The 115,343-nt window shown below is 37.1% G+C and carries 89 protein-coding genes and 1 tRNA gene (1 of these 90 running past the window's edge); 46 read left to right on the top strand and 44 right to left on the bottom strand.

All coding sequences use genetic code 11. The annotated features are described in order from the left end of the window. Together BC008_RS33850 and psbX are read right to left on the bottom strand one after the other, a co-directional pair. Nucleotides 1–317, bottom strand: the 5' portion of a protein-coding gene (locus BC008_RS33850; RefSeq protein ID WP_058184144.1) for a Ycf66 family protein. The gene continues 643 nt to the left of window position 1, outside the view; 317 of the gene's 960 nt are visible here — the first part of the coding sequence; the start codon lies at nucleotides 315–317; its stop codon lies beyond the left edge, outside the window. Between the two features lie 283 nt (nucleotides 318–600). Continuing rightward, nucleotides 601–720 (bottom strand): photosystem II reaction center X protein, encoded by a 120-nt coding sequence (psbX, locus tag BC008_RS33845; protein ID WP_058184143.1) that lies wholly within the window; start codon nucleotides 718–720, stop codon nucleotides 601–603. A 241-nt stretch (nucleotides 721–961) separates the two neighbouring features. On the opposite strand from psbX, the gene BC008_RS33835 reads away from it, so the two are divergent. After that, nucleotides 962–1,255, top strand: coding sequence for a YggT family protein (locus BC008_RS33835; protein ID WP_027842334.1), 294 nt, complete (start codon nucleotides 962–964; stop codon nucleotides 1,253–1,255). Between the two features lie 382 nt (nucleotides 1,256–1,637). On the opposite strand, the gene accC is transcribed toward BC008_RS33835, so the two are convergent. Beyond that, nucleotides 1,638–2,978: an acetyl-CoA carboxylase biotin carboxylase subunit gene (gene accC / locus BC008_RS33830; RefSeq protein WP_027842335.1), complete on the bottom strand. Its 1,341-nt coding sequence runs from the start codon at nucleotides 2,976–2,978 to the stop codon at nucleotides 1,638–1,640. Between the two features lie 49 nt (nucleotides 2,979–3,027). Between accC and BC008_RS52275 the strand changes: the two genes are divergently transcribed. The 6 genes from BC008_RS52275 to BC008_RS33805 all read left to right on the top strand — a co-directional run bounded on the left by BC008_RS52275 (nucleotide 3,028) and on the right by BC008_RS33805 (nucleotide 8,263). Further along, nucleotides 3,028–3,156 carry a hypothetical protein gene (locus BC008_RS52275; RefSeq protein ID WP_268768255.1) on the top strand — a complete coding sequence of 43 codons (129 nt, stop codon included), beginning with the start codon at nucleotides 3,028–3,030 and terminating at the stop codon, nucleotides 3,154–3,156. 193 nt (nucleotides 3,157–3,349) lie between these two features. After that, nucleotides 3,350–3,430 (top strand) — tRNA-Leu (locus BC008_RS33825). 329 nt (nucleotides 3,431–3,759) lie between these two features. Next, nucleotides 3,760–4,377, top strand: coding sequence for a chorismate lyase (locus tag BC008_RS33820; RefSeq protein WP_058184141.1), 618 nt, complete (start codon nucleotides 3,760–3,762; stop codon nucleotides 4,375–4,377). A gap of 404 nt (nucleotides 4,378–4,781) precedes the next feature. Then, complete coding sequence (locus BC008_RS33815) at nucleotides 4,782–6,548, top strand: DUF3352 domain-containing protein (protein ID WP_027842337.1); 1,767 nt, start codon at nucleotides 4,782–4,784, stop codon at nucleotides 6,546–6,548. 269 nt (nucleotides 6,549–6,817) lie between these two features. After that, nucleotides 6,818–7,861 (top strand): c-type cytochrome biogenesis protein CcsB, encoded by a 1,044-nt coding sequence (ccsB, locus tag BC008_RS33810; RefSeq protein WP_027842338.1) that lies wholly within the window; start codon nucleotides 6,818–6,820, stop codon nucleotides 7,859–7,861. Between the two features lie 87 nt (nucleotides 7,862–7,948). Next, entirely contained in the window at nucleotides 7,949–8,263 is a 315-nt protein-coding gene (locus tag BC008_RS33805) for a KGK domain-containing protein (protein WP_027842339.1), read from the top strand. 306 nt (nucleotides 8,264–8,569) lie between these two features. Here the strand turns inward: BC008_RS33805 and BC008_RS33800 are convergent, their stop codons facing one another. The 3 genes from BC008_RS33800 to mnmG form a co-directional block, all read right to left on the bottom strand. Further along, nucleotides 8,570–8,893 (bottom strand): hypothetical protein, encoded by a 324-nt coding sequence (locus BC008_RS33800; protein WP_036265037.1) that lies wholly within the window; start codon nucleotides 8,891–8,893, stop codon nucleotides 8,570–8,572. Nucleotides 8,894–9,390: 497 nt separating this feature from the next. Continuing rightward, on the bottom strand, nucleotides 9,391–10,740 hold the full coding sequence (locus tag BC008_RS33795; RefSeq protein ID WP_036265039.1) for a hypothetical protein: 1,350 nt from the start codon (nucleotides 10,738–10,740) through the stop codon (nucleotides 9,391–9,393). A gap of 267 nt (nucleotides 10,741–11,007) precedes the next feature. Next, on the bottom strand, nucleotides 11,008–12,930 hold the full coding sequence (gene mnmG, locus BC008_RS33790) for a tRNA uridine-5-carboxymethylaminomethyl(34) synthesis enzyme MnmG (RefSeq protein WP_027842342.1): 1,923 nt from the start codon (nucleotides 12,928–12,930) through the stop codon (nucleotides 11,008–11,010). Between the two features lie 531 nt (nucleotides 12,931–13,461). On the opposite strand from mnmG, the gene BC008_RS33785 reads away from it, so the two are divergent. The 3 genes from BC008_RS33785 to BC008_RS33775 all read left to right on the top strand — a co-directional run bounded on the left by BC008_RS33785 (nucleotide 13,462) and on the right by BC008_RS33775 (nucleotide 16,574). Further along, nucleotides 13,462–14,337: a D-alanyl-D-alanine carboxypeptidase family protein gene (locus tag BC008_RS33785; RefSeq protein WP_027842343.1), complete on the top strand. Its 876-nt coding sequence runs from the start codon at nucleotides 13,462–13,464 to the stop codon at nucleotides 14,335–14,337. Nucleotides 14,338–15,195: 858 nt separating this feature from the next. Further along, complete coding sequence (locus BC008_RS33780) at nucleotides 15,196–15,771, top strand: TIGR04376 family protein (RefSeq protein ID WP_027842344.1); 576 nt, start codon at nucleotides 15,196–15,198, stop codon at nucleotides 15,769–15,771. Between the two features lie 227 nt (nucleotides 15,772–15,998). Continuing rightward, nucleotides 15,999–16,574, top strand: a complete 576-nt coding sequence (locus tag BC008_RS33775) for an ABC transporter permease (protein WP_027842345.1) — start codon at nucleotides 15,999–16,001, stop codon at nucleotides 16,572–16,574. 69 nt (nucleotides 16,575–16,643) lie between these two features. Here BC008_RS33775 and BC008_RS33770 read toward each other — a convergent pair whose 3' ends face one another. Further along, a complete protein-coding gene (locus BC008_RS33770) occupies nucleotides 16,644–16,919 on the bottom strand; it encodes a hypothetical protein (RefSeq protein WP_027842346.1) in 276 nt (91 codons plus the stop codon). A gap of 516 nt (nucleotides 16,920–17,435) precedes the next feature. Here BC008_RS33770 and BC008_RS33765 point away from each other — a divergent pair. The 4 genes from BC008_RS33765 to BC008_RS33750 all read left to right on the top strand — a co-directional run bounded on the left by BC008_RS33765 (nucleotide 17,436) and on the right by BC008_RS33750 (nucleotide 24,024). Then, nucleotides 17,436–19,679 carry an ATP-binding response regulator gene (locus BC008_RS33765; protein ID WP_058184140.1) on the top strand — a complete coding sequence of 748 codons (2,244 nt, stop codon included), beginning with the start codon at nucleotides 17,436–17,438 and terminating at the stop codon, nucleotides 19,677–19,679. 71 nt (nucleotides 19,680–19,750) lie between these two features. Further along, nucleotides 19,751–21,148 carry a hybrid sensor histidine kinase/response regulator gene (locus BC008_RS33760; RefSeq protein WP_036265040.1) on the top strand — a complete coding sequence of 466 codons (1,398 nt, stop codon included), beginning with the start codon at nucleotides 19,751–19,753 and terminating at the stop codon, nucleotides 21,146–21,148. A gap of 1,130 nt (nucleotides 21,149–22,278) precedes the next feature. After that, nucleotides 22,279–22,803: a DUF4347 domain-containing protein gene (locus BC008_RS33755; RefSeq protein ID WP_027842349.1), complete on the top strand. Its 525-nt coding sequence runs from the start codon at nucleotides 22,279–22,281 to the stop codon at nucleotides 22,801–22,803. 672 nt (nucleotides 22,804–23,475) lie between these two features. Then, nucleotides 23,476–24,024: a hypothetical protein gene (locus tag BC008_RS33750; protein WP_027842350.1), complete on the top strand. Its 549-nt coding sequence runs from the start codon at nucleotides 23,476–23,478 to the stop codon at nucleotides 24,022–24,024. Between the two features lie 174 nt (nucleotides 24,025–24,198). Here the strand turns inward: BC008_RS33750 and BC008_RS33745 are convergent, their stop codons facing one another. After that, entirely contained in the window at nucleotides 24,199–24,708 is a 510-nt protein-coding gene (locus tag BC008_RS33745) for a glycine-rich domain-containing protein (RefSeq protein ID WP_058184139.1), read from the bottom strand. 419 nt (nucleotides 24,709–25,127) lie between these two features. Further along, on the bottom strand, nucleotides 25,128–26,708 hold the full coding sequence (locus BC008_RS33740; protein WP_027842352.1) for a S8 family serine peptidase: 1,581 nt from the start codon (nucleotides 26,706–26,708) through the stop codon (nucleotides 25,128–25,130). A gap of 329 nt (nucleotides 26,709–27,037) precedes the next feature. On the opposite strand from BC008_RS33740, the gene rpe reads away from it, so the two are divergent. Then, entirely contained in the window at nucleotides 27,038–27,742 is a 705-nt protein-coding gene (gene rpe, locus BC008_RS33735; RefSeq protein WP_027842353.1) for a ribulose-phosphate 3-epimerase, read from the top strand. A gap of 114 nt (nucleotides 27,743–27,856) precedes the next feature. Here rpe and hpsJ-A read toward each other — a convergent pair whose 3' ends face one another. From hpsJ-A to crtA, 3 genes are all read right to left on the bottom strand, one after another. Beyond that, on the bottom strand, nucleotides 27,857–28,564 hold the full coding sequence (gene hpsJ-A, locus BC008_RS33730; RefSeq protein ID WP_027842354.1) for an HpsJ-like protein, cyanoexosortase A-associated: 708 nt from the start codon (nucleotides 28,562–28,564) through the stop codon (nucleotides 27,857–27,859). Between the two features lie 80 nt (nucleotides 28,565–28,644). Continuing rightward, nucleotides 28,645–29,289 carry a cyanoexosortase A system-associated protein gene (locus tag BC008_RS33725; protein ID WP_027842355.1) on the bottom strand — a complete coding sequence of 215 codons (645 nt, stop codon included), beginning with the start codon at nucleotides 29,287–29,289 and terminating at the stop codon, nucleotides 28,645–28,647. Next, nucleotides 29,289–30,167: a cyanoexosortase A gene (gene crtA, locus BC008_RS33720; protein WP_058184138.1), complete on the bottom strand. Its 879-nt coding sequence runs from the start codon at nucleotides 30,165–30,167 to the stop codon at nucleotides 29,289–29,291. Before crtA ends, BC008_RS33725 begins: the two co-directional genes overlap by 1 nt. Before the next feature lie 568 nt (nucleotides 30,168–30,735). On the opposite strand from crtA, the gene BC008_RS33715 reads away from it, so the two are divergent. Then, nucleotides 30,736–32,214, top strand: coding sequence for a leucyl aminopeptidase (locus tag BC008_RS33715; protein WP_027842357.1), 1,479 nt, complete (start codon nucleotides 30,736–30,738; stop codon nucleotides 32,212–32,214). A gap of 303 nt (nucleotides 32,215–32,517) precedes the next feature. Here the strand turns inward: BC008_RS33715 and BC008_RS49895 are convergent, their stop codons facing one another. Further along, entirely contained in the window at nucleotides 32,518–32,655 is a 138-nt protein-coding gene (locus tag BC008_RS49895) for a hypothetical protein (RefSeq protein WP_161938182.1), read from the bottom strand. A gap of 61 nt (nucleotides 32,656–32,716) precedes the next feature. Further along, nucleotides 32,717–33,505 carry an alpha/beta fold hydrolase gene (locus BC008_RS33710; RefSeq protein WP_027845191.1) on the bottom strand — a complete coding sequence of 263 codons (789 nt, stop codon included), beginning with the start codon at nucleotides 33,503–33,505 and terminating at the stop codon, nucleotides 32,717–32,719. Nucleotides 33,506–34,713: 1,208 nt separating this feature from the next. Here BC008_RS33710 and metG point away from each other — a divergent pair. The 3 genes from metG to lptC all read left to right on the top strand — a co-directional run bounded on the left by metG (nucleotide 34,714) and on the right by lptC (nucleotide 38,386). Next, nucleotides 34,714–36,315: a methionine--tRNA ligase gene (gene metG / locus BC008_RS33705; protein WP_027845192.1), complete on the top strand. Its 1,602-nt coding sequence runs from the start codon at nucleotides 34,714–34,716 to the stop codon at nucleotides 36,313–36,315. A gap of 212 nt (nucleotides 36,316–36,527) precedes the next feature. Then, entirely contained in the window at nucleotides 36,528–37,160 is a 633-nt protein-coding gene (locus tag BC008_RS33700) for a LabA-like NYN domain-containing protein (RefSeq protein ID WP_027845193.1), read from the top strand. Nucleotides 37,161–37,231: 71 nt separating this feature from the next. After that, nucleotides 37,232–38,386, top strand: a complete 1,155-nt coding sequence (gene lptC, locus BC008_RS33695) for an LPS export ABC transporter periplasmic protein LptC (protein WP_321170096.1) — start codon at nucleotides 37,232–37,234, stop codon at nucleotides 38,384–38,386. A gap of 141 nt (nucleotides 38,387–38,527) precedes the next feature. On the opposite strand, the gene BC008_RS33690 is transcribed toward lptC, so the two are convergent. Next, a complete protein-coding gene (locus tag BC008_RS33690) occupies nucleotides 38,528–39,877 on the bottom strand; it encodes a D-alanyl-D-alanine carboxypeptidase (protein WP_027844493.1) in 1,350 nt (449 codons plus the stop codon). A gap of 1,129 nt (nucleotides 39,878–41,006) precedes the next feature. On the opposite strand from BC008_RS33690, the gene plsX reads away from it, so the two are divergent. The 3 genes from plsX (at nucleotide 41,007) to fabD (ending at nucleotide 44,364) form a co-directional block, all read left to right on the top strand. Continuing rightward, nucleotides 41,007–42,026, top strand: coding sequence for a phosphate acyltransferase PlsX (gene plsX, locus BC008_RS33685; protein ID WP_027844494.1), 1,020 nt, complete (start codon nucleotides 41,007–41,009; stop codon nucleotides 42,024–42,026). 274 nt (nucleotides 42,027–42,300) lie between these two features. Continuing rightward, the gene (locus tag BC008_RS33680; protein WP_027844495.1) at nucleotides 42,301–43,293 is read left to right on the top strand and encodes a beta-ketoacyl-ACP synthase III; all 993 of its coding nucleotides are present in this window, start codon (nucleotides 42,301–42,303) and stop codon (nucleotides 43,291–43,293) included. A 186-nt stretch (nucleotides 43,294–43,479) separates the two neighbouring features. Further along, nucleotides 43,480–44,364: an ACP S-malonyltransferase gene (gene fabD, locus BC008_RS33675; protein ID WP_027844496.1), complete on the top strand. Its 885-nt coding sequence runs from the start codon at nucleotides 43,480–43,482 to the stop codon at nucleotides 44,362–44,364. Nucleotides 44,365–44,801: 437 nt separating this feature from the next. Here the strand turns inward: fabD and BC008_RS33670 are convergent, their stop codons facing one another. Next, entirely contained in the window at nucleotides 44,802–46,241 is a 1,440-nt protein-coding gene (locus BC008_RS33670; RefSeq protein ID WP_027844497.1) for a glycoside hydrolase 100 family protein, read from the bottom strand. A 1,297-nt stretch (nucleotides 46,242–47,538) separates the two neighbouring features. On the opposite strand from BC008_RS33670, the gene BC008_RS33665 reads away from it, so the two are divergent. Further along, nucleotides 47,539–48,738, top strand: coding sequence for a Coenzyme F420 hydrogenase/dehydrogenase, beta subunit C-terminal domain (locus tag BC008_RS33665; RefSeq protein WP_027844498.1), 1,200 nt, complete (start codon nucleotides 47,539–47,541; stop codon nucleotides 48,736–48,738). Nucleotides 48,739–48,904: 166 nt separating this feature from the next. Here BC008_RS33665 and BC008_RS33660 read toward each other — a convergent pair whose 3' ends face one another. Beyond that, entirely contained in the window at nucleotides 48,905–50,134 is a 1,230-nt protein-coding gene (locus BC008_RS33660) for a methionine gamma-lyase family protein (RefSeq protein ID WP_027844499.1), read from the bottom strand. Between the two features lie 100 nt (nucleotides 50,135–50,234). Here BC008_RS33660 and BC008_RS33655 point away from each other — a divergent pair, with 100 nt between their 5' ends. From BC008_RS33655 to BC008_RS33645, 3 genes are all read left to right on the top strand, one after another. After that, nucleotides 50,235–51,053 (top strand): acyl-CoA desaturase, encoded by an 819-nt coding sequence (locus BC008_RS33655; protein ID WP_027844500.1) that lies wholly within the window; start codon nucleotides 50,235–50,237, stop codon nucleotides 51,051–51,053. A gap of 367 nt (nucleotides 51,054–51,420) precedes the next feature. Then, the gene (locus BC008_RS33650; protein ID WP_027844501.1) at nucleotides 51,421–52,470 is read left to right on the top strand and encodes a fatty acid desaturase; all 1,050 of its coding nucleotides are present in this window, start codon (nucleotides 51,421–51,423) and stop codon (nucleotides 52,468–52,470) included. A gap of 422 nt (nucleotides 52,471–52,892) precedes the next feature. Continuing rightward, nucleotides 52,893–53,975 (top strand): fatty acid desaturase, encoded by a 1,083-nt coding sequence (locus tag BC008_RS33645; protein WP_027844502.1) that lies wholly within the window; start codon nucleotides 52,893–52,895, stop codon nucleotides 53,973–53,975. Between the two features lie 160 nt (nucleotides 53,976–54,135). On the opposite strand, the gene BC008_RS33640 is transcribed toward BC008_RS33645, so the two are convergent. After that, nucleotides 54,136–55,401, bottom strand: a complete 1,266-nt coding sequence (locus BC008_RS33640; protein WP_027843156.1) for a glutamate-5-semialdehyde dehydrogenase — start codon at nucleotides 55,399–55,401, stop codon at nucleotides 54,136–54,138. A gap of 4 nt (nucleotides 55,402–55,405) precedes the next feature. Next, nucleotides 55,406–55,813: a hypothetical protein gene (locus BC008_RS33635; RefSeq protein WP_058184137.1), complete on the bottom strand. Its 408-nt coding sequence runs from the start codon at nucleotides 55,811–55,813 to the stop codon at nucleotides 55,406–55,408. 695 nt (nucleotides 55,814–56,508) lie between these two features. Here BC008_RS33635 and BC008_RS33630 point away from each other — a divergent pair. Both BC008_RS33630 and BC008_RS33625 read left to right on the top strand, forming a co-directional pair. Continuing rightward, the gene (locus tag BC008_RS33630) at nucleotides 56,509–57,147 is read left to right on the top strand and encodes a lysophospholipid acyltransferase family protein (protein ID WP_027843155.1); all 639 of its coding nucleotides are present in this window, start codon (nucleotides 56,509–56,511) and stop codon (nucleotides 57,145–57,147) included. A gap of 395 nt (nucleotides 57,148–57,542) precedes the next feature. Beyond that, nucleotides 57,543–57,851, top strand: coding sequence for a DUF2288 domain-containing protein (locus BC008_RS33625; protein WP_027843154.1), 309 nt, complete (start codon nucleotides 57,543–57,545; stop codon nucleotides 57,849–57,851). Between the two features lie 730 nt (nucleotides 57,852–58,581). Here the strand turns inward: BC008_RS33625 and BC008_RS33620 are convergent. Next, nucleotides 58,582–60,246, bottom strand: a complete 1,665-nt coding sequence (locus BC008_RS33620) for a DUF6930 domain-containing protein (RefSeq protein WP_027843153.1) — start codon at nucleotides 60,244–60,246, stop codon at nucleotides 58,582–58,584. Between the two features lie 387 nt (nucleotides 60,247–60,633). Here BC008_RS33620 and BC008_RS33615 point away from each other — a divergent pair, with 387 nt between their 5' ends. The 4 genes from BC008_RS33615 to BC008_RS33605 all read left to right on the top strand — a co-directional run bounded on the left by BC008_RS33615 (nucleotide 60,634) and on the right by BC008_RS33605 (nucleotide 62,205). Next, on the top strand, nucleotides 60,634–60,990 hold the full coding sequence (locus tag BC008_RS33615) for an iron-sulfur cluster assembly accessory protein (protein ID WP_027843152.1): 357 nt from the start codon (nucleotides 60,634–60,636) through the stop codon (nucleotides 60,988–60,990). 351 nt (nucleotides 60,991–61,341) lie between these two features. Then, on the top strand, nucleotides 61,342–61,761 hold the full coding sequence (locus BC008_RS33610; protein WP_027843151.1) for a tetratricopeptide repeat protein: 420 nt from the start codon (nucleotides 61,342–61,344) through the stop codon (nucleotides 61,759–61,761). 10 nt (nucleotides 61,762–61,771) lie between these two features. Then, entirely contained in the window at nucleotides 61,772–61,930 is a 159-nt protein-coding gene (locus BC008_RS49890) for a hypothetical protein (RefSeq protein WP_161938181.1), read from the top strand. Nucleotides 61,931–61,953: 23 nt separating this feature from the next. Next, nucleotides 61,954–62,205: a hypothetical protein gene (locus BC008_RS33605; protein ID WP_027843150.1), complete on the top strand. Its 252-nt coding sequence runs from the start codon at nucleotides 61,954–61,956 to the stop codon at nucleotides 62,203–62,205. 198 nt (nucleotides 62,206–62,403) lie between these two features. On the opposite strand, the gene thyD is transcribed toward BC008_RS33605, so the two are convergent. Then, on the bottom strand, nucleotides 62,404–63,324 hold the full coding sequence (gene thyD / locus BC008_RS33600) for a thylakoid membrane protein ThyD (protein ID WP_027843149.1): 921 nt from the start codon (nucleotides 63,322–63,324) through the stop codon (nucleotides 62,404–62,406). A gap of 217 nt (nucleotides 63,325–63,541) precedes the next feature. Here thyD and BC008_RS33595 point away from each other — a divergent pair, with 217 nt between their 5' ends. Then, on the top strand, nucleotides 63,542–63,889 hold the full coding sequence (locus BC008_RS33595; protein WP_027843148.1) for a hypothetical protein: 348 nt from the start codon (nucleotides 63,542–63,544) through the stop codon (nucleotides 63,887–63,889). A gap of 110 nt (nucleotides 63,890–63,999) precedes the next feature. On the opposite strand, the gene BC008_RS33590 is transcribed toward BC008_RS33595, so the two are convergent. The 9 genes from BC008_RS33590 to sufB all read right to left on the bottom strand — a co-directional run bounded on the left by BC008_RS33590 (nucleotide 64,000) and on the right by sufB (nucleotide 78,303). Then, nucleotides 64,000–64,434 (bottom strand): FHA domain-containing protein, encoded by a 435-nt coding sequence (locus BC008_RS33590; RefSeq protein WP_027843147.1) that lies wholly within the window; start codon nucleotides 64,432–64,434, stop codon nucleotides 64,000–64,002. A gap of 352 nt (nucleotides 64,435–64,786) precedes the next feature. Further along, nucleotides 64,787–67,282: a heavy metal translocating P-type ATPase gene (locus tag BC008_RS33585; RefSeq protein ID WP_058184136.1), complete on the bottom strand. Its 2,496-nt coding sequence runs from the start codon at nucleotides 67,280–67,282 to the stop codon at nucleotides 64,787–64,789. 1,375 nt (nucleotides 67,283–68,657) lie between these two features. Beyond that, nucleotides 68,658–68,933, bottom strand: a complete 276-nt coding sequence (locus BC008_RS33580) for a TM2 domain-containing protein (RefSeq protein ID WP_027843145.1) — start codon at nucleotides 68,931–68,933, stop codon at nucleotides 68,658–68,660. 1,374 nt (nucleotides 68,934–70,307) lie between these two features. After that, nucleotides 70,308–71,849, bottom strand: a complete 1,542-nt coding sequence (locus tag BC008_RS33575; protein WP_027843144.1) for a CPBP family intramembrane glutamic endopeptidase — start codon at nucleotides 71,847–71,849, stop codon at nucleotides 70,308–70,310. A 366-nt stretch (nucleotides 71,850–72,215) separates the two neighbouring features. Continuing rightward, nucleotides 72,216–72,557, bottom strand: a complete 342-nt coding sequence (locus BC008_RS33570; RefSeq protein ID WP_027843143.1) for a hypothetical protein — start codon at nucleotides 72,555–72,557, stop codon at nucleotides 72,216–72,218. A 510-nt stretch (nucleotides 72,558–73,067) separates the two neighbouring features. After that, nucleotides 73,068–74,330 (bottom strand): cysteine desulfurase, encoded by a 1,263-nt coding sequence (locus BC008_RS33565; protein WP_027843142.1) that lies wholly within the window; start codon nucleotides 74,328–74,330, stop codon nucleotides 73,068–73,070. Between the two features lie 168 nt (nucleotides 74,331–74,498). Next, a complete protein-coding gene (gene sufD, locus BC008_RS33560; RefSeq protein WP_027843141.1) occupies nucleotides 74,499–75,875 on the bottom strand; it encodes a Fe-S cluster assembly protein SufD in 1,377 nt (458 codons plus the stop codon). Further along, nucleotides 75,875–76,663 (bottom strand): Fe-S cluster assembly ATPase SufC, encoded by a 789-nt coding sequence (gene sufC, locus BC008_RS33555; protein ID WP_027843140.1) that lies wholly within the window; start codon nucleotides 76,661–76,663, stop codon nucleotides 75,875–75,877. The genes sufD and sufC overlap by 1 nt, the downstream gene beginning before the upstream one ends. A gap of 200 nt (nucleotides 76,664–76,863) precedes the next feature. After that, on the bottom strand, nucleotides 76,864–78,303 hold the full coding sequence (gene sufB / locus BC008_RS33550; protein ID WP_027843139.1) for a Fe-S cluster assembly protein SufB: 1,440 nt from the start codon (nucleotides 78,301–78,303) through the stop codon (nucleotides 76,864–76,866). A 240-nt stretch (nucleotides 78,304–78,543) separates the two neighbouring features. Between sufB and sufR the strand changes: the two genes are divergently transcribed. Next, nucleotides 78,544–79,353 carry an iron-sulfur cluster biosynthesis transcriptional regulator SufR gene (sufR, locus tag BC008_RS51780; protein ID WP_027843138.1) on the top strand — a complete coding sequence of 270 codons (810 nt, stop codon included), beginning with the start codon at nucleotides 78,544–78,546 and terminating at the stop codon, nucleotides 79,351–79,353. Nucleotides 79,354–79,597: 244 nt separating this feature from the next. After that, a complete protein-coding gene (locus tag BC008_RS33540) occupies nucleotides 79,598–79,858 on the top strand; it encodes a hypothetical protein (protein WP_027843137.1) in 261 nt (86 codons plus the stop codon). A 304-nt stretch (nucleotides 79,859–80,162) separates the two neighbouring features. On the opposite strand, the gene BC008_RS49885 is transcribed toward BC008_RS33540, so the two are convergent. Both BC008_RS49885 and BC008_RS33535 read right to left on the bottom strand, forming a co-directional pair. Continuing rightward, nucleotides 80,163–80,336: a hypothetical protein gene (locus BC008_RS49885; RefSeq protein WP_161938180.1), complete on the bottom strand. Its 174-nt coding sequence runs from the start codon at nucleotides 80,334–80,336 to the stop codon at nucleotides 80,163–80,165. A gap of 725 nt (nucleotides 80,337–81,061) precedes the next feature. Then, complete coding sequence (locus tag BC008_RS33535; protein ID WP_027846708.1) at nucleotides 81,062–81,391, bottom strand: YbjQ family protein; 330 nt, start codon at nucleotides 81,389–81,391, stop codon at nucleotides 81,062–81,064. A gap of 380 nt (nucleotides 81,392–81,771) precedes the next feature. Here BC008_RS33535 and BC008_RS33530 point away from each other — a divergent pair, with 380 nt between their 5' ends. Beyond that, entirely contained in the window at nucleotides 81,772–82,458 is a 687-nt protein-coding gene (locus BC008_RS33530; RefSeq protein ID WP_201026192.1) for a tetratricopeptide repeat protein, read from the top strand. 123 nt (nucleotides 82,459–82,581) lie between these two features. Here BC008_RS33530 and BC008_RS33525 read toward each other — a convergent pair whose 3' ends face one another. Together BC008_RS33525 and BC008_RS33520 are read right to left on the bottom strand one after the other, a co-directional pair. Next, entirely contained in the window at nucleotides 82,582–83,475 is an 894-nt protein-coding gene (locus BC008_RS33525; RefSeq protein ID WP_027846706.1) for an ABC transporter ATP-binding protein, read from the bottom strand. A 1,025-nt stretch (nucleotides 83,476–84,500) separates the two neighbouring features. Then, nucleotides 84,501–85,964 (bottom strand): PAS domain-containing sensor histidine kinase, encoded by a 1,464-nt coding sequence (locus BC008_RS33520; RefSeq protein WP_058184135.1) that lies wholly within the window; start codon nucleotides 85,962–85,964, stop codon nucleotides 84,501–84,503. A gap of 924 nt (nucleotides 85,965–86,888) precedes the next feature. On the opposite strand from BC008_RS33520, the gene trpB reads away from it, so the two are divergent. Then, nucleotides 86,889–88,121 carry a tryptophan synthase subunit beta gene (gene trpB / locus BC008_RS33515; RefSeq protein ID WP_027845051.1) on the top strand — a complete coding sequence of 411 codons (1,233 nt, stop codon included), beginning with the start codon at nucleotides 86,889–86,891 and terminating at the stop codon, nucleotides 88,119–88,121. Between the two features lie 389 nt (nucleotides 88,122–88,510). Further along, nucleotides 88,511–88,711, top strand: a complete 201-nt coding sequence (locus BC008_RS33510; RefSeq protein ID WP_027845050.1) for a hypothetical protein — start codon at nucleotides 88,511–88,513, stop codon at nucleotides 88,709–88,711. A gap of 333 nt (nucleotides 88,712–89,044) precedes the next feature. Here the strand turns inward: BC008_RS33510 and BC008_RS33505 are convergent, their stop codons facing one another. After that, on the bottom strand, nucleotides 89,045–90,256 hold the full coding sequence (locus tag BC008_RS33505) for an AI-2E family transporter (RefSeq protein WP_082650671.1): 1,212 nt from the start codon (nucleotides 90,254–90,256) through the stop codon (nucleotides 89,045–89,047). A 1,297-nt stretch (nucleotides 90,257–91,553) separates the two neighbouring features. Between BC008_RS33505 and ftsH the strand changes: the two genes are divergently transcribed. Next, nucleotides 91,554–93,488: an ATP-dependent zinc metalloprotease FtsH gene (gene ftsH / locus BC008_RS33500; RefSeq protein WP_027845049.1), complete on the top strand. Its 1,935-nt coding sequence runs from the start codon at nucleotides 91,554–91,556 to the stop codon at nucleotides 93,486–93,488. 239 nt (nucleotides 93,489–93,727) lie between these two features. Here the strand turns inward: ftsH and BC008_RS52270 are convergent, their stop codons facing one another. Continuing rightward, nucleotides 93,728–94,390 (bottom strand): pentapeptide repeat-containing protein, encoded by a 663-nt coding sequence (locus tag BC008_RS52270; RefSeq protein WP_153009687.1) that lies wholly within the window; start codon nucleotides 94,388–94,390, stop codon nucleotides 93,728–93,730. Nucleotides 94,391–94,987: 597 nt separating this feature from the next. Here BC008_RS52270 and BC008_RS33490 point away from each other — a divergent pair. Next, nucleotides 94,988–96,328 carry an FAD-dependent oxidoreductase gene (locus BC008_RS33490; protein ID WP_027845048.1) on the top strand — a complete coding sequence of 447 codons (1,341 nt, stop codon included), beginning with the start codon at nucleotides 94,988–94,990 and terminating at the stop codon, nucleotides 96,326–96,328. Between the two features lie 66 nt (nucleotides 96,329–96,394). Here BC008_RS33490 and BC008_RS33485 read toward each other — a convergent pair whose 3' ends face one another. Beyond that, nucleotides 96,395–98,179 carry a WD40 repeat domain-containing protein gene (locus BC008_RS33485; protein ID WP_027844023.1) on the bottom strand — a complete coding sequence of 595 codons (1,785 nt, stop codon included), beginning with the start codon at nucleotides 98,177–98,179 and terminating at the stop codon, nucleotides 96,395–96,397. Nucleotides 98,180–98,371: 192 nt separating this feature from the next. Then, nucleotides 98,372–99,013 (bottom strand): DUF6434 domain-containing protein, encoded by a 642-nt coding sequence (locus BC008_RS33480; RefSeq protein ID WP_058184133.1) that lies wholly within the window; start codon nucleotides 99,011–99,013, stop codon nucleotides 98,372–98,374. Between the two features lie 106 nt (nucleotides 99,014–99,119). Here BC008_RS33480 and BC008_RS33475 point away from each other — a divergent pair, with 106 nt between their 5' ends. Beyond that, nucleotides 99,120–100,181 carry a hypothetical protein gene (locus BC008_RS33475; protein ID WP_153009686.1) on the top strand — a complete coding sequence of 354 codons (1,062 nt, stop codon included), beginning with the start codon at nucleotides 99,120–99,122 and terminating at the stop codon, nucleotides 100,179–100,181. Nucleotides 100,182–100,188: 7 nt separating this feature from the next. Here the strand turns inward: BC008_RS33475 and BC008_RS33470 are convergent, their stop codons facing one another. Continuing rightward, nucleotides 100,189–101,250 (bottom strand): hypothetical protein, encoded by a 1,062-nt coding sequence (locus BC008_RS33470; protein WP_027844025.1) that lies wholly within the window; start codon nucleotides 101,248–101,250, stop codon nucleotides 100,189–100,191. Nucleotides 101,251–101,384: 134 nt separating this feature from the next. Here BC008_RS33470 and BC008_RS49880 point away from each other — a divergent pair, with 134 nt between their 5' ends. From BC008_RS49880 to BC008_RS33460, 3 genes are all read left to right on the top strand, one after another. Further along, nucleotides 101,385–101,555, top strand: a complete 171-nt coding sequence (locus BC008_RS49880) for a hypothetical protein (RefSeq protein ID WP_161938179.1) — start codon at nucleotides 101,385–101,387, stop codon at nucleotides 101,553–101,555. Between the two features lie 90 nt (nucleotides 101,556–101,645). Further along, nucleotides 101,646–101,849 carry a hypothetical protein gene (locus tag BC008_RS33465; protein ID WP_153009685.1) on the top strand — a complete coding sequence of 68 codons (204 nt, stop codon included), beginning with the start codon at nucleotides 101,646–101,648 and terminating at the stop codon, nucleotides 101,847–101,849. 10 nt (nucleotides 101,850–101,859) lie between these two features. Next, nucleotides 101,860–102,078 (top strand): ester cyclase, encoded by a 219-nt coding sequence (locus tag BC008_RS33460; protein WP_058184131.1) that lies wholly within the window; start codon nucleotides 101,860–101,862, stop codon nucleotides 102,076–102,078. Here the strand turns inward: BC008_RS33460 and BC008_RS33455 are convergent. The 3 genes from BC008_RS33455 to BC008_RS33445 form a co-directional block, all read right to left on the bottom strand. Next, nucleotides 102,075–104,792: a cation-transporting P-type ATPase gene (locus BC008_RS33455; protein ID WP_027844026.1), complete on the bottom strand. Its 2,718-nt coding sequence runs from the start codon at nucleotides 104,790–104,792 to the stop codon at nucleotides 102,075–102,077. The two genes, BC008_RS33460 and BC008_RS33455, sit on opposite strands and share 4 nt — an antisense overlap. Before the next feature lie 354 nt (nucleotides 104,793–105,146). Further along, complete coding sequence (locus BC008_RS33450) at nucleotides 105,147–105,953, bottom strand: SDR family NAD(P)-dependent oxidoreductase (protein WP_027844027.1); 807 nt, start codon at nucleotides 105,951–105,953, stop codon at nucleotides 105,147–105,149. A 753-nt stretch (nucleotides 105,954–106,706) separates the two neighbouring features. Then, nucleotides 106,707–110,051, bottom strand: coding sequence for a PAS domain S-box protein (locus BC008_RS33445; protein ID WP_058184130.1), 3,345 nt, complete (start codon nucleotides 110,049–110,051; stop codon nucleotides 106,707–106,709). A 756-nt stretch (nucleotides 110,052–110,807) separates the two neighbouring features. Here BC008_RS33445 and BC008_RS33440 point away from each other — a divergent pair. Beyond that, nucleotides 110,808–111,032, top strand: coding sequence for a hypothetical protein (locus tag BC008_RS33440; RefSeq protein WP_058184129.1), 225 nt, complete (start codon nucleotides 110,808–110,810; stop codon nucleotides 111,030–111,032). A 574-nt stretch (nucleotides 111,033–111,606) separates the two neighbouring features. Here BC008_RS33440 and BC008_RS33435 read toward each other — a convergent pair. Then, a complete protein-coding gene (locus BC008_RS33435) occupies nucleotides 111,607–112,878 on the bottom strand; it encodes a glycosyltransferase (protein ID WP_027844028.1) in 1,272 nt (423 codons plus the stop codon). A 234-nt stretch (nucleotides 112,879–113,112) separates the two neighbouring features. Between BC008_RS33435 and BC008_RS33430 the strand changes: the two genes are divergently transcribed. Beyond that, complete coding sequence (locus tag BC008_RS33430) at nucleotides 113,113–113,688, top strand: Uma2 family endonuclease (RefSeq protein ID WP_027844029.1); 576 nt, start codon at nucleotides 113,113–113,115, stop codon at nucleotides 113,686–113,688. A 61-nt stretch (nucleotides 113,689–113,749) separates the two neighbouring features. Here the strand turns inward: BC008_RS33430 and BC008_RS33425 are convergent, their stop codons facing one another. Then, a complete protein-coding gene (locus tag BC008_RS33425; protein ID WP_235595958.1) occupies nucleotides 113,750–115,234 on the bottom strand; it encodes a phospholipase D-like domain-containing protein in 1,485 nt (494 codons plus the stop codon). Nucleotides 115,235–115,343 lie beyond the last annotated feature (109 nt).

Here is a 115,343-nt window from a genome sequence, read left to right as displayed (position 1 = left end):
TTTGCTTGTTGGGTAGCAATGCCCCGTAAGCGAATACTCTCATAGGCAAAATATAAAGTTGTACCAATCAATAACAACTGACCAAATTGCAAAATTGGGTCTAATCGCCAACCTTGGAATATTAAAATAAAACCACAGAGCAAACCAACAGCAGCAAAAAATATATCTTGATCTCGGGATAATTCCGGTTTTACAGTACGAAGGAAATATAATCCTGCCCCAGCTACAGCTAGAAAAATTCCTAAAATACTGGCTGGGTTAGTTCCGAAATTAACCTGTGCCAGAACATTGGCTGAATTCAGCCCCAAAATTAACATTGTTGTTTTCCTAATATCAAATCTATGTTAACTACTTAAAATTAAAATCTCCACTATAGCCAAAAACACAAAACAAACACATAAAATATTACAAAAAAATATTAAAGCTCCAAAGCATCAGATGTTGCTTTGAAGCATCTGTGTTTATGTTAAAGATTTTTTCTGTATTTCAGCCAAGTATAGCTTGTATGGCACTAACAGATAAATTACATGGAACTACAAATCAGTTCGGGATTGAAAGATTATCGGTCACACAGAGTCAAATAATACTTTCTAAAGTGGCTTAATTACGCTGAATTTTATCTTTCTGACTGATGAAAATTAAAGCTACTGTAATTGGAATAACAACAATTACTGAACCCCAAAGTAAGCTCCAAAGGAAATTTGCTAAAGAAGGTGTCATGGATATAAACCTTTTTTGTTACAGTCTTCTAAATTATGTTAACAAAATCAAGGTTATTTCCCCTATTCAGTCCTAAGTCCGATCATTTTGTTGCTGACTTACTTGATTACCCCAATTCCCAATCAATCTCCAATCCCCAATCTCCATTCCCCATTCCCCAATATCGGTTTACAATCAAAAAGAGCTATATTTACAAAGCTTTATTTTTTGTAACGGCTTTCAAGCGACTTTACTTCAAGCTATGAATGGTATAGATATCACAACTTGGATTCTCGGTACCTTTTTGGGAGTGATGATGCTTCTGTTCATCTTCCGCATAATCATGAGTTGGTCTCCCGAACTAAAATTGAATCGTTTTCCCTTTTATTTAGTCGCTTTACCTACAGAACCTTTTCTAGTGATATTGCGGAAATTGGTACCACCTATAGGTGGAGTAGATATCACCCCAATTATTTGGTTTGGAATTTTTAGTTTTTTACGGGAAATTTTATTGGGTCAGCAAGGTCTACTCACCATGCTCTCTCGAGTACAATAATTCCCAAATATCTTGTAATTCAGGTATAACAGTAGGCACATAAGTTAGGGAATCATATTTCAGTTCACAGGGAATAGAGAACAGAAAACAGGGAAAGGGAAATAGGAAAATTTCCTAACTAAAACATGTAGTTATATATATTGTAATTTACATATGTTTTAACCCTTTAGAATTAGCCAATTTTAAACACTCGAAAATTTTGATGACTTGGAATTAGTCATCTAATCCCGAGTGTTTGATTTTTTGTGATTTTGTGCTTTATTGCAACAGATTTGTAGAACCGGACATTTTTTGTTTTCTGCTCCCTTCAAGAACATTAAGATGTCCTAAATGATATGCTCAATGTCCTAAATTAATTTGAGAAATTTAGCCAGAGCTTGGATCAACTCATTTCTTGCACGAAGTTAGTGTAAACATTACCTTGCAAAAACTGGGGAGTTTCCATAATTTTTTGATGAAAAGCAATTGTGGTTGGTAGTCCCGTAATTGCACATTCTCTTAATGCCCGTTTCATACGATTAATACTAGTATTTCGGTCTGGTCCCCAGACAATCAATTTACCAATTAAAGAATCGTAATAAGGGGGAATTTGGTAATCAGTATAAACGTGGGAATCAACCCTTACTCCTGGTCCACCGGGAGGAAGATAACCACTTATTTTTCCAGGTGCTGGACGGAATTGGCGATCCGGATCTTCTGCATTAATCCGACATTCAATAGCATGACCTTTCAAAACAACTTGGTCTTGGGTTAATTGTAGCTTTTCTCCTTGAGCAATCCGAATTTGTTCTACCACTAAGTCGACCCCGGTAATCATTTCTGTCACGGGATGTTCCACTTGAATTCTCGTGTTCATCTCCATGAAGTAAAAACTACCAGAAGCATCGAGTAAAAACTCAATAGTACCCGCACCACTGTAATTGATAAATTGGGTAGCCCTCACGGCTGCTTGTCCCATTTTTTCCCGCAATTCTGGGTCAAGAGCTACTGACGGCGCTTCTTCTAATAGCTTTTGATTGCGACGTTGAATTGAACAATCCCGTTCGCCCAAATGAATTACATTACCGTAGTTATCGGCTAATACTTGAAATTCTATATGACGCGGGCGCTCGATAAATTTTTCTATGTATACTCCACCATTACCAAAGGCGGCTTCAGCTTCACCTTTAGCAGCTTGAAAAGAAACTACAAATTCATCTTCTGAGCGTACCAGACGCATACCGCGTCCGCCACCACCTGCGGTAGCTTTAATCATTACTGGATAACCAATTTCTTTGGCGATCGCCAAACCTTCGGTGTCCGTTCCTACTAATCCACCGCTACCAGGTACGGTAGGAACTCCAGCTTTTTGCATCGTTTCCTTTGCAGTAGACTTATCACCCATGAGGCGAATAGCTTCTGCGGACGGACCAATAAATGCAATATGATGATCTGCACAAATTTCCGCGAATCTAGCATTTTCTGATAAAAAACCATATCCGGGATGAATCGCACTCGCGTTACGGGTTAACGCTGCAGCAATAATGTTAGGGATATTTAAATAACTTTTACTACTTGCAGGTTCGCCAATACAAACTGTTTCGTCAGCAAGCTGGACGTGGAGAGCATTGCGGTCAACACTGGAGTGGACAGCAACAGTAGCAATTCCCATTTCTTCACAAGCCCGGAGAACGCGAAGCGCAATTTCTCCCCGATTAGCAATTAATATTTTGTCAAACTTCATCTTCTAGCTTCTACATTAGTCCAGATTTACTGAAATTCTCTTCTCTATTATGAGCGGGAGAATACCAAGCAAGCTCCCCGGTATTTACAGGAGTTGGCTTCGGGCTTGGGGTGAGTCTTCACCAGATAAGTATGCAAGTTGTGGTTGCGATGGTCGGCGGTTAGTTTCTCATCTCTGAGACTCGACAGCACCGTGAATTATACGGTGTTCGCACCCCTTGTCAATATCACTTGTGAAACTGCAATTTTTCTGTTATTCAGATATCCCTAAGCGAAAATTCTCCAAACTTTTTGCTTATTTTTTTAATTTACTCAGATATTAGATTACTATATTTGCTTTTATGTGCTATATTCTATATCTAGCAAACAAGAGCGGATGTGGCGGAATTGGTATACGCGCACGTTTGAGGGGCGTGTGGCTTTGCCTTGCGAGTTCGAGTCTCGCCATCCGCATTTTTAACTTTTACTTGAGTGTTTTATTCAGGGAATCAAAATAGCTGTATCAACGGAGTAAAAGATTTTTCCTCCAAAGCTTTCCCAGGATAGCTCCCTGAAAATTAAATTTTAAATTTTAGATAAGTTTTGGGGTAGACCCTAAAATAAATATCCTCAGGTAAATGTGGACAGATTTAGTAGATACGAGTCTCTGCTGATGGCTTTACATTGCAGCATCTCCATAAGTATAAGTCTTGAAAGATATACATTAATCGCCGATCCCCAACCCCTGATCGCTTTTTTTGTGCTTTCATATAAGTAAGTAAATTTTTGTTAAGAAAAGAGCTTTGACTGTAACCTACAAATATTCAAATAACTTAACATTACCTACGAGTTGGCATCGTCTCAGTCCGATTTGGGAAGGGGGAGAGGAGGTAATACAGCAGGGTTTACCTCACACTCAGTTAGCTCCTGCTTGGCAATTATTACTTTTAGGTGATGGTTCTCCAACCAGACATTTAAAGTTATTGACGGGAGAACCAACGGAAGTAGATGTCATTGATATGTCGCCCATCGGCATGAATTTGGATGCTGCTCCTGAATTAATCCAAAGAATACCTGGTCCTAGATTGCGACGTCAGGTGTGGTTGCGTACGGCTTCTGGTCAGCGATTAGCTTATGCAACATCTTGGTGGGAAGCATCTCATGTGGATGAGTATTTACAAAACAGGTCTTTGCCAATTTGGGCAAGTTTAGCGCGCTTGCGTACTGAATTATATCGAGACGTACAGGGAATTTATTATGGAGATTCAGCCCCATTAGAAATTGGATTTGACTGTAGTGGACCGTTTTGGGGTCGTCACTATTTGTTTTGGCATCACGGACAACCATTGACGTTAATTTATGAAGTTTTTTCACCTTACCTGAGTAAATACTTGGGTGAAACGCAGGTAAATTCACTCTAGGAACAAAATATAGTTTTTGAGTAATTAGAACAAAAATTAGAACTTAAAACTTGAAACTTAGGAACTAGAACCAAAATTAGAATTTTGCTATAACGTCCCTTTTAAGGTGCAAATTTTGTGTGGTGGCAAAAAGATATAAGCTGTGGAAAGATACATAAGCAGAATAGTTACATGAATCTCTGTTCCTTATTTACAGTTGACTTTTGAGTAATCAATGCGATCGCTACACTCACTCGTGTATTAAAAATATTGCGAAAAAAAGTCAGTTGATTGTCAAAAGTATTATCATTTTTGAGGAATAAAAATAATGTAATTAGTGACCCTAGAGTTTACGGAAAGGTTTTGGTTAACTTTACCGATAGGGAAAGTAATTATTATTTCGCGATGATGAGGTGTTGGTTTCGATGGCACTGCCTGTAATCCCTGTTGCAAAGAATAAAAAAAAGAAACCATCCTTACCCTTGACCTTAGGGACTGCGGGGTTATTGATTGGTGGAGGAATTGCTGGATATTGGTTTTTGACTCAAGGAAAACCATTGGGTAGAGATTTACCAGTAGGTGTAAGTATTATTCCTCGAGATGCGGTAATGACTGTATCTTTAAGTACTGATGAAAGACAGTGGAATAAACTACGCGAGTTTGGTACTAAGCAAACCCAAAAAGAACTGGATAAAAATTTAGTACAGTTACGTGATCGCTTCTTAAGTAGTAATGGATATGATTATCAAAAAGATATTAATCCTTGGATTGGTAATGAATTAACAATTGCTGTCTTGGCTCCTAAAGGCAGTAAAAAAGCACCTAAGCCAGTAGCAGAAACCTCCAAAACCACAGTAAATGGACAATCATTACTCTTAGTTCTCCCCATTAAAAACCAACTGAAAGCCCAGGAAATTTTGGCACAACCCAAAACTCCAGGGAAAGGAAAATGGAATCAGAGGACATATCAAGGAATTGAAATTAAAGAAAAAACTGGGAATGATGGCGAAAAATTTGCAGCAGCAGCAATTGATCAACGTTTCCTGGTAATTGCAGATCATCCAAAAGCAATGGAAAGAGCTATTGATGCTTATACAGAAAATAATTCTTTAGAAAAAACCGCAGGTTTTACCCAAAACTTCCCCAAAATATCTACTTATAATCCTTTTGCGCGATTTTATATTAATGTTCCATTGTCTGCCAAAATTGCAGCAAGTTCTCCCAAACGTCAATTACCAGCACAAGTTTTAACTCAATTAAAAAATAATCAAGGTTTAGCAGGAAGCATTACTTTAGAATCGGAAGGAATTAACTTCAAAGGAGTTTCTTGGCTCAATCCAAACGGTCGTCGTGAGTTAAAAGGAAAGAATAATGCAGGGAAAATGGAAAAGCGTTTACCTGCAGATACTATCTTGATGGTTTCAGGGGGAAATTTACAGCGTTCTTGGTTCAATTATGTTTCAACCTCTAAAGCAAATCCGTTTTCGCCCGTAAAACCTGAAGAATTAAAAAAAGGTTTTAAATCATTAACAAAACTAGATTTAGAACGAGATGTACTCAGTTGGATGAAAGGTGAATTCTCACTATCAGTAATTCCAACTCAGACCAAAGAAGATACTTTGAATCAAGATTTTCGAGCAGCTTTTGTATTTATGGTTCAAGCAAGCGATCGCTCCAAAGCTGAAGCAGCTTTTAAAAAGCTTGATGCAACAGTTAATAGTGAATTGCAGTTTAAAGTCAAAGCAGGAAAAGTAAGGAATCAACCAGTTGTAAACTGGCTTGGACCCGCAGGTACAGCAGTTGCTACCCACGGTTGGTTAAATGGAGATACTGCTTTTTTGTCTTTGGGTGCACCCCTAACCGAAAAATTTATTCCTAAACCATCTAGTTCTCTTACTAGTAAACCTTCATGGAGAAAAGCTGTTCCTTCCCAACTAAATCCTCATAATGGAAAATTTTATTTAGATCTAGAACAAGCAGCAAAGAACTTCCCCGTAGGGAGTTTATTACCCAATCAAAGTGTTTGGTTAGAAGCTATTCGTTCTCTTGGGGTAACAACTGCACTCAGCGATAGCCATAGTACGCGCTACGATATTTTTATATCAATTAAAAAAGGTGATAAACCAGCACCTTTACCTGCTCCGACTACAAATCCAGAAACTTCTGAAAGTTTAAAAGATTCTAAAAAATAAATTGAAATTTAGGAGTCAGGAGTCAGGAGTTAGAAGTTAGAAGTCAGAAGTCAGGAGTCGTAGAGACGTAGCAGAGGCTACGCCGACGCCAAAGGCTCTGCTACGTCTCTACAGGAGTCAGGAGTTACCAATTACAAACTACCAATTACCAATTCAATTACCAATTACCAAATATAATTCCAATCAAATTAGTTAGAACACCACAAGAACAGATAGGATCGTTTCAGTCATATAAATATTTTAGGAATCCACCGGAGAAAGAACACTCAATGAACTTAGTTGTATTACAAAATTGGCTTGATAATGCTTCTTTTGCTGTTCTGTTTGTGACAATGCTGATTTATTGGAGTGGTGCAGCATTCCCCAAAGTGCCATATTTAGCTGCATTAGGAACTTCAGGAATGGCGATCGCAAACTTGTGTATTGCGACTTTACTAGGAGCAAGGTGGCTGGAAGCAGGCTATTTCCCACTCAGTAATTTATATGAATCTTTGTTTTTTTTGACTTGGGGTATTACAACTATTCATTTAATTGCTGAAAATATAAGTCGCAGTCGCTTGGTAGGGGTGGTTACTGCACCAGTAACAATGGCTATTACTGCTTTTGCTGCTTTAACCTTACCTTCAGGAATGCAAGTCGCAGAACCCTTAGTACCAGCATTGAAATCAAATTGGTTGATGATGCACGTCAGCATTATGATGCTGAGTTATTCAGCTTTAATGGTTGGTTCTTTGTTGGCGATCGCTTTTTTGGTTCTAACTAGGGGTCAAAATATTCAACTCCAAGGTAGTTCTTTTGGTTCTGGGGGTTATCGCCAAAATAACTATCGTTTGCATAAAGCAGGAGAATTAGTTTCCCAAATAGAAACAGATGTAGCAGAAAATAATGGTGTGATTCGTTCGGGTGGTGAAGCGAATGGAAGAACAGCTGTTTTGGAAGCACCAGTAGTCGCAACTCCAATCCAAGAAACCGAAACACTTTCACCTCAACGTCTAAGTCTTGCTGAAACCATTGATAATACCAGCTATCGCATTATTGGATTAGGCTTCCCACTATTGACGATTGGTATCATTGCTGGAGCCGTATGGGCTAATGAAGCTTGGGGTTCTTACTGGAGTTGGGATCCGAAAGAAACATGGGCTTTAATTACTTGGTTGGTATTTGCGGCTTATCTCCATGCTCGCATTACTCGGGGTTGGCAAGGAAGACGTCCGGCGATTCTTGCTGCAACTGGTTTTGTAGTTGTTTGGATTTGCTACCTCGGTGTCAATCTTCTAGGTAAGGGCTTACATTCCTACGGTTGGTTTTTCTAATATTTTTTGACAATTATATCTATTAGCAGTTAAAACAGTGAATTGTTTCACATTTACTGCTAATAGATATAAATGCGAGAAATATCAATGGATAATAAATTTGAGCCGCTGTCACAAGAAGATGTTGTATCTATTGAACCAAGAATAAATATCTTGGTGTCGCATCAAACTTTTAAAGTTGATGAATGTATAAGGAATTTACAACGCAAAATAAGCTTAACTGATGAACAGAGAGATAAATGGTTTCTGGGGGAAGGAGAGGTTGCTGAAGTTCTTCGACCAGGTAGTTCGGGATGGCAAAAAGGTCGAATTAGGATTAGTTTAGAATTTTGCCCAGAAGAACCAAAATCACTATCGCCACTTGATGGGATAGAACAACAGATGGATGAATTTAATCCCTAATCCTTTATAATTCCAATTGAATAGATTTAGACTTAATTTACAAACAAACTTCCCAACATTACTTTTGACTACAAACAAATACTCGCGACATCAATTTTTAGTTCAATATTGTGATCGCTATAACTACTGAAATATTCTTATTTTCCATTTTCTGTTATTTATTTTGTGAGTAACTCCTTCTAAGCAAATAATTTAAGAACTCTTCTAATTTATATATTCAATAATATACTTTTATTTATACATAGAAAATTAAACATACGTGTTTATACTTAAAAAATCTTATCTTCCTTAATTTCAGGTGTAAAACTAAGTTCTTAGATAGTCGTAAACTTGCCAATTATCGATTTCTTTATCCTCAAGGGCTAGTTTTGCAAGATTAATTTCATCTTGAGTTGCATAAATAGTTAACAAGCCGTCTCCCTTCAACAGACTTTCAATGTAAAACTGAATGCAGCTTTGTGGAATACTTAAATCATCTAAAATTACTGCCAAACCATCTTTTTCCCTGGGTTCTAATAGGTATACCTGATTCATTGGAAAACCTATGTCTTTTAGCTTCTTAGCTAAAATCCTGATTTTTTGTAGACTTTCAAGTACGGCGATCGTACATTTTTTTTGATATGTAAACATGATGTCAATTATTGAATAAAAGTTACTTATTATACTCTCAGGAAGTGACTTATACAACAAATCGATTATTTAAAACCCTTTTCACATCAAGATACAGTGTTGGAATAATTGATTACGGGAAAAATAAACGGTTTTAAGTCACATGCTCCAAATTGTTTTCATAATTGAATTCAATATCTAAACTGAATTTTCCTGAAATAAAAAATATTTATTTATTAGAGTCCGAAAAAACTCCATCCGGGAGAGAATGAAGTTTTTGCAAACACCCATTAGAGCTTTTATACTTTATTCAATTTTCAGTATTTAATTTTCAGTGATATTTGTTTTGGAAATATTGTTTGGGAAAGATTAATTGTAGATGTGTAGATGCTTTTGCTTATAACCTGATAATATTTTGCAATTCCCATTTTACGATTCCCAGAGTTAAAAGCTATTCAAGTAGTGAGCCCAAAAAGTTTATCCTTAAACTCTTATGAGGTACCTTAAATTTTAAATCTTTAAATCTTTTGTCCGGTTTGAATCGAACGTACTTCTCCATTACGACGGACAACAATTTCATTGTTACTAACATCGACTAAAGTCCAACCGCTAGAACCAATACTTTCTCCCTTATGGATCCGACGAGTAATACCTTCGATTTTAAACAAAGCGGCTGATTTTTCTCCCAATTCCATTACTCCCAATAACTCATGGGAAGGTTTAGCGGCTGCAAATGCAACTTCTTGATGCTGAACTGATGCAGTATTTACTGATGGATTATTTTCTATAGGTGCTTTTGCATCCGTTAATTTTGGCGGTATTACCGGTTTAGGTTGAGGTGCTACTCCAACAGCAACTGGTCTATTCCCCATTCCTACAGGTTTCAACTCAGTTTTCATTAACGTTAGCGTTGCTGCTGGAACAGTATTTTTAGCAGCTTTCCCTGCATTAGATTTTGATGTTTTTGAGTAGCTCTTGTGAGCTACTTCTCTAACCGGTGGTAAATTTCCTGGAGAAGCACTAGCAACAGATGGGGGTTTATAACGCATTGGAGCTGGCGCTTGATATACAGGAATATAAATACGTTCTACAACTTTTGTAGATCGGCTGGGCATTGGCTGTAAATTATTAGCAGCACGAACTGGCGGTAAGCTACCAGTTGCAGCATTTGCACTCGCTATTGGGATTGAACTTTGAATTGCAGAGTTTTGAATGGTAGAGCCTTGAAAATTTCCAGTTACGCTAGCCATCATCCCGTTACTGGAAGATGTATCTTGAGGTTCTCCTTGTTCAATTGCTGCTAACGCTCCCAGCATATAATTAACAAGTTCGATTTGCGGATCTATTTTTTCTGTTAATGATTTTTCTGTTAGTGACTGTTCGATCTGAGCCAAGTGTAATTCTTCCGCAAATATCCGAGCAAAAATACGATCAACTAATCCAGAATAAATCAACCAAGTAAGTCCAGCAGTTGCTAAAGCAAGACTGACTGATACTGAGATTAACTTTTTCCACCTAGGACCAGATTTTGGCGATAGATTATTTTTCTCGTTACTAGTTTTCGCCTTATTGACTGTCGAATCACTAGGAGGGGATTTAACAACAGTCTTTGTTGCTGCTTGTTGGTGATGTAAATTTATTGGTTTGATTTGTCCCGGTATTTCGGGATTTACAATTGGGCGTGACTTAACTGGTGATTTTTGCTTGAATTGCGATCCTAACCTCTTACCTTCTAGGATATCTTCAACATCAGCGAAGATTTCATCCATTAAGCCATCGGCATAAACATCTATTGTCCAAGGTTCGTTACCAATCAATTCCTCGGATGCATCTGAAAGAATTGTATGAGTACTAGCTGATTTTAACATGGCTATTTTATATAGTAGCTTTTAAGAGTCAATATTCTCCTTTTCTATATAGAAATACGGAGCTGGCGTTAAACCTATTCTCTTAAGTTTAGGATCTAGATTAGACAGGCTTTACCGTTATAAATCCTCTAATCAAAGTATTTAGAGTGAAAAATAACGATTACAGATGACAATCAGTGGTAGCAATTTAGGTCACATGTGTCATTTATCATACCCACCTTCTAGATGTATTCCCTACTACTATAATCGAGCTTCATGAAAAGTTTTTTAAGATAATGCTGAAAACTCTTTCTGGGTGTTTGTTTTACGCAATTCTAAATAAATTAACAAAGCGTTGATATCAGCTGGATTAACACCACCAATGCGAGATGCTTGACCGATTGTCAGTGGTTGCACCTGATTCAGCTTTTCCCTTGCTTCTTTGGAAAGAGTTTCGATTGTTCCATAATCTAAATCAGTAGGTAATTGTCGATTCGCCTGACGAGAAATTTGTTCGATTTGATTTTTCTGTCTGGCTAGATAACCGGAATATTTAATATCAATTTCTGCTCCTTCTTTTTCTGCTTGCTCGAGCTTGGGATCCCCCAAACCATGATGTTCGAGATTGGCGTAATGAAATCCCGGACGTCTTAATAGATCTGCAAGAGTTATAGAACCTTTAATTGCTTGTTTGGTAGCTTCGACGATCGCTTTACCCACATCGTCGTGTTGTTTGATGCGAGTTGAATTTAAGCGTTCTTTTTCCGCTGCAATATTTGTTTGTTTTTGGCTGAATAATTGCCAACGTCTATCATCAATTAAGCCAATTTCTCGTCCCAAAGGTGTAAGGCGAGTATCAGCATTATCAGAACGTAGGAGCAAACGATATTCCGAACGACTGGTGAGCATTCGATAAGGTTCGCGCAGATCCTTCGTACACAGATCGTCTATTAAAGTACCGATATAACTTTGTTCTCGGGGAAAAACAATCATTTCTTGGGAGTTTACCCAACGAACAGCATTAATCCCAGCAACTAAACCTTGGGCTGCAGCTTCTTCATAACCAGTAGTACCGTTAATTTGTCCGGCGCAAAATAAGCCAGCAATTTTTTTCGTCATCAGGGTTGGGTAACACTGAGTTGCAGGCAAATAATCGTATTCTACGGCGTAAGCAGGACGAAGCATGACGCAGTTTTCTAAGCCGGGAAGACTGCGCAACATTTGGAGTTGAAGATTTTCTGGCAAACCAGTAGAAAATCCCTGAATATACAATTCGGGAATTTGTCTTCCTTCTGGTTCAATAAAAATTTGGTGACTATCTTTATCCGCGAAACGAACAATCTTATCTTCAATACTGGGACAGTAACGGGGACCTTTAGCTTCAACCCAACCACCGTAAACTGGGGAAAGATGGAGATTTTCCCGAATTAAGCGATGGGTTTCGGCTGTAGTACGAGTCATATAGCAAGGTAACTGTTCTTTTTCTTGCCAAACTTCGGGATCGAAACTAAACCAGCGAACATCTTCATCACCGGGTTGCAAAGACATTTTGCTGTAATCTACAGAACGTTTATCTACTCTCGCTGGAGTTCCCGTTTTTAGACGTCCTGTTTCAAAGCCCAAACGGTTGAGAGTTTCAGTTAAACCAATTGCAGCGAATTCTCCCGCACGTCCGGCTGTCATTGATTTATTCCCGACCCAGATTTTTCCTCCTAGGAAAGTACCGGTGGTCAGGATGACGGCTTTACACTCAAACGCCACGCCAAAGTAAGTTTGGACGCCAATTACTTGGTCATTGCTATCCAAAACTAAGTCTGTGACCATGCTTTCGCGGAGCATCAAATTTTCTTGATTCTCCACAATTTCTTTCATTACTGCAGCGTATTCCCGCTTATCAGTCTGAGCCCTTAAAGCCCAAACTGCGGGTCCCCTCGAAGAATTTAGAATCCGCTTTTGCAGATATGTTCTATCTGCCATTTTGCCAATTTCCCCACCCAAAGCATCTACCTCGTGGGTTAACTGAGATTTTGCTGGACCTCCCACCGCAGGGTTACAAGGTTGCCAAGCAATTTTATCCAAGTTGAGTGTCAACAGCAGGGTTCGACATCCTAAGCGTGCTGTAGCCAAAGCTGCTTCACAACCGGAGTGACCTGCACCGACAACAATGACATCAAAAGCGTCTTGGAATTCAACACAATTGTGCATGGTCATAATTCAATAATTTGGCAGGCTGAAGATTTATTTCTAAATCTTAACTTATACGGTAATTAGTAATAGGACATTTGTAATAGATAAATTTTGCCACTCTTACCTATAAGCATTTTGGAATCAAGAATATTAGAGAAAAATTTTACTGTCATTAAGGAATTTAAGGCATGGGTTTTTCTCATTCATCCTTATGGAATACCTGGTTTTAAAGTTTCATTTTTTACACTAAAATCAAGTAAGAAGCAGTTTGATATTTGTGACTTACACAACAATCGCTGCTGAGATGTAATTACAAAAAATAATTTGTAATGATTTGATTATTATTTTTATTCTCAGCATTAACCAAGATTTATGACTAAAAATTTAATATGAAATATTCGATATTTAAGCAGTTATTTAATCTTGAAAATTTAAGGTTCAGATTTGCAAAGTAAAGCTTTCTAGTTCAACCTTTCTAATTAAAGCTTTCTAATACAAACTTTACAATTCAATATTTAGTACTCAGGGTTTGACAATCAGGTTTAAAAAGCAAACATGAAAATACCAGTGTGGCAGACTACCATGTTACCAGTAATTACTCTCGTAGTTATTTGTTATTTTGCTTTGCATAATACAAGCTCGATCAAAGCAAATGATAATATTCAGATATTAGAAAATTGTTCAAATACAAATTTATCTACCCATAAATTACCTGGAAAATTACCCTGTAAGAATACTTCACAAAAAACAATAAAATCAATTACAACTACTTCTAGTTCCCTTTTAAGTTTTATTTACCAAAAGCGTTTTTTAACGATTGTTTCAGAAAACTTACAAACACTTCCCCAACCTGAAAGTTTAGAATATATTTTACTCAGATCCTATGGGGCGGCATATATCAATCGTCAACCAGGAATCAAACTTCCAGAAAAAATAATATTTGCGAACGAGAAAGAAACCAAAGAGTTTCAAGCAACATTAAATATGGGAAAAGTTAACGGTACGCACAATTGTTATTTACAAAAACCAGCAGCAGATGCACTAAATAGAGCCCGCACTCAAATCAAAATTCCCCTGATGTCCAGGTATGGTCAAATTAATTGCACTCGTAGTTTTAGTACAACCCTGCGATTATGGAGGAAGTACGCAAACGATCGCACACTTGAAAAAATACGACAAGGAAAAGAAACCAAAATTCTTGGTATTGTAGCACCACCAGGAAGCTCGCAACATCTGTGGGGACTAGCAGTAGATCTGAGGGTAACAAACCAAGCACAGCAAAAAATCCTCAATCAAAATGGTTGGTATCGTACAGTTAAAAACGATACTCCTCACTGGACTTATATTGGTCATTCACCAGAAGAATTAGCACTTTTAGGATTTAAAAATAAAGTTATTAGAGGCGTGAATTATTGGTTAACACCATTGTAATTACCTCGAACAATTACCTCAAACAGTATAAGTTTATCAATCAAGAAGTAACGAGTAATAAGTAGAACTAAATAGCATACTTATTACTCTTTTCTCCTAACTTAAAGACAAGTCTAAATATTTTTATCAATGAGAATTTATGATTATTTCACTAGCTCTGATTAACATCTGAAATTACCTTAATTTCTTTTACCTCTATCTCTAACAATTCTGGAGTCGGATCCACAGTATCTTATTTCTTTTTATCTTCTTCATCTAATTTTATGTTTGTGACCCCAGAAACTGTTATAGTTTTATCTAGTTCGTATTTAAGAAATTTTATTCTGGAATGTCTAAGATAATCTTATCATTACCATTATCTGTAAAGACATATTCAGCTTCTCCTTTTTGTTTGCTCAATTTTCTATAACGAAGCTTTAATTGCATATCATATTTTGGTGAAGCTAATACTTTGGAAACACTAGTAAGCTCTGTTTCTATCAGTGCAGATAGACTGAAGAAAAAGCTGCTAAAAGTTGATAGTTAAATTGCACTAATCATCACAAAAAAATCACATGCTTGAATTGAAAATTGAATATTACTCAAGGTTATTATAATTTGAATCGTAATTTTATATAATTTAAAAAATCAGTTAAATAATCAGATACACAGCATTATCATTAATTAATTAGATATATTTATATCTATCAGTTGTTTTGGAGCAAATATTTTATTCGAATTATAATTACAACTTGTATTATGTGCTATAAGTTACAATTTTTATTTTAGATATAAATAGAATAAATTAGCCCTGAGGAGTTGTTAAATTAACTAATTACTGACTAGACTTAGAATAAATCTATGTCTGGAGTGGTAGTAGTGGGTTTATTTGATGATTTAAGTCAATTTTTAGAAAACCGTTTAGAAGAATTCTTGCGTAATAACCCCCATTTGGAATTAGAAGCGCTGCTAGAACAGCTACGTAAGCAAGAAGAAGACACTTTAAAATTAATTGCAGACTTGCAATTACAAGAAAAGCGATCGCAAGATGATATTCTCGCAACCGCTCAAGAAATTCAAAAATGGCATACTCGAATTGCAAAAGCTAAAGCAGCAGGTAGAGTAGACTTGCTAGGTGCAGCACAACAAAGAGAAGCAGCATTGTTACGTCAAGGAAATCAGCTTTGGGGACACATGCAAGGTATTAAAGAACGTATAACCCAAGCAAAAGATCTACTGCGTAAAGTACAACAACGACGACAGGAAGTACAAACAAAAGCATCCCAAGCACAAGCTCAACGCTCTGCAACTCAATCACAGCAGCGTTTTGAAACTACTGGTTGGTGGAATTCAAGCAACAATAATTTTTCTGGATATGACGAACTCGAAGATAAATTCCGTAATTGGGAAATAGAAGATGAGTTAGAACAGATGAAGCGTAAGAAAGGAAAATAAGAGTTTTTATTGATCATTTCTCCATTAATCCCAATACCCAATACCCAATCCCCAATCTCTTATTCCCACCACAGAAAAGATTATTCATATAATTTTTATCTACTTTTACAGTGATTATGTTCGCAACCGATACATTATCTCAAACGGTTTTGCGTTTATTATTAAGTGCGTATTACCAAGTTTGAGTGTCCCTTCAATCGGTAAGCAAGTCCTTAAGAGCTTCGGACATGGGAACAAATATATTTTTAGATATTTTAAATAGCCTGCAACTTTTGTTTGTGGGATATACACCTGCTGCTGCATTTGGTATTGCGATCGGGATTTTGGTTGGTATTAACCGTCTGATTTATCAAATATGTAAGCGACTATTCCAAATTCCCCATAGTGTAACTCCCATCGCTTTTCTACCTTTAGCTCTAATTCTCCTCAGACAACCAGAACCCGCATCAATTGTTGTGGTATTCGTTGGTTCTTTGTGGACAATTATCGTTCAAACAGCAGCAGGCGTACAAGCTTTTCGCAATCGCGGTAATAATTTACAACTGGCGATCGAATATATATTTTATGCCTTAAGACAGGGTGTTTGGGTTGCTTGGTTTGCAGTAATCGCAACAGAAATGCTAACTGGTGGTAGTGGTGTAGGCTTTTTGTTATGGGATGCTTACAATAATGGCAATATTAACTATATTATTGAAGCGATCGCCTATATTGGTACCATCGGCTTTTTGCTAGACCAAATCTTGGAGCTAACAGCATTTCTCGTCTCAAAGCTTCTACCAAAACCCAAAGAAGTTGATGAATAAGAATAGATTAAACTTCTAGTGATTTCTTATAGTCAAGGCTTCATTTATTGCTGCAATTTATTTTTTAATTTACTGAGAACCTTCCAACTGGGAAGAAACAGCTTCATTTACGTTAGACTTTTCTCGCTCTAATGCTTCAAGCTGCAACTGTTCTGACGATCCTTCAAGTGCTGTATCGCTTGAATTACTCAAATACGGAGCAACTAATCTGTTGTAATTGGAAGCAACTGCTAAAAATGCTCCACCTAAAATATAAATCGGTAGTGGTAAAGATAATTCTTTCACCCAGTCAAAGAATTCTGCTAAAGCAAACAAGACAAAAAAGCAAGCAAGCCAAACCCTCATAAATCTAACTCCTCAGGTTCAAATCTCTTTACTTATAGCGTAAATAGGTTGCATATTAATTGATGCTTGCTATATCGACAATTACAAAATACTAATTTCATTGTGCCAGAAAGACTTTGAGTAAATCTAAATCACCCGTTATTCCTATTCCGGTAGAAGGTTCTTAATTGATTGATAAAGGGAAGGGTGGGAAGAGCAGGAGAGATTCTTGTAGGTAATCTTCTGTGGATAGAGATGGGAAAATCATTATTCAAAGAATAATTACAAATACTTATCAATTAATCAATATTTTCACAACCTTCTAAGGTTGATATGAATTCTGCTTACTAATTTGGGAAAAATGTAATTAGTAGAATCACCCATTCTTGTATGCATTTATTTTAAAGCAGAATGAGTTATCCCAACCCCAAGCATCCAACCTATACAAGTAATTCCTCCGAGGAGAAAGCTGTTTTTATCAAATTCGTCTCCTCATGGTCAAATGCTTTTGTGAGGATAACCCAAGTAAGCAACAATATGAGTTTGAGTCAAAAAATTAAATCTGTTTATATATTTATCATTGGTATTGCTGTCTTGGGAAGTACTACTAGTTTCGCAATTGGTGACTATTATTATTATCGTGCCAAACAACAAAAAATAAAAATTACTCAAGAACATCGTTTACTAAATAAATTAAGGCACACAGCTTTTGAAATCCAAAGTATTACAGGATTTTCTTCTTCTAGCCAAAAAACAGAGAATCTCCATAAAGCAAAAGTTGTCGCTATTAAGAGTCACACGAAAGTCACATCATTTTTAGAAAAATTCAATAATTCCCCAAGTTATTTTTCTATCCCAGAAGTTAAAGAATTACTAACTCAATATAGGGATACGATCAAAAAGTTATCTCAAAATTTAGATACTACATTAAATCAGATTGAGCCTTTAAAATCTAAACCTAATACACTTCCCCAAGTACAAAAAGAATTAGCTGATTTTTCAGCAAGCAAAACAAATAAAAAATTATTATATTTAGCGGATGAATTAGGATTAATAATTAACATAGCCGAGAAAAAAGAAGAGAAAGCAGCAGTTGAGTTAATAAAGGCTGAATTTTCAAGATTTATAATAATTTTGATCGGAATTTGCTTAACCATAATCACTACTTATCTATTAACATATTCCGCAGCAAAAATAATTATTTATCCCTTAAATAAAATCAAACTTTTTGTTAGAGAAATTGCAGAAAATTCGAATTTTACAGTGGAATTGTCTACTACAAGTCAGGATGAGTTCGGGGATATTACTTATTACCTCAATCAAATAGTTATTAAAATGAAAAATTTGGTTATAACTAATCAAGAAGCTGAAAAAGCATGCGATGTAGCCAATCAAGTAAAAAGAAGATTTATGGCAAATATCAGTCACGAACTTCTTACACCTCTAAATGGTATCCTAGGATACACTCAAGTTCTTCATAACTCTTCAAATATTACACAGAAAGAAGAAAGAGGGATTAAAGTAATTCATAAATGTGCCGAGCATTTACTAACATTAATTAATGATATTATAGAATTTTCTAAAATAGATTTAAATGCGATTGACCTGAAAATTTCAGATTTTAAATTACGATATTTCCTAGAAGAAATTATAGATATATATAGAATTCAGGCTCAACAAAAAGATATCCTATTTATATATGAGATACCAGATAATTTACCATCAGTAATAGCTACAGATAGGCAGAAATTACGGAGAGTAATTATTAATTTACTTGGTAATGCTCTGAAATTTACCGATCAAGGAAGTATCACATTTAAAGTCATAATTAGTCATCTTACAGATTCTGAAATAAAAATTAAATTTGTGGTTCGAGATACTGGAGTCGGAATTAATGAAGCTGATTTAGAAAAAATTTTTTTACCCTTTGAAAAAGTAGTAGATTCTAAAAATTATAAAGATGGTACCGGATTAGGATTATCAATCAGCCAAAAAATGATTGAGCTTATGGAAAGTTATATAGAAGTAGATAGTGAATTAGGTAAAGGTAGCAGTTTTATATTTGAAATTAAATGTCCTGTTGTTGAAAGTTATAAAGAAAAAAATATACATATTAAAAATAGAAAAATTATTGGCTATTCTGGAGAACAAAAAAAAATTCTTATTGTTGATGACCTTTGGGAACATCGTCTTTTAATTGTAAATATTTTAGAACCACTTGGATTCGATCTGATCGAAGCTAAAAATGGTAAAGAAGGATTAGAAAAAGCCAAGGAGTATCAGCCCGACCTAATCATTTCTGATATATACATGCCCATTTTAGATGGTTGGGAAATGCTTTGCTATGTGGATAGCCATCAAAACTTGAAAGATATACCATTTATCTTAACTTCTACAAGTATTTCAGATCAAAGTAAAGAGAAAATCAATTCCTTAGAAGTAAAGTATTTTCTGATTAAACCAATACAGGATGAAGAACTATATAGATTAATTGAAAGAGAGTTAGATATTAATTGGAAATATGCCGACTCAGATAACTTTTTAGAAATACATCCAAATCAAAAACAACAAGAATCAATCATTTTTCCCTCATCATCAGAACTAGTTATGCTTTTAGATTATGCAAAAAAAGGACAAATCAAAGGAATCATTGAGGAGTTAGAAAAAATAGCAGATATTAATAGTGAATATCAAGACTTTGTAAATCATCTTAACTCACTATTGAAAGACTTTAACATCAAAAATATCCGTAGTTTTCTGAAAGAAAATATTCAGGAATAGTATTTTAAGCGCTTCGAATAATTTTGGATATTATTTTAAATTTAGTATGATATTTGGAGAACATAGAATATATGGAATTTGAAACTGAAAATATCAATAATCCATCTCAAATTAAAAATGAGAATCACAATCATTTAAAGACTATATTAGTAATTGATGACAGTCCAACAAACTTAGAAGTTTTATACGAAACATTGAGTTATGCAGGCTATGAAGTACTTGTAGAAATGGATGGTTTGAGTGGGATAGAACAAGTAAATCAAAATCCACCCGACCTAATACTTTTAGATGTAATGATGCCTAAAATAGATGGTTTTGAAACTTGTCGTCAACTTCAAGCAAATCCAGCAACTAAAGATATTCCAATTATTTTTATTACAGCTCTAACTGAAGCAGAAGAAAAACTCAAGGGTTTAACACTAGGTGCTGTAGACTATATCACTAAACCTTTTCAACAAGAAGAAGTATTAGCCCGAGTAAAGTTACACTTAAAACTACGATATTTAAACCTAGAATTAACCCTACAAAAACAACAATTAGAAGATAGAGTTAAAGAAAGAACAGCAGAACTTTCCCAAACATTAGAAGAACTCAAACAAACTCAATTAAAACTTATTCAAAGCGAAAAAACTTCCGCTTTAGGTCAAATTGTGGCTGGAGTATCTCATGAAGTTAATAATCCAGTTGGTTTAATTTCTACTAATTTATATTATGCCAACCAGTATATTCAAGATTTAATCGATCTAGTAAAAATCTATCAACATAAATTTCCTGATTTTAGTATAGAGATTTCAGAAAAAATCGATAGTATGGATTTGCCACATATTTTACAAGATTTACCAAAACTACTTTCATCAATGAAACTAGGGACTGATAATATCCGTGGGATAATACAATCCTTACAAAATTTTTCTCGTGCGGATGGGGTAGAAAAAAAATATATTGATATTCATGAAGGGATTGAGACTACCTTGATGATTTTACAGTATAGAATCAAGGCACAAACAAAACGTCCTCCGATTAAAGTAATTAAACAGTACGGTAACTTACCAAAAGTTGGATGTTATCCAGGACAGTTAAATCAAGTGTTTATGTATTTACTAAATTATTTAATTGATAGTTTGGAAAAATCATACATCTATAACCATAATTTATCAGAACATAAAATAGTTCCTGGTAGCGATACATTAGCACAGCTATTAAATCTACAACTAAAAATAATTACCGATTTAGACAAAGAAAATATCATTATCAGAATTGAAAATAATGCTTTCACCTTGCACGATTCACCAATTGATGAAATCAAACAAAACTTTACTAATGCCTTTAAAGAAGAACGAAATCATCTGGGATTTTCTATTAGTAGAGAATTAATAGTAGAAAATCATTGTGGTAGTTTGGAATACATTATTTGCGATAGTGTGGGTATTAATTTTGTAATTAAAATACCACTAATACATGTTTATTGAAAACATTTATTGAAACAACTATCAAAAGCTATATATAAAAGTAATAAAATTCATCATATCTAAGTCAAATAGCCATAAATACGATTAATAGCCTTCTATCAATTTTACCACTTTTTATATAATTATAATATTCGATTATTATTTTTAACTCTAAATAAATTTATATTCAAATCATAATTATAGTGATAATTTTTGATTTATTACAAACACCAAATTGCAAATTGTTAAACTACCTATTCCTTAACTTTTCCTAGCTGACAATCTTTATTTTTAGCTTAAAAATAGCAACGAGTAATATTCCTACTCATACCAAAGTGGTTTTACGGAGGATCGGGCTTGTGCATCTACATCTCAATTTAAATGGCAAATAGAAATGGCTTCTCGCGATATCAGGGTTGTATCTACTGCCCTATAAACTTAAGTCGGGTAAGATATTCTATTAGAATAAACTCGATTATCTAGCTTATTTCTCTAAATCTGTAACACCACCAATAAAATTGATAATTTGCAGTAATAAACCTCTTACAATGGTTGCCCTGTTATATCTTATGACCTAATCTAATTCAAAAAATAAAATATCCCATCAAATAGGGATTAGCGACTCAGGGATGGAAAATAGGAATTTAGGATTTAGTCTTTAAAGACTGAAATAATAAATATCTTGATTACTATCCTTGATTCCTAATTTCTTATCTCTTATCAGTTCTATAATAATTGGACAAAAGATCCATTATTATCCATTTTTGTCCAAGTATTATCTTCCTGTTTCTACCCCTTATTGCTCATTTTTAATTTATCACCAACACCATGATTATTTTGTTATTTCAGATTTTGAATCTTTTTTGATATCTGTCCCCTAAGTAGTTCATAGGTATTAAAATATTACTCTCAGATGTGTAAAATATTCAACTTCAATAGAAAAATAGTTTATTATCTAGAGCAATAACAGCAGAATATGAAATTAATTTTGGGACTAAACTCATTTAACTTAACTTTCCACTACCTTTTTCCGGCTGACAAGCAATATTTTTAGCTCAACAATATCAGCGTGACAAGCGTTTTGTTGTTGTAGCTTGAAGGTCTCAGAGCAATGCGTCTACGGACAGAACGCTCAGTAGGAGTCTTAATTGATGCATTTAGATCATAGTTTCCGTTTTCAGCCTGTTCATACTCTAGTTGCGATTGACCCTAATATAGAAGATTGTCAAAGTATAGTTCCAAAAATTCTTGGCAAAGCTGAGGTAGTTTTAATTCAAGCAAATGAATATGAAGTGCAACAAATCACATTAACTTTGCAGGAATATGATCGCCTTACAAGTCTTCATATTATTTCTCACGGTTCCCCAGGGTGTTTATATTTGGGAAAAAGTCATTTAGGCTTATTTTCTCTTAACCGTTATGCTCCACAGCTAATTACTTGGTCCGTTCCCAATATTATTCTTTATGGTCGTGATGTTGCAGTCGGAGATTCTGGTACTGAGTTCATCCACAGATTACATCAGATTACAGGTGCCAATATTGCAGCTTTCACGCGAAGAGTAAACCCAGCTTCCTATAGTACTTGGCAGTTAGATTATCAGTTGGGAAATATTAACCCGGAGTTGGCAGTATTACCAGCGATACAAAAAAACTATACTGGTGTACTTGGGGTTTAATGAAAATTTTTATAGTGCTTTCATATCAGTGATAAACAGAGCTAGAGCTTCACAGATAAATACTAGTACTATTTGAGACTCGAAAGTGTTAATAGATGAGCCTTTAATCCCAAAAAATTTCCGAAATACTCCGATTGATTTCCTAAATAGCAGCGGAGTATTGTGTTTCAATACAAATGATAGTTGTAAAATTATTCCGATAGAAACGAGATTAATCCCTCACTCTTCATTCATACATTCATTTCGTTCTACGGTGTTCGAGTGGATTTTTATGGCAATATGACTGCACCATATCAACTATAGAACAGAATCAAAAATATCACTTTATTCTTCGGTGATAGAGAAGTTTCGTACGATACCATAAACTATGTCCGAAAACCTTACAGAGTTATAAGGCAAACGGATAATTGTTTATCTGTTTATAGCTTGAGGTAAATTCAATCAAATCTCTAACAGTAACTAATACGTTTTAAACCAAGAACTGTGAAATTCCTCTTGCTATTTACACAAAGACTAACCTGCGATCAAGTTCGCGCGATCGCTAGTGAGACCTAACACAAGTACTATACAGTTTTAAGTTTGAGCTTCCTGAACTAAAAACTACCGATCAAGTAAATCGCGTAAGTCCTGAAGAGTAATCTTTAAAGGTTTAGCAAAACAACATGAGGGATAATGTATAACAACAATAACTTCTTCAAAAGTTCAACAGAAGAAGATTTATCTGAAGTCCCAATACAACCGAAAGTATTGACCCTAAGCGGACTTCCTCTTCATGAGAAAATAAGCATTAATTCCATCGCTCCGCTTGACTGTCATCAATATGAAGAAAAAGACTACTTCAGTTTAAGTATTGATGGTAATCCTGTTGAAATCCAATCTTTGTCTCGGAAAATTCCTCATACTGCAAGCACCTTAACTCTGGAGTGGTGTGCTAAAAGTTCTAACGAAAGCAATAAATTATTTGTCTCTCCATTCGTAGTAGCAATTGTGACAATTATTGGGATTAGAAATTCTTCTAAGATTGCTAATATTATTCCTGACCCAACTGTCTATGCCTATAGTAATTTTGATTTTACTATTAATGCCATCACCATATCTGATATTGATGGAGAAAGCTTAATTTTGAGAGCAAAACTAGAACAAGGAGAAGCCTTTCCTACTCATAGAAGTTTAATCCCACCCGAAGCAATTTCGATCACATCTCCATCAGTACAAGTTTAAATTCACTTAACCCTATACTCAACACAAGAAGCTCAAATAAATTTTTGTTGGCACATAGTATAGTTTTATTGATAATAGATAACACTATACTAAATACCAGCAATTTGATTATGACGAACTACCAATATAATAGCTTACAAAAATATTGTAAGATTTTACATTTGATAATAGTACTTATACAAGCTCCATCAAATTAATTTCAATCCGTGGTCGAACGAAATTATAAATATACCCAATTGGCTGACAATCCGCAGCTTCACTTACACCTTCCTCTGTGAGGGAATTAGGTCCGAAATGTTCTTCAAACAGTACTTGAGTTTGCTTAAATATAAATTCTAAATTTTTTCTATCTGCAGCATCACGATTACCAAAATAAGGAAAATGATGAATGAAGTAGCCAAATAAAATCTGACAATCCTGGGCATATTTAATTGTATCAATTATGTGAAAATGCCAAACTAGATCAATTTCTCTGGATGGAACAAATTGACGATTAGGATATAGGTAAATTAAAGTTAGAAACATCAGATAGCGAGAAATTGCTTGGCTTGTTTTTTCCCGACTCCATCCTAACCCATTACTATCATTCATTAGTTTATAAGCAATGGGACCCAAGTCCAGTTGCCTTAATTTTTCAGTAAATACTTTTATTTGAGAAGACACAGTTTGCTTGGCAATTAACATAGCTTTTAATCTCAATTAGCCTTACATACAGGACAGATTTATTACCTAATTATGTGGAAGTATTTGATATTTTTTTATTCGTCATTAATCCTTTAATATCCGGGTTTTTCATAATACAAATAGCTGATTTTTTCCCATGAGATGCAAATTAAATATCAATAAATTAGAAATCCATTGTCAGGTAACTCTGAAGCTTATTTTTGACTGTATTGAAATCTCCTTTATTCGGACTATTAGTATTAATCGAAATCACACCATTACTGTGTCAGAAAACACATCAATAGTGTGATAAATTAAGAAATGATTTATTTGTCAAAAAGTTAACTTTAGAAATTAAATGCTATAGGTTCGATAGCGTAAAGAATTAAGAAGCTAAACTATTTTTCATAAGTTGACAAATAGCCTCCATATCCCTACTATCACTTTGCATTTACAGCCCACCAAGCTAAAGCAAAAGGTTGGATCGGCTCATTATTCTGCCGATTGTATTTGACGCGAATTTTATATTTTCCGGTAGCAGGAACCTGACAAAATATATGTTCTATATTATCAACTTTGCTATTCGAAGAACAGGGGTTACTTTTATTACTTGAATTATCGTCAGTAACAAGATATAAATCTAGATCGTTTAAACCGCGGTCGCGAAATGTCTCTCCTTTATCATATTTCTGATTGATATTCTGATCGTTGAGTTCTACTAATCGATTCCAGACTAACGTAATAGAAACAAAACTATTTTTACGTAGGGGCTGGGAAATTTTATATTCAACATCATTATTCTTCACTACACTACGATAATCCCAACCTAAAATAGGTACTGATTTTGATGGATTCCATTGACCGGCACTAAACTGTTGAAATGCGCGAAAGGCATTCAAATGTCCGACTCCCATTTGGGAATTCAAAGGTATATTTTTATTTTTATAAGCATCGGACTCCAGCCAATTTCGATTTTGTTTATCAATCAAAGTTCTTGTCATTCTTAAATGAGAACCATCACCCCTATCTTTGATTTTTTCTGCAGAGTTAAGCAACACAGCTTTCATTACTTCATGACGACGGGAAGCAAGACTCCAATTATTCCGTCTAGCTCTAAATTGTTGATCGCCAAATTCCTGGAGCAATGCAATAACACCAGTTACATGGGGCGTAGCGAAACTAGTTCCAGTTACTTTTTTGACTTTACCGTCAGGATTGAGCATTTTAATATTAGTCCCTGGTGCAACTATACTTACAGTGCGACGCGTACCAATATTAAACTCTTTACCTTCTAATCTTGGATTCATTCCCCGAGCAGGGGTGAGGTTAGAAACATGAACCTTATCAAACATCTCTCTCTGGCGAGAAGAAAAAGCCACGTTAACCGCGTTATAATTATCTGTAGGAATAGGAATTCCTCCTTTTCCTTGATTTCCAGCCACAACATACAGTACATTGTGAAACCGACTCGACCAATCAACACATAGCGTTAGTAAAGCATTACCATCTAAAACAGCTTCTGGTCTGGGGTCGCGATGTAGTGGTTCCCCAAAACTAAAATTAATTGCCCGGACATCTCCACCATTTTGTAAAGCGATGTGCTGTGCTGATAGGCACTCATTGGGCTGTCCCATATTTTTCGTTGAACCTATAGCAGAAGAATATAGGCGAGCCTTCGGTGCAACTCCTGGATAACTCTTATCTTTACTAACCATGATTCCAGCAACATTGTGAGCATGGGGATCGACACCACGATTTGATTTTGCTGGTTGGTTACGTTGGAAAACACCCGCGAGGGAAACTGCTCTATTCTTTGAAACAGCTTTATCCCAGCCAAACATTCCTGGGCGTCCAATCTCTACTTGACCAATGGAAATTTTATGACCACTCAAATTGTAAGGAGCTTTACGTAACTTTAGTACATCAATTCCACTTCGATTGAGAGAAGTCAAAGCAATTACTGGTAGGCTCCATAAAGAAGCTGCTAACCCCCAAAATATCCAGGTTTGTCTTTTTAGCATTTGTGTAGCAGACAGTTAAGCTAATGGTAAAGAAAAATCAACAAAATTAACTGGTATCAATGATTGCTGATTAAGTATCAAGTATCTAAGATATTCATGTTCCCAGTCCCCAGAGGCTAGACGCTAGAGGCTGTTACTAACGTCACCTTGCGGATCCGCCGACGCCGCAGCCTCTATGCCGCAAGGCGGCACGCAGTTGCTATACCTAGTCGCCAGTACCCAGTCCCCAATTTTCCGATAAATAACTAAATAACTTTTCATTAATGAATTAATTAATCAATGTTTTGTTACAATGCATACAGAAGAGGACGCTTGAATACCCGCTAACCATGACCAATAACTCATCTCAAAAGCCCATTGTAGTTGCTCCATCGATTTTATCAGCGGATTTTAGTCGTCTTGGAGAAGAGATTCGTGCTGTAGATGCAGCAGGAGCAGATTGGATCCACGTCGACGTAATGGACGGTCGTTTTGTACCCAATATTACAATCGGTCCTCTGGTAGTGGAGGCCATTCGTCCAGTCACTCAGAAACCATTAGATGTCCACTTAATGATCGTGGAACCGGAAAAGTATGTTGGGGACTTTGCCAAAGCAGGAGCAGATCATATTTATGTTCATTGCGAGCATAATGCTTCCCCTCACCTACACCGTACTTTGGGACAAATTAAAGAATTAGGTAAAAAAGCAGGAGTCGTACTCAATCCTGGAACTCCACTGAACTTAATTGAATATAGCTTGGATCTATGCGATATGGTTTTAATCATGAGCGTCAATCCTGGCTTTGGCGGTCAAAGCTTTATCCCCGGCGTAGTACCAAAAATCCGTCAGTTACGAACCATGTGCGACGAACGCGGACTAGATCCTTGGATTGAAGTAGATGGCGGTTTAAAAGCTAATAATACTTGGCAAGTTTTAGAAGCAGGAGCAAATGCAATTGTAGCTGGTTCTGCTGTATTCAAAGCAGACGATTATGCTCAAGCAATCGAAGGTATTCGTAATAGTAAACGTCCAGAATTAGCAAAAGCTTCATAGTTTTTGTTGATTCACCATCAGCAGCGACAAACATTTAACTAACTAATAAAATTAGATGATTTTGTTCGTAAAAATTATCCCTCTCACAATTCGAGAGGGTTTTTCCTTTTTGCTTTAATTCATTCTTGCCCAATCAGTCCCTTTCCAAATATTGATGCAAAGAATTCCTGCAACTACCGCACCGAGATTCCATTTCACTGCTTTCTTGAGTAAATTTAAACCTCTACTTGATTCTGTAGCTTTTGCTTGACTTTTAATTTTTTGTTTGGCTTGGGATACTTCGCCTAAAAGTCTTTGTTTTAACTTTTCTGGTTCTAGCTCCAAAGAGCGACCTTGACGCTTGAGTAAATTATCAATTTGTTCTGGTGTAGCCAAATCAATTTGTTTCTTTACTTGTTCGGCGCGATTAATCTGTTGTTTTGATAAGACATTAATTTGGGTAGAGCTTTGTCTCTGGAGTCTAGCTGCATTAATAACTCCTAAAGGAATGGACAGTATGTAAATCACTCCCATTACTAAAGCCAACCAAGATAAAACTTTTAATACGGGAAATTCCCAGCGTTTGCGGAAATTCATCTCGCCATAAAACACAAATGCTAAACCAATTAAGGGTACTGGAACTCTTTCAACTAATGCACCTATGGTTTGAAACTCCCATGCAGGATTCATAAAATTTGGTGGCACAAACATTTCTACAACATCAAACAGTGCCAAGACTAACAAGCCATATCCTAAACACCGCAAAATCATTGTTGAACCTTCTTGACTAAAAGCAAAGTCCTGTACCGAAGAAACAAATTTATCGCTATGGGATTTAGTCATTTTTTACACACCAAAAACAGAAATTTTAATCGCTAATTTTATTACTAATTTCAGTAAAACTTAATTCAACCCTAACCCTGTTACAGGTGAGAGTTCCACTGTTGATACCAAGAAACCCAGGCTGTTTCTAACACTTGATAAGCAAATTCTGGCTTATGTTTGCCAAGAGGAACTGATAAATATGCCCACATACAATGCTTGTCTGTGCTCGTTCTGCGACCCAATAACCAAGAGATTAAACTTTGTGGTTCCAGAATCGAAAAATAATGATTTTTTTCAAACTGTTCCTCAGTAAAGCTAGTGACACCCCCGGAAGTAATACAAGCACTGAGGAAGGCTTTTTGTTTTTCTACTCCAATACCGTAATAACCAATACCTTTTCGCGATCGCACTTCCACAGGAGAAGTAATTCCCAAATATTTTTTGATAAATTTTTCCCCTTCTATAAGTGTTAGATAACGCATTTCAATATCTAAAGATAAATTATTCTGCACATAGCGATAATGCTTTTGTGCAATTATTTCGGGTTTTTTTAGGTTGGTTTCTGATAATTTACCACTCTGAACCTGTTCCCACTGAGGCAAAGATATTTTATTTGGAAAAGCGTGGGAAGTAGTAGGTAGCCAAGATTGAACTGGTTTGACGATTGTAATTACCAGGACAATGATAATGCCAATAAAGTTAATAGTTAACAGTAAAATTCGAAGTTTGCGCCAGTTGAGCATTACTTTGACAGAGGGGTTACATCACCATTTTTTGATTTACCTTGTCCCAGGATAAACCAACAAAATAACCCAAACACAGAAACAGCAATGGTCGAAAATAGCAGGGAACCATCGCCATGATGCCAATATTCAAAGGCTTCTTGGTTATCCCCTTTAAGGATTACAACCATTAAAGCAACTCGTGCTGCGTTAACAACAAATCCTATAATGGCGGCAACAATAGGTAAGAAGATTTTTGGTAACCTATTGAGGGGAAATATGATTATAAACAAAATCCCCAAACCCAACATATGAAGAATTTGTTCTGAACCCGAACAACCACTAGCAACTTCTATACTTTGATTCGCAGAAGGTAAATGAATATAAACTCCAGAACGAAGCACATCAAAACCTGTATACCAGAGCAGAAAAGCTGATAGTTTTGCAGTTATTGGAGAAAGGAAAGTATTAATCAAATTCAAAGGTAATAGTTTCGGTAACCCAAGAATAAATAAGGCAAATAATTCACCAGCATACTGTCTCAAACCTTTAAAACCAGAAGCCAATAAAGCACAAGCAAAAGCATAAACAAATGGCAATAGGTATAAAAAGCCACCAAAACTAGTCATGGAAGCGGTTTTTAATAAAAGTAACGTAATTAGAGAAAAACCGAAGAAACCTGAAAAGATATCGCTTTCCAGATTCAGGTTATTACGTTTTTCCCAAACCAAAAAACAGATCGCCGTCCAAAATAAAACACTCGTCCCTAGAAGACTGGAATTATCCGATTTCCAAACCAAGTTTAGATGAATGGCAATTAAACCAATTCCTGTTGCAAGCAACAAGTATTGGAGAAGCTTAAATTTGGCGACTACCATATTGTGCAACTTGATTCTCATAAAAATAATGCAGAGATCCTAAACTCTGCTTCCATTCTCAAACAAAATGGTAAGACCTTACAGACCCTAAGTATAATTCCGGTAAAAAATTACAAATCCGGACATTCATAGGTGATTAAAATCACTTTAGTTACATACATATTTAATCTAATTGATGGAGAGCGGCACCAAAAATTTTTAACACTTCAATTGAGAAAGAAATTGATTACCTACCATCATATGAGATTTGATGTTTAAAAGGATTTAGGTCTTGAAAACATGAGTCTAAGGTCATCATCCCTCATTTTGGGAGACTTATTGTATGTTTAGAATTTATGTAATAGCTGGGTCGAGTAATATAAATGTCTACTATCAAGTTAATAATTATAGTTCTGGATTGCCGAAGCTAAAAAAATCCACATAAAGTAAAAAAGAATTAAAGTAGAAAAGAATAAGAGTAAACCTAATTCCAAGTGAATTATAGGGATTTTACAACTCCTTGCAGAGAACAAGATACACCATCTCAAAACATCGAGGCGTTTTTGAGTAATACTGTTAATCGGAAGTTTTATAGATAAATTAGAAAAATATGGAAGTTAGAGCAAGCAATACAAATTTTTTAGAGTGGAAAGGAGATGCTTTAGCCATCGGATTATTTGAAGATGCCACCGAACTGACTGGACAATTAACTAGTTTAGATGAAAAATTAGGCGGTATTTTAAAAGAAATAATTACAGAAGAAGAATTTAAGGCTAAAGCAGGTAGTTCTATTTTTACTAGAGTTCCCGGAGTCAGCCCAATTAAAAAATTATTAGTAATTGGTTTGGGAACAATAGAAAGCTTAACCCTAGAAGTACTGAGAAAAGCAGCAGCCACAGCCGCACGAAATGCAAAAAAACAAAAGTGCAAAACTTTAGGAATTAGTTTCCCCTATGGTGAACACAATCCTGAAGATGTCACCCAAGCCCTAGCAGAAGGAGTACAATTGGCACTTTATCAGGATAATCGCTTTAAGTCAGAACCAGAAACGAAAGAAACACAGGTTGAAGAAGTAGATTTACTTGGTTTGGCAGATAATGAAGCTGCTATTGTTAGAGCGAATCAAATTTGTTCCGGAGTATTTTTGGCAAGACAACTCGTAGCAGCACCTGCCAATGATTTAACACCAGTTACAATGGCAGAAATTGCCCAAGAAATTGCCTCAACTCATAATTTAGAGTTAGAAATCTTGGAACAAAAAGACTGCGAAAAGTTAGGAATGGGTGCTTTTTTGGGAGTAGCAAAAGCTTCCGACCTACCACCCAAGTTTATCCATCTGACTTACAAGCCCCAAGCAACTCCAAGGCGAAAGTTAGCAATTATCGGTAAAGGTTTAACTTTTGACTCCGGTGGATTAAATATTAAAGGTGCAGGTAGCGGCATTGAAACCATGAAAATTGACATGGGTGGTGCTGCAGCTACATTGGGAGCGGCTAAAGCCATTGGTCAACTCCAACCCGATGTAGAGGTTCACTTTATTTCGGCTGCAACTGAAAATATGATCAGCGGTCATGCGATGCACCCCGGTGATATTCTCAAAGCTTCCAATGGTAAAACCATTGAGGTAAATAATACTGATGCAGAAGGTCGTTTAACCCTGGCTGATGCTTTAGTATTTGCTGATAAGTTGGGTTTAGATGCAATTGTTGACTTGGCAACATTAACTGGTGCTTGCGTTGTAGCTTTGGGTAATGACATTGCCGGTTTATTTACTCCCAGTGATGAGTTAGCCTCGGAACTAGAAAAAGCAGCCGAAGGCGCAGGGGAAAAAATTTGGCGCATGCCGATGGAAGACAAGTATTTTGAAGGTCTCAAGTCTGGTATAGCTGACATGAAAAATACTGGACCTCGTGCTGGAGGTTCCATTACTGCAGCCTTATTCCTCAAACAGTTTGTCAAAGATACCGTTGATTGGGCACATCTTGATATTGCTGGGACTGTTTGGGCAGACAAAGAAAATGGTTACAATAGTCCAGGAGCAACTGGTTTTGGGGTAAGAACCCTGGTTCATTGGGTTTTGAGTAAATAAAAGAATAGAAAATTAACGGCGTTGGTGAGTGCGTAATGCTTTTGGTGCAAATATCTACGAAAAATTAATGTTTCAATAACTTAATTTCTTGATTAGCATTCNAATTAACTACTTCGCTTATACTTCTGTCCTCATTTTGTATAAGCGGAGGAATAAACCTTGCTGATGTTCTAAACCGTTAGTATTAGCTTCTTAAGAATAAAAATTTAATAATCTGTAATAATTAAATTTGGAATGGTGCGTTACGCGATGCTAATAGTAGCCTACTTTTGTACCTGATTTAATCCACGCTCCTTAGTATAATCATAGGTGAATCATTGCCTCTGACTTTTGACTCCTGACTTCTGACTCCTGACTTCTGACTTCTGACTCCTGACTTCTGATTTCTAACTCCTGACTTCTGACTCCTGACTTCTGACTCCTGCTATGCTTACGCCCCACTTACGTTAACGCCGTAGCGCGGTTGTTCTGACTTCTGACTCTCAAATCCTCCTAAATACCTTTACAAATTCTCGTCATAAGCTTTCATAATTTCGTAGAGATCAGTATCTTTTTCCAACAAACAAGCATGTCCGCTATCCGGTAAGATAAAAACTTGGCTGTTGGGAAAAACATCTGCGAGAAACTCAACCTCAGTAACTGATGGTAGTAAGCGATCGCTAGCACTCCCAATCAACAAAATCTGCTGCTGTATTTGACTCAACTTTTCCATGTCAACAGAAAAATTTCTCAGTAAAGATACACGCCAGTTAACAGTTTGAGAAGGTACAGAGCGAATAATCTTGAGAATATCTTGACGATCTGCAGCTGCAATTCTTGTCAAACTTACTAAAAAGGGCAAAAATCCAACAGCACCAAAGGTATATACAGCAGACGGAACCAAGTCTAAGATTTGGGATGACCAATTCAACCAAGGTAAACGATGAAAACTCGAAGCCGGATTAACTAAAATAATTCGGTTAAATAAGTGAGGGGCTTCCGCTAATATTTTCATTGCTAAACAACCCCCAAAGGATTCACCACATAAATACACAGATATTCGAGGTTGAAGTTGCAGTTCAGCTTTCACTAAATCTACTAAGTCACTAGTTAATTTCCCCCAATCACTTTGGTCAGTAGGCGGAATTGCCAGACAACGAATATCAAAACTATTTTCTAAACCAGCGATTTGCGTGCGCAATAGTTTTCCAGTACCATCCATCCCTGGCAAGTAAATAAACAGGGGATATTCTTTTTTTATTGGTTTTGGAGTGATAAAGTAGGGTTTAAATCCTTTTTCTGGTACAGCCATTATTAAATGTTTAACACCTATTAAATGATTGCTCTTAAAACACTGCTTAGTCATGTAGTAAACATTTTTGAAATAAATTTAGTTAGACAAAAAACTATAAAAAAATATATTTTTATGATGTCTTTATCCCAATAATTTATTCTTATATTATTCCTGATAACTAATGATTGATAAAAGGATAAACTTTGCTTACTTTATTTGATTCTCTTCGATATTGAATGGGTAATGCAGCATGGAATTCCAATCAATATAATAATACATAAAAAAATTTCAAAAATACCTCCTACTTACCCAAACAAATACCCTATTGACTCAAGAATCTCTCGTATTTCAAGAAACTAAATAAGTATTATTTTTGGCTAAAAATGTCACTGTAACTGCTAAGTTTGCAAAATATCCAGACGTGAAACAATACTAAACGGACAATTCTTACTAAAATTTTTCTACTCTGTTAGGCTGGGTAAACACCATCACGAGTCAGATTCCCTCCGAAACTACCCTACTTCTTTCTTCCCTTTGACAGTATTTCTAAACTTTCGCGAGATTTAAAAGAAGATCGATAATTGACTCGCAGCCAGAGAGAGCCAAGTTTTGCAGTAATTATTTCTCACGATAGTGAGTATTTACTCTATATCCCAATGAAAAACACGACGAGTCCCCCTAGGAGCGACATAAAACTTGGTTCCTGCAGATCTGCCTAGTAGTTATCGATACTGAAAATCTGGACTCTTAAAGAATGAGATGCTTAAAGGTAGGGATAATTTTGTTGGAAAACACACCTACCAATAATCGATAAATATCTAGAAGACTATTTAAACTCATGTATTTGCAATTATTTAGATATTAATCAAATTTATCAATCTATCTTTTATTTAAGTTTTACATTTCTTTAATTTATGAAGGACTCTCTTAAGGTAGAAGTATCTTATCTGCTGCGGAGGGAAAATTTACTGATATAAGAATAATTTGTATCCCCAATAACAATCGCTCCTGCTGTTGGCTTTCAGAGTTATATCATTACCGATTATTTCTCCTTTTTTTGCATAGATTAACTGATTTTATACTTATTACAAAAAGAATAGACTTGATAAATTTGCTAGTATTAAGGAGTTGGTTGAAAATGCAATAGCATTATTATATAATGGCGTGGTTTTATCTGCGTAACTATAGATAGAAAAGGGTTTTAATAAGTTGTTTTTTTATTTCGCATGAATCTAGTGGAAAAAACAGAAAAAATATTTGCTCTCACAACACCTTTATATTATGTAAATGGTTTACCCCACATCGGCAGTGCCTACACAACAATGGCAGCAGATGCGATCGCAAGATTTCAGAGATTATTGGGTAACCAAGTTTTATTAGTGACGGGAACGGACGAACATGGGCAAAAAATTCAACGTACCGCCCAAACAAAAAACTTAGAGCCACAGATTTTTTGCGATCGAGTTTCCGCTGAGTTTTCCTCTTTATGGGAATTACTAAATATTCAATATGACCGCTTTATTCGTACTACTGACTCGCGGCATGAGGTAATAGTTAAAGATTTTTTTAAACGTGTTTGGGATAATGGGGATATTTATTTAGGTGAGCAAAAGGGTTGGTATTGCGTATCCTGTGAAGAATTTAAAGAAGAAAGAGATTTATTAGAGGAAAAACGTTGTCCCATTCATACTAATAAAGAAGTTGAATGGCGAGACGAACAGAACTACTTTTTTAAGTTATCTAAATATCAAGAAAAACTCGAACACTTATACCAGCATCACCCTGATTTTATCCAGCCAGAAAGTCGTCGTAATGAAGTTATAAGTTTTGTTAAGCAAGGGTTACAAGATTTTTCAATTTCTCGCGTGAATATGGATTGGGGATTTGGAGTACCAGTCGATCCCAAACATACCCTTTATGTCTGGTTTGATGCTTTGCTGGGATATGCCACAGCATTGTTAGACGCAAAGGAGGAAGCAGGATTAGAAAAAGCTTTGCAAAAATGGTGGCCAATAAGCTTGCACTTAATCGGTAAAGATATTCTGCGCTTTCATGCTGTGTATTGGCCGGCAATGCTAATGTCTGCCGGTTTAACCTTGCCACAAAAAGTATTTGCCCATGGTTATTTGACTAAAGATGGTCAAAAAATGGGAAAAAGTCTTGGTAACACGGTCGACCCCATAGCATTGGTCGAACGTTACGGTAGTGATGCCATTCGTTATTACTTTCTTAAGGAAATTGAATTTGGTAAGGATGGCGATTTTAATGAAGTTAGATTCATTAACGTATTAAATGCAGATTTGGCCAATGATTTAGGAAATCTACTCAACCGCACCTCCAACATGGTGAAAAAGTATTGTGGAGGTAATTTACCAGCAGTTACTGCAGAAGATATCCCTGTGGAAAATCTTTTAAAAGCCATTGGCTTAGATTTGGGTTCTCAAGTCAAAGTTGCTTACCAAGATCTGGCATTTGATCGAGGTTGTGAAGCTGTGTTGGCTCTAGTAAGAGCTTGCAATAAATTTATTGATGAGCAGGCACCTTGGTCATTATATAAACAAGGACAACAGGATGCTGTAGAAAAAATCTTGTACGCGGTTTTGGAGTCAGTAAGACTGTCAGCATACCTTTTGTCTCCAATTATCCCAGACACTAGTAATAAAATTTACCAGCAATTAGGTTTTGAGGTAAACTTTAACGACCAAACCCAAACAGCAATTGCTGCACCTTTTGCTGTTCACGCACAGTGGGGTGTATTAAGCAGCGAGCAAAAGTTGGATAAACCCCAGCCGGTCTTTAAAAGAATAGAACTACCTAAAAACGATTAATTTTTAATTTATTACTCATCTCTAAATTATCGGGTCTATTTTACCGAGTCCAATCTATCCAGTTCAATTTATCGATTCTAATTTATCGAGTTTAATTTGTCGGGGCTGAGTTAATTAGCCCTGAAAGATTATCATAAAGCGCTCTTACTTAAGTCTGAAATCTAGATAAAAAGTATCTAATACTACATAAATAAAAATGAGGTATGAAAATGATGTTGAATAACCTGGAACACGACTCAATATTCACGCCGGAACAGGTGTTAGAAAATCGCGGTCGGGTTGCAATTTTTATTGATGGTTCCAATTTATTTTATGCAGCTCTCCAATTAGGAATCGAGATTGATTACACTAAATTATTGTGCAGGTTAACTGGTGGCTCTAGATTACTACGCGCTTTTTTTTATACTGGAGTTGACCGAACTAATGAGAAACAACAAGGTTTTTTATTGTGGATGCGTCGGAATGGTTATCGGGTTATAGCCAAAGATTTAGTCCAATTACCAGATGGCTCGAAAAAAGCTAATTTAGACGTAGAAATTGCAGTTGATATGATGGCACTAGTAGATTCTTACGATACCGCAGTATTAGTCAGTGGTGATGGAGATTTGGCATATGCCGTTAACTCTGTAAGTTACAGAGGTGTCCGGGTAGAAGTAGCAAGTCTAAGGTCTATGACTAGTGATAGCTTGATTAATGTTAGCGACCGCTATATTGACCTGGAAGCAATTAAAGAAGATATTCAAAAAACACCCCGTCAAACTTATCCTTATCGTCAATTATCAGAAATGGGTTTTTTAGATGAAGCTCCAACTGTAAGTGACGAACACTTGGAAATCCCAGAATGAAGTGTTATCAACAAAATAGAAAAAAAACTATCTGGGGAATAAACAAATTTATTTCATTTTCCCCTACCAAGTTGTTTAAGATCGAAGATTTATTCAAATTATCTTTGAGTTTTTTGCTTTTAATAGGATTAGTTGCTTGTAGCGGTCAAACCAAACCAGAAAATGAGACTGAGACAACTGAGTCATCAACCCCAGGGGAAGAAGAAAGTAAATTAACTTTCTTTGATGTCACCTTGGAACAAGCTGATGATACAGGTAAACCAATTTGGAAGGTCGAGGCAAAGCAAGCAAGATATGCCAGAGAAAAACAAATTGCTGAGGTAGAAAAACCATATGGTGAATTATACCAAGATGGCAAGGTTGTTTACCAAGTTAAAGCCCAAAAAGCTAACATTAAGCAGGATGGAAAACAGTTATTTCTTGAAGGAAATATTGTTGCTACAGATCCCAAAACCGGAGCAATATTAAAAGGTAACGAACTTGAGTGGCGTCCTCAAGAAGATTTATTGATTGTTCGCAAACAGCTCAATGGTATCCACAAACAAGTACGAGTAGTAGCCAAAGAAGCCAGAGTTAAAACCCGCGAGCAACGTATGGAATTATTTGGTGGGGTAGTAGCTAACTCAAATGAGCCAAAATTGCAATTGCGAACCGAAGAATTAACTTGGAAAATTAACGAAGAAAAATTACTCGGTAAACGTCCGATTCAAATTGATCGCTACAAAAATAATCGTATTACTGACCGTGGTAGGGGAAATTCTGCTGAAGTCAACTTAAAAACTAAAGTGGTTTCAGTCACTAAAAATGGTCAGCTAGAATTACTCGAACCACCTATCCAAGTCGCAAGTGACTACATGAACTGGAACTTAAACTCAGAAATCGTTGATACCAAAGCTCCAGTTACAGTAGTTCATAAAAAAGAAAATATGACAGTAACTGCTGATCGAGGTAAGTTGGAATTGCCGAAAAATATAGTTTATTTAACAGGTAATGTTAATGGTGTGGGACAGCGCAATCAGTCAATTAAGTCCCAAAACATGACTTGGTATCTCGATAAAGAATTAGTTGAAGCGCAGGGAAATGTGATCTATAGCCAAGCCGATCCACCCTTAACGTTTTCCGGTGATAAAGCGTCTGGAAACTTAGAACAGCAAAACATTTTGGTTAGTGGTGGTGCTAAACGCAGTCGGGTAATAACAGAGGTTATTCCCCAACCAAAGCCATAATTATTTGGGGATTGGCGACTGACTGGGGATACACCGCCTTTGCTAACGCACCGCTAGAGCCTACGGCGTCGGCAAAGCCTCTGACTAACGTCACGCTTCGCTTTCGCTAATGCTAACGCGATTACTCATTACCCATTCCCATTACCCATTACCCATTCCCGAATTTCCAACCAACTTATCAATAATTTCATTGCGACTAGTTGCACCTAAATCGGGTAAGGAATCTGCACCACCATGGGGAGTAACAGCAGAAGGAACCGGTTGTGCTTTTTCCAATTGTTTGACCAGAGCTTGTAATAATAGATCCTGTCTTTGTCGAAACGATGAAATATAAGGACCCCGGTTAATAATTGCAAACCAAACCAAACCGCGATCGCGAGTTGGCATTACCCCTGCTAAAGCACTAACATCTCGAAGAGTACCAGTTTTCATCGCCGTAGCTTCAGGAAGCTTACGGGAGTGCATAGTTCCCCTTCGATCAAAACCTGCTGTGGGAAATAAATCCGCAATTGTCAGGTTTTTTGTCATGGCAATTCGATGTAGAGCCATTAACATGGCAGAAGCTGCACGAGGAGAAACACGATTTTCTACCCCCAGCCCAGAACCATTGATTAACTGAATTTCTTCCGGTGGAACTCTTGCGAGTTTTGCTGCTACTGATTGTACAACTTCTGCCCCCCCAACATAATCCGCTAGCATTTGTGCCATATGGTTGTTACTGAAAACATTCATTTCTTTAACAATTCGCTTCAAGGGTAAAGAACGATGGCGAATTAGCAAAGTTTGTGAGGGACTCGGCTCTTCTATTAATTTGACCTTTCCGACAATTACCACCTCGGGCTTGGGGGTCCCAGAAGGCATAATCGAATATTGAATCGCTGTGCGACGAGACCAACTTGCATGATGAAGTGAACGCTTGAGTACTTGACCTGCTAACTGCGGGTTACGCTGAAAATTCATCGCAAAACTACCTTTAATTAGCAAATTTCCTTCAACCCGTTTAATACCCATGCGGTTAAGGGTATTTCCCAAAGTAATTGCTTCCTCTGAAACAAATAAAGGGTCACCACCACCAGTAATTACCAGATCACCCTTGAGAATCCCATTTTCCACCGGTCCTGTAGCTCCAACCAAGGTTTCAAACTGATAGTCCAATCCCAATTTGCTTACAGCAGCCAAAGATGTTGCTATTTTTGTCAATGACGCAGCAGGTAATGGCGTTGTACCTTGATGATTTGCCATTAACATCGGTCCTGACTGCATCCAAATCCCTTGGGAGTTTGTCATGTCATTGGTAATCAGCTTGCGATCAATTAATTCCTTAAGATATTTCTGTACCGTATCGACCCCAGCTGGATTTGGATCGGGGGCAAGAACTAAGCCAGGACTACTTTGCCAAGCCAAAACATCCAACGCATCTATTGGCTTGACATCTACTCCAGCCATTTCCAGCCAAAGTGAAAACAGACCTGAACCCAGTAATTCCAGCATTTTTCATTCCTCTTTTTGGAGAAAGCAAGTTTTTCCTGTGCTAATATACAGTCTTTTTTGATCCCACTCAGGATGTAGTAATAATAAAAGGTGTTTACATACTAAGGAAGAGGTACGGATAACAATTTTATGCTACCGATTCTGAGCTTGGAGATTATTTTAATAAATACAACATGAATATGGATAGGATATAAAATTAACATTGTATACATGTATTACTACTAACTGAAATTGAACTGAAGTCGAGGACTCAATAATCTAGCCAGCAATATAGTTATCTAGATATTTATCCTGTTGAAATACTTTGTTCAATTTCATGCATTAAAGGTATATTTTATACTTATTATGCCCATAGTCTCAGTTCGCAATATTACTGTTTATACATTCAATACTGCTATTTCTACATTTGCAGTGTCTTAGCAATAAAAGTTTTATATTATACTCTTAGATTTATTTTATAAAGTTGTAAATTACAATTGATAATTACGTGATTTAGAAAAAATAAAGTTAGCGAAAATCATTAGGCAAGTAAATTTTCAGCATATATTTATTCGTGACAGTCAAGTATCTATATAACTATCACAAATTATTTTGATATAGTTAAACTCTAATTATTTATCTGTTCCCTTAAAAAAATCTGCTATAAAGTTTATTTTCATATACAAAAAAATCTAAATTATACTCAACATAATTCTCTGAATAAGTTTAAGTACAAAAATTGATATTACAGCTTAAGACTACAACTGTAGGAATCAATGTTTGACTTGAAAATTCAGATTAATTTCATGAGTACACAATCGATTTTAAGTCTTAGAAAAGCTTTTAATTAAAGTTTGACAAAGTCACTTACTTATGCATAAGCAATGATGGGAATTTTTGATCTGCCTTAAAACAAAAAGTATATAAAGTTCATAGAATCGATATGTTTCATGAGAAAAAACTATGAAACTTATGCAAATATTTTGTTATTTAGGAAAATTTATATCGAAAACTAGAAGATGTAATTTGCCGATTATTTTTTTCTGGCAAAACTTGGTAGGGTAAATGAGACAATTGGGGTAATAATAAAGCCAATCTTTTTGAGATAGGCATCTGATAAAATTTGTAAGGTTTCTAGAAGCTAGTAGCAATGGTATCGACTGGCGAACGTATCGCAATTGATGCAATGGGAGGGGACCACGCACCCGATGAGATCGTTGCTGGCGCACTGCGAGCTCAAGAGGAATTGGGTGTAAAAGTTTTACTTGTGGGTGAACCCGAAAAAATTAAAGCAGCCCTGCCTTCAAACACTAATTTGGGGCAAGTGGAAATCGTAAGTGCTACAGATACGATCGAGATGGATGAGGAGCCTTTGTCTGCCGTTAGGCGCAAGCGTTCCGCTTCAATCAATGTCGTAATGGACTTAGTAAAAAAAGGAAAGGCAGATGCTGCCATCAGTGCCGGTCACTCCGGCGCTGCAATGGCAGCGGCTTTACTCCGCTTAGGACGACTTCCCGGAATTGACAGACCGGCAATTGGTGCTGTTTTTCCCACTATGATTGCCAGCAAACCTGTACTGATACTAGATGTAGGTGCAAACGTAGACTGTCGCCCTAAGTTTTTAGAGCAGTTTGCTGTTATGGGTTCGGTTTACAGCCAATATGTGTTGGGAACTGCCGAACCAAAGGTAGGTTTATTAAACATTGGTGAGGAAGATTGTAAGGGAAATGACCTGGCAATTCGCACCCATCAAATGCTGACCTCCAACTCGCAAATCTCTTTTCTTGGCAATGCTGAAGGTCGTGATGTTTTATCAGGACGTTTTGACGTGATTGTCTGCGACGGTTTTGTTGGTAATGTTTTACTAAAATTTGCTGAAGCTGTTGGAGAAATAATACTGCAAATTCTGCGGGAAGAATTACCATCCGGCTTGCACGGTCAAATTGGCACAGCACTTTTAAAACCAAATCTAAAGCGGATCAAGCAACGGATGGATCATGCGGAGCATGGTGGCGCTTTACTTTTGGGAGTGAATGGAATTTGCGTTATCAGTCACGGTAGTTCTGAAGCACCTTCTATTTTTAATGCTATTCGTATGGCAAAAGAAGCTGTGGATAATCAAGTATTGGAACGCATTCATCCGCAGGTTAGTAGTTTGGCTTCCGAGTAGTATCACTTGAGCCCTATTTACCCACCCAGACCAAAGTCATTAGCTGTCATAGTCTGCTAGTGACACCCCCATACTGGGGTAGAGTATTCTTTGTGCTTATGGTTCTTTTTCTCTATGGTTTTCTGTCCTTTATAGATTGTGTGTGTCTGCAGTATTAATGGTCAGCCGAAGTGACAAAGCATTTTGGATATGCGTAGTCAATGAATGTTACTTTTGTCTATGTATTTATTGCTAATAACTGGTTGCGAACGGCTTATAAATTCGGAGAAAATGAGTGCAGAATTTAGGAATAGCAATTACAGGAAGTGGCTCGGCAGTCCCAAAAAATTCCCTCGATAACCAGGGACTAATGCAATTCGTGGAAACTACAGATGAATGGATAGCCACAAGAACTGGTATTCGTCAACGCCGACTGGCAAACCCAGGGGAGTCTTTAAAGGATATTGCTACAAGTGCTAGCCAAAAAGCACTGGCTATGGCTGGAATCGAACCACAAGATGTCGATTTAATTTTATTAGCAACTTCTACATCTGATGATTTATTTGGTAGTGCTTGTCAAGTTCAAGCAGCTTTGGGGGCTGATCAAGCGGTAGCATTTGATTTGACAGCTGCTTGCTCGGGCTTTGTATTCGGACTGGTTACTGCTGCTCAATACATAAGAACTGGTGTCTACCAAAATGTATTGTTGATTGGGGCAGATATTCTCTCTCGATGGATAGATTGGGAAGACCGACGCACTTGTGTCTTATTTGGTGATGGTGCAGGGGCGGTAGTATTGCAAGCGAATCAAAGCGATCGTTTACTGGGGTTTGAACTTAAAAGTGATGGCACTCAAAATGGTTGTCTTAATGTTCCCTATACAGCATCTCCACGAAAACTAACTGAGGAGGTTGTTGTAGCGAAAGGGAATTACCAACCATTAGCAATGAATGGTAAAGAAGTCTACCGTTTTGCCGTACAAAAAGTTCCAGAAATTATTGACAAAGCTTTATTTCATTGCCAACTAACTGTAGGACAAATCGATTGGTTAGTCCTACATCAAGCCAATCAACGTATTCTCAATGCAGTCGCGGAACGTCTCAAAATTCCACCTGAAAAGGTAATCAGCAATGTTGCCTCATATGGCAATACTTCTGCTGCTTCCATTCCCTTAGCTTTAGATGAGGCTGTAAGACAAAATAAAATTCAAACCAACGATATTATTGCAGCATCAGGTTTTGGTGCTGGTCTTACATGGGGAGCAGCTATTTTCCAATGGGGAAGGTAATCATTGTGTCGTCATTCATTTGTCATTTGTCTTAGTCATCGATTGTGAATCGTTGATTATAAGACAAAGAACAAATGGTGTATGTACCTCCTGGAGGGGGAATCAAGGTTAGCGTTCGCCGTCGGCTTATAGGAGGAATGACAAATGACAGATAGAAAATGAAAAATGACAAATGACAAAGTGCAAATGAAAAAAACTGCATGGGTTTTTCCCGGACAAGGCTCCCAATCTGTAGGGATGGGAATGGATTTATTGGATATACCGTCTGCTAAAGAAAAATTCGCTCAAGCCAAAGAAATTTTAGGCTGGTCAGTCACACAAATGTGTGAAAGTGATTCAGAAAATTTATCGCGTACTCTCTACACCCAACCTTGTCTTTATGTTGTGGAAAGTATTCTTGCTGATATTCTCCGCGAGAAAGGAGACAAACCAGATTTAGTTGCTGGTCACAGCTTGGGAGAATATGTAGCCCTTTATGTGGCTGGCGTATTTGAGTGGTCAGCAGGACTTCGCTTGGTGAAAAGACGTGCTGAACTGATGGATAATGCTGCTGGTGGTAAAATGGCAGCATTAATGAAATTTGACCGCGAGCAACTGGAAAAAGTTGTGGCTCAAACCGAAGATGTGGTGCTAGCAAATGATAACAGTGCAGCCCAGGTAGTAATTTCTGGGACTCCGGAAGCCGTAGAAGCGGTAATGTCTCAAGTTAAAACAAGGCGAGCAGTTCTTTTAAACGTTTCGGGAGCTTTTCATTCTCCCTTAATGTCTGCGGCGGCTGCTGAATTTCAAGATATTTTGGAATCAGTGAACTTTCAGCAGGCTACGATTCCAGTGTTATCCAACGTAGAACCAGTTCCGACAACGGATGCTGAGGTTCTGAAAAAGCGCTTAGTACAACAAATGACTGGTTCGGTGCGTTGGCGGGAAATTTCACTTGCACTACCAGAAAATAAAATCGAGCGAGTAGTGGAAATTGGACCAGGTAATGTACTTACTGGCTTAATTAAACGAACTTGTTCTGGCTTAACTCTAGAAAATATAAATTCTACAAAAGAATTAGCCGCAGTCTAAAACAGTTGTGACAGCATTTAGGAATTATAAGATAGGAGCCAGAATTTGAGTACTCTTAATACTAGCTTTTAGCTGTACTTCACTTATTTCCAATCTACTATAAATGCTCAAAACCTACTTTTAAAACAGGAACGAAAATCGTAAATATCTCTACATACTTTAGTTTAATAAGTTTGGTTACCAGAATTTATCTGGTAACCAGAGTTTTTACATAAACTTCTTTTTTTTACTAACGGGACTTAGACATTTTTTTGTTCAATAAACAGCCTCAAAGCTTTATAAATCAATGGTTTTACGTCGAATTGGTTCTTTTCTTGATATAAGCGATTCTTAGTGTTTTGAACTGAACCCCTTATCCTGAATTGCTTTGAAGCTTTTTCCTGTTTGTTTTTTGTCTAAGTTCCGCTAATCAAGTTATGGCAAATCAAGAAATAATATTAACTGTCAAAACCATCAATTTCAAATTCACAAGCTCTCGAAGCCTGTTCTGCACTAAATGGCTCAAAACTAACTAATGGTAAATATGAAGGATTTTTAATCAGTTCTTTTGCTAATAAAAATCCAGTTATACTCCAAGTTTGATATAGTCTTGCCTTTCTACCAATTAATCGTCCTTTTTTACCATCATAATATTCAGGCCATTCATCTTCTTGTAAACGAGATTGTGCTATTTCAATTGCTCGTTCGGCAAGAGATATTCTATTAGTTTTAACTGCTGCTGCAGCTAACATCCACAAAAGAACGGGCCAATTTCCACCATTATGATAAGACCAAGGGATATTTTTTGGATCGCATCCAGTGATTAATCTATATTCTTCATTTTCCAAAGCAGGAAAACAAATTTTCATTGGCATATCACCCACCAAATCATCCCATCTTTCCTCAATTAAAGTCATAATTGCCTGGGACTGTTCTTCAGTAGTAAGTTCAGACATAATTGCCATCAAGTTACCTAAACAGAAGAAACGAACATCAAGTTGTGATGGTCCGACATTTCCTGCTAAATAACCACCTTTTTTCGGCAGCCATTTATCCAATTCATAGTATGGAAGAGAATCTACATAAATATTGAATTGATTAACGGCTGTTTCTCCATATTCTTCACCCTCAAAACGATAAATAGCATTTAAGCGGTTAATATCTATCCAGTAATGTTTGCGAATATGCGCGCCTAAAAGTGGTAAACGACTATCGATCGCAGCGACAATATCTTCATTACCTCCACAAATTAGAAGTTCGCGAGCTCCTCGTAATGCAGAATAAAATAAAGCTTGAATTTCCAGAGGATGACCATAAATACCCATCCGACGGTCAATCATACAAGCTCCGTCTGGAACTAAAAGTGTCGGATACATATCAAATCTGTTTGCCAGGCAAAGATCCATAATCAGCTTGATGCCATTTTGAAACTCTGGCTTATAGGCTAAAGAATAATCTTTGGTTGCAACTACGTAAGCACGTAACAAAATTATCCACCACAAGCAGGAATCTACTGGCGTTACTCTGGCGATCGCGTGCTCTCCAAAATCGGCTTTTAAATATTCTTCTCCATTACTATGGGTCATTACCTTAAAGCTAGCCGGGATTAATCCTTGAGCTGGTTTGTAAGCATCTAATTGCTTTTCTTTTGGTTGTAGTTTTAAAGTTTCCTCTAAAAAATTACGAACTATATTGGTTCTACCTTCTATTAAAAAAATTATTGCTGCAGAAACAAAATCTCTAATAAAACATTGGTCATAATTTAAAGCTTCCTGTGACAAATCATAGGCAGCAACTGTACCAACAGGGCGTCCTTGATAATATATAATTGTTTTTTCCAGAGCTTCCCATGCATCTTTTTCAAATTTTCTAAGTCCGATTACATCATCTAATCGCATTACCAAAAAACTCCAATTTTGTTGTGTTTATCATTAATTCTCAAGTGAGATAGCACTGGATTATTCCCAAAAATAGAAATCACTATATTGCCAAGCAGTAAATATAATTACTTAAAATAATTACTCAGAATAATTACTCAAATAGATACAAGAAAATAAAATAAGCTCGTAACTTGAAATAACTTCAAATTTAAACAACTAAGTTTTGAAAGTTAATTTAAAAGAATTAAAATATCAGCTTTTTAGCATGATACTGATTTAATCTTTAGTATGAAAGGTAATAAATAACCAAACAAATATACTCGCCAAAAATAGTTTAAATCGCGTTTAAGTCTTAATTTTTGGAGATATTAAATTTCTGATTATTTATCTCAAATTGTCAACTTTCAAAAGCAATTATATTTCTATATCTAGACTTAGATTTCGGTGAGACTCTAACACTAGATAGGCATATTTTCTTGATTTAAAGTATTGCTTGAGAATTTTATAATTTGCTAATTTGTGAATGGCTAAATAGATTTTTCACCCATATAACAAATTATAACTTTTTTTCATATTTCGCAACAACTTATTTGATTTTTTTATTTCTGTAATCTGAAATAGTCAAAAAAATTACCTGAACTCAAGTAATTGAAAATTAAAAATATTTACTGAATACCACATTTGAATAGCGATTTTTGTAAAAATATCCCATTCGTGAAAACTCTGTACTTGGGATTACGGTTAATCTGTTTGTATTAGTTATTTGAATAATACCCAGAATTAATTTATGAAATTTTTTCTTAGACTTAAGTAATTGTAATAAATACAAATCGAATTCTACTATTACTCAATATAAGTTGGTATAAAATAATATGAATTTACTGTGAATTTCTTTAAAAGAATGCACTATCTTTGACTTTAGTCAGTAAAAGGGGCATGCAATTTCTCAATGCAATAGCTAATACTGCGAATTGCGCACAAAGGTTTAATTTCGCAAAGTATTTGATTTCAAACTAAAAGTAAGTCATAAATGATAATTAGTTGGTTATAAAGTTTTTGCCAAAATTTACCAACAGTTTTACCCAGAATATAAATATTAAATGATAAATATAAATCTTTACTCTCTTTTGAAGCGGAAATCACCCACGCCCAAATTTTTATCCTTCTTTTGAAGTAAGTATTTGGAATTTCTTCATTAACAATCCTGCTCGATGTAAGAAGTAATATTTAATTTGAGTTAATAAATAAATTTAAGTACTAATAAAATGGCATATTGTGAGAGAAGCTATTTGATTTTTTAAACATAAAAATTTTAATGACGTCAGTTGATTTCCCTAAACACCAAAAAGCTAAAGCCCTTAAACCCGGTAGTCGTCGTCCGGCGAAGGAACTCTGTAGCGAGTGCGGATTATGCGACACATATTACATTCACTATGTCAAAGAAGCTTGTGCTTTTTTGAATCAACAGTTTGACAAACTAGAAGAACAAAGTCACTCCCGTAAGCGAAACTTGGATAACCCTAATGAACTTTATTTTGGGGTTCACCAAGAAATGATGGCGGCGCAAAAAAAACAACCCATTCCTGGCGCTCAATGGACGGGAATTGTTAGTACGATTGCCATTGAAATGCTCAACCGCGGCATTGTTGAAGGTGTGGTGTGCGTTCAAAATACTAAAGAAGACCGCTTTGGACCAATGCCAGTTATTGCTCGGACTCCAGAAGAGGTAATGGCTGCACGGGTGAATAAACCTACCTTGTCGCCTAATCTCTCAATATTAGAGCAAGTAGAACAATCCGGAATGAAGCGACTGCTAGCAATTGGGGTTGGTTGTCAAATCCAAGCTTTACGGACTGTAGAAAAACAATTGGGCTTGGAAAAACTTTACGTTTTGGGTACCCCTTGTGTTGATAACGTTACTCGAGCTGGACTACAGAAGTTTTTAGAGACAACTAGTAAATCACCTGAAACCGTAGTTCATTACGAATTCATGCAGGATTTTCGAGTCCACTTTAAACATGAGGATGGTTCTATTGAAAAAGTACCTTTCTTTGGTTTGAAGACTAATCAACTCAAGGATGTTTTTGCACCTTCTTGTATGAGTTGCTTTGACTATGTTAATTCCTTAGCCGATTTAGTTGTAGGTTACATGGGTGCTCCTTTCGGTTGGCAATGGATTGTAGTCAGAAATGATACTGGTAAGGAAATGTTGGAGCTAGTAAAAGACCAACTTAATACTCAACCAGTAATGTCAAAAGGAGATCGGAAAGCTGCTGTACAACAAAGCATACCTGCTTACGATCAAGGTGTAACTTTACCGATGTGGGCAGCAAAAATGATGGGTGTAGTCATCGAAAAGATTGGACCTAAGGGTTTGGAATATGCTCGCTTTTCCATTGACTCCCATTTCACTCGTAATTTTCTTTATGTAAAACGCAATTATCCGCAAAAATTAGCAGCCCATGTTCCAGAGTTTGCTAAGCGCATAGTCGGACAGTATAAATTACCAGATTAATATGGGAAAGTTGTTTCCAGGTTTAGCCTGGAAACAAAAATCTTAAAATATTGGTTTATTAATACTTGTATGCCTTTACACAAAAAATAGCCAAAGCTAATTTTTCTATTCTCTATTCCCTGGGAAGCAATATATATTTTAGATTGATACTTGCAGTCTTGATTATTTAAGCAGCTTCAACAGCTTCCATTGCAGCAGATAGTGCAATCGCAACATGAGTCCAGTGGGTACCGCCTTGACAATAAACTACGTAGGGCTCGCGCAAAGGACCATCAGCCGAAAATTCTGAGGTACTACCTTCAATAAATGTACCTCCAGCCATTACTACTTTGCTTTCATAACCCGGCATTTCATCGGGAATCGGGTCTAGATAGGAACCGATGGGAGAATGACTTTGAATCGCCTTACAAAAAGCAATTAATTTTTCCGGAGAACCAAGTTTAATCGCTTGAATTACATCCCGGCGAGGAGCAAGAGGTGCGGGATTAACTGGATAACCTAACTTGTCAAATACGTAACCAGTGAGGTGAGTGCCCTTCATTGCCTCTCCCACCATTTGCGGCGCGAGGAATAATCCTTGAAATAACAAACGATTCTGGTCAAAAGTAGCACCACCAGCACTGCCGATTCCCGGAGCGGTTAGACGACAAGCAGCAGATTCTACCAATTCAGCACGACCTGCAATGTAGCCACCAGCATTGACAATGGTTCCACCAGGATTTTTAATTAGAGAACCTGCCATTAAGTCAGCACCTACATGGGAAGGTTCTTGAGTTTCGATAAATTCCCCATAACAGTTATCAACAAAACAAATTGTATCGGGATTTTGTTGTTTAACTAAGTAAATGATTTTTTCAATATCAGTAATTGATAAACTCGGACGCCACGAATAACCACAAGACCTTTGAATTAGGACTAGACGGGTGTTTTGCTTAACGGTAGAAGATAATTTTTCCCAATCTATGGTGCCATCTGGAGTAAGATCCAATTGACGGTAGCTTACACCAAAATCAATCAGGGAGCCTCGATCGCGACCCCTAAGTCCGATTACTTCTTCCAAAGTATCATAAGGTGCTCCTGCAACCGCCAACATTTCATCTCCCGGACGGAGAGTTCCAAACAAAGCACAAGCTATTGCATGGGTACCTGAAACAAATTGTACCCGTACCACAGCTGCTTCAGTTCCCATAACTTCCGCAAATACTTTGTCTAAAATTTCTCGCCCTAAATCATCATGCCCGTATCCTGTTACACCAGTAAAATGATGCGCACCTACCTTATGATGACGAAAGGCATTTAGTACTCGTTTGAGATTTTGCTTGACCTTAGCGTCAATTCCAGAAAAGATCTTTAAGAGTGCCTGTTCTGCTTCGTGCAGCTGTTCGACGCTGTTCATCAGTACCTCGTTATAAAAAAATACCGGATTCGGATTTAGGTCGTAAAGCGACAAACGGACCGCACAGCCTAGGCTCAATAATTTCCATTTAGGTTACCGCATGACAATTGCTACATCAACTCAACCGAAAATTAACTGGGTTAACACCCTATTTTTTGTAGGTTTGCACGTCGGAGCTGCATTTGCCTTCCTTCCCAACAACTTTAGTTGGAAAGCAGTCGGTGTTGCGTTATTTCTCTATTGGCTATCTGGTGGCTTGGGTATTACCTTAGGCTTTCACCGCCTTGTAACTCACCGTAGCTTTCAGACCCCCAAATGGCTAGAGTATTTTCTAGTATTCTGTGGTACTCTTGCTTGCCAAGGTGGTCCAATTGAGTGGGTGGGAACCCATCGCATTCACCATTTACACTCCGACAAAGAATTGGATCCACATGATTCCAACAAGGGTTTCCTGTGGAGTCACATAGGTTGGTTGATCTATCAATCACCTTCTAAATCCGAAGTTCCTCGTTTTACCAAAGATATTATTGATGACCCAGTCTATCAGTTTTTGGAAAAATATTTTATTCCCGTTCAAATTCTTTTAGGTTTAACACTTTTGCTTATAGGTGGCTGGTCATTTGTATTCTGGGGAGTTTTTGCCCGAATAGTTTGGGTTTATCACTGTACTTGGCTAGTTAACAGTGCTACCCATAAATTTGGCTATCAGTCCTACGAGTCTAATGATAAGTCCACTAACTGCTGGTGGGTAGCTTTACTTGTGTTTGGTGAAGGCTGGCACAATAATCACCATGCTTTCCAATATTCTGCTCGCCATGGCTTGAAATGGTGGGAAATAGATATGACCTGGATGACAATTCAGTTATTACAATTTTTGGGTTTAGCTAAAGATGTCAAGCTAGCAAAAACGGAGTCTTAAAAGTAATAGTTAAAAGTAATAATACTTACTGTCTTATTGCTGTAAAAGATTTTCCAAACCCCGAAAAAAAGTGCTGCAATGCATTATTCACAAAAAAATTAGCGAATTTGGATTAATATCCGATAATTACTTCGCTTTGCAAAAGTACTCACAACCCCCAATTCTGGGCTGTTTACTCAGTCCAGAAATGGGGGTTTCGGGTCTCAAATAAGAGAAATCTTAAAACAATATAAAAAATTAGCCATGAATTTTGAGTGCGCTGGGGTAGCTTCGATTGGTATAATCCAAACGAATCAGGTTACAAAACTTTGCGACAAGCTACTATCATTGTGGTTTGGCGGTCGAGTCTGTTTGCGTTCAAATATACATGACTACATCAACAATAAATAGCCAGAAGCCAAGTGATGACCTTGGCGATTCCAAACTAAAGCTACAAGATATCATCAAAACTCTGCCTAAGGAATGTTTTGAGCTGAATCATCGTAAAGCTTGGACGGGAGCAGTAATTAATGTTTTGATGGTTGGCTTGGGTTATGCCAGCATTGCTTTTTCTCCTTGGTACCTTTTACCTTTAGCCTGGGTTTTTGCTGGGACTGCTTTGACTGGTTTTTTTGTGATCGGTCATGACTGCGGTCATCGTTCTTTTGCAAAAAGCCGTTGGGTGAACGATTTAGTGGGACATTTGGCATTTATGCCTTTGATTTATCCCTTTCACAGTTGGCGAATCAAGCACAATCATCACCATCTTCACACCAACAAATTGGACGAAGATAATGCTTGGCATCCCATTAGACCTGAATTTTATGAAACTTGGCCAAAATTGGACAAGTCAGTTTTTGAAGTATTAATGCGCAAGCGCTTGTGGTGGTTATCCTCCATTTTGCATTGGGCAAATCTACATTTTGACTGGCGTCAATACCGCAAACAAGACCAATCAGACGTGAAGTTATCTGTGGCTGTGGTGGTCACATTTGCTGCGATCGCATTTCCCACACTCATCATCACAACTGGTGTTTGGGGATTTATTAAATTCTGGTTCGTACCGTGGTTGGTATATCATTTCTGGATGAGTACTTTTACTCTCGTTCACCACACAGATCCAGAGATTCCATTTTTGCCAGGTTCTGAATGGAATGCTGCGATCGCCCAATTATCTGGTTCGGTACATTGCGATTATCCTCGTTGGGTAGAATTCCTCTGCCACGACATCAATGTCCATGTTCCCCATCACGTTTCGACTGCGATTCCTTCCTATAATTTGCGCCTCGCTCATCGCAGCTTGCAAGAAAATTGGGGTTCTTATTTGCGTGAAGAAAGGTTTTCTTTGTCTTTAATGAGGAGAATTACTGACCAATGTCATTTCTACTCTTTAGGAGAAGGTTATTTCTCTTTTAAAGACTACTACGCACGCAAATAAATAAAGTTTTTGCTTACAACTCAAATCCTTTTAGTCATTAAAGATCTCATTTGAAGGTCTAACTTAAAGCTGACTAATAACTGAACCATTCTTAGATTTTTCATAAAGGAATGGGAGTAAGCTACGGTTTACTACGATTGATTGAGGATTGTAGTGAGTTGCAAGCAAGCAAAATATAAGTACCTTTGCAAAATTAATTAAACATTTGAAAATTCCATATCCTTTTTTCAGCAAATGGGATAGGGATAATTAAGATGCCAAAATAATTTCACTTCAAAGGACTTAGACAAATTTTCATTGCACCAAACATGTAAAACCGTTTATGGAACTCTGCTATGGAGTCTAGTTCCTAGGAACGATGACAGCATAGCTCTATAACTCTGCATAGTCTCTTATCCACACACTACTTCTGATAACATCACGTGTCTTCTTACTCCATCAATTTAAACCCCCCTCCGACTAACGAACCTTCTCAGGATGGATCTAAATTACCTTTTACACTTGGCGATGTGAAAGCAGCAATTCCACCTGAATGCTTTCAGCCCAATTTAGGTAAATCACTATTTTTCTTTGGGCGCGATATTTTAACCATCGGCTTACTATATGCGTTAGCTTACTACATTGATTCTTGGTGGTTTTTCCCAGTTTTCTGGGTAATGCAAGGCACGATGTTTTGGGCTTTATTTGTTGTTGGTCATGACTGCGGACACCAATCTTTTTCCAAGAGTAAATGGCTCAATGATTTTATTGGACATTTATGTCACACACCTATATTGGTTCCTTATCACGGTTGGCGAATTAGTCATAGAACCCATCATTTAAATACCGGACATATTGAAAATGATGAAAGTTGGTATCCAACAACACAATCCTACTATGACGAGATGGGAATCATTGAAAAAGTTGGTAGGTACTATGTTTTCTTGTTAGCTTATCCAATTTATTTGTTTAAGCGTTCTCCTGGTAAACAAGGTTCTCACTTTTTACCAAGCAGTCCCTTATTCAAAGACAAGGAAAAATGGGATGTTCTCACCAGTACAATTCTTTGGATTTCGATGATTGCTCTGCTTGGTGTTCTAACCTATCAATGGGGTTGGATGTGGTTATTAAAATACTATGCAGGACCTTACATTGTATTTGTAATGTGGCTAGATTTAGTCACCTTTTTGCACCATACGGAAGAAGATGTTCCCTGGTATCGGGGTGAAGATTGGACTTTTCTTAAAGGTGCGCTTTCCAGTGTCGATCGCAATTATGGATTTATTAGTCATATCCATCACGACATCGGTACCCACGTTGCTCACCATATCTTTTTGAATATGCCCCATTACAATTTGAAGAAAGCAACTGCGGCTATCAAACCGATATTGGGTGAGTATTATCATTCATCAGAAAAAACAATTTGGCGTTCGGCTTGGGATTCATGTCTTAGCTGTCATTTTGTCCCAGACGCTGGAGGAAAGGTTTACTATACTTCTCCCCATCAATCTCAATCTTCTAACTAAGGATTGACAAATTAAAAGTTAAAAGTCAAAAGTCATTAGCGCAGGGTGTCCGTAGGACATAAGTCAAAAGTAAAGAAATAGATGAGTAGAATTATCATTATTTCTGGCTTCTGACTTCTGACTTCTGACTTCTGACTTCTGACTTCTGGTGACTTATTACTCAAAATCTTCCATTCGCCTGAACTATATGTTTAACAGTGGTCAGAGTTTCTAAACTCATTAGTCCCCGACGCAGACCTTTTTGATTGGACATTCCCAAAAATATTGCATCACCTCGTAAGGGATTACGACAAAAACGCGGCGAAGCATTTATATACGTAGAAGCGCTGTTGACTCCCAAAGCAAATTGACGACTTTCTTGGTAAGAATCAGTCGCAATACAATCTGCATGACCACTACTATATTGGTTTATCCAGCTAATAGCAGCCTCTAAATTATCCACAAGCTTAAAGGCGACTGTTTTTTTTAGGTAAGGACATCCCCACTCATTATCTTTGGCTAATTGGATTTGGGGAAAAGCTTCCTGCATTTCGGCATCTCCCTTAATCTGAAAACCTTTTTCTTGCAGACTTTTCCAAAGAGAAATTAAGGAACTAGGTAGGGCTTGTCGATTAATTAATACTTTTTCAATTGCATTTACCGGATCTGGCTCGCTGCAATGGCTATCAATAATCATGTGGCGAATCATATCCATAGTGCCATTGGGCGACCAATAGAGGTAACAATTGCCCATCGCGGACTTGAGGACCGGTACTGTAGATAGTCGCACTACTTGCTGAACTAAACTAGAGCGTCCGTAGGGAATAACTAAATTTATATACTGCTCCTGGGCGAGTAAATCTCGAATCGATCTGCCATGTTCGGCATCAATTATTTCGATACTCCCCACCGGTAAACCTTCTTCGATGACAGCATTAATTAAGGCATTAGCAATTGCAACATTGGAATGACTAGCTTCTGTAGAACCTTTGAGAATGATGCTATTACCACTTTTTACACATAGCCCAGCAGCGATCGCTGCCAGATCGGGAAACGCTTCGTGAATAAAAGTAATTACCCCCAATGGCATTAATTGAGAGTAGGTTTGGGAATCTTCTAGCTGATAATCTGCGATGCGAACGCGTCGAAGAGGATCTGATAACTCACCTAATTTTCTTAAAATTTGGACTGCGCTTTCCAATCGCGCTGGTGTAAGTTTCAACCAATCCAAAATTAACTCTGGAACAGCCATTTCTCTACTGGCTTCCAAATCCAGAGTATTGGCTTCAAGGATATCATCAAATGACTGATTTAGCGCTTCTGCCATTGCCATGAGTGCGCGACTGCGATCTGCACCTTTTGTCATCCCTAACTTCAAAGAAGCTTTGTATGCGCGCTCTGCGCTATTCATTGTTTTGAGACCTTCATCAAACGCATCCACCATCATCAAATTAACGTCTGTAGGTTAGCCAGACCATAACTGCTGGTACAATTGCCAATATTATTGCCACTATTGCTGAAGCAATGATACTAGTACCAGTAGATTGTAATAACGCAAATGGTAACCAGAAAAGTACCAAGACCACTATAATACCTAGGGCCATTGGCAGATAACTTTCTCCCAATTTAGGATGAACAACATGCCAAACTGAACCTGTCCAGCGCCAAGCTCGCTTGTAAGGATAGGTTGTGGAAAGTTGCTCAAGTACATATCCATTATCTTCAACCACAAATATTTGCTGACAGCGATCGCAACCAAATGCTTCTGTCAACGTAATCGGAGTTAGGCGTCCCTTGCGGGTACAAGGACATGGGTATTCGCCGTTGAACTCTATTTTTTCAATATTTTCAGATTGCACAAGCAGTTCAGTAACTTGGACTCGGTTGTCAAAGCTGGAGAAGCTCCATTCCCTTTTTTCTCGGGTTTGGTAAATTAATTGCAGAAAACCTGCTGATGGTATCAGTCAGTTAACGGTATTTTTACTATACAGGTAACAGTCTAGACAGTAACTTTAACTCCTTCATTAAGGAATTGGGTGATGTCTACGACTGCGTAGAGTGTAAGCATAACAAGGTAACAACCTTGATGTAATACTTCTGACTGGTTTAGCTAAAATTAATTTTAGGTCATTCCCTAAGATTAGTTTCTATTTTTAAACTAACTCAATCTCAGCTAATACATTTCACCATCTAATTATTTTTACTTCTAATACAAATTTATAATCTGAGTTTATCCTCTGTCCTCAATATAATGGTTAGTCTTTTGCTTTTACTTGACTTTTTATTTATTTACTTTTCATTTATTTACAAATAATTTTTCGTGTAATACATAACATATTGGTTTATGGTATCTCATTTTACATTCAATTACTTGCTTGAGAATGGATCCCATAGAAATATCCAGCTTCTTTTAACAAAGACTTCCTAGGTCCCTAACTATAGCGTAGCTTAGTTGGTGTAGTTCATAATCCGGCTAAATATTAACCAAATATATTGGCTGGCAATGGCGTATCCTAAGTTCAGTTTCATATAAATTTAATTTAAGTGTAATTCTGTGGGCAGAAATCGAGAACCATTTGTCAGCCTCCTCCTGTACCATGCTTTTAAGTGGTCAGTAGTAAGTCCAATGCTCCATGTATATTTTCAAGGAAAAATTTATGGAGCTGAAAATGTTCCTAAAACTGGACCTTTAGTAGTAGTAAGCAATCACGCTAGTAATTTCGACCCACCGATTGTGTCCAATTGCGTGCAGCGTCCGGTAGCATATATGGCAAAGGAGCAATTATTTAAGGTTCCTGTATTAGGTCAAGCAATCCAACTTTACGGTGCTTACCCTGTCAGTCGAGGAACTGCGGATAGAACTGCAATTCGTGCAGCTTTAAACTGTCTAGAGCAGGGGTGGGCGGTTGGAGTATTTCTTCAAGGTACCCGCACAAGGGATGGACTAATTACCGATCCAAAGCGTGGTGCAGCATTAATAGCAGCCAAAGCGAAAGCTCCGTTACTACCAGTTTGTCTGTGGGGGACTCACGCAATTGAGGAAAAAGGCAAAAAATTACCCAATTCAGTTCCAGTAACAATACGAATAGGTAAGGCGATCGATTATCCTGAAGCTAATGACAAAGAGGCTTTGATAGAGGTAACTCAAAAGTGTGCTGAGGCAATAAATTCCCTACATAAGGCTGGCAGATAAATTATAATTATTGCTTGAGTTGTATGTGGCTAAAGATATATCAGTTAGGAAATTAATTTTCCCTTTACAGTAGAAAATAGCAAAACTTCCTAAAAATGGTAAAATTCGCTATAAAACTCAAGCGATATTCCAATGGTCTATCCCAGAAAAAAGAATAAAACTTCACCAAATTCAAGTTCGCGAAATTTACAATTTATCGTACAAACTATCGGTTGTAAGTTATCTAAAGATATAAAGTTGACTGAAACTTAGATTGAATCAAATATATTCTGAAACTTACAAATTGATAATTAATAATATTTTTCCAAGTTAATTTAATTAATTAGATATCAAAAAAATAATATTATGTAACATTTTTTAGTATATTTACTAATGAAGAGTCGCATGAAAAGTGAATGAGTAATGAAGAATTGCGTAAGCAATTGACCGAAAATCTTGATGAGGCAGAATGGGAGTGGTTAATTCCTCACGTCAAAAGAGATGCGGTAATTGTGGTAGCAAAAGAATTAGATTTGCTTGATGTAGGGGAAGCGATCGCTAGCGACAAAGTCTCAGAAGTGCAAGTATGGATAGAAGAGGCTTTTATCACTAAACCTTCCAATGAACAAATGGGTGAGTGGAATAATCAACGCGAAAAGCGCTTTAATGCTCTAATAGTGGAGCCATACGTACTGATACAAGAAAAAATGGCAGAAGCTAGTTAGGTTTTTCGTTTCGTCCCAGGAAATTTTAATTTAAGTACATTTAAATATTGTTGTTAAATTTTGATTGAATCGGATTAGAATCTTCGAAAGGTTGAGAATCTTCAGTAACAGTATTTCACTTCTGATTTCTGGCTCCCGTGTACCGGTTTTATGTTGATGACTTTAGTCTACTCTGTCCTGTTAGCAAAGCGGTACACTACCGCGCATAATTCTGCTATGAATCGGTAGCGAACGCACAGTTTTTCTAATTCACAACTTAAAGCAGCTATTAAAAGAATTATTTTCCCAAATTTAAAAGATTGGAATAGAAATTTGCGTAATTCACAACCCGACCAAGGGTTAATTAACTGTTACTGCATCATCTAAAAAAACATTAAAAATTTGCAATCTTAAAATTTGCAATCTTCAGGTTAATGACTGGAAAACTTCTAGATAGTCAGGGGTAGATTAGAATTTCAGTTTTAACCCCAATAGATATTTATCGCTACTAAATTTGTAGCAAAATGATTACAATTTAAAGCCTTTGAGCTAAATGACTCTTGAAGCTTGAGCAACACTAACACAGTACCAACAATGGGAATTTTAGTTCCAGTGAACAACGTATAATTACACAGTTTTGCAAATAATCCGTATATGGAACTTGTAGTTTAAATTCCTTTGCAGAATCTAAAGGTGAGTTAATCTTATAATAATTCTGCTCTTGATTTAGTACATATTCTGACCAATATTTTTAAGAAGATTGCTCTGGTTGCATTTCCTCAACAAGTCTGAGAGTTCCCAGACCCAAATCTTCGGGAGCAAGAGTTTGAACTTCAAACAATGCCATCATATCTTTCAATTGAGGGTTACCACGGGAAGCACCAGTCAGTCCTCTAGCGATAATTAAACCACAGAACCCTTTAGTCTTTTGACATCGCTGATTCCATTTTTTCCGTGCTTCGGAATGGACGGGATCGCTATCTAAAAACTCACCAAACAAAAATAATTCACTATTTTGAGTTTGTAATAAACCCAAATCATAATCAGTCCCATCAACAAGATCAGCACCAGGATTGAAACATATAGCTTTGAGTCCCCCAGCTTCTTGGATGTTCTCAATTACCGCTTTAGCTTTGGGACGAGATGTTTGAATCAAAATTACCGGTAATCCATCACCTACAGGTTTAACTTTACCTGGCTGATAATGTTTTACACCATTACGCAAATATTCCAACATATCCCAGGTTATAACTCCCAAACTAAGAAAAGAATCTTCTGGAATCAAATCATCTCGTAATGATGTCAATTGACCTGGTAAATCTGATAAATTTAAATCATCTTCAGAATCATCAGTGGCATTAATTGCCATATCTTCCAATTCATCAGCAAGTTCCGGCATCGTGGAAACTGTAACTGATACTGATTTTTGTTTTTGAACTGCTTCCGGTAAAGAAATACGGTAGCGGTGATTCAGAGTGGGAAAATCATATTCATTTAATTGACTGCGGTGATCGCGGAAAAAGCGAAACAAAGCTTCTAATGCGACAAAAACAGCGATTGCTTCTTCTTCATATAAAACCGAGCGTAACCCTTCCAAGGGATGGATATTACCAAAAGTTGGTTCGATTTCCGAACTCGGTAACTCTGCTAAATCGTAATAGAAATCGTCTTCTGGGTCATCACTAGCGTCGGTTTTCTCAAAAGTGACAAACAAACAATCTTGCTTGAGAAAAGCATCTTCTAAAAGTCCTTGTGACTCCCCATCCCTTAAAACTACATCCCGAAATCTTTTCAGTGATTCTTGACTGCGATAAAGTAATATACCGTACTCAATACCCAGCATTCCCATGACAGAAGCATAAAGAGTACCAATATCCCACTTGTTAATTTCTATTGCTAATATTTGCTGCTCTTCTAAAAATTCCCAAGGAACAGAATTCCAGATTGCAAAAGCTTTATCATTTAAGAGCTTGGCATATTTTGGTGGTAATTCTGGAACTTGACTTTCAACAATTTCAGCAAATCCACGGAATAGTTCGTCAATGAACGGTAAATTGGGAACATAATCAATTGCAATGTCTAAATCTTGTAATACCCCCCGTAAATAAAACTGAATTTCTCTGTCTTTGACGACAATTTTTTGGGGACGACCAGGTTTACCAGGAGAATTAGGACTTTCCATTGCGCGCATCAGAGTTCGGACAATTGCTTCTGGTCCGCTATCTGGAGATACTATGTCCATTCCCCGCACAATACCTTGCGATCCATCTACCCACAGAATGCATTCACCCTTTTCTTCTGAATTGTCATATTCCTCAAGCGAAGATGACAATGGTCGGCGATCTCCCTCCCATACGGAAGGTATTTGGGTTAAATTCTTCAATCGACGACTGGTAGAGCGATTAAAGGTTGTCATAAACTAAACAATTAAAAAGATTTACAACTAAAAGTTTTGGTAAAAGCAAACCTTGGTGATGTTACTCCAAGGGCGAAGAATTTAAGAATAACTATGGCTGACGCCACGCTGTTGCTATCAGGTGGTTATGCTAGTACTTCCATAAAAAATTGAAAATACCAGATCTGAAAGAACACGGAGTCTCTCAATTCTAGGATAAAAACACCAATATAGATTTCGGGTGAGTTATTTACAATTTGCCAATCTTGAATAGCAATCTCGCTAGAATAGATACAAAAACTAAAGACAAAAACTTCGCCAAGCCCAGTTAGCACTAGGCTAAAACTAGAGCTTTGCCCTAAGCTCTAAGAGGGGTAACAGCAAAACCTTGTATCACGGAAAAAGCAGATGACACAAACACAAGCATCTCAACAACGGGGTATTCAACTAACCCCTACCGCATTAGAACAAGTCAAATTTTTGCGCAGCAAGCAAGATAAAGATTTATGCTTGCGAGTCGGAGTTCGTCAAGGTGGATGTTCCGGAATGTCCTACATGATGGATTTTGAAGACAACAGCAAAATCACCCCTCAAGATGAGGTATTTGAATATGATGGCTTCAACATCGTGTGCGATCGCAAAAGCTTGTTATATTTATACGGCTTAGTTCTAGACTACAGCAATGCCATGATTGGTGGTGGCTTTCAATTCACCAACCCAAATGCCAATCAAACCTGTGGTTGTGGCAAATCATTTGGCGTTTAGTAGTTATTTAGTCGTTTAGTCGTTAGTCATTAGTCATTTCAATATTATTAACATTTAAATATTGAATGTATGACTATTGACTATACATCAAGAATTCCAAGCCCAGTTAATTAGTAGAGTAATTGTTTGTGTTACGGTATCGATCTAAAATCATTCCACGTTACACGACTGCTTTGGAGGAATAACCACTTACATATTCCCGTTTAAACAGGAAGTATAAGCTACAAGTGTCACAATTTGTCCAGACTTTACACAGCAGCTTCAAATCTGTGAATGAAAAATCCTCATGGATGACGCCTGAGGAGTGTCAATATAGACTATGAACTACTGACTGTTGACTAATTAATTTCTATGACTGAAACTGTTGAATCTTTGTTCGATACCGGCTTGGAACGTTATAAAGCTGGTGAAGAAGTTTCCTCATTAATTCCTGTATTTAAAGAAGTTTGCGATCGCGCCCCAAAAAGTGCTCCAGCTTGGACTTGTTTGGCTTGGTTGTATCTGTTAGCAGATAAGTCTTCCTCAGCATCTAAAGCCGCACAAAAAGCTGTTAAACTCAATCCACAAGACCCCCAAGCAAGGGTAAATTTAGCTGTTGCAATGCTAGAAAATGATCAAAAAGGGGTAAGACAGCACATTGATGTTGCACATCAGTTGATTTCCCTTAACAGCGAATGGTACGAAGAAATTCAAAATAGTATTGAAGATGGTTTAACCAGAAAACCTGACTGGCAAAGTTTATCAAAAGTTAAAAACTGGTTGTTTGGTTAGGGATTGGGGATTGGCGACTGGCGATTGGGGATTGGGGATAGCACTGCGTGCCGCCGCAAGCGGCATATGGCGACTGGGAACTGGAGATTGGGAAAGAGTTACCCATTGCAATTACCAATTACAAATTACCAATTACCCATTACCAATTACCCATTACCAATCCCCATAAAAAATATTTAAACAAACGTCATTATGAAAGATAAATTATTAAACTGGTTCAACTGGATACTAGTAGCAGATGTATTCTTTGTATTTGCAGCTTTCGCATGGCTCGCGATCGCAGTAATTGGTAATTCAATGGGGGTACCCCTAGGTTTAGATTTGTGGCACAAATTGTGGCAACCTGTGTTCAATCCTGCGATTGGGATTTTAATGGCTGGTGCAATTCTCAGTGGTATTATCAGTTGGATTTCTAAAAAATTTTCTCAAGCTGGTAATGGGTAGGGATTGGGGATAGCACTGCGTGCCGCCTTGCGGCATATAGGGACTGGCGACTGGCGACTGGTGACTGGCGACTGGCGTTAGCCATAAGCACTGCGTGCCGCCGCAAGCGGCATATGGCGATTCGGTCAAGGTTTTCAATTACCAATTACCCATTACCAATTACCCATTACCAATTACCCATTACCAATCCCCAACCCCTCACTTCAAAATATCTCTTAAAGCAGGCTGCAATTTAGGATACTTGTATTCAAAACCACTTTCCAAGGTACGTTTGGGTAAAACCTCTTGTCCTTGCAAAACTACTGTTGCAGCTTCTCCTAATAGTGCTTCAAGGGCAAATCCTGGAACAGGTAGCCAAGAAGGTCGATTCATAACCTCACCCATAGTGTCGCAAAACTGTGACATTCGAACGGGCTCAGGAGAAGTTGCATTATATACTCCTTCCATTTGGGAATTATTTAGGGCTTGTAAAATCAAACCCACTAGATCATCTACATGAATCCAGGAAAACCATTGTTGACCATCACCTAAAGGACCTCCAGCAAAAAGTTTAAATGGAGTAATCATTTTACCTAAAGCACCACCCATTCCCAGGACAATACCAAAACGTAAAATTACCAGTCGCACTCCTAAATCCTTAACTTTTTGGGCTTCCGACTCCCATTCAGTTGTAACTTGGGCGAGAAAATCATTACCAGCAGAACTCGTTTCATCAAAGGTCGCTGTTTGACTGGTACCGTAATAACCAATTGCGGAAGCATTCACCAATACACTAGGTTTAGAATCTGCATTTCCTATTGCTTCGACTATCTTTTGGGTTCCGAGTTTGCGGCTATTGAGAATAATATTCTTGCGTTCTGGCGTCCATCGCCCTTCAGCAATCGGTTCTCCTGCAAGATTGACAACTGCATCACAACCGTTTATTGCATTTTGCCAATCCCCAGACATGGTAGACGTATAACCAACAATTTCTAAATTCTTAAATGCTGTTGTAGGAAAAACTTTTTGGGCGCGTTGTACACTTCGTGAAAGTACTACTAATTCATGACCTTGGCTAATGAGTCGTTCAACCAAGCGACTACCAACAAATCCCGTTGCTCCAGTAATTGCTATTTTCATTTTTAAGCGCTAAGTAGACTCCACCAAACTCCTATTCTACAGATCTGAGCGTTCAAACTTATAAATATTACTAATCCCCAATCCCTAATAACCTAATCTCCAATCCCCAATCACACGATTTTCAGTATCTAAAATCAAGAAATGAATCGAAGTTAACTTGGCTTTTATATAGTTCGATATTATAGGATGGACAGAGTATTACAAAGCACGGGGCTATATGGCTCGATATACCTGTTCTTTTCTTCTTTCTATTAATTTTGAACAACTTTTGCCTTTAATTGTAGAACTTCTACAAGACTGTAGTCTTAATGTGATGTACTATACATCTGACTACGTGATGGCAAGGGAAATTCCTGGTACTGTCCCTTTTTCAAAGTTAGTGACAGTAGAAGCACTAATTGATAAAAGTACAGCTACCGAGACCGAAACTCGCATGAGCATTGTGATGAAAAACGAGGAATTACCACTCCAAGTTGAAAATCACTGTCGGCAACTATTTGAGTATATTAAGGAGGCAATAGAACATAGCCGTCACTGGCATTTAATTGAAAGTCTTGCAGGATAGCGCGAGTTATCCAGTACTAGCTTGAGCACGAGGTAGCTCTAGCTTTTTGCTAGAGCCAATAATTAAATCACTTGATAGTAAAAAATATACCGGAGGTGACAAGTAGGTCTTTAATCTTCTATATCCTCAGTCATCCCAGGATTAATAAGAGTAATATCATACTCACTCAAATCTGTTGGTACCTGTGTTGTTGTCTCGCGCTGCAGTAAGTAATAAATAGCACGTACTTGAGGACCGAAGACTATTTCGTCTTCGTTTCTCAGGTCATGTGCTGGAGTTTTGCGTCCATTAACTACTATTCCGTTGGAACTGGGCTTCCCTTTCGCATCACCATCAACAATTCGATAATAATGAGTGTTGCTGTTGTTTCCCCTGGGTAATCTGACTAAAGTCGCATGGCGACGGGAGACAAATTGCGAAGCTAAGCGAATATCGCATTCAACGTCTCTACCGATAGAATAAATCGGGCGTTCCAAAATAAATTCTTTACGTCCACGAGCGTCTTCAATAATCAGTAGATGATTCTGATGATTTTCTGCTGTCATTGACACATCGTTACTTCAATAGTTTGAACTTTGAGAATTTTAAAATTTGCTTGATATGGTTTTGTGGTATTCTCGAAACCAGATTTGAGGTATAGGACAACCAAATAATCTACTAATGTTTTCGCTAATACGATTACTAGAACCATTTTGTTCTATAAAATTGTTTTTTTACAAAACATTGTTTACAAAACTATAGTCGTAAGGCTAAGTGAGCATTGCTACAGTTGCCTAACGACTTAGTTTAACCTGATATTGGGAAAATAATTATTTGAGTTAATTATTTGAGGTCAGCAATATTAGTCAATAAGAAATATTTTAACGTCGACGGATAAAACGCTTTAAGTAAAATGCCTTAAGTGAAACGCCTTAACAATAGCGAATTTGTCACAACGCTAACGGAGCTAAAAGCCATTAATGCTGCTGCACCTGCGGGAGTTAAAACAAAATTAAAGCTAGGTAATAATATCCCCGCAGCTAAGGGAATTCCTAAAGTATTGTATGCAAAAGCCCAGAATAGATTTTGACGAATCTTATTAAAAGTCGCACGACTAAATCGAATTGATTCTACTACGTCATTAAGGGAATCTCTCATCAAAACTATATCGGCTGTTTCCATAGCCACATCTGTTCCAGAATGCAGAGCAATTCCTACATCTGCTTGAGATAATGCAGGAGCATCGTTGATACCATCTCCTACCATTCCCACATGTTTTTGATTGTTTTGTAGCGATTCAATAACTTCAGCTTTTTCTCCTGGCATTACGCCTGCAATAATATCGCTATCGTCTAAACTTAGTTGCCTTCCTAAAGCGATCGCAACTTCTGGAGTATCACCACTCAATAACATGACGCGCAGATTCATTTGTTGTAGTTGTTCTACTACTGAAACTGCATCTTCCCTTACAACATCTGATATGGCGAAAATCCCAACAATTGCATAATTTACTGCAACGTAGACTACTGTCTTACCATTTTTTGTAAAATTCTCAACTGCTTGAGATAAGGTTTGATCCACAACTATTCCGTGTAGCTCCAACCAGGCTTTATTACCTAACAACACTGATTTTTCTTCTACTACACCTGAGACACCCAATCCAGGTTCTGTACGAAAATCCGTTGCTACTGGGATTGTTAAATTTTGTTGCTGTGCTGCATTAATAATTGCTGTAGCGAAAGGATGAACTGTACCACTTTCCACTGCTGCTGCTAATTTTAATAAGGATTGAGAGTCTAGAACTGGAGATAAATTTTTAACTCTTTCCTTTGGGAAAGTAACAGTTATTGTTTGTGAGGAAGATTCCTGAGTTTGTAATTCATAAGTCTGTGCTTCAGGTTTACGGGTTGCCGAATTATCCGTTAGTAATTCCTCTATCAGCAAACAGTCGGTAACTGTAGGCTTACCAATAGTTAGCGTACCAGTTTTATCAAAGATTACTGTATCTAATTGGTGGACTCTTTCTAAAACATCGCCACCTTTAATTAAAAGTCCCTTTTCTGCTGCGATCGCAGTTCCTACTAAAATCGCTGTTGGCGTTGCAAGTCCTAAAGCACAGGGACAAGCGACTACCATAACTGCAATCGCTAATTTCAAACTTAATAGCAGTGAAGCTTGTCCTGCTGATGTTGTCCCACCCCAAATTGTGAGATTATCCCAAATATTAACTCCAATAAAATACCAAAAAACAAATGTTAATATTGCAGCACCCAAGACTCCGTAGGTAAAGTAACCTGCAACTGTATCTGCTAATTTTTGTACTGGTGCTTTACGGGTTTGTGCATTTTCCACTAAAGCCACAATATGAGCCAAAGTTGTATCGTCACCCGTCCGCTCCGCTTGAATAACGATCGCCCCAGATTGATTAATCGTTCCTGCAGCAACTTTATCTCCGGGTTGCTTGAGTACTGGTACGGCTTCCCCACTCAACATTGACTCGTCAACGGTGGTTTTTCCTTCCATAACTTCGCCGTCGACGGGTATCTTCTCCGAAGGTAATACCTGCAACCATTCACCAACCTTCACTTGTGCAGCAGGAATTTCAATAAAGTTTGTAGTAATATTATTTTTTTCAGTTTTAGTTTTATGGGGATTGGCAATTAACCGAGCAACAATGGGTTGAAGCGATAATAATTTCCTAAAAGCTGCTGCAGCACGACCTCTTGCTCTTTTTTCCAGGGTTCGTCCCAGCAAAATAAAACCCAACATCATGACTGGTTCGTCAAAGAAACATTCCCAAGCCATGTTAGGAAATAGCAGCGCAATTACACTTGCAATGTAAGCTGTAAGAGTACCCAACGCCACTAAAGTATTCATGTTGGGCGTATTTCGCCATAAACTACGCCAACCGTCTACGATAATTTCTTTACCGGGGATTAGTAAAGCCAAAGTCGCTAAGCCACAGTGAAACCAAATATTACTTACAACTGGTAACATCACGCCGCTCAGGTGACCAAAATGCCCAATTCCTGAAAGTATCAGTAATACAGCAGCTATTACTAGCTGTATCATTGAACTGCGCATTTCCCGGTGATGTTTGGTTTCTAAATCCCGGACAGATGAATTACTACCTACATCATTAGCATCTGATTGGCGGATCTGTGATGGGAATCCTGCATCCGTAATCTTTTGAGCTAAAGCATTTGGATCTACTACACCCGCTTGAGACTCAACAACAGCTATTTCCGTTGCTAGATTCACAACTACATCTGTTACTCCAGGATATTGGGCGAGTTGGCGCTCTACCGCTTTCACACAGCCCGCGCACTTCATACCCCCAACATCCAAAGTAATTTTATCTGCAATTGGTTTATCTGTAACAGTCGTGGTGTAACTAATGGTTTGAGTTTGCATACATATTATGGAACCGCCTATAAGATTTCATAGCCCAATTCAAGACGCTTCTATTTTGAGCTTAGGCTAAGTTTAGCGATTTCTACTTCTTTTACAGATCGTAATACTTATTAAATTATATAAATAATTCCAACATAATAAATAGTTAACCACGATCATAATTACAATAACTTGTATAAATAAGAGCCATTACTTGGATAGGGATCAAAGCTAATTCACTTTTCCAGAATTCATTAATTCCTAAACTCGATATACTACAAAAAAAGCCACAACCTAAGATGACAAAGGTTAATAAATTAAGGTGTCTAGATTTAATTTTTAGCATCGCCACATATTTGAAATTTAGTTTGTTTTATGAATGAGATAGTTTCAATAATTCAGCTAAAATTTTGCTCGCATGAAATTCAACTAACACATATTGAATAAATTCCTTATTCAATAACTGTTTATAATTAATAACTCCCTATTATTTAAACACCTGATTGTTTGATTTATTTTCTCAATAGGAGATGAAATTATAAATTCATCGTCTATATATGAAATATAAGCAATGATTTTTATCCCGGAGTAAATAAATTTTATATTATTAAGGATGTTAATTAAAGTATGCTGGCCAACATTATAGAATAGCTAAAATGTTTGATATGCTTTGAAAACAATCATATAAAGTTCAAAGCTAAGCTTATAATTTTAGTAATAATTAACTACTGAATTAAGACCTCGCAAAATAATCTATAGCGAAAATCATCTTGCTTTCATAGGGATAAACAAGACAAATCAAAAGCTAAAAAAAATTTGTAGTATAGCTTTACAGGTAAATCTATTCACTAGATAGAATTAGTGAAATGACCCAAATCACTCAAAGTTAAAAATTTATTTTTAAGAACTGAAGTCAAGGATTTAGCTATTTACTGACGTATTCTATATCTACCATCTAGCAAAAATTTTTATTAACTTTAAAATTTTAATGTGTAAATTTATGAACTGGGAATTTTTAAACTTACAAACTTAAAGTTTTATTAAACAATTCCTCCTCTAAAATGAATATATAGTAATTCAGATTTAAATGCAATATGGGACTCGTATTTATAGTTGATATATTTATGTTTTCTAGATTTATAACTCTGAAAACTATAACTTCTATCTATACTATTTGAATAGTTATAAAACTAACTCTACAACCAACGATATTTATTATAGATAACCCCAATTTTTTTTTAATTGGGGTTCTAGCTTTTTACCTGATTCACGCTCTCCTACTCATTCTTTACAATTGGCAGAATTTATTCAGTTTATATGTAGAGTACTTAATTAAGGCTTAGAGTTGTAAATCTTACTAATATGGAGCCGGTTTAGTTTTATTAATAAATATTATTTAAAACCAACCTTGTTTCTGAACGAAGTAAGTGTCAACGAATTCATTGTGACTTTTATTTAAGTAAATCATGCCTTCAACTAGACCAACAAACTGCATAATTACAAATGGAACGCCATAAGCAAAAAATAGACCTGCGATGGAAATCCCCAGCATCACTGCTCCTTCAAGGCTATATCCGAGCACAAATTTATGTACTCCTAGGGCACCAAGAATAATACCGCAGTAGCCGGCAAGTAACTGTCTTGTCGCGTGAGAAGGATTTAAGTTTGCCATAATCTATGTATATCTCCTGTATATTTACGTATAAAAAATAATACTTTTTTCGTCTACTGAAAGTATACTTATCTACTTTTGAGGTAATAAGATCTACTTTATGAGTAGTATAAACACTGTTTTAACACCAAAAATTCCTATGGTGTCTGATGTGGAAACTGGCGACACTATTGTGTTGTAAGATTTTGAGCTTTCCGCCTCCTTTAATGCTCGTTCAAAATCGTAATGTTAAGCACTACTTAAACAAAACGGCAAGGAGAAGGATGTGCGAGAGTCGAGAGAAAGATAATCATCTACCCAGGAAAATTTAGGTAAATAACTAAAAAATTATATTTCTGGGATTCAGTTTACTTGAAGTATTATCTAAGATCAGTTATTGGTAACGTTCTTAGTTTGAAATCTAGCCAAGATTTGAAGAACAATATTACTGAAAGACAGGGAGTGATTCACACCTGCATTATTTACAGCAATTACAAATGCAGACTTAATTTTAGTTATGATACTTTTTTGGAGACAAGTCTTATGACTTTACTTCCCCAAAACTAGACCCCCAGAGTGCGATTGTTCATTTTTTAATAACTAGCAGGATTACAAGTCTGCGCGAACATATGATAGTTTTCCATGAAGAAAAGCTACCGCTATCGCCACTCAAAAATGCTATTTTATTATCTCTACAGGTCTAATATAGCTCTATCCGGACTTTTAAGCCGAATTAAGTCACTATCATATCTTAAAAAGATTTGCTTTTATCCTTAGAAATATAACGATTAAATGGGTGTTTAATAGTAATTCCTACTTAATCATGATAAAAATTACCCACACTAAATATGGACTATTATTATTGACATTGATAATCAACGCCAAAATTATAGTTAAAAAGCTCTGCAAAAAGCTAAAGACGTTGATACTTATACATACCGCAAAATATACCTGATCGCAAAAATGCAGAGTTAGTATTAATTAAGTTGCGAATAGTTACTATAACAACGTTTGCCGCGAAGAGCCATACTCCCATGAGAATGTATCTGAGATTAATATTATAAGAATAGGTGATATCTATTGTAAATAGATTACTATTTAAGAAAAATTAATTTTTTTGATAGGGGAAAATTATAACCGACTGTCCAGTCGAATGAAACCTAATAAATAATGGGTCAAAAGTAATAGGTAATTGGTAGTTCGTAATACTTTTAACATGTAAATGACTGCTTATTTATTGAAGCTTGTATCTGTAAGAACGTATTTTTCTACTGAAATGTTTAAGTCACGAAAAAAGCTATTACTTGTTAACGATTAACGATTAACTATTACCTATTACTTATCAAAAAACTCCAGCTAAGTTTTCAAATATCTTCTTAATATCTTGTTGGAAACTTAAGAAGAACTACTACCCACAATAAATAGACTTAAGAGAGTTCCACTATTCCAAAGACTATGTAGCAACATTGGAGCAAGTAAATTGCGCGATCGCGTGTAAACAATCCCCAATATAATTCCTAAGGATGTTAGTGGTATAAGTTCGGATAAACTAAAGTGAGCAGCAGCAAATAAGACACTGCTAATAATAATCGATCCCCATACAGGTAAGTACTTGGTAAGAGAAGGTAGTAAAAAACCACGAAACAATATTTCTTCAAATAGTGGTGCAGCAATAGCCGCAGTAAAGAAAAATATTGCTAGAGCTACAGAATCTTGACTTTTAAGTACTAATTGCAGTAAAGGATTGCTACCTCCTTGTCCCTCCCATAATTTTTGATTGATTACAGAAACTAATAAGACAATTGGTAAAGCTGCACAGTAACCTCCAAAACCCCATAGAAACCACTTATCCCGAAAATGAAAACGAAACCAATCTTCAGCTAGAGGGAAAAAGTTTTTAATAGAGAAATATAATACACCAAGGGCTCCGAATGCGACGAATAAGTAACTGGTTAGAACGTAAAAAGCCTGTATGCGTACGCTAACAGCAGCACCACGTGGAATTGGGAGTACGGATAGTAATTCGGGAACTATTATTTGTCCAACGAAGAAAAAACCAACTACAAAAACTTGCAAAATGATTTCCCCATCCCAAGGGGTTGACCAAGCAAGATTTCCATTTTGCGCGAGTACGGAGTCTTTTCCTTTAATTAGAATCTGAGCGATTGAGAAAATTAATATTCCCAAGCCAATGAGAACACCTAAAGCAGGGAGAGTTGCGATAATAGCCAACTTTATTAAAGCATTTTGTGCCATTTGTTGAGTTGAACTATTGATTTGATTTACTAAATCTTGGCGTTGTTGAAACTGGTAAAGTTGAGTTAGAGCAACAGAACGAAACCAACCTTCTAGATTTTTTTGAATAAATTCTTCAGCATTAGGTTGTAAATTCGATCTATCTTGCCATAAGGCTATTAGCACCTTAGCTGTTTCGCCATATTGGGGAGAAATGACCGTATTTTGCGGTACATCATTCCAATCTTTTAGCGCACTTTCAGCCTTACCCTGCTGTTCTTTTAAAATACCTAAACGCAGATCTAATTCTGCAATTAACTTTTGTTGTTCGCGAGCTATTTTTTTGAGTTCCAGTACTTCTCCATTAAGGATGTCACTAGTTTGAGGAGATTTGACTGAACTTTGTGTAAGTTGGTTTTGAACTCTTTCTAAATTCTTTTTGGCTGAATCTCGAACTTGCTCGTACTGTTTTATTGCATTTTCTACAGGTTGTGATCCTACGATCGCAGCTTGCAATTGTTTGAAATTACCATCAGTGTTTTCTTCTGGTTTCCAAGCTGCAGCTTGTAATGATATGTCTGTCTGATAAAGTTCGATTAGACTTTGGGACTGGGGTCTTTGTAAGCTCTGGAATAAATTTGAGCCAGATAATACGATTGCAATTACAGTCAGTAATGTTAAAAATATCCTTTTCGGTGTCATCTATACTCTTTATCCGTTAATTAACCCTTAAATAATTTGCGTGTATGTGGGGCTTATACCTTTTGCAGATTATCGCAAGAAAATGTCTTTCGGTGATAAATTTTCTGACCTAATGATAAGAGATATGATAGGGTTTAACTGGTTACAGGAATTTTATCTTCTTAGATAAAAATAAGAATATAAAGTAAAACCGTATTATAAAGATAAATAATATAGAGATGTAGTGATACTACATCTCTACTGGCAATATAGTTACTGCAACAAAAGAGCTACACTTTATACCCATTTATTTTGGCAAATTACTTAAATTGAATGAAAGCAATGAACCAAAGCACTAAGCAAAGGCAATGAACTCATTTTCAATGCTTAGCGATCGCTTGGAATATTAGTCCTCATCATCCATAAGTCCCCAGCGATAGAATCTTTGATGGTGTTATATAATTCGGGATTCTTTGCTTGTAATTCCTCTAAAGTAATATCTTGAGCCAAAACTTCGCCATTTTTATTATGAATAGTGTAAGTTTTGTTGCGATTTATAGTGATCTGTCTGTCCCTCGTTTCAATAGAACCCAAAACAGAAGGTTGAGAAATATTAACTTGATTATTTTGTTGGACAATTACTTCTGCTTTTCCCAGTACTTTCCCATTAGTAATAATGGGAATTAAAGCTAAAGATACAGCTAATCCGAATAAAATTGAACGTTTCATAGCTCACCTCTTCAGGTTGGGCAGTATATCTATTTAAATAACACAGGTTTATCACTAAAAGTTCCAGAATAATTATATATTTGATTTATTAATATTTTTCTTTATGGTAGAGAAACAAATACATACCATTGAATTTACATTGTTTATAAAAGGGAACGGGAAATAGGGAAGAAGGAACAGATTCAAAAAATCAATATGTGAGGGTATTTTTTGAAATTGTATTTCTTGAAATTGTATTTTTTGAAATTGTATTTTTTGAAATTAGTATCACATTTTGGAAATACACCTTAGGTGCAAGCAAAAGTAAAAAGTAACAGGTAATAAAAGAATAGTTACCACAATGACACTGTTATGTCACGCTAAAGCCTACGGCGTCGGGAAAGCCTCTGACTAACGTCAAGCTTCGCTTTCGCTAATGCTAACGCCGTAAGACGCAGGCTTTTACCACATCGCCGTAAGGCGCGGGCTTTTACCCATTACCAATGACCAATTACCCATTACCTCCAGAAACTAACCCAAAAAACCACTAAAAAATTCTATGGTTTCCTTTAACGCTTTAACAAAAACATCAATTTCCTCACGAGTGTTGTAAAAAGATAAGCTTGCTCGTGCGGTTGCAGGAATATCTAAATGACGATGCAATGGTTGAGTACAGTGATGTCCCGAACGTATTGCTACACCATATTCATCTAAGAATGTAGATAGGTCATTTGCATGAATTTGACCTGCGGTAAATGCTGCGAGTGCAGCTCTTCCTTCACCATTCGCATCAGGTTTAGGTCCGTAGATTCTAATTTGGGGAATTTTTCCTAGTTCTTGGAATAAGTATGCCGTTAATTCTGCTTCATAAGCATGAATTTTATCCATACCGATAGTGGTAAGGTAATCCACTGCTGCACCCAAAGCGATCGCTTCCCCAATTGCTGGCGTTCCTGCTTCAAATTTATGTGGTAATTCCCCATAGGTAGAATGGTCTAAATATACATCTGCAATCATTTCACCACCACCCAAAAATGGGGGCATTTCTTGCAGGATTTCTTGTTTCCCATATAAGAAACCAATCCCTGATGGCGCACACATTTTATGTCCCGATGCAACTAACCAGTCGCAGTCCATATCCTGCACGTCAACAGGCATGTGGGGCACGCTTTGGCAGGCATCAATTAATACTTTTGCTCCCTGTTGATGCGCTAAATGACAAATTTCCTTTACCGGGTTGATACAACCCAAAGTATTGGAAACATGAACCACAGAGACTAACTTGGTTTTATCGGAAAGGAGTTGTTTAAACTGGTCTAAATCAAAGGTTTCTTCTGATGTCAGTTCGACATGCTTTAATACTGCACCCGTTTTTTGGGCGACAAAATGCCAAGGAACTATATTACTGTGGTGTTCCATCACCGAGAAGATAATTTCATCACCCGGTTGCAAGTTATTCATCGCCCAACTGTAAGCAACCAAATTGATCGCCTCAGTCGCATTGCGGGTATAAACTATTTCTTGTCGTGATGATGCATTAACAAATTTAGCAACTCTGTCTCTTGCTCCTTCGTAAGCATCGGTAGCTTTGCCACTGAGGCAATGAGCGCCACGATGAACGTTAGAATTATACTCCTGGTAATAGTCTTGAAGTGAATTAATTACCTGAAGGGGTTTTTGAGAAGTTGCAGCATTATCCAGATAAACCAAAGGCTTACCGTTGACTTTTTCCTTCAGGATGGGAAAGTCTGCACGTACTATATCAACTACAGTTTTTTCTTTTGCTAAAGTCATGTTTATGGTTCTAGGTATTGGGTATTGGGTATTGGGTATTAGGTATTGGGTTTGGGATTTAAGTTTTAAATTATCCCCTGGGAAAGTGCTATAAGATTTAATTTTTTGAGAACTAAGTTTTTGAGAACCAAGTAAGTTTTTAAGCACCAAGTTTTAAGTATTAACTTCTTAAGCACCTATTTGATTGACACTTTGGAGCAGACTCTCTTGTAATGAAGCTACAGGTATTTGTTTGATAATTTCGGTAGCGAAAGCATCGATTAATAAATGACGTGCGGCGTTTTCATCTATACCTCGACTTTGTAAGTAAAAAATTTCATCGTCTTCTAATTGACTAACTGTAGCACCATGGGCGCACTTAACATTATCAGCAGTGATTTCCAATTGGGGTTTAGTATCAATTCTGGCTTTAGGAGATAACAATAAATTACGATTTAACTGGGATGCATCGGTTAATTGTGCGGCTTTAGGAACAATTATCTTACCATTAAATACTGCATGAGCCCTATCGCCAATAATCGTTTTGTGCAATTGTTGACTTTTCGCATGGGGGTAATTCAACGCGATCGCGCTGTGGGTATCTGCTAACTGTTGTTCAGAAATTACTGTCAAACCATTGAGTGTGGTTTCAGTTTGTTCGCCAGTTTGCAAGATTTCTAAATTGTGGCGCGATAACTTTCCACCCAAACTAATCGCATTACAGGAATATCGACTGTAACGGGCTTGGGTAATAGCAGTTTTACCAATATGGAAAGCCCCTGCAGCTTCACGTACAACCCGATTATGATGTACGCTGGCGTTATCTTCTAGCCAAATTTCCGATACCGCATTGCTAAAGTAAACTGATTCTGCAGCTTTATTTTTAATAACTTCGGGGTTTCCATACTCTTCTACCAAAGTTAGTTCGGAACCACTTTGAGCAACTACTAAACAACGAGGTTGGGAGATTACTTGCTCGCTACTAGCAGTTAGATACACCAAATGAATCGGTTTTTCTACGACAACATTTTTGGGTACCCATACTATTGCAACATCATTAAACCCAACAGTATTGAGTGCTGTAAATACTTCCAGAGCACCTTCAGATTTTGCTAAATATTTCTGGATTTTCTCCCCGTATTCTGCGGGTAAATCAGCTAAATTACTGACTATAACCCCATCTGGCAAATCTGCGATCGCTGATAATTCGGGTGTATAAATCCCGTTAACAAATACTAAATGATTAGAACCTTCTGGTTGCGTGTCCTGTAAATGTTCGCCGTGGTTGGTTTGTACGGGATGAAATTTTACCTGTTTCAATCCAGACAAATCGGTAAATCGCCATTCTTCCTCGCGGGTTGTAGGAATAGTTGAATGACGCACCCAATTAACTGCGCGATCGCGTACTTCTTGCAACCAAGGAAATTTGGTTTGTAGAGATGTACCATCCTTGGTTTGTAAATTTTTCAATAATTCGCTCAGATAAGTATCTCGATCTAACAAACTAGATACTAAATTATCTGCATTAGAGTTAGGAACTGGACTAGGAGAAACTTGAATTGCCATTATACACCCACCTCAACTTCTGCTTCTTCCAAAATCCAGTCGTAACCGCGAGATTCTAATTCCAACGCCAATTCCTTACCGCCAGATTTAATAATTTGTCCTTTCGCCATCACATGAACATAATCTGGGACAATGTAATTCAGTAAGCGCTGATAGTGAGTAATCATCAAAGTTGCATTTTTGGCGCTAGTTAATTGATTTACCCCATTTGCAACGATTTTGAGCGCATCAATATCTAAACCAGAATCTGTTTCATCCAAAATCGCCAAGGTTGGTTCTAGTAGAGCCATTTGCAGAATTTCATTCCGCTTTTTCTCACCACCAGAAAAACCTTCATTTAAACTACGACTCAAGAAAGCCGAGTCCATTTTCACAACTTCCAGCTTTTCTTCAATCAGATCGTCAAAATCGAAGGCGTCAATTTCTTCTAAACCCTGGGCTTTGCGCTTGGAATTATAAGCGACCCTGAGGAAGTCCAAATTACTTACACCGGGAATTTCCAAGGGATACTGAAACGCCAAAAATATACCACTTCTTGCCCGTTCTTCGGGTTCCACTTCCAGCAGATTTTGTCCCTGAAAAATTACTTCTCCACCAGTTACCTCATATGCGGGGTGTCCAGCCAAAATCTTGGATAAAGTACTTTTCCCAGAACCATTTGGACCCATAATTGCATGGATCTCACCCAAACGGATTTCTAAATTTACACCTTTTAAAATTGATGCGCCATCAACTTCTGCTGTCAAATCTTTGACTGACAGCACCACTTCGCTATTTTCACTAATCATGCTCTCACTCTCTTTAAATTATTATTTTTTCTACTTTAATTTTTTTCTTTCTTGATGTGCGTGTGATTTATAGCAGCGAATAGCAAGTTAATCAAGTCCAGAATAAATTTCCCTTCGTCATATACCAAGTAGTCTTGAATTCTAGCTCCTGGCTCCTGAATCCTGACTTCTGGCTCCTGCTATATTTCTCGCACACCAAATTAACCAACACTTCCTTCTAATTTCAGACTTAATAGCTTATCAGCTTCCACCGCAAATTCCATCGGCAATTGGTTAAATACATCTTTACAGAAACCGCTAATCATCATTGTTACGGCGTCTTCTGCAGAAATACCCCGTTGGGCGAAGTAAAATAACTGGTCTTCACCAATCTTAGAAGTGGAAGCTTCGTGTTCTATTTTGCCGCTATTATTTTGAACTTGGATATAAGGATAAGTATTAGCATGGGCATTATCCCCAATCAACATTGAGTCGCACTGGGAATAGTTACGTGCACCTTCAGCTTTGGGATTCACTTTCACCAAGCCCCGATAGCTATTACTAGATCTACCAGCAGAAATACCTTTAGAAATAATTGTGCTGCGGGTATTCTTACCAACGTGAACCATCTTGGTTCCGGTATCTGCTTGCTGCATGTTATTGGTCAGCGCAACTGAGTAAAACTCACCGACAGAGTTATCACCTACCAAAACGCAACTGGGATATTTCCAAGTGATTGCAGAACCAGTTTCTACTTGGGTCCAGGAAATTTTTGAATTCACTCCCTGACACAAACCCCGTTTGGTAACGAAGTTGTAAATACCACCTTTACCATTTTCATCTCCGGCATACCAGTTTTGTACCGTAGAATATTTAATCTCGGCATTATCTAAAGCTACGAGTTCTACAACCGCTGCATGTAACTGGTTGCTATCGTACATGGGCGCGGTACAACCTTCCAAATAAGAAACGTAACTACCTTCTTCAGCAACAATTAAGGTACGTTCAAACTGTCCCGTATCCCCACTATTAATCCGGAAATAGGTGGATAATTCCATTGGGCATTTAACCCCTTTAGGAATATAAACGAACGAACCATCACTAAATACCGCAGCGTTAAGCGCCGCAAAATAGTTGTCAGCAATGGGAACTACGCTACCCAAATACTTCTTCACTAATTCCGGATATTCCTGTAAAGCTTCCGAAATCGAACAAAAGACAACTCCATCTTCTGCTAATTTTTCCTTAAAAGTTGTTGCGACTGAAACACTATCAAAAATTGCATCCACTGCAACATTCGCCAATCGCTTCTGCTCTGACAAAGGAATACCTAGTTTCTCAAAAGTTTCCAAAACTGCAGGATCTACTTCATCCAAACTGTTGAGCTTTTCTTTCTTTTGTTTGGGCGCAGAATAATAAATAATATCCTGATAATCAATTTCTGGATATTTTAAACCACTCCACTTCGGCTCCGTCATTTTTTGCCACTGACGATAAGCTTTGAGGCGATATTCCAGCATAAAATCCGGCTCATTTTTCTTCGCCGAAATCAGTCGAACTACATCTTCACTGAGCCCACGAGGAATAGTATCAGCTTCAACATCAGTGACGAAGCCGTATTTGTAAGGCTGGTTAACTAAGGTTTTAACGGTAGCGCTCATCGTAGTTTTTGTTGTGTTCGGTTAACAAATGTCTCTCTTTAAGGATGGAAGACGAGCTATGGGTAGCTAATTTTCCGAAGCAATGACCGGATGGTTACACTGCTGTTACAATAATCATAGATATTAAAACAACAAGTTTGTTGTTTAAGGTATCTTCATTCTAAGATAGATTAACAACAAAGTTGTTGTTTAAGTCATTTTTTTTTCAAATAGTCTTTTTTTTGATTCTCTAGGACGAAGATGGCGAGCACCCAACACCAACAGTCCTCAACCAAACAAGAAATTTTAGAGTATCTCTTAAAGCACGTCCAAGCGACAGCTTTAGAGTTAGCTACCGCTTTGAAAATTAGTCCCCAAGCGGTTCGTCGTCACTTGAAAGATTTGGACGCAGAAAAACTGATCTTGTATTCATCGTCCGTCCAAGCAGGGATGGGACGTCCACAGCATGTTTATCAACTTAGCTCTGAGGGTAAGAATTACTTAAATTGGGTCGCAAGTCCCCAGAATTCTGGTGATGGCTATGGCCAATTTGCTGTTTCTTTGCTTGACACAATTGCTCAAACAGTGGGGAAGGACCAAGTCAGCACAATTTTAAAAAAGCAATGGGAACGTAAAGCTGAAGAATATCGCAAATCTTTAGGGAATGCTCCCCTTTCTAAGCGGGTAGCAACCTTAGTAGAGTTGAGAAAAGCCGAAGGTTACATGGCAGAATATCATCCGATTGAAACAAACGGTGTAACATTAGGTGACAATGGGAAAAATAATAATTCTGGGAATATAAAGTCTGACAGTAAAAAATCCGAAAGTACCAAACCTGAAAGTACAAAACCTGGAAAGAAAAAATCTCAAACTAAATTAAGCGATCGCTTTATGATCGTCGAACACAATTGTGCTATTTCCAATGTAGCGGAGTCTTTCCCCAGCGTCTGCGGACATGAATTAGAAATGTTTGCTGCAGCTTTACCAGATTGTACGGTAGAAAGAACCCATTGGATGATAAACGGTGGCGAGCATCGTTGTGGTTATTTAGTACAAGCAAAACAAAAATAATCTTGTAAAAAGACAAGGGCTAACAAAAGATAAGAATTAACGATTTAAAGATTTACTTTTTCAAATTAAGTTTTTTACATTAATTCCAAAAGCCTTAAAAACTCCCAAAGCTTTAAAACTTCAAAAACTTCAAAAATATCCATAGTTATCCATCCGTACTTAGTTTGACTGTTTTGCCAATCTAAGAAATACTGTTATTTACCATATTGTTAAGCCTCCCAGGAATGAGTTTGCAAGGAAATTTATGAATGTACCACCGCAACAACCATCAACGCAGTTTTTAAGTTTGGAAGAGTCAGCTAAAGTTGACGCAGCTTTGCTTACTTCACCAGAAAAATTTTTAACTCGACTGACAATATCATCTTTGAAAGTCTTAACTCATATCGCAGAAGAATACGGTGTAGAAATCAAAGATTTAACCACACCACAGATAATTGCTTGGTTCGAGAAAGATAGCAAAATTCGTCAAGAACAAGGAAGTGAAGCTGCTTATTTGAAGTGGTAACTACTTCTAGTTCTAACTATTCACAGGTTTGACAATATATTATTTGATTATTTTGATTGGGCGATCGGGGGGGTTTGATTGCTCATGAAAAAATAGTACATCAACAATTACAAAATACTATTTAAACCATAATTTTTATCTATAGATATAAGTCTATCTGCACTTTAACAATATATTTTACTTATCCGGACATTCTTTTCAAGCAATAACTCCGGATCAGTATTTTTGTTACACGCATCAAAAAAATACTCTAATAGTAATGATTTGGTCATAGCTTTCAGCATTCGCCAACATCCTAACCTTATTATCTAGTGCCATAACAGATAATAAGGAAACATAATCTAGGAATAAGCAGATAATTCCTCATTCTTGGCTCCTGACTCCTGACTTCTGACTCCTGACTCCTAATTCCTGACTCCTGACTCCTGACTTCTGACTCCTGACTCCTGACTCCTGATTTCCGACCCTTTACTTTCACTTCATCAAAATAGCAATTACTCTTTAATTTTTCTTCGTGGAACCTTCATGCGATCGCAAACGTCATCTATTAATGATCTAATCAGTTTCAAGTAACACTCCTCCCGCAGTGCATGTACCATTGCTCAAAACGACAAATATAGAGAGATAATCTGCATTGGATGATGATATTTAGCCGTTCTTAACTTTAAACTTTTACATTTAGAACATTAAATTCCAATAAATCCCAAGTTTTTTATGGGTAACTTTAATTAAATAAAATACTGCTCAAACAAAATCAGGTATTTATTGCTACCTATATTTTTATAGCATCACAACTGAAGGATTCATAATATTGCTATAGAGATAAATGATTAAATAGAGTCGACTTCAAAGATTATTGATATCAAAATAAGAATATTCACTTTAAATATAATGGCTAATAAATTTAAGCGATTAAATAATAACCAATTAAGTTGATATTTGTTTATTTATTGCCTCAGGAAAGATAAATATGAATATATAGCAATTAAATAAAAAAATAATCCGGTCGAGTTAGAGTACAGATTGAAGTTTTTTAATATAGGAATATATTAGATACAAAAGCCTTTGATTATGATAATATCTATTATCTCTGATGAATCAAATTTGAGGTGTGTATTGTGGACATATTTTTATGATGTCCACAACCATAAGAAAGTGAGATACCCCCGTTTATAAATTTATCCAGAAACAATTGTTAACTGTTTATTGAGAAATTTTCACTGCAGTTCCTGTGGCAGTAATTAACATCAAAACCCCCGACTGATCTACATTTATGGTTCCCGTATCTATTTCAATACCTATAACTGCATCTGCTCCTAAACGTCTTCCCCTTTCTTTTAATTCGTCTAATGCTTTTTGTTGACCTTCTTGAAATAGCTTTTCATAACTACCTGTACGTCCCCCAATAACATCGCGAATACCTGCGAAGAAATCACGAAGAAAATTACTTCCATAGACGACTTCTGCTGTTACTATTCCTAAATATGACTGGACAATTTTTCCTTGAATGACATCAGTTGTACTTAAAATCATTGGTTTACCTTCTAAGTAAATAAGAGACTAATTTATGGATTTGCATTTAGAAATTATTTGGCTATTTACTTCTTTGAAAAATAAAAAGTTTTCCCAGTTAAATCGTATAGTATTTTATCTTTTTAGGTTTAGATCTTAGATATGCTATAAATGTAGTCTGAGGAGCGTTAGCATTTAGGTTATTTGAATTCTGAGAATTAATTTTTTTACTTGGAAGTCTTTTTTATTTACCAAGTGAGTATCAGTGAGGATATTGATGCTTCATAAATCTTTTGTAAAAGTAATCGCATAGAGTTTTCAAAAACGAATAATTTTGTTTTAATGTACATGCCACTACGGAATTCGTGAAAAAAGTTGCAATAAGAATCAGGTAAATTACTGTGTATAATCGAAAATCATTTTGGCTAAGTATTCTCGTTATAGGAAGTATTGGGATAACAATTCCCTCAGTTGCTCGCGCAGAAGTCTTAGTGGCTCAAGCACGGAGTACTTCCCAAGTTAGACAATTACTTAATGAAGGACGTCGTTTGGTAAATGCGCGTGATTACAATGGTGCAATATCTGTTTATCAACAAGCTGCAACATTAGAACCGAAGAACGGTAGTATCTTCTCTGGTATAGGCTACTTATATGCACAACAAGGGAATTTTTCTGCAGCTTTAGCAGCGTATCGTCGTGCTGTTGCTCTTAGTCCCAATAATAGCGATTATCATTATGCCCTGGCTTATGTCAGCGGTAATATGGGTGATAACAATAAAGCTAAAACAGCCTACCGTAAGGCAATCCAATTAAACCGCAATAATGTTAATGCTTACCTGGGGTTAGCTGCGGTTCTATTGAACCTCAGAGAGTTTAAAAATGCTAGGTGGGCTTTCGAGCAAGCAATGAAAATTGACCCCAGAAATGCTAAAGCTCATGAATTAAAAGGAGCGATGTTAATGAAACAAGGTCGTTCTAGAGAGGCAATAATGGAATTAAAAAAATCTCTCAGTCTTTACGAAACCCAGAAAAAATGGGAGGGTGTCAGTCGAGTAGATTCTATGCTCAGAGAACTAGGTGGAGCATAAAAATCTATCTAGCAGATAACGGTCCAAGTGACATTAATTCAAATGATATCGATCTAAATTACATTGTTTTAAGTAACATTAATCTTGATGATATTAATCCCAGTGACATTAATCTAAATAACATTAATCTAATTGGCGTCCGGTTAATTCGACGAAAATATCTTCTAAATTTGAAGGACGTACCATCATTCCAGTCTTATCTTCTTGTTGGTTCAAATAGTTACTCGCTTCTCGCAAGGTGGGGAAAAATAAATATTCCCAATGCTCCCCAACTTGCTTCACCAGTAGACCCTCACCACTTTCAGAACGCAATTCTTGCAAAGTCCCCAAAGTAATCAACTTACCACTGTCCATTATTCCTATTCGCCCAGGTTTCCGATTGTCCCCGGCTGTGCGGACGCCAAAGGCTCCACATAAATATTCTACTTCATCCATATAATGAGTAGTCAGTAGTATTGTCATTCCTTGTTGATTCAGACCTTGAATGATTTCCCATAAACGCCGTCTAGTTTGAGGGTCTAAACCTACAGTAGGTTCATCCAAAAATAATATTTGTGGTTGATGTAATAAAGCTCTCGCAATTTGTAAACGTCGCTTCATTCCACCAGAAAGAGTTTTAACCAAATCATTTCTTCTACTTCCAAGTTCTACATATTCTAACCATTGATTAATTAAGCGTTGTCGTTTTGGGTTGGGAATATGATGCAAACGTCCTTGAAATTCCATATTTTCCCATACGCTTAAATCTCCATCGACGCTAAGGGATTGTAATACAACTCCAATACTCTGCTTGACTAACATCGAGTCACGCAACACATCATAACCAGAAATTTCAATTTGTCCTTGGGATGGTTTTGTAAGTGTGGTGAGCATCCTAATGGTAGTAGATTTTCCCGCACCATTGGGACCAAGTAATCCAAAAATTTCTCCTTTTTCGATAGTAAATGATAAATCTTTAACTACAGAGCGATTATTGTAAGTTTTATAGACGTTTTCTAGACTTATCGCAGCATTCATTAGATAGTTTCTTGATATGTATATTTCTTTGAGATTTTTTTGTAAAATATTTTTTCTTACGAAATAATTACTGTTATTTTTTCATATAAGTTTGAGTTTCAAATTCGCCAAGTTCTCATGCTTCCAAACATCACCAAGTTCTCATACTTCCGAATAATGGAAATTGAGCGGAACTATGGGAGCCAAGAACTGTATTGCTTATCATCAGTGACTTAATTAATAGATGATTTGATGATCGGCACTTTGATTAATAGAAATTTGCCATCAATTCGAACTACTCCCAAGTTTATAAAAGCATCATTGCCTTTTCATGATTAGTTTTGAAAGCATTATCACATTACTACATGATTAATAAATTATTTTTACTATATTTAATATAGCGCAGAGCCGACATGTTATAACATCAAGGGCACGGACCAAAAAATCGTAAAATTGCAAAAAATAAGACTTACACAAAATTTATATAGTACTTACACCAAATCCGATTTTTAAAACCCCCTTTATATTTTTTGGGATTTCCCCCCACACTTCCCACACCTCCCACACTTCCCTCTCTCATTCTAAAAAGAGGTAATTAACCCAGACTTAGTATTACACCACTGACAGCTGACTTAAATGTAATCTTGAAATATTGGGAGTGGATTGGAGTAATGCAGTGCTCAATCACCATAAACTAGTCAAGAAGTAAATTAATAAGGCTAAATATGCGTTTATGTTTGAATTTCAGCTATATAACTACACAAAATATACAATGCAAAAAAAATATCAAATATTCCGGAATCTACTTAGTTTTGGCAGTAGTAATAAATATCCAATTAACTCCTAGCCTTCTATATTGAAGTTCTATATGTAACAGATGGGGACTATCCCACTTCCTTTTTATCTCCGCCTTAAGCCCAGTTGCAATTGTGACTGGGTTTTGGTGATTAAGGGTAAATACCGTCAGTGATTAAGGGTTTTAAATGCCCTATTTTTCCTTATTAGTAAATAAATAGATAAATAAAATAATTACTGTACTTACTGACTTATAGTTGTTGTCCAATCGGAATAGTGATAATAAACTCAGTACCTTCTCCCCGAGTGGATACACACTGCAATTGTCCGTGATGATTTTCTACAACAATTTGATAGCTAACCGATAAACCCATACCAGTACCCTTCCCAACTAATTTTGTACTGAAGAAAGGGTCGAATATACACTTTTTGACCTCTTCTGTCATTCCAATTCCGTTATCAATTATACGGATACATACTTTTGCTGAGTTAATAATTTCTGTGCAAATAACAATTGTAGGAATTGAGGATATTTCTACACTTGTTTGCACTGACACATCTGTATCGTCTATATTTGAGCTTAAAAGCAATTTTGGAGCAAACTTTCCTTTTTTATGATTTTTTTCTTCTAATGCATCAATCGCATTAACTAGTACATTCATAAATACTTGATTCAGTTGGGAAGGATAACACTCGATTTTTGGGAGTTCGGTATATTTCTTCAGAATACGAACTTGAAAACTACTGGATGTTTGCTGTAACCGATGCTGCAATAAATATAAAGTGTTATCAATTTCTGTATGAATATCTACTAGTTGTCTGTTAGCCTCATCTAAATGGGAAAATTTTCGTAACGACTCAACAATTCTACGAATTCGGATTGCACCTGTATTCATTGAATTGACCAATTCAAAGAAATCTTCAGCAATAAAATCTAAATCGATTTCTTCAATTTTTTTACTAATTTCTCCATTCGCTTGGGGGTAATGCTGCTGGTAAAGGGAAATCAGCTGTAGCAAATCTTCAGCATAATTTTTTGCTGGTTCAATATTACCGTAGATAAAATTGGTAGGATTGTTGATTTCGTGAGCTATACCTGCAACTAAACTCCCCAGAGAAGCCATTTTTTCAGAAAGTAAAAGTTGTGCTTGGGCGATTTTTAATTCAGAAAGAGTTTTTTCTAATTCCCGCGCTTTTTGTCTTTCCTGTGCTTCCGATTTTTTTAAAGCTTCTTCTACTCGTTTGCGTTCCCTTAGTGCAGCTTGTCTTTCACTAATATCTCTTGCTACCCACAATACTTGACAATCGGAAATTGGGGAAATGCTAGCTGCAAACCAATATTCCTCATTATCCCAAGACAAGCTGTAATCAAAGTTAACGATTTGTTGTGTGTTGAGCGACTGTACAACCTTTTCTAACCATATTCTAGTATTTTCTCCTTGAAAAAATTGCTCTACTGTTTGAGTGACTAATTCTGTTTGATATTCATGCAAACAAAGATTATTAGTTGGTATTATTTCGACATTTCGTAGTAGCTCATCGTCAATACTAATCACAAGTACAATATCACTCATCGCCTCAAATATGGCACGCATTTGAGCTTCCGAAGTGCGCAACTTTTGTTCCAGCAACTTACGAGTTTCAATCTCTTTTTGTAGTCGATGGTTTAATTTTATTAGCCTTAATTCATCTTCTTGGGAATCATGGAGATTCATATATTATTATTTGTTTTAGTTTTTACTTTTTAATTTAGTATTGTGAATTTAGTGTTATTCGGTGCAAATAATTTTGTGTAAAGTATTTGAGTAAAACCCGGTTAGTAAATTTATGTCTTTTTACAAAATCATAAAATTTTATACATCAACTTCCCTTGATTGAATAATATCTTGGATTCAATAGTAACTGCTATCTATTCTCTACCCCCACTTATCGCAATTGCATCTACAGAAATTTTGGCGATCGCCAACCATTTTATTAGAAACAGGATACGCTACAAGCTTGAGTCATAACTAACTGGCTGTCTTTAGTTTTGCTACATTTTCTTAGGCTAGTTTTTCCCAGACCCCAGAAAATAAAATAGTTTCCTTTTGTTTCTGAGACTGCAATCCTCCAATATATAATTTATACACGTACGAAATAAAGTTAAAAGAATATTGACAACAGTCTTGACAATTAAGTTATTACCAAATTGGATAAGGCATAAATTAACTGAATACTCCTTTTATAAGTCCAACAACTTAAGTGAATACAACTATAATTTTATTCTCTTTTATTACTACTACTGTCCGGATACTTCTCTGTATTTATACTTTCACTCGTTTTGCAGCCAACAGATGTGTCTAAATAGAGTCACATATCTCACTGATGATCGCTAAACAGTAATTTTACTGAGAAGTAAGTTAATTTTATTTATATTTTAATTGATTTTAAAATGCAAAATGGTGGAAAACGCAAAACACAAAACAAAATAAATAACTTAAAAATAATAATACTCAAATATTACTGAAAATAAATGATTTAAGATTGCTATAACAGTCAAATATTACCAATTAGCCTTAGGGTTTGCAGTCACTCATGGGGGGAACTCCCAAGACCGCGCTGTCTCAACAATAAACAATTAACTAAAGGATATAAAACTAGTGGTCAGTACTCCGGATATTAATACCTCTACGCAACAACTTCCCGAACACGACGGAAGATTTGGAAAATTTGGTGGTAAGTACGTTCCTGAAACTTTGATGCCTGCACTCAGCGAGCTAGAGGCAGCCTATCAAAAATATCGCCAAGATCCAAGTTTTCAAGCAGAACTACAAGATTTATTGCGGGATTATGTCGGAAGACCCAGTCCTTTATATTTTGCCGAACGCTTGACCCAACATTATGCTAAATCTGATGGTACAGGTGCACAAATATACTTAAAGCGTGAAGATTTAAATCATACTGGTGCTCATAAAATTAATAACGCTTTGGCGCAGGTGCTATTAGCAAAACGCATTGGGAAAAAACGGATTATTGCTGAAACCGGAGCCGGTCAACATGGAGTAGCTACCGCTACGGTTTGCGCTCGTTTTGGTTTGGAATGCGTAATTCATATGGGTATTAATGACATGGAACGTCAAGCCCTAAATGTATTTCGCATGCGTTTAATGGGAGCTAAAGTTAATCCGGTATCAGCAGGAAGTGGAACCTTGAAAGATGCATGTTCTGAAGCGCTAAGGGACTGGGTAACTAATGTAGAAACTACCCATTACATTCTTGGTTCTGTCGCGGGTGCTCATCCCTATCCCATGATGGTGAGGGATTTCCATGCAATTATCGGTCAAGAAACTCGCGTCCAAGCTGCTGAAAAATGGAATGGTTTACCTGATATTTTAATTGCTTGTGTGGGTGGCGGTTCTAATGCGATCGGCTTATTTCATGAGTTTATTGATGAACCATCGGTGCGGTTAATTGGTGTAGAAGCAGCAGGTGAAGGTGTAGCAACATCTAAACATGCAGCAACTCTAACTCAAGGACGGATTGGTGTATTCCAAGGAGCAATGAGTTACATGCTCCAAGATGATGATGGACAAGTATTAGAAGCCCATTCCATTAGTGCAGGTTTGGATTACCCTGGTGTGGGACCAGAACACAGTTACTTAAAAGATATTGGTCGTGCTGAGTACTATAGCGTTACTGATAAGGAAGCATTAGCTGCATTTCAAATGGTATCCGAATTAGAAGGAATTATTCCTGCATTGGAAACCGCTCATGCTTTTGCTTATTTAGAAAAACTTTGTCCTCAGTTAGAAGGTAGTCCCCGTATTGTGATCAATTGTTCTGGTAGGGGTGACAAAGATGTGCAAACTGTGGCTAAGGTTCTAAAGATTTAAGTCTGAGAAAGTGTTTATAAATAAAAAAATTGTTGTAGGGTGTGTTAGACCCATTACTATACCTGACTTTTAATAATAAATTTAACAGGTCTAACGCGCCAACTTAACATGGTGCGTTACGGTAAATTCTGAATTATTCCAACCATTAAATCCTTATTTTGCCGTAACACGCCCTACTTTAGAATTCATTTGCACTTTTGGAAACAAAAATGCAACTATCGCTATTAAAAGCTGAGGATAAGCATTAAAATACCCTTTAATAAAGATGAAGGATAAAATGTTTACCCTAAAATAACATCTTGGAACTCTACGACCACAAGCTAATAACCTGTTGTCGCAGTACTTTGATGCGCTAAAGGTCACATCGCGCTAACAACGGAGGGTGAGAGATGGAAAATAAACAAGATCTGCATACCGACTTACGCTCAGTTTTCGATCAGTTAACAAAGTTCAGGGAAAGTCATCCAAATGCCTGGAAAGTTGTTAATAAGCGTCTACTTGAGAATGGCAGTACCACGCTTACCGATGCGGATGCTGCGCTTTTTTATGCTTTGGAAATAATTGAAGAGATAGATTTACAACAGGTGTAGTATTTAAAAGTCAAAAGTCATTAGCGGATTGCACGCAGCTTGCGCCGTTAGCGCAGCAATGCCGATATCGTAGCTAGAGGCTAACGCTGACGCCGCAGGCTAAGCATGTTTCCGTAGGAGATAAGTCAAAAGTCAAAAGTGGGGTTAAAGAACTGCTACGTTAGGATGATTCCGCTAATTTCAGTATTTAGCATGAGTAGTCACACACCAATTTCTGACAGAACATTTGAATTTGCTGTTAGGGTCACCAAACTTTGTTCGTATTTAAATAGCTTTTGAATTATGTCCTGCGGACACGCTATGCTAATGACTTTTGAATTCCGCGTAGCGGTACTAAGATTTATGTTCTTTACTCGATTCTGAATCATCTCCTTCTGGAAAATCATTATTTCTTACATCTTTATCTGAAGACATATTATTTTTTTCATGAGTTTTTTCATGGGTTTTTTCATGAGCCTTTTCAATAATCTCATCCACCTGGGATTTATCCGCGACTATAACAATCTCGGTTTCTGGATGTGATTTATGTGCCCACTTATCCAAAACATCTACAACCAAAACCTGTGTCATCCAAATTTTGGCAACAACTGTTAAGGGAAGTGCTAATAATAAACCTAAAAAACCAAAAAAGTATGCAAAAAACAATTGAGAAATTAAAGTAATCGCTGGTAATAAAGAAACCTGATGCGCCATTACCACTGGCGTCAAAAAATTACTTTCAACCTGCTGAATCACAAAATATAAAATTAAAACAGCAAATGATTTCCAGGGTGCATCTAATAATGCGATCGCCATCGCTGGAATAACGCTCATAGTCGGACCCAAGTTGGGAATTAAATTTAAAAATCCCGCTAAAATCCCCAAAGCCAAAGCTGCAGGAACTTGCAAAGCCCACAAACCAATGACGCTCATCAATCCGACTACACACATAGCAATAAATGCGCCGGATACCCACCCCTGTAAAGAATCCTCACATTCATTCAAAATCGCATCGACTTTGCGGCGATAAAAGGAAGGAAACAAACGAATAAAGGCTTTACGGTAAGATAAGGGACTAGCTAATAACATCCCCGTTAGCACTAATACTAAAAGAACTTTAAGCAAAGCTTCCAAAGAACCGGAAACAAAAGCGAAAGAACTTCCTAAAACACGTTCGATAAAAGGTTGTGCTTGTTCTAGTAATCGATTGATATCGGGTATGTAATCGCTGTATTGGCGGGGAATTTGAGTTTCTAGCTCATCCAACCAAGCATTAAAACGTGCAATACCTTGGGGAACCTTACTAGTCAACTCTTGGAATTGATCTGCAAATGGCGGTACGATCAGCCAGAAAAAACCAACAATAGTAGCAAAAAAGATAATTACTGATAAAAATACAGAGAATCCCCGTTTGAGTCCCAAACTTTGCAAATATTTTGCCAGTCGATTTAAAGTCGTAGCTATTACAACTGCAGCAAACATTAGCAAAAGTACTTCTCGAATTTGCCACAATATATATAAAGATAAAAGTATGGCAATTAAGCCAATCCATTGACCTAAATTCACGCCAGTCTCCCAGGTTTTGATGTGAGCGTCCCACAGGGGGAATTCAAAAGTCAAAAGTCAAAAGTCATTAGCTGATCCGCAGGTAGCGCAGCTAGAGGCTCCGCCGTCGCCGCAGGCTCTGGCGTGTCCGTAGGACATAAGTCATGCATATGTCCTACGGACACGCTTTGCGAACAAAATAGATCACGCCTGTACAGTGTTAACGCCTAGCAATTAGCGTAGTCATAGCGTACTCTAGATACTGTGGGTCTAAGCACAGCAAAAGTATTAAACTCCTCGCAGTAGATGAAATCAGAATATTTTACTCACTAAGCTAAAATGCTTACTGGAAAAGCGGTTTCTAATTTTTCCTTGGGAGTAAGATAGATATTCGAGCGAGTTTAGCTAATTTCAGCAATTTAAACTCAGCAATTTGAGCATAGATCGAAAAAGAATATATTTCAAAGTATGATTTATTACTCACAAACAATACTGTTTTACTCTATATTCAATGGTAATTAAACATATTCCAGAGAATGTACATAACATATAAGTTTGGTTTATGTAGTACTAGTTATTAGTAATTTTTTCATGTAACTGCATTCGCCAGAGCAAGGTAAACGCTAATACTATTGTGGGTAATAAAACAATAATTAAGACTGTAGTTGTTGTTGCTGGAATGGAGAAATTCGGCAAGATATCTTTAATCAACAGCGAAATAACTAGCGATAGCAAAAAAACTTTTATAATCAATTTCATCTTATTCTTGATTGAAAGTACGGCAATTTTCCTAATTAGGGTGTGGTAGATACTACTGTTGTTAGTCGCATTAAATTTCTACAATATTCTCAGGCGAAAGGATTAAATAACAACCTAACTGTTCCCACACCACCATGATTTACTTACAAATTTCTACCCTAATATTCCTGGGATTATTCTCGATCCTAAACTTGATCGCTTTTAAAACAGAAGGTGGAATGATGGAAACTATTGTTAACAAGCTAGTATTTTCTTCTTGCAGTAGCATTAATTTTACTTTTACTGATAGTTTTCGGTAACACGATCTATATTCCTCTTTATAAGTTCAAGTTTTCAATTGCTATAGTAGCTAACTTTACTAATTTATTAGTGAAAAAATTTTGAGGTTAATTGCAGTTAAACACTTTTGACTAACTATACCCGAGAAGGCTTATAGCTGCGCTACCTATAGCTAGAGCCGAGCCTCTAGCTGCGCTACCTATGGAGCCGCTACCTACGGAACAAATGCGCCAATGACTTTTGATTTTTGACTTCATTTAACCGGGAGAGTCTATAGAAAATGCCTGTTGATAAAAACAAAAAACAAATGAAACCGCCGAAAATGCGTCAGTTTGGCGGTAGTTTTTTGATTCTTTTGACCATCTTGTTACTGCTGAACTTTATTGTTCCCAGTTTCTTCGCTCAAAGAATTCCCCAAGTTCCCTACAGTGACTTTATATCTCAAGTACAAGAGGGGGAAGTTGCTAAAGCAGTTGTCGGAAATGAAAGAATCGAATATTCTCTCAAGTCAGATATTCCCGAAAGTGACGAAACCCAACAAGTATTTGTAACTACTCCCGTTGCAATAGATTTAGACTTACCCAAAATCCTCCGGGAAGGTAACGTTGAATTCGCTGCACCACCACCAAGTCAAAATGGTTGGATTGGTACTTTATTGAGTTGGGTTGTACCACCATTAATTTTCTTCGGAATTTGGGCATTTTTGTTCAACCGTCAAGGTGGTGGTCCTGCTGCATTAACTGTTGGAAAAAGCAAAGCCCGGATTTATTCTGAAGGTAGTACCGGCGTTAAATTTCCTGATGTAGCTGGAGTTGATGAAGCAAAAGCCGAACTGGAAGAGATTGTTGATTTCCTCAAAAATGCTCAGAAGTATACTCGTCTAGGAGCAAAAATTCCCAAAGGTGTCTTATTGGTTGGACCTCCGGGAACTGGTAAAACACTTTTAGCAAAAGCGATCGCGGGTGAAGCTGCTGTTCCTTTCTTCAGTATTTCTGGTTCTGAATTTATCGAACTCTTTGTAGGTGTAGGTGCTGCGCGGGTACGCGACCTGTTTGAACAAGCTAAACAGCAATCTCCCTGTATTGTTTTTATTGATGAATTAGACGCTCTTGGTAAATCTCGTGGTGGTCCCGGAGGTTTTGCTGGTGGTAATGACGAACGGGAACAAACCTTAAACCAGTTATTGACAGAAATGGATGGTTTCGATGCTAACACCGGTGTAATTATCATCGCTGCTACCAACCGTCCGGAAGTATTAGATCAAGCATTACGCCGTCCCGGTCGTTTTGACCGCCAAATAGTTGTGGACCGTCCCGATAAATCCGGTCGCGAAGCAATTTTGAAGGTTCATGCTCGGGAAGTAAAACTAGCTGATGATGTGGATTTGGCTACCGTTGCTGTGCGTACCCCTGGTTTTGCAGGTGCAGATTTAGCCAACTTAGTGAATGAAGCCGCATTACTTGCAGCCCGTCAAAATCGAGATGCTGTAATCACAGCAGATTTCAATGAAGCGATCGAACGGGTTGTAGCCGGTTTAGAAAAGCGATCACGAGTACTTAATGAAACTGAGAAGAAGACTGTAGCTTATCACGAAGTAGGTCATGCTATTATCGGTGCTTTAATGCCCGGAGCAGGAAGAGTTGAGAAAATATCTGTGGTTCCCCGCGGTGTTGGAGCATTGGGTTATACCATTCAAATGCCAGAAGAAGATCGCTTCTTGATGTTGGAAGACGAAATTCGCGGTCGGATTGCAACATTATTAGGTGGACGTTCGGCTGAAGAAATTGTATTTGGTAAAGTTTCTACTGGTGCTTCTGACGATATCCAAAAAGTAACTGAGTTAGCAGAACGTTACGTTACTCTGTATGGAATGAGTAATCACCTCGGTCCCATAGCTTTTGAAAAACTTCAACAGCAATTTATTGAAGGTTATGGTAATCCCCGGCGTTCTATTAGCCCCAAAGTTGCAGAAGAAATTGATCGCGAGGTGAAGCAAATAGTAGATAATGCTCATCACATTGCTTTGAGTATTTTGCAAATTAACCGCGACTTATTAGAAGAAACTGCTCAAGAATTACTTGAAAAAGAAATACTTGAAGGTTCTTACCTACGGGAAAAACTCGAACGAGTTCAATCACCAAATGAATTAGAAGAGTGGTTAGCGAGTGGTCATTTATCTGATGAGATCTCCCGACTACCAGGTGTTTTAGTTTAAATCTCGCTGAATTATTGCTGAATCATTAAAGACTTATAGAACAATAATGTAGAGACGTAGCACTGCTACGTCTCTAAAATTTTGGTTGGTAAATATTTGGTTGGTAAATATGTGGTTCAGAAACACAAAACCCTTAATGTACAAACGGTAAATCAAAATAGATTATTTTTGAATGATTTTTTTGAATTCTGCTTTCTCAACTCTTACTCGAATCTTGGATTCTTGTTGTTCTATTTATACTAACTGATTTGTCGAATCTTCTGTTCAGAATCTTCAAAGACAATACCCTGCATTTCCAATTGCAATTGAGTATCCTCGGATAACTCTTTATTGTGACCAAAAATTGCATTTTTGATATTTGCATCTTTAAAATCAGTTCTTTTTAGCTTTGCACCAAGTAAACAAGTATTTTCAAGATTTGTATAATTCAGAAAAGCATCATTAAGATTAGTATTTCTTAAATTAGTACCGCAGAGATTAGCACCACGCAAGTCTGTGAGACGAAGGCTTGCACCACTCAAATCTGCATAACTGAGGTTCGCGCCACGCAGATCCGCACCACTCAGGATTGTATCTCGCAAATCTGCACCACTTAAATCTGCGCCACTCAACTTTGTGCTATTCAGGTTAGCACGATTTAGATTCACACCCAGCAACTCGGCATTAATCAAATTAGCATCACTTAAATTAGCATTACTTAAATTAGCATGGCTGAGATGAGCACCCTTCAAATTAGCTCTACTTAAATCAGTACGACTTAAATTATTACTATTAAGATCCGCTCCACTTAACTTACTTCCAGGAAAATCTCTATCTCCTACTGCATAACGCTGTAAAAGTTCGTCACTACTAGACGTCTTCAATACAGTAGGTAGTTTTTCGTTACTATCCACTGAATTCATTGGTAAAATACTTTTTGCTAAACTCACTTATAAGCAAGTTTAGCTACTAATAATTTCGATCTGAAATACATATGGACACTTATTTTGATTGTCCAGGAAATAATTTCCAACTTTCAACTGTTCGCACATTATGAAACGTAAAGATTAGGAAAGTAGTGGATATTACGTAAGCTATATAAATTCGGGTTTTGAACTCATTCCCGCAGATAGATAACTCTAGTTCACTTAATTATCTTACAGAACGAAATTAGAATATTTTTTATAAGCATTTTCATTATCTAGTAGACAGTTGTATTAGTGTCACAATTATTTCGTTTCAAATAATTATCCTAGACAGATTACTAGCTTTTTTATACACAAGCAAGTAAGTAGTAGATTGTGAGTTTTAATTCTAATGTATTTTTATGTTTCCCTTAAAATTATTGCTTAACATCCATTTAAGCTATGAACTGTCCCGAAATAATTGTGCATCTAGCAGCAAGCACCCAATTAGTCGTATTTTTTAATACAAGTAACTAGATTCTAAAAATATCTTAATTTTTAATACTTTTCATGGAATGACAGATGTATTTTAAGTAGTATTTGACTGAAGTAAAAATGGTTAAGAATATTGTCATCATTGGTGCAGGACCAGCAGGACTTTTACTAGCTCACTATCTATCGAATCGCTCAAATAATTATCAAATTTATATTTATGAAAAAAGAAGCGATTCTAGAGCAAATAATTATTCTAAAAGAGCCTTTGTTGTTGGTTTAACTCGACGGGGTCAACAAGCTTTAAAAGCAATTGATGGATTATGGTCAAGTGTTAAACAACAAGGAATACAGATACGCAAATCAGCAATTTATTCTCAAAAAAAGCAAGGATGGCAATCTTTTTTACGAAATAAAGAACCGGATAATTTTAGTCTTCTCATCAATCGTAATGACCTTTGTATTGCTCTACTCAATGAATTAGAAAAACGAAATAATAATCAAATAAAAATTATCTTTGATAGTCCTTGCATTGATATAAATTTAAAGGAGCATACAGTTAATTTACGAGTTAACGACAATAGTCTAATTACTCAATCCTACGACCTTCTAGTTGGAAGTGACGGAGTAAATTCTGTTGTTAGAGAAGCATTTATGAAGAGACCTGGGTTTGATTTCCAGCAAAAGTATTTTGATACTGCATGGAAAACAATTCATATTCCCAGACCAAAAAATATAGCGGTAGATACCAGTTACCTTTTTAGAAAAATATATCGTGAGGATCGATCAAGATTTAAACAATATAGTCTTTCCGGTGCTGCTATTCCAGAGATTAATGATCGCTTGTGCGTTTTAATGTTTTGGACTCAAGAACCAACACAATTAATAGGGAATCCACCAAAAGTTCAAACATACAGCGATCTTCAAAAGATGATTAATGAAGAATGGCTACCAGGAATCGAAATTAGCGACGAACAAGCACAGGAATTTTGTAACCAACGTCCTTCTACTGTAGTTGAAACTAAATGTAATCGTTATCATGACCTTCCTGGACAAGCAGTTTTAATTGGTGATGCTGCTCATGGAATGTCATCTTACCTCGGTCAAGGATGTCAAGCTGCTTTCAATGATGTTATTGCATTAGATAAACTCTTACAAGAAGAAGCTGATAATTTAAATGTCGTACTACCAAAATATTCACAACAGCAAGTAAAAGAAGGACACGCGATTACTGACTTAAATACCCAACTTTTACCTAAAGCGAAATGGCTCATATTTTTATTTAACACTGCTATGGGAATCACAAGCAAAATGAATAAGCGATTTCCAAAGCTATTCAGTCCACCATTGTTTTTTTTACTGTCACAAACCACCGTACCTTATTCAGAAGTTGCCCAGCGATTTAATTTCTGGATGCGTCTAATTAAATGGTCTAATGACAGGGTCATGACTAAAGTTAAATAAAATAGATCGCAAATTAAATTCCCATAAGCACATTACCCATTACCCATTACCAATTACCAATCCCCCTCAATTCCGTTGCCAAATTTTAATCGTCTGATCCAAACTTCCACTAATTAATTTGTCACCAGAAGGAGTAAACAATAATGCTGACACAGCGCTACTATGACCGCTAAAAGTTGCTAATAATTGACCGGTTTCTAAATGCCAAATTTTAATAGTGTTATCTGCGCTTCCACTAGCAATTATTTTTCCATCTGCACTTAAAGCAATAGCGTCCACCCCATCTTGATGTCCTTTAAGAGTATGTAATAATTCCGCAGTTTCTAAATTCCAAATTTTAATTGTTCGATCCCGACTACCACTAATGAGATATTTACCATCAGCACTTATGGTGAGGGAAGTAACAATATGAGAATGAGCAGTAAAAGAATATAAAAGTGGGATATCTAAATTTTCTTTCCCCTCACAATTGATCCGCCAAACTTTAATTTTACGGTAGCTACCAGTTACTAAAACTTTTCCATTTCCTTCAGGAGATATTGTACTAGCAGGACTTATAGCTAAAGCGTGTGCAGCATTATCATCTAAAGAAAGAGTCGCAACAACTAATCTATCTACCAAATCCCAAAATAAGATTTTTCGATCGTCACCACCGGTAACTAACATTTTTGTATCCGGGGTAAAAGCTACACAACGTACTATTCCATTATGTTTATGTAAAATATCGATGAGATCCCGTGCACCCACATGCCAAATTTTAATGGTTGAGTCTGCACCCCCACTCACCAACAGTTGTCCGTCGTGATTAAAAGCAAGGGTTTTAACTTCATCAACTAATCCAGAAACAGTCCAAGGATATTCAGATAATGTGGAGATTAATTCTCCCTTAGTAAAATCCCATAATTTTACTTCTCCGCGACTTCCACTAGCCAAAATGGGTAAATTTCCATTATTTTTACGTTGTGGAATATAAACTAAACAATTAATCCCTCTGGTATGACCTCTTAAAGTTTGCCAGCACTCCCAATCGCCAATAATATTTTTGCAATCATGACCTGACGGTAAAGCTTGAATATTTTCTAGAGTTACCACATCATTCGTTTGTGCTGGTGGTATATCTTTTGGTTTTTTGAGCGATTCTAAATACCAGTGTAAACCACCAACATATAGTAAATTACTTGGAGCTATTAAAAGCTTGGGATCCCCTAATTCAATGAGATTTGTCGGTAAAAATCCGGCGATTACAACTTTTTTGTTGTAGGAAACTTTACTTACTAAGGGATTAAATAGACAGAGGAAAATCAGTAACTGACTATTTTTGACATCTTCTTGAGTAACAGACCAACGAATTTTGTCTTTTTTGATGCCATTAAAACTAGTTCCATCTGTAACGTAAACTTGAACACCATAAGAAGAATTTCCATTTAAAAAGTAAGGAAATTTACTTTCTGTTAGCAAGTTACCTTCATCGTCCAACACCATATTTTTTAAAGTATCTTGGGACACCTTTTTAATTAATTTTCCTAGGCGTTGGCTTATCACTTGCTCAACAATTTGTTCTCGCACAAGATAATCTTGGGCTTGTTGCTGGAAATATTCTTCAAAAGGTATCGCCCAATCTGGAGACTCTGGATAATCGGGCGGTATGGGTGGTGGATTTCTGGCAATAATTTCTGCTTGTTGGCGAGCAACCTCACACAATTCTGCTAGAGATTCGCTTCCTAACTCCATTACTTCAGCATGACAACCTTTTACTTGGGAGTCCAGCAAATAAAGATTATTAATTTTGGGTTTTTTAATCCGTCGAAGAAAATCAACTTGTTGCGCTTTGAGTAAACTAATCCAATCCATGTGCGTTCAGTAATGGCACAGTTGTATACCTAGGTTAAGATATACCTATAAGTTTTCTCAAGTCTTAATTGAATATCTCATCGCTCACAACAGCTAATAAATCACCATTTTCATCAGGAATCATAATTTATTAAAAGCTTTGGAGTATTAAAAGCTTTGGAACTATTAAAAGGTTTGGGAGCAGGAACTAACTTATTCTTCGAGCAAGAGATCGGAGGTTTCATAAACCACCTTACCCTGATTTGGTAAAGCTTTTTTGAGTTTCCAACAACGCATCATATCGGCGTGGGTTTTATCGGGATTGTCAGCAAAGAAATTCCGCGTATACTGTGCAAGCATGTTTTGCGGGGCAATTTTCCGTTTGAAGTTAGGATCTTTCTTACGAGCTTCAAGTTCCCACCAGGCTTCTACTGCATCAGCGAGGGTTTTACCAACGTTAGCTTTAACCCAATCCATAAAATCACTGTGACAAACAAATTTGCTGCCAATTTGTTCGGTCATGAAGCCACGAAAGTTCTTTCCAAAAGTTAAATTATCGGTAATTACAGTTTCTAGAGTGAGTGGAGCTTTCGCCCAATTAAATTGTGAGGCTTTAGTTTTACCAGGGGTAGATTTGGATTTTGATTTTGATTTTGATTTTGATTTGGATTTAATAACTTGACCCGTTTCTAAGTACTCAGCAATCCGGTCTGCGACCTCAAACTTATTACCCCTTGAACTGATACTTTTACTTTTGCAGTAGTTCACTAGTTCTTCTTTAAGCCAATACCAGCGACGAAACTCTTTTGCTGAAATTATGTCGCCGAGGTTAGGGCGTGTTTCTTTCGCGGACATCTCTAAACTTTTTACTCTTTGAACAAAATTATCGGAACTTAGCCTTCGCAATTGAAATCAATGTAATTAACTCCAAATAACTGGCTCATATTTTTGGGAAGCAAGAGTGATGCGTCAAGTGGGTTTATTCTTATCAAGATTTTTGCTCGGTCTATGGATTGTATTCATAAGTGCATTTTTATCGCTACTACTGTCTAATGCACCAAGCGTACCCGATTATACTCCATTTGCTGGGGTATCTATAAATGTTGGAGAGAACTCTAAAATTCATTTACCTAATCGGATATTTGAATGTACACAAGCAGATCGAGAATTTAAGTGTCAAACAAAAATTCAGGATCGTTTACTAGATATAAGCTTTATTCAAGGAAACATAAATAAATACGATCTGACTAATTGTCGTGCTTCCTATGATGGACAAATAATTGGTTGTCAGGAGAGAGGATCGAATCATGCTCCACTACTTTCCAAAATCTACGAAATTACAAATTTAGGACTGAGTTCTCAGCAGTTGCAAGCATTAAAGCAAAAATACTGGGGGATGAATTTCCTCGTAGAATTAGGTGAAAATCGCTTACTGAGTCTCGGTAACATCCTATTTGTTGTAGGGGGAGGTATCGTAGGGTTTTTCTCCTGGTTTCATCCAAGTCCAGTAAATAAAATCTTTGCAAGCTTTGTTTGTGGATTTGGTGTGTATCACTTAGTTTGGCATTTCTTTGCTAGGATACCCTATGAGATTGTTATACCCTATGGATTTGCAGCCGATACTTGGGGTTGGTTTATAGATGGAACTGCGATCGCAGCAGGTTTAGCAATAATGTTTAACACTACCCTGCTGCTTTGGGGAATATTTAATCGTTTAACTCAAATACCGATGGGTATTGCTAGCGGTGTGGGAATTTTCAATATTTGCTGGTTATCTATTAATGGAATTTTGACTTACGCTTTAGATCGAATTGGAGTTGTCTCAACACAAAGTTTGGGACTGACATTATTTGCTATAGCAATTATGGCGACTATTTTTGCAATTGCTACCGCAATTTTACTTTGGTCCCGTACAGATGAATCGATAAAAAGCTTCCTTGTTATTAGTAATGGCTTTGGTGTAACAGGGCTGGGTACATATGGTTTAGTACTCCTTCTTTTATATTTGGGGTATGTGGATTAAATTAGCCTCAAGCAAAAATTCTAAAGTTATTTTTAACCTCTAACTCAATAGCATTTCTTGCGATCGTTTCTTCCCAACACCCGTATTCAGATGGTGGATTATACTTATTAATTACGACATTATAATGACCTTCAATTCCTGTCATTACTGACATTACACTAGTCGCTGCAGCTTTTACTCCATCATCTGTAACCCTAGAACCCAAATAAAAATCGTTACCCGGCCATGATACATGATCCCAAGCTACGACACTAAATAATTCACAAGTACTAAAATCATCTCCTGCTTCTTCATAGTCTTTTGGATGACACAGTTGAGATTTACCTTCATTTCCTTGAGTTAAAGGTCTGACAAGAAGATTTATACCTGCAATCTCAAGTCTTTCGTTGCTACATTCTCGATATGGGTCGTAATATACCGCTTTAATATTTGACAGTTTAGTACCATGCTTTTCTAAAAACTTTGTCAATGCAACTTTAAGGTGAGTACCTAACTGTCCTCTAAATTTTCCTGCAAACTGACCGCAACCAAGACCTGGAATCGTAATCAAGCCCATTTTACTTTGAGTTTTCATTACATCATTGGCATACATAAATGCAGGAAGCAATCTTCTCTCGTAAAGCTGATAATAAGATTCTGGATTGATTTCTTGATTTTTTGTTACTTCTTTCCAATCAGCAGGAGTATTACTTCTACCATTTCGTAATAATGCACCGGGGACGAATAAAAGAGTTGCTTGAAAAGGATTTTGATGTACTTTTGGATCGGTGTGTCTGCCATTGTCATATACTGTCACCGGCGTAGCAATACTGATATCCCCTAATATAGAAAGTTCTTCTTGATTCCAGTCCGAACCATCACCACTAACAGCACTTTCGGCAAATATTTGTGGTTTTTTAGTTCTAAGTATTAGCTCAATAAATTCTTCAGGGACAACTTGGGAAATATTTCTGTCAGTTAACTGCTTAGCAAGATAAGAACCTGGAGTTTTTCCAGCCTTCAATTCTTCCAAATAGTTTCTTGCTTTCTCATATGTTCTTTCATGAAGCGAAATTTTATAGCTTTTCATCTAGAACCTCAATCAGGTGCTTTAATATACATGAATGAGGTTAGTTTACAAACAGCTTTCAAGCAAGCAATATCTCATTTTTATGTTTAAAGGGAACGCTGTTAGCAAAAAGCCGCAATGCGATCGCATTTGTATTGGATCAAATTGCTCCCCAAGAAATAGCTAAACCAGAAGCTTTAGCCTCGGTTTTACTAGCTAGCTTTGATGGATTAGCTTTACAACAATTAGCCGATCCTAGTTTTGATTTAGAGGAACCATATGTGGTGCTTAAACAAATGTTTCAGTCGCAATTAGACAAAAATTAAACTCCTTATTTTTTTAAGTCTTTTTGGTTGGTTGTTCAATTAATTTGGTTGGTCATTCAATTAATGACTAAAAATGGAGAATTCAATCAAATGAGTATTCATATTACGCGAGCAGAAGAACTTCCTTACAAATTTGCAGAAGCCCTGAATACAGGTCAGATTGATAAATTTGATAACTTTATTGTAGCTGACTACATCAACCACAACCCTTATGTTCCAGACGGTTTAGAAGCAGTAAAAAATTTCTTTAAAGGTTTGGATAATATCTTTCCCAGATACCAAAGTAAATGTTGAAGATGTTTTTGTGGATGGTCAAACTGCGATCGCTCGATTCACTTATCACGCTCATCAACAAGAAGAATTTATGGGGATTCCAGCCACCGGTAATTTAATTAGTATGCGCAGTATCGATATTTGGCGCGTTAAGGACGGGAAATTTATTGAACACTGGGATGAATTGAATTTATTGGAAGTTATGCAGCAACTTGGAGCGATCCCAGCTGCTACTCTTGCTCAAGATTAGTCGATGTAGTTTGCAAATATTGCAGTGGGTATCATTGGCAACATTGGTAGCAAACAAATAACCCATTGATTCCAAGTCAGAGGTGCTGTCTCAAATAGTATGTTCATCACATTCCACTGACTGAACACAATTTGTAGAGCAACAGCACCAACAATACCCACAATTAGGATGGGTGCATTTGTAATCAATGCCGATCTACCCCGGATATAGTTGAACAAACTAATCCCTAATTGGCTGATACTGAGAAGATAGACGATTCGAGCAGCTACAAGGGACTGAATTGCCATTGTGCGAGCAACTGCAACATCACCAGTAGCAAACTTCGCCCACTCAAAGATACCAAAAATCAGAATCCAATTAAATAGGGAAACTGTCAAAATTCGACGTAATAATTTCTTTGTAATTAAGGGCTCTTTGGGATTGCGTGGAGACTTCTGCATCAAACCGTTCGACTTCGGCTCAAAGGCCAGGGGAACAGTCATGGTGAGGGAATTAATCATGTTTAACCACAGTACTTGTAGGGACAAAATTGGTAAATCCCTCGCTAGCAATGCACTGATCAAAATAGTCATGGATTCACCACCATTGACAGGTAAGAGAAAAGCGATCGCTTTACGTAAGTTTTGGTAAACTGTACGTCCTTCTTCCACTGCAGCTTCAATAGAGGCAAAGTTATCATCTGTTAGAAGCATATCAGCAGCTTCTCGAGCCACTTCGGTTCCACCTTTCCCCATTGCAATCCCAATATCAGCTTGCTTTAAGGCTGGTGCATCATTTACCCCATCTCCCGTCATGGCGACGATTTCCCCTTTTGACTGGAGAGCTTCGACTAATCTTAGTTTTTGAGCCGGTGCAACCCTAGCAAATACATCTCCATCTTCAATAGTTCGAGCAAGTTGACGATCATCCATTTTCGCTAGTTGCTGTCCCTCAAACCCCAGAACTTGCTCTGTCTTCTGAATACCCATACGTTGAGCGATCGCCCGAGCTGTTGAGATGTGGTCTCCGGTAATCATCTTGATTTGAATTCCGGCTGTCTGACAAGCATGCACCGCTGCGATCGCTTCTGGACGGGGTGGGTCAATCATACCTTGCAACCCGAGAAAAACTAACCCAGTTTCGATATTGTCATGATCTATCGAATGTTGATGGGGAGCAACAATTTTTTTGGCAAAAGCTAGTACTCGCAGAGCCTCTGCTGTCATTGCTTCAACGGCTTGCTCGATTTGTGCTTGCTCGAGGGGAACGATCTGACCCTGTCGATCTATCATCTGAGAGCATCGTCTTAACAATGCTTCAACAGAACCCTTGACGTAGATAGTTCGAAAATCAGCGTCATGCAATGTCGCCATATACTGATACTCGGATTCAAAAGGAATTGAATCTAATCGAGGTTTTGAAGCTGTTAGTGCAGACTGGGTTAGATCGGCTTTAGCTGCAGCTGTAATTAATGCACCTTCCGTGGGATCGCCCACAACCGACCAATGTTCTCCTGTATGCTTTAATTGTGAATCATTACAAAGTACTCCAGCTATCAGGGATTCTTTCAAGGCTTGCGACAAAAAACCATCTTCAAAAACACTTTCTAGGTCATTATTATCAGGTTGAACAATCTCACCTTTAGGACTGTAACCACTACCACTGACCTGATAATTTTGTCCCCCAGCGTAAATAGCCTGTACCGTCATTTGATTTTCTGTTAGCGTTCCGGTTTTGTCAGAACAAATAACAGTGGTACTCCCCAAAGCTTCAACGGCTGGAAGTTTGCGAATAATGGTATGACGGCGCGCCATGCGGTTAACACCAATCGCCAAAGTGATAGTTACAACTGCTGGTAAACCTTCAGGAATTGCACTAACAGCTAAAGCGACAGCAGCTTCAAACATGTAGATCCAGGATTCTCCCTGTCCCAGACCGATGGCAAATGTCAGGGTTGCCAGAGTCAGAATAGCGTAGAGTAAGATACGGCTAAATTTAGCAAACTTACGAGTCAGTGGAGTACTCAGATTAACCCTCTGCTCCATCGACTTAGAAATCTGTCCGACTTCCGTAGCATCTGCTGTAGCTATAACAATCCCTGTTCCCTGTCCAAAAGTGACAAAACTTCCGGCGTAGGTCATATTAACTCGTTCTGCAAGGGGAGTATCCTTTGGTAAGGGTTGAATAGATTTATCTACTGGTACTGATTCTCCCGTAAGAGCTGACTCATCAACCTGTAAACTACGAGTATTCAGTAATCTCAAGTCTGCTGGAACTTTATCCCCCGATGTCAAAAGTACGATATCTCCCGGTACTAAATCCCGTGATGGTATCTGCAGAGTTTGACCCTCTCGTAAAACCGTACTTTCTGTGGTCACTGCTTTTGCAAGGGAAGCGATCGCTCCTTCAGCCTTGGCTTCTTGAACATAGCCAATAACTGCATTGATAACCGTCACTCCCCAGATAACAGCTGCATTAGTCCAAGATCCTAAAAATGCTTTCACAGCCCCTGCAATCAACAGGATGTAGAGAAGCGGTTGATGAAACTGTAATAAAAATCTTAGCCAAGCAGGTTTTCCAGGTTTGATAGGTAATTCATTCCATCCATATGTTTCGTAACGACTAGCAACTTCCTCTGCTGTTAAACCACCTTTTAAGTTGCTATTAAATTCTTTAATTGCCTCACGACCAGAAAGTTCGTGACAAGAGCGAGATTGCAATTGAACTGATATCATAACTTCCCGTGCAGATGCTTTTCTGATACCCTATCAGTTGATGCTAGCAAAGACAGAATATCTTGTTCATCGAATCTGCACATCGGTATCATTGGAATGTACGGATAGCAAGCAAATACCCTACTATGTGAAAAACAAAACTAGGTTGTAATACAGCAGTCGTATTTGATGGGGGATTGCTATAGTTTTTCTACGATTATAGTGAACAATACACTCCTCACAAAAAAATATTTGACACTGATTGTAGTGCCAAAGTATTACAAATGTAAATAATTCAATCTAACTAACTTAACAGTAACAATGTGACCTTTTTCCCGGTCAAGCCATGAGGTCAAGTTTTATTTTTTTGGAGCATCAAGCAAGACTACCAAGGCGATTGCTAATCCAGTCGAACAACAGAGGAAAATTTTGTTTGAAAAAATGGATGTTCTTTCCCACGCGATCAGGAAATACGTGGAGTCGTTCGTGAGCAATAGCTTCAATGGTATGAGCCATCACTTCTTCTGGTTCGACAATCAATCGGTCGGGAATTTTTGTAGAACTTTCTGCTAAAGTACCGTATTTTGCCGAGTTCAACATTGGAGTACGGCTGTAAAAAGGATAAACAGCTGTAACTTTTACGTTGTGAGGTTTCATTTCATGAAATAATCCTTCACTAAAACCCCGCAAGCCAAATTTACTCGAAGAATAGTGAGCAATTCCCGGACGAGGAATCCAACCAGCCATAGAAGAGATGTTAACAATATGTCCTTGTTGTCGAGCAATCATATCGGCGACAAATAAAGAACTTAAACGTATTGGAGCGATTAAATTGACTTGCATCAATTGCTCCCATTTCTCTACAGGAACTTCATCTACACGACCAAATAGACCCATCCCTGCATTATTAATCAAAACATCTAAGGGAATATTTAAAGCTTTAACTTTTTGATAGAGAGTCTCACAGTCTGTGCGATTAGCTAAGTTAGCCCCAAAGGATTGAATAACTTCTCCTGTGGTTATTTCAGCCTGTATTTTGTTTACTTGCTCTTTAAGTATCTCTAGGTTAATGTCTGTAAGAATAAGACGACTTCCCTTACCTAGTAACTGTTTAGTTAATTCGCGACCAAACCCCCCTGCCGCTCCTGTAACTAAAATAACAGCGTCATTTAATTTGGTCATATTTAGATATCTTTATTACTCTATTTTGGTTAGTTTGAGTAAGCAGTCAAACAAAACTAATTGGATATTTTTTACCAAGTTGTCGGAAATTTACCCTAGGAATTACTTTATATAGATGTGGCAAAAGTCTCCTAGCATTTGTTCGAACCTATTTTAAATCTTCGTTCCAATCTTTCAGTAGGAAACTTGTTAATATCTGGGATTGAAATAAGCATCATCTAGAAGGTTATTCCTTGAGAACCTTAAAGAATGTATCTTGATGCATCATTGAAATGCCCCACTGTACGCCGTACACACCAATCGGCGTATCTATGGAGCAACCCTGGAATGGCTGAAAGTATTTTTATTTGTTTTAATTCCCATTCACAATAGTTCAATAATATCAATAATTAAAAATTTACTTCATCATTCCATAGGTTATGTTCTAATCCTCCCCTCGTTCACTTCTAACAAAACCGACTGACTGATGTATAGCGGTCGTATTGGAATCTAAATTACTCCTATTGGCATAAACATCTTTTTTAATAAAAGACTAAGAAGGTTTTTATAAGTAAAAAATAAAATTATTCTAATATCTGTTAGATTTATTACCAAATTTCACATACTAAATGATATCTGTGGGCTACAACAAATTTTGAATTGTTCAAACAATTAAATCCTGATTTTGCCGTAACCCACACTACTTTAGAAGTTGTTTATAAACATACTCTAAGACTACGAATCGGAGATTTTAAATTTAAATTTTAAGCTATATCAAAATATTTGCAATAGTTCCTCAACTACTACATCAATGAATGTATTTGCATCAATTGGCTTAGATATATGTCTTTGAAAACCAGCTCCAATTGCTTTCTCCTGAGATTCTTCACCTGCGTATGCAGTTACAGCCACTGATGGAATTAACTTACCTTTTTCTGAAGAGCGAATTTTTCCGATAAATTCGTAACCATTCATATCGGACATTTCGATATCGCTGATTAATAAATCTGGCGTGGATTTAGTAATATTTTCGAGCGCTTGCGACGCCGATGTTGCAGTTGTAACTGTTGCACCTTCTTGTTGTAATAAAAAAGCGATTAAGTCACAAGAATCTGGTTCGTCATCAACTACTAAGACATTTATACCGTTTAAGCCTGATCGTGGTTGACTGACTTGCTGTAAATTTGTAGTTTCATTTTTTGCTGCCATATATGGTATGCGTACTGTAAAAGTTGCACCTTGCTCTTCCCCAAGGCTCTGTGCGGTTACACTTCCTTCGTGGAGTTTAACAATTTGATGCACAATCGCCAGTCCCAAACCCAAGCCACCAAACTTACGGGTTGTGCTGCTGTCTTCCTGACGGAAATGCTCGAAGATATAAGGCAGAAACTCTTTTTTAATTCCTTTTCCAGTATCTTTTACCTGAATTTGGGCATAGTTTCCAGTTTGAGTTAATTCGACCCAAATCTGTCCGTTGACAGGAGTAAATTTGACTGCATTGGATAAAAGATTCCATATTACTTGCTGCAATCGCCCTCCATCGCCGTTAACCATTACTGCTGATGATGGTTTTATTATGTGAATGTGAATTGATTTGGCTTGTGCGGCTAAACGAACTGTTTCTAAAGCACCTTGAATCACATCTCCTAGATTTACAGATACTTTATCTAAGTTGAGCTTGCGCTGCAAAATTCGGGATATATCGAGTAAATCGTCAATTAATTGCGCCTGTAGCTTGGCGTTACGTTCAATTATTTCCAAAGCTTTTTGGGTTTTCTTATGATCAATTTTACCTTTTTGTAATATTTTTGCCCAACCGAGAATTGGATTTAGGGGAGTACGCATTTCGTGGGAAAGTATTGCAAGAAATTCGTCCTTGAGGCGGTTTGCTTGTTCTGCTTCTTCGCGAGCGGCTCGTTCCAGTTCGAGAATACGTACGCGCTCTTGTTGCATAGCCATCCGTTCTCGAATATCGTGGCTGATGGTGGCGATGGCGCGGGGTTCATCGGTATGTGGATCTTTGATGAGAAAAAGGGTGTAATCAACGGGAATTGCTTCCCCAGTTTGAAAGTGGCGAAAACGAAACTCGCCCTTCCAGTAACCTTCGCGCATCACAGTTGGATATATAACTTCCTGGACATAAGCTTTATCTTCTGGTAGAAAATAATCAATAATTTCGGTTTTGGTAACGGCTTCAAGATTTTCTAGCCCGATTAAACGGCAACCTGCAGGGTTGACAAATACTGCTTGGGATTCCAGTGTCGCCAATCCAATAAAATCTATACTATTGTCGATTAGAGCAGCAAGTTGCTGAAGTTTTGCTTCGGATTGCTTACGCTTGTTAATATCGGTGACACTACCAATTAACCTAATCGGATTACCATTGCTATCTCGGTAAACGCTACCACGAGCCCAAATCCAAGTAATTTTTCCGTCTGCACGAATAATTCTGCATTCAAAGTCCCAATCCACATAACTCGACAGGGTTTGTTTGAAAGATTTATCTACAGATTCGCGATCGTCGGGATGGACGTGCTCGAGGAAAATTTCATAACTCCATTCCGGTAAAAGCGATTCGTATCCAAAAATTTGGTCGTGTTTGAGCGAGCGATTAGCGGTATAGGGTTGGGTTGTTAAATCTAAATCCCATTCACCAATCTGAGAACATTCAAGCATAAACTGTAATCGAGCTTCTTGTTCTCTTAAGGCTTCAGTTACTTGCTTGCGTTCGGTAATATCAGCACATATAACTGCAATTCCTTCAGGTGTAGGATGAATTTGATTTTCAAACCAGCGATTCCAAGCCGGATAATAAAAATCGAACTGGGTCGACTTTCTTTCCAGCATAACTTGATATAGCTTTTGTTCTAATTCGGTATCCACTAAATCGGGAAATACCTCCCAAAGGCTTTTACCCAAAACATCTTCACGCCTCATACCAATGATTTCAAGTTGACGATCGTTAATATATAGATAACGCCAGTCATAATCAAAAATCACAAAGCCATCACGAATACTTGATAAAATACCAAGCATTCTAGTTTCTGCTGCTTCGACTTCCATTCGCGCAGTTTCGCGGATTTGCTCTAACCGGCGTTCGGTTTCCCAAGCATTAGAACTACTAATAGCAGTCGCGATTTGTCCGCCAACTAAATCAAAGAAGCCCTTATAATCATCGTTAAATGGTCGTTTTGAACTAATACCTACAATTAAAAATCCCTTTATATCAGCTTGTCCCGATGGGATCAACGGTAGAACAAAAGCAGATTCGGGGCTATTCGCCCAAGCATCACCGGGTAAGTTTCCAAATTTTGATTTTAATTCCCCTATAAATTGACCTTCATTGGTCGCCATAACCGCAGGGAGTTGCCATAAATTACAAATTTTCGAGTCTGAATTTATCTCAATTTCTAATGGACTGGCTGATGTTTCTGCATTTATTCCACAAGTACCTGCTAATTTTGCTGTAGCTTGCTTATCATCGAGGAGATATAGGAGGGCAAAGGGTATATCATGAGGATTATTTGCTAAAGTTCGAAGTGAAATTTGACAAGCTTCTTCAACTGTCTTGATCCCAATGTTTTCAGTTGCAAGTTCTCGAAGCGTTTGCAGTTGTCTTTCTCCAATAACTCGCTCGGTTGTCTCACTACAAACAACCAAAATGCCATTTATCTCACCATTGTCGTCTCTGACTGGACTGTAACTGTAGGTCCAGTAAACTTCTTCTAAATAACCGTTACGAATAATGGGTACTAAATGGTCTTCATTCCAAGTAGATTTGCCCCACTTCATCACTGCATCAATTTGGGGTTCAATAATATGCCAAATCTCGTCCCAAAATTCTCTTCCCCGGTGTCCCAAAGCTTGGGGGTGCTTATTTGCTCCCAAACTTGGACGATAAGCATCATTGTAAAACTGAATTAACTCCTCTCCCCAAAATAAAAACATGGGGTGACCAGAGGTAAGCAATATACTCAAAATTGTCTTCAGGCTTTGCGACCAGTTTTCTACCGCACCAAGGCTTGTTTGCGACCAATCAAAGGAACGCATCAATACCGCCATTTCACTATCACCGATAAAAATCTCTTCTTCAACCCTCAAATTTTGCTCAATTTTCACAATTCAAACTCCGTTTGCGGGGGATAAATTAACAAGGTATATCTCGCTTTTTATTCCTCTTCTGTCACTGTACTCATAGAAAAAGCGTTTCAATACAAGAGTTTCAGTAAAAAAATAATAGTATTTAGAATGCTATGAATAAAGGCAAAAATTCTGTCATATTTATAGCTTGAAGTATCAGCATTGACTTTTATTTCTAAACAATCACGTAAGAGGGTTATTTACCGTATAAGTTATTTTTGACATAAGAATTTTATAAAGATATATAGTAATTTTTCTTACTTAATTTAAAATTTAGCTAAAGATGCTTAACGCAACATAGTATCACTCAAAAAAAAACGTTGCATTTTACACTTTTTGTTTTTAAGTCGTAACTGCGTTGATGATTGAAAATACTCAAATGTCACTATCTGTAAACTGTTTATGAGAGTAATATCAGTAACTTTGACAGTGCATAAGTAATATGTAGAGTTTTAATACTTGAAAGATCGTACAGTGAAATTGCGCAACAAAACTTCTCTGGGAATATGGCTCTATCAAAAGGTAGATTTGTGACTTATATCTTATGAAAGAGTTGTTGTGCATTTAACCGAAGTTACTTTAGTTTTTAAGGATGCTTATAAGCACAAGTGTCTGATTTTCACAACATCTAACTCTAGGTTTTATTCAAAGTTTAAGTTAGAGATATGTCTTTCTTCACATAACCAAATAGAAAGATAAAGTATGTGATTAATTGTTGTACTTATTTAGAGAAATATGAATACTTTATCAGCATACGAAAAATTTCATAACCGGGCAGAATTAGCAGTACAAAAGATTGTAGAAAGAATTATTCGATCTGGGAAAATAAGTCGTAAAGATCATAAAGCTTTAACTTATACGGTATTAATTGACGGGAAAGTTAGTGATTCAGATAGACGTCACATTAATCGTATATTCGATTACATTCAAACAGGTCGTTTACAGCTAGTAGATTGGTAAAATATAGCTTTGGCCTAGAGACTTGCAAAGGTGTTGATGCGTTTATCAATGAGATGATGAGCAGAAGTAAAAAATGACATTAGTCATCTAAGCATAATCCTAAGTATCCCTGCATAGATAAACCCTTCAGTAGTCTAAATGGAAACTTAAGATACAATTCAAGCGCTGATAATCCATCAACGAAGCAAAGATTTGTTACAGGATCTAAACTCAAATAAATTACTGACAAGCAGATGCTAAAAGCAAGCAATAAACTAAAAATCAGGACTTACACACGGATAAAGTAAATACATTTATTGCGACGATAGGTTAGCAAAGTCTTTCCACAAAGAAATAGCAATTCCAAACTATTCTATTTAGGACTGGTGACGAGCGCGTAATATCATGTCCGGTAAAATACTTGTGATAAGGTTCGTAGTAGCACTTTAGCGCCAGTATTTTTCTATAAGACTATAAGCACTACTACAAACATATTTTTTCATAAGTAATTAAGCGGACATGATATAAGTCCTACCAAAAAGCAATTGCTAAGGCGTATACCGTAGGCTTATCAATCAAGTGATCTTAAATAAAATTATATAAAGCTTTCTATAATAGCGATAGCATTTGCGATACCGTCTTCTTTACGAATCTTTTCACCTAAAGTTTCCGTATTTTGTCGAATAATTTGATTTGTTATTACTTCTCGAATTGCTTTAGCTAATTTAGTAGCAGTTAATTTGTTTTGTGGAATAGGTTTACTTCCGACACCCAGAGTATAAACCCTTTCCCCCCAATAAGGTTGATCGACAAGAAAAGGACATACTATTGTCGGACAACCTGCACGTAATCCGGCTGCTGTTGTTCCAGCACCACCATGATGAACGACAGCAGACATCTGAGGGAAGAGCCAGGAATGGGGAATTTTATCGATCTTGAAAATGGTTTTCGGTAGAATTCTAGCGTCTACACCACCCCAGCCAGTAGCAATTATGCCACGTACTCCTGCTTTCTCCAGGGCATTAATGACAATATTTGCCATTTTTTTTGGATTACGTCCTGCCATACTACCAAATCCAACATAAACCGGCTGTTCGCCTGCTTCCAGAAAATCAACCAATTCGGCTGGAGGTCGCCAATCATCCTTTCGATCTAAAAACCAATATCCGGTGATATAAGCTGTATTTGACCAATCTTTGGGACGTGGTGAAATCAGTCCGCTATAACCATGCAAAACTGGAATTGGTTTTCCATTTACCGTTTCGATTGGACTTGTCGATTTAGGAAATTTGCTAATTCCGAGTACATCCTGACGAAATTCATTTACTATGTCGTCGTAATTATGGTAGCCCCAGTGCAAAACCTTATAGGAAAGTTTGTTGTACCAGCCTCCAAGCTTCAAATTTGGGAACCCAATAGCCACAGAATCAGAAGTTGGAACGATCGCAGGTGCGAGAACAGCCATTATTGCTGGAATACCAAGTTTTTCCGCAATGTGGGAACCTGCTAGTACCTTGGGATGGAAAATGATAATATCGGGTTTTGCTGCTTGGGCTGAATTCCAAGCATCCCTAAGCATTTGTTTATTGATGACTTTGGCTACTTTAAGCAATTTCAACATCGCTCCGATTAAACCAAAAAAAGTTCCTCCGCTTTCCATCATTTCTCGACCAGCTTCTGAGTCAACCAGTTTGATGAAATCATTATTCATATATCCATAATTCAAACCATGGTCGGTGATGAATGATTCAAAGCTAGAGCAGGTGCAGACAGTTACTAAATGTCCCGCTTCTCTTAATCCTTGACCCAACGCTACATAAGGTTGGACATCGCCACGGGAACCAGCTGTGAGAATAAAAATATTCATAATTTTTCCTTACTGTTCGACATTACTGAAGTAAGCTTGTCATCACAGTTCACAACTACGCTAACGCAATTTACTACCCTGATGTTGAATACTTAGGTGCTCAAAATTTTACTAAAAACTAAAAAATATCAGTAATAGTCAAAAAGTAAGAATACTAATACTTTCAGTTCCCCGTTTGTTAATCATCAGCAAGCTTCTTCTAAAATTAAAATAAACTTGCACTTCCCCATCATCATGACAATAACTACCGCTAAACGCTTTACCATAACTGAATACAATCATTTAACAGAACTCGGATTTTTCGGTGAGGATGACCGAGTTGAGTTAATTCGCGGAGAATTGATCTACATGATTGCTAAAGGTACAGCCCATTCAACATTTAATAGAAGATTAATTAGAGAATTATCAAATTTACTAAGTAAACGTGCAACTTTGCAAAGTCAAGACCCTGTAGTTATATCAACAGATAGCGAACCCGAACCAGATATAACTATTCTTAAAAATCGAGATGATGATTATCTTAGCTCTCATCCTTGCCCTGAAGACATATTACTTTTGATTGAAATTGCTGACTCTTCTTTAAAGTATGACCAAGAAGTGAAGTTACTGCTTTATGCTGAAGCAGGTATTCTCGATTATTGGATATTTAATTTAAATGATAATTGCTTGGAACATTACAGAGAACCATTACAAAATTCTCAAGGTAAATTTGGTTATCGTAAAAAGATAATTTTCTTACCCAATGAAACTGTTAATTTACCTTGTTTTCCAGATCTAATTTTGGATTTATCTAAGGTTTTTCCTGGTTGATATACATTACATTATTGATGAAATTAATTAATTTTTAACCTACAGGTTACATCGGTACTAATTACTTAAAACGCTTGCTGTAGCTATCAAATAACTCATTAATCTTCTGTGAGTCATATACAATAGTCCCCCGTTCATCCCGAAAAGTGCGTTCGCGATCGCCTCTGAAGGAAAGCCAGTTAAAACTTGTAGTGACGGCAAACTTTTGATCGGAAATGAGAATTTTTGCGTGAGTATCTCCCCAACGGTTAAGCTTAAAATTTGCTTTATATTGATTTCCTAATTCTTGTATTTTTTTCTCAGCTTGAATATCAGAAGAATATTTATTATCATATTCTCCCAAACCATAACCTATGTAAACTTTTACACTTTTTTTGAGTAGATTTTCAAAATCTATCAAAAATTTTTCATTAACTGAACTTGCTCTAATCCAAGGGGAGATAATCATTAAACGTTCCTGTGTATTGCTAAGAGCATCTTCCAAAAGTGGACGGTGCTCGTACATCTCTAACCAACGCATAGGAACTGTACTCAAAAGAGAATCTAATTGTTCTTTAAGTTGTTCAATTTCTTCCTGTGCGGATTGAAATTGTTGCTCAAGTTTAATTTTTTCTTCTTTATCCTTAGTCAGTTCAAGACTATTTTGAGTTATCTGTATTTGTGCTTCAATCTTTGCTTGAGCGCAGTATACCTCCTCTTTGATGGTTTCAATTGTTTCTAATGGAGCTGAGGCGACAAAGTCATATCCCAATATTTCTTCGGCGAGTTTTTTAGGAGAGCTTAGCTTCAGAGTCTCAACAATACGAAGTTTATTAATACCATTGGAGCGAGCAAAAGCAGTTTCATGTTCGTTAGAGGGAACACCATCAATTAGAAATGCTACTTGAACATCATCACTATCTTTTGCTTTATAAATTAATGCTTGTGCAGGCTGGAAAAGCCTTTCTCTACGTTCAATCGCTTTTAATGCTAGTAAGTCTCTCTGTTCTTTTGATTTCCTTTTGCTCGCACTTTCTATTTGGCGGTTCAATGCATACACTTGTTTAAGTTTAATATCAGCTAATTCTGGTGGCTTTTTCGGAAATGCTTCAATTTCTATCATTCTTTGAGTACGCAATTCTTGTGGCTTCAAAAACGATGAATCAGAGCGTCCATACCGACATGGATAACGCAATAAACCATCAAAATGAATATCAAATGTTCGTTCCTCTGGAATAATAATTTTAGCTTCACTAAGAGTATTCTTACCTTTTTTAGTCAGTTTCCACACTTGCATTCGAGAAGCATTAGGTGCAACAAGATCAATATTTTCATTCATTCTTAAATTGACCATTGCATCGTTTAATATTACCTTTTCTAGACCAAGATAATCAACAATATCTTCTTCAGAGGAAAGACCTGCATCAATTACTTTTAAAACGTATTCTTCTATTGGAGGAATTGGTTTACACCTTTGTGTTAGAGCTTGAATTGTTATTTTATAAACAGGTAATCCTACGCGTTTGCAGCTTACTAAATCAAAACCAGGTCTATTGTAGCGAAGCATTTGATCTGCTGTTATAGGATTTAAGTGATATATGTACATAGGGCTTGCTGAAAAAGTAAGATACAGATTGATTCGTTATTCGAGGAAAAACAAAAAATAAGTTTTGAAC

Source organism: Mastigocoleus testarum BC008 (assembly GCF_001456025.1).
In the GTDB taxonomy this organism is placed as follows: Bacteria; Cyanobacteriota; Cyanobacteriia; order Cyanobacteriales; family Nostocaceae; genus Mastigocoleus; species Mastigocoleus testarum.
This window is presented reverse-complemented; position numbering and strand designations above follow the sequence as displayed.

Excerpts from the sequence above, each read along its gene's own strand:
- psbX (WP_058184143.1), bottom strand. The coding sequence starts at position 720 with ATGACACCTTCTTTAGCAAATTTCCTTTGGAGCTTACTTTGGGGTTCA.
- BC008_RS33835 (WP_027842334.1), top strand. The coding sequence starts at position 962 with ATGAATGGTATAGATATCACAACTTGGATTCTCGGTACCTTTTTGGGA.
- accC (WP_027842335.1), bottom strand. The coding sequence starts at position 2,978 with ATGAAGTTTGACAAAATATTAATTGCTAATCGGGGAGAAATTGCGCTT.
- BC008_RS52275 (WP_268768255.1), top strand. The coding sequence starts at position 3,028 with ATGAGCGGGAGAATACCAAGCAAGCTCCCCGGTATTTACAGGAGTTGG.
- BC008_RS33815 (WP_027842337.1), top strand. The coding sequence starts at position 4,782 with ATGGCACTGCCTGTAATCCCTGTTGCAAAGAATAAAAAAAAGAAACCA.
- ccsB (WP_027842338.1), top strand. The coding sequence starts at position 6,818 with ATGAACTTAGTTGTATTACAAAATTGGCTTGATAATGCTTCTTTTGCT.
- BC008_RS33805 (WP_027842339.1), top strand. The coding sequence starts at position 7,949 with ATGGATAATAAATTTGAGCCGCTGTCACAAGAAGATGTTGTATCTATT.
- BC008_RS33800 (WP_036265037.1), bottom strand. The coding sequence starts at position 8,893 with ATGTTTACATATCAAAAAAAATGTACGATCGCCGTACTTGAAAGTCTA.
- BC008_RS33795 (WP_036265039.1), bottom strand. The coding sequence starts at position 10,740 with ATGTTAAAATCAGCTAGTACTCATACAATTCTTTCAGATGCATCCGAG.
- mnmG (WP_027842342.1), bottom strand. The coding sequence starts at position 12,930 with ATGACCATGCACAATTGTGTTGAATTCCAAGACGCTTTTGATGTCATT.
- BC008_RS33785 (WP_027842343.1), top strand. The coding sequence starts at position 13,462 with ATGAAAATACCAGTGTGGCAGACTACCATGTTACCAGTAATTACTCTC.
- BC008_RS33775 (WP_027842345.1), top strand. The coding sequence starts at position 15,999 with ATGGGAACAAATATATTTTTAGATATTTTAAATAGCCTGCAACTTTTG.
- BC008_RS33770 (WP_027842346.1), bottom strand. The coding sequence starts at position 16,919 with ATGAGGGTTTGGCTTGCTTGCTTTTTTGTCTTGTTTGCTTTAGCAGAA.
- BC008_RS33765 (WP_058184140.1), top strand. The coding sequence starts at position 17,436 with ATGAGTTTGAGTCAAAAAATTAAATCTGTTTATATATTTATCATTGGT.
- BC008_RS33760 (WP_036265040.1), top strand. The coding sequence starts at position 19,751 with ATGGAATTTGAAACTGAAAATATCAATAATCCATCTCAAATTAAAAAT.
- BC008_RS33755 (WP_027842349.1), top strand. The coding sequence starts at position 22,279 with ATGCATTTAGATCATAGTTTCCGTTTTCAGCCTGTTCATACTCTAGTT.
- BC008_RS33750 (WP_027842350.1), top strand. The coding sequence starts at position 23,476 with ATGTATAACAACAATAACTTCTTCAAAAGTTCAACAGAAGAAGATTTA.
- BC008_RS33745 (WP_058184139.1), bottom strand. The coding sequence starts at position 24,708 with ATGTTAATTGCCAAGCAAACTGTGTCTTCTCAAATAAAAGTATTTACT.
- BC008_RS33740 (WP_027842352.1), bottom strand. The coding sequence starts at position 26,708 with ATGCTAAAAAGACAAACCTGGATATTTTGGGGGTTAGCAGCTTCTTTA.
- rpe (WP_027842353.1), top strand. The coding sequence starts at position 27,038 with ATGACCAATAACTCATCTCAAAAGCCCATTGTAGTTGCTCCATCGATT.
- hpsJ-A (WP_027842354.1), bottom strand. The coding sequence starts at position 28,564 with ATGACTAAATCCCATAGCGATAAATTTGTTTCTTCGGTACAGGACTTT.
- BC008_RS33725 (WP_027842355.1), bottom strand. The coding sequence starts at position 29,289 with ATGCTCAACTGGCGCAAACTTCGAATTTTACTGTTAACTATTAACTTT.
- crtA (WP_058184138.1), bottom strand. The coding sequence starts at position 30,167 with ATGAGAATCAAGTTGCACAATATGGTAGTCGCCAAATTTAAGCTTCTC.
- BC008_RS33715 (WP_027842357.1), top strand. The coding sequence starts at position 30,736 with ATGGAAGTTAGAGCAAGCAATACAAATTTTTTAGAGTGGAAAGGAGAT.
- BC008_RS33710 (WP_027845191.1), bottom strand. The coding sequence starts at position 33,505 with ATGGCTGTACCAGAAAAAGGATTTAAACCCTACTTTATCACTCCAAAA.
- metG (WP_027845192.1), top strand. The coding sequence starts at position 34,714 with ATGAATCTAGTGGAAAAAACAGAAAAAATATTTGCTCTCACAACACCT.
- BC008_RS33700 (WP_027845193.1), top strand. The coding sequence starts at position 36,528 with ATGTTGAATAACCTGGAACACGACTCAATATTCACGCCGGAACAGGTG.
- BC008_RS33690 (WP_027844493.1), bottom strand. The coding sequence starts at position 39,877 with ATGCTGGAATTACTGGGTTCAGGTCTGTTTTCACTTTGGCTGGAAATG.
- plsX (WP_027844494.1), top strand. The coding sequence starts at position 41,007 with ATGGTATCGACTGGCGAACGTATCGCAATTGATGCAATGGGAGGGGAC.
- fabD (WP_027844496.1), top strand. The coding sequence starts at position 43,480 with ATGAAAAAAACTGCATGGGTTTTTCCCGGACAAGGCTCCCAATCTGTA.
- BC008_RS33670 (WP_027844497.1), bottom strand. The coding sequence starts at position 46,241 with ATGCGATTAGATGATGTAATCGGACTTAGAAAATTTGAAAAAGATGCA.
- BC008_RS33665 (WP_027844498.1), top strand. The coding sequence starts at position 47,539 with ATGACGTCAGTTGATTTCCCTAAACACCAAAAAGCTAAAGCCCTTAAA.
- BC008_RS33660 (WP_027844499.1), bottom strand. The coding sequence starts at position 50,134 with ATGAACAGCGTCGAACAGCTGCACGAAGCAGAACAGGCACTCTTAAAG.
- BC008_RS33655 (WP_027844500.1), top strand. The coding sequence starts at position 50,235 with ATGACAATTGCTACATCAACTCAACCGAAAATTAACTGGGTTAACACC.
- BC008_RS33650 (WP_027844501.1), top strand. The coding sequence starts at position 51,421 with ATGACTACATCAACAATAAATAGCCAGAAGCCAAGTGATGACCTTGGC.
- BC008_RS33640 (WP_027843156.1), bottom strand. The coding sequence starts at position 55,401 with ATGATGGTGGATGCGTTTGATGAAGGTCTCAAAACAATGAATAGCGCA.
- BC008_RS33625 (WP_027843154.1), top strand. The coding sequence starts at position 57,543 with ATGAGTAATGAAGAATTGCGTAAGCAATTGACCGAAAATCTTGATGAG.
- BC008_RS33620 (WP_027843153.1), bottom strand. The coding sequence starts at position 60,246 with ATGACAACCTTTAATCGCTCTACCAGTCGTCGATTGAAGAATTTAACC.
- BC008_RS33615 (WP_027843152.1), top strand. The coding sequence starts at position 60,634 with ATGACACAAACACAAGCATCTCAACAACGGGGTATTCAACTAACCCCT.
- BC008_RS33610 (WP_027843151.1), top strand. The coding sequence starts at position 61,342 with ATGACTGAAACTGTTGAATCTTTGTTCGATACCGGCTTGGAACGTTAT.
- BC008_RS33605 (WP_027843150.1), top strand. The coding sequence starts at position 61,954 with ATGAAAGATAAATTATTAAACTGGTTCAACTGGATACTAGTAGCAGAT.
- thyD (WP_027843149.1), bottom strand. The coding sequence starts at position 63,324 with ATGAAAATAGCAATTACTGGAGCAACGGGATTTGTTGGTAGTCGCTTG.
- BC008_RS33595 (WP_027843148.1), top strand. The coding sequence starts at position 63,542 with ATGGCTCGATATACCTGTTCTTTTCTTCTTTCTATTAATTTTGAACAA.
- BC008_RS33590 (WP_027843147.1), bottom strand. The coding sequence starts at position 64,434 with ATGACAGCAGAAAATCATCAGAATCATCTACTGATTATTGAAGACGCT.
- BC008_RS33585 (WP_058184136.1), bottom strand. The coding sequence starts at position 67,282 with ATGCAAACTCAAACCATTAGTTACACCACGACTGTTACAGATAAACCA.
- BC008_RS33580 (WP_027843145.1), bottom strand. The coding sequence starts at position 68,933 with ATGGCAAACTTAAATCCTTCTCACGCGACAAGACAGTTACTTGCCGGC.
- BC008_RS33575 (WP_027843144.1), bottom strand. The coding sequence starts at position 71,849 with ATGACACCGAAAAGGATATTTTTAACATTACTGACTGTAATTGCAATC.
- BC008_RS33570 (WP_027843143.1), bottom strand. The coding sequence starts at position 72,557 with ATGAAACGTTCAATTTTATTCGGATTAGCTGTATCTTTAGCTTTAATT.
- BC008_RS33565 (WP_027843142.1), bottom strand. The coding sequence starts at position 74,330 with ATGACTTTAGCAAAAGAAAAAACTGTAGTTGATATAGTACGTGCAGAC.
- sufD (WP_027843141.1), bottom strand. The coding sequence starts at position 75,875 with ATGGCAATTCAAGTTTCTCCTAGTCCAGTTCCTAACTCTAATGCAGAT.
- sufC (WP_027843140.1), bottom strand. The coding sequence starts at position 76,663 with ATGATTAGTGAAAATAGCGAAGTGGTGCTGTCAGTCAAAGATTTGACA.
- sufB (WP_027843139.1), bottom strand. The coding sequence starts at position 78,303 with ATGAGCGCTACCGTTAAAACCTTAGTTAACCAGCCTTACAAATACGGC.
- sufR (WP_027843138.1), top strand. The coding sequence starts at position 78,544 with ATGGCGAGCACCCAACACCAACAGTCCTCAACCAAACAAGAAATTTTA.
- BC008_RS33540 (WP_027843137.1), top strand. The coding sequence starts at position 79,598 with ATGAATGTACCACCGCAACAACCATCAACGCAGTTTTTAAGTTTGGAA.
- BC008_RS33535 (WP_027846708.1), bottom strand. The coding sequence starts at position 81,391 with ATGATTTTAAGTACAACTGATGTCATTCAAGGAAAAATTGTCCAGTCA.
- BC008_RS33525 (WP_027846706.1), bottom strand. The coding sequence starts at position 83,475 with ATGAATGCTGCGATAAGTCTAGAAAACGTCTATAAAACTTACAATAAT.
- BC008_RS33520 (WP_058184135.1), bottom strand. The coding sequence starts at position 85,964 with ATGAATCTCCATGATTCCCAAGAAGATGAATTAAGGCTAATAAAATTA.
- BC008_RS33510 (WP_027845050.1), top strand. The coding sequence starts at position 88,511 with ATGGAAAATAAACAAGATCTGCATACCGACTTACGCTCAGTTTTCGAT.
- ftsH (WP_027845049.1), top strand. The coding sequence starts at position 91,554 with ATGCCTGTTGATAAAAACAAAAAACAAATGAAACCGCCGAAAATGCGT.
- BC008_RS52270 (WP_153009687.1), bottom strand. The coding sequence starts at position 94,390 with ATGAATTCAGTGGATAGTAACGAAAAACTACCTACTGTATTGAAGACG.
- BC008_RS33490 (WP_027845048.1), top strand. The coding sequence starts at position 94,988 with ATGGTTAAGAATATTGTCATCATTGGTGCAGGACCAGCAGGACTTTTA.
- BC008_RS33485 (WP_027844023.1), bottom strand. The coding sequence starts at position 98,179 with ATGGATTGGATTAGTTTACTCAAAGCGCAACAAGTTGATTTTCTTCGA.
- BC008_RS33480 (WP_058184133.1), bottom strand. The coding sequence starts at position 99,013 with ATGTCCGCGAAAGAAACACGCCCTAACCTCGGCGACATAATTTCAGCA.
- BC008_RS33470 (WP_027844025.1), bottom strand. The coding sequence starts at position 101,250 with ATGAAAAGCTATAAAATTTCGCTTCATGAAAGAACATATGAGAAAGCA.
- BC008_RS33465 (WP_153009685.1), top strand. The coding sequence starts at position 101,646 with ATGAGTATTCATATTACGCGAGCAGAAGAACTTCCTTACAAATTTGCA.
- BC008_RS33455 (WP_027844026.1), bottom strand. The coding sequence starts at position 104,792 with ATGATATCAGTTCAATTGCAATCTCGCTCTTGTCACGAACTTTCTGGT.
- BC008_RS33450 (WP_027844027.1), bottom strand. The coding sequence starts at position 105,953 with ATGACCAAATTAAATGACGCTGTTATTTTAGTTACAGGAGCGGCAGGG.
- BC008_RS33440 (WP_058184129.1), top strand. The coding sequence starts at position 110,808 with ATGAATACTTTATCAGCATACGAAAAATTTCATAACCGGGCAGAATTA.
- BC008_RS33435 (WP_027844028.1), bottom strand. The coding sequence starts at position 112,878 with ATGAATATTTTTATTCTCACAGCTGGTTCCCGTGGCGATGTCCAACCT.
- BC008_RS33430 (WP_027844029.1), top strand. The coding sequence starts at position 113,113 with ATGACAATAACTACCGCTAAACGCTTTACCATAACTGAATACAATCAT.
- BC008_RS33425 (WP_235595958.1), bottom strand. The coding sequence starts at position 115,234 with ATGCTTCGCTACAATAGACCTGGTTTTGATTTAGTAAGCTGCAAACGC.